Below are 115343 nucleotides of genomic sequence, written 5' to 3'. Positions count from 1 at the left end.
ACGGAACAGTGATTAGTAATAATGATGCTGCTGGAACTGCTGGTTCTGGAGGAGGAATCTTAAATGATATGGGAACACTCTCTGTTATCGATTCTGAATTAAGTAATAATATGTCGGTTAGAGCTGGTGGAGCCATTGAAGAAAATTCGATTTCAGGAAGCATATTAACATTAACCAATACCAATATGTTAAATAATTCTACAGGTGCTGCTCCAGGAAATGGAGGTGGTTTGCATATCACTGGACCTGGAGATTCTAACATTACTGGAGGTATGGTAAATGAAAATACGGCAAGTCGTGAAGGTGGTGGCTTATGGAATGGTTCTGGAGTCATGACTTTAGATGCTGTAACCATCGATTCTAATTTAGCTTTAGGTGATGCCGCAGATGACGGTGGCGCTGGTGTTTTTAATAATGGTGGTACTCTTAATATTACAAATGGAACCGTAATTTCTAATAATACATCAATTGGAGCTTCAGCTTCTGGTGGTGGATTATTAAGTACGGCTGGTGACGTTACTGTTACAGATTCGTCTTTTGAGTCTAATGCAGCTAACAGAGCAGGAGGTGCTATCGAAATTATTGACGGAACATTAACGTTTACAAATTCTGTGATGGTTGGTAATGATGTTAATGGTGGTGCTGGTTCACCTGCGCCTGGAAATGGTGGTGGACTCCATATTACAGGAAATTCAGGTACAGTTACAATTACTACAAGTACAGTTACAGGTAACTCTGCAGCGAATGAAGGTGGTGGTTTATGGAACCAAAATGGAACGACTATGACAGTGTCATCATCTACTGTAGATAACAATACTGCAGGAGAAGGTGGTGGAATCTATAATAATACAGGAGCGATTACGACTGTGATGACCAGTACGATTTCAAGTAATACGGCATCTGTTTCTGGTGGCGGACTTACAAATAATGGTGCTAGTTTAGATTTAAACGCTGTAACTGTTGTGATGAATACTGCGGCAGGAAATGGAGGCGGAATTGAAGCTAATAACGATGTGTCATTAAAGAATACAATTGTAGCATTAAACTCAGCAAGTTCGGGAACAGACGTTTTTGGATCCTTAACTTCTAATGATTACAATCTTATTGGATCTGATGATTTAAATGTATTTACGCCACAAACCAATGACCAAGAAGGAGTTGATCCGCTTATTGGACCATTACAAAATAATGGTGGTTCGACTTTAACTCATCAATTATTAAATAACTCACCTGCCTTTGATGCTGGTGACGCTACAGATACGTTTACAGATCAAATTGGTCAACCTGTGTTTGGTATCGCCAGAGATATTGGTGCCTACGAATCTCAAACAGTATTATCGGTTACCGATTTTAATGAAACAGCTGTATTAAGCGTATATCCTAATCCTACAACAGGAGTGTTTAATATCGAAATTGGAACTTCAGTTTCAAATGATATTGACTTGAAAGTGATTTCAATTACTGGAAAATTAGTAAAGCAAACAACACTTACTACGGGATTGAATACGATTAATATTGATGGAATGGCTTCAGGAATATACCTTTTGAATATCACTTCAGATAACAATTCTGTGACGCATAAATTAATTTTAGATTAGTGATGTAGTCTATCACTAAACTAAATTTGCTTGGAAAGCTGCCTTTTGGCGGCTTTCCTTTTTATAAAACCCTATGTAAGCAAAAACCGTAAGTAGAGTATGATTAGAACTTCCATAATTACATTGCTAATATGCTTTTGTTATCTTAAAGGAACTGCTCAAAAAATTGATCACCTGGTTTCGTTTAGAACTATAGATAGTGACAACTACTTCAGATTTAATTACGATAACGATTATTTTGCTGCTAGTGATGAGAATTATACACAAGGCTATAATTTGGAGTTTGTGTCTCCTTTTTTTAAAGGAAATCCGATAAATTCACTATTGATCAAACCTGAAGATTTTGATTTGAAATATGCTTTAGCAATCGAGCACATTGGATTTACTCCAGATGATTATGAACTTCCAGATATTCAATTTGGCGATCGTCCTTTTGCTGCTGCTATTATGCTCAAAAATTCTGTTGTAGGAAAAAGTACGGTTAAGAAACTTCGATTGCATACTTCATTAAGTTTAGGTTTAATTGGGCCTGGCGCTTTTGGAGAAGAAATGCAGGTTGGTATTCATAAAGCAACTGGTAATAAAACACCACGAGGTTGGCGTCATCAAATAAAAAATGATGTTGTTGTGAATTACAATCTTGGGATCGAAAAACAACTTATAAATTTCAATTCACTTTTATCCATCCAGGTGCAATCTAATGTTAGTATAGGAACTTTATTTACTCATATTTCTGCGGGAACAAATGTTGTCTTCGGAATATTTAATAACCCATTCTCTTCTGAAGAAAAAACAAAAACCTTTCAAATATATACTTATGCGCAACCAGTATTTACGGTTGTGGGTTATGATGCAACACTACAAGGTGGCTTGTTTCATACCGATAGTCCGTATACAATTTCTTCGGAAGCCATTGAACGTTTTACGTTTCAGTTCAATTATGGATTAGTTATACAAACCCGAACGCTTTATTTTGAATATACACGTTCGAGTATCACTAAAGAATTTAATACTGGAGCGACAGCAAAGTGGGGCGGAATTAAATTCGGATTTACATTTTAGACCTTATAATTCGTGTAAATTATTATTGACAAAAAAAATGGAATTGACTAAGAAAAGCTTTCCGTTCTCCCAGAAACTTCTAAACATCACATTGTCTACAAGGTAAACAATACTCCCGCTTCCCATACGTTGTTCGCCAAATATGAGCGAATTATTTAACTTTTTCAAGGCTTCTTTTCCTGCGTAACCAGAGGCGTTTTTTGGGTTCTCTCCAAGATAAGCTATGTTATAGCCACTATCTAATAAGCTGTAAGAAGCACTTCCTAGTTTTAACGTAAAATAACTGTCATCATAACCAAAAGCCATTGGATGTGTATTGTCAACATCACTTTTGAAAATGGCACCTGTAATTAAATTCTTGGTGTAGTCACGTTCGCGATCAGCATATTTGATACGTTTGCTTTTTTCTTTGTCTTCGGAAGGATCCTGAGCTTGATTTCTCTTGAGTCCGAAACCCTCCTTATCAGCAAAACTATGTAATGCGCCTTCAATCGTTATGAGTTTGCCTCCATCGCGAATCCATGATTTTAGCTTGTCCATAAGCGCGTCATTAAGCAAGCCGCCATAATAGCCATTAGGCATAATCAATACATTAAATTTTGAAAGGTTGGTTCTTGATAAATTATCAGTATTTATTGATGTTACAGGATAGTGTAATTGTTGCTCAAAAAAGTGCCAAAGTTCTCCGTAGCTATACGATGAGGTATAGTCACCAGAGAGTAAGCCTATTTTTGGAGGATTAACTAATTTAATATCAGGCGAACCAAAATCTGGTCCTGAGGTTGAAAACCCAGAGGTTAAAGCTGTCAATTGACGCTTGTGTTGGTTTCCTAATTGTATTAGTGTATCGTCAAATTGTTCGATGGTTTTATTATCGCCTCTAACAATAATTAAAGAGCCTCGATCATAAGTTTGACCTTGCGCTGTAAATGGTTTTTCGGTAAAACGTACTTTAATATTGTGTTGTAATACTGCAGCTAAAAACTGAGCATCTTGAAGGCTGTTCCAATCTAAAACATATCCGGTTGCCGACGAGTTTTTAGTGTTTAAAACAGGTGTTTTGCCAATAACTTTAGTTGAAATTAATGACTTACTCGCCACAGCATCCAAACCATAAGCATAAGGTACAGACCAAGCTGTAATATCATAAGTTAAAGAATCGCTTAGTTTGGTTTGTGGTTCAAACAAAACTTTGACCATCTTTCCTTTAGGTTGATTTGTGCTCACCACCAAATCTTTTGAAGAGGTGTTCATCTCACCTTGTTTAGAAGACGCATAAAGATATCCGCTCACTTTTCCGCCTTGAGCGAAACCATAACGAATAGCATGCTTATCGAGAAGCGCTGTTAAACTTTGAATTTTATCTGCATCGCCTTTTAAAACATAACTCTTGTAATTTAAGTTTGTAGTATCAAAATATTTAGCAAATTCTTGGTTGAGTGTTTCGGCATTTTTAGAGGCTATCTCTACCGTAGATAATCCAGTAACTGTATGATGCGTTAAACGATCAACCAAAGTAAGTACATCGCCTTCATCGTTTAATATTCCTAATCCGGCACGTCCATGGCCGCCTTGCTCATAGGTCATTCCAATCGCTCCCATATAAGTTGGATACGTATCGCCATAACTTGGGTACAGTAAATCAAAGCGCTCGCGTGTAAAATACAGCCAACCTTCTGCATCAAAATAGGTCGCATGATTTTTACCAATTTGAGTTTGGAAATCGCGCTGCCAATCACTAATAATTTCATGAAAAGGCTCGGCAGCAGGGGCAAAATAATAAGGTTCGTTAATGCCTTGCTCATGAAAATCGACATGAATATGCGGCATCCATTTATTGTACGCTTTTAATCGGGTAGCAGATTCTACCTGCGTTGCCCAAGCCCAGTCTCGATTTAAATCAAACAAATAATGATTGGCTCTTCCGCCTGGCCATGGCTCGCTGTGTTCACTCGCTTGCTGGTTGATGTCATAAGGTGTACTGGCAGTTTCATTATACCAATTTACGTAGCGATCACGACCATCAGGATTGATACAAGGATCGATAATAACCACTGTATTTTCTAACCAGGCTTGTTTTTCGGTAAGTAATTTATAAATCGTGTTCATAGCGGCTTCTGTACTGGAGGCTTCATTACCGTGAACATTATAACTCAACCAAACAATTGCAATATCAGTTGCAGTTGGTGTTCCCTCTATAATACCTGTGTTTTTAAGATTGTTTTTTCTTATGGTTTCGAGGTTTTTTATGTTGGCTTCGGAAGAAATTATAGCGAGCATTAACGGACGTCTTTCATTTGTTTTTCCGTAGTATTCTAATTGGACCTGTTGTGGTTTTTCGTCTGCAACATGCTTAAAATAATCAACCACTTGGTGGTGTCGTGAAAATTGGGTTCCTATATCATAGCCCAGAAATTCTGAAGGTGACTGTAGTGTTTGTGCGAATGTGGTATATGAAATAATAAAAGCGATTATTAGGCTGAGAGATTTTTTCATAAATAAGAAATCGGAGTTAGTTGAACAGTAAAGATAGCAAGTCAATATCAATTAACTAAAATTTAGGACTTAAAAAAAGCTAAGAGCATTATCTTTACCGTAGAATTGAATTATAACTATGCCAACAGACTGTATTCCGTTTAGAGAAACGACTTATTTTTCTTCCTTGATTTGCGATTATTTAGATGAACATAACGCATTAAAGCCGTTTTATAATCGCTTTCCAAAACTTGAAAATTTTGAAGCACAAATCAGAGAAAAGCAAAATGCGTTTACTTCGGAAACCCGATCTGTTTTAGTTCAATCGCTTAAAAAGCAATATGAGTCGGTGGCTACTTCTGAGGCCACACAAAAGCATATAGACCTCTTAGCTGATACCAATACCTTTACAGTTACTACAGGGCATCAACTTAATCTATTTACAGGTCCACTTTATTTTTTCTATAAAATTATTTCAACGATTAATTTGTGCCAGCAATTAAAAGCCGCATATCCAAAGCAAAATTTTGTACCAGTGTATTGGATGGCTACCGAAGATCATGATTTTGCTGAAATTAATTATTTCAATTTTAGAGGACAAAAAGTACAGTGGGATCGCAATGCTTCCGGAGCTGTTGGAGCCTTGGAGTTGGATGGGCTAGATCATGTTTATGAAGCCTTTGCAAGTCAGTTGAATTCAACAAGCAATGCTGAAACATTAAAATCCTTATTCCGAAGCGCTTATCTGGAGCATCAAAATTTAGCCGATGCCATGCGTTATTTGGTGCATACTTTGTTTAAGGATTATGGCTTAGTAATTGTTGATGGTGATGACAGAGATTTAAAACGTTTATTTATTCCTTATATAGAAGATGAACTGATCAATCAAACCTCTTTTGAAAAGGTCTCACAATCCAACGAACAATTGAATAGCTTAGACAGCAATTATAAAATTCAGGTCAACCCAAGAGCTATCAATTTGTTTTATATCGCTGAAAATATCAGGGAACGAATAGTAGAAGTCGATGGCGTCTACAGTGTTTTAAATACAGAGCTTACATGGTCTAAAGAGGAATTGCTGAAGCATCTCAAAGAAGCACCCGAAAATTTCTCACCAAATGTGATTATGCGACCTTTATTTCAAGAAGTTATTCTGCCCAACCTTTGCTATATTGGAGGTGGTGGAGAACTGGCGTATTGGTTGCAATTGAAATCAAATTTTGAAGCACAAAAGGTCATGTTTCCAATGCTATTGCTTCGTAATTCGGTATTACTGATTACAGAGAAGCAAAGGGAAAAACTTCAAAAATTAGATGTTTCGGTTAACGATTTATTTTTGAATCAGGAAGATTTGAAGACTAAAGTGACACAGCAGATTTCAGACATCCAAATTGATTTTTCAAAGCAGAAAGCACATCTAAAAACGCAATTTGAAGATTTATATCAACTTGCGGCTCAAACCGATAACTCCTTTAAAGGTGCCGTTGCAGCACAAGAACGAAAACAAATTAAAGGTTTAGAACATTTGGAGAAACGTTTGCTAAAAGCACAGAAAAGAAAATTGAGCGATTATTTAGAACGTGTTGTTTTGCTTCAGGATGTATTGTTTCCTGGGCAAAGTTTACAAGAACGCCATATGAATTTTTCAGAGTTTTATTTAGAATATGGAAGCGCTATCATTCCGAAGTTAATAAAAGAACTAGAGCCTTTAAAAGGAGAATTTTCTATTCTTACAGTCCAATAGAAAGCGAATCCTTCCCTTGTTTTTATCAGCATTTGTACTATTTTTTACTTTAGAGGGTACAAAAGGGGTACATCTTATTATTTGCTTTTGATGCTTGAAAAAGCAGCTTAAATTAGCTATTAACAAAATAATAGCTATGTCTCATAATCTTCGTTTTTTAATTGCATGCGTTTTATTTTACAGTGTAGGTTTTGCACAAACTCTTAAAAAAGAAACACTTACCAATCAAGGGAGTTCTCATTTTGTTTATGCTAATAATAAAAGCTACTTCATTCAAGAGAGTATTGGGCAAGCGAGTGTTATTAAAACTTTTGATACTGGAAATTACAGTTTAAGACAAGGGTTTCTTCAGCCTATAAATGCGTCATTACTTAATAGTGATTCTAATACTTTAATAGATGCTATTATTTTTCCAAACCCATTTTCTGAAACCATTACGATAAACTTTAGAGAACCTATTTTTGACGAACTGAATATTTATGTTTCTGATTTGACTGGTCGCATCGTACTATCTGAAACATATAATCCTTCCTCATCTTTATCCATAGAATTAAACGATATAACAAGTGGTGTATATCTTTTAAATGTAGTCATGCGAGAAAAACGATTCGTTGCTAAAATTATCAAAAGGTAAAATGAAATCTACAATACTACTTATGTTATGTTTTGTTGTGACTTTGCAATTGTCTGGTCAACAATTATTTGTGGAAATAGGTAAATCAACATCAGGATTTGACTATAAAAATTCGTCAGGAGAACCATTAGACAATTTACTATCCAAGCCTAATACGTATATGGAAATAGGATACCGAGATGTACTTAATAAAAACAAAACATTGTTCTTGTCTTTAGGTATCATATATAACGGTTATGGTGCGATTGGTAGTGATCGTATTTTGGATAATTACTTTGAATGGGATGTTACTTACCTAGGACTAAATACTGGATTAGATTTTAAGCTTTTCGCTTTACGCGATTTTTCGTTTTATCTCAAAGGAAGAGTCGCTGTTGAATATCTTATTAGAGGTACGCAAACACTAAACAATCAGGTGTTTAATTTGGTTGGTGAAGATGAATTTAATAATTACATTTTTTTTGCCAGAGCCGGACTTGGGATGCAATATCCTATATCGCGAAATACCGCGTTAATCGCCAGTTATACCTACGGAAAAACGGTTCTCATAGATGGGAATAAAACGTTGGATCAAGAATCTTTAAAACTAAATAATCATCAATTTGGTATTGGCTTAATCATAAGTCTGCCAAGTTGTAATTGTACTTTATAATACGACAACTATGAAAAAACATGTATCCTTTATTTTAGTTATGCTCATTGGTATATTGAGCTATGGGCAGACCGATGGTATTAGTTATCAGGCTGTAATTATAGATAATAATCCGCAAGAAATACCAGGCGTTGATGTGCCATCAAATAACTTACCTAATACGGCATTGAAAGTCCGATTTAGCATTATTGATAATACCAATCAAATTGAGTATCAAGAGACGCAAGATACCGAAACTGACGCTTTTGGAATGATCAATTTAATGATCGGTCAAGGTGAATTGACGTCTGAAACATTAACGACGTTCAATCAGGTATATTGGGATAACGAAAAGTTCTTGCGAGTAGAAATAGATCTTTTTGATGGTAACGGTTTTGTAGAATTTAGCTACCAAAAGCTAACGTATATCCCTTACATAAGACATAGAGAAATTATCGCAACGTCAACCTTAGATGTCGATGGCGCTACCAATTTAAATAATAGTTTATCCGTTAATAATGCTAGTCCGACACTATTATCAGGAAGCTTAACCACGGATGGAACTACAGACTTAAATTCTAATTTAACAGTCAATAATCAAAGTCCTACTTACCTAACTGGAGACTTGACTGTGGATGGTTTGGTTAGTTTTGATGGAGAATTAGCTGTAGGAGGCGATACTAATTTGTATTCAGATTTAACGGTTGCTGGTAATTCGCTTTTAGAAGGTGATTTGAATGTTTTAGGAACTTCTAATTTTGCAGATGGTATTTTTGACAATATAACGGTGAATCAAAATTCTTTATTAAATACGTTGACTGCAAGTGGAGCAACAAATCTATCAAATCTTTTAAATGTTAATGGGACTACAACTTTAAATAATACGTTGTTTGTAAATGCTAATAGTTTTCTAAATGGGAGAGTTATTATCGATACTAATGTTGATGATGCAGGTGGTGACTTATTTCCAACAGCATATCCATTATGGGTTAAAGGTAGTAAACAAGGTATTACTATTGAACTTAATGGTAATGCAGCAGGAGGAACACCAAATAATGGAAATAATTTTCTGTCGTTTAAAGGTGCAAATAATATCATATATGGTCGTATAGAAGGTCAAACCAATAACGAATTGACTAGTAGTTTCCCTTTTATTTGGAATCAAACACAAGAAGGTTTAGAAACTGGTTTTCAACTCGCAATGGTAACTGCAGATCTTTTTGGTGTTGATGATTTTGATGCTGCTGCTATTGAAGGTTTTGAAATGGTAGATATGATTGCTAATTGGGTTGTTCTTAGAGTTCATATGCAAAACAATGTAGGAGTTGCTTTTGAATCTGGATTTGGAGATTATGCAGAGTGGTTAGAAAAAAAAGATGTAAATGAAATATTCAGCTATGGAGATATTGTTGGAGTTTCTGGTGGTAAAATAACCAAAAACACTACTACTGCAGATCATTTTATGGTGGTTTCAAAAAACCCAATCGTTTTGGGCAATATGCCAGAAAACAACAGAGAAAAAGATTTTGAGAAAATCGCATTTATGGGACAAATACCTGTAAAGGTTTTAGGAAAAGTATCTATTGGAGATTATATAATTCCATCAGGATTAAATGATGGTATTGGGAGAGCAGTTTCACCTAAAAACATGACTGTAGAACACTATAAAACTATAGTAGGAGTAGCTTGGTCTGAGTCTGATGCTAGAGGCATTTCCTATATTAATTTAGCTGTTGGAATTAATACAAATGATACATTAAAACTTTTAGAACAGCAGCAAGATGAAATCAATATGCTTAAAAGTGAAGTGAGTGCTATTGTTTTATATTTAAAACAAAAAGACCCTAATTTTGATGCAGAATTTTTTAATTTATCAGAATACACAAATAGAGACAATGAAGTTGTCAACAGCGATAATGAGAATCAAACACATATTGCTAATGGCGAGTATACAACGACAAAAAGTAAATTTGAGCTTATTTTGAGCTTTTTGGAGGAAAATCCGGATGTTATTGAAGGTATTTTAGCAGATGCCAGAGCATATCTAGATGCTAAAAAGGTCAATTACAAATTATATGAGCAAACAAATCGAGTGGTTACAGACAAGAATTATTTACTAGATAATTTGAGAGCTATTATTAAAGATATGTAAGTTATATACTTAATATTACAGTTTCTAAAGAATCTTTAGATTCTAATCCCATTTTTCTACGAAGACGTTGTCTGGCTTTTTTAATACCATCACTAGAAATATTTAAAATATTTGCAATTTCCTTTGATGATAGATTCATTTTTAAAAGCGCCATTAAACGTAAATCATTTTTGGTAATATTAGGAAATTGTTCCTGGGCTTTGGCATTGAAGTCTTTATGAACTTGCTCAAAATATCGTGAAAAATTTTCCCAGTTATTATCGTCTTGTAAGTCAAAATTAATAGTTTGTATGAGCATTTGGTAACCAGGGTCGGCATTGGCATCGGCTTTTAAAACTTTAGCTTTTTGTTTTAAATCGTTTAAAACTTCGTTCTTTTTGGCTAAATGCAGTGCATGAGTGGTTAATTCTTTAGTTTTATGTTCTAAATCTTTATCTAAGTTTTCTCTTAAGATTTTATTTTTCTTCATTTTTTGTTTTATCGCATAAAACAATAACCCAAATATGATAAGTAACCCAATTATAATAATAGTTAACGCATTATTTCGAAGTTTACTTGTCGCTTCTTTTTGTTGTAAAATTTCTAAATCTTTTTTCTGTAATAAAATTTCTTTTTCTTTCTTTTCGGTTTCATAAATTATCTTTTGTTCTATAGATAAAGAAGTCCTCATTTGGGAAGTTAAAGTGTCTTTAGCGTCGCTACTTTCTTTATACAATGCTAAGGCCCGCTTATAATCACCTTGCTTTTCTAAAGCCAGCGATTTGAATTTTTTAGAAAAGCTTAAGTTGACTAAAGCTCCTTTTTTTTCTGCTAGTTCAACGCAGTTTTCAAAATGTGTGAGTGCCTTTTGATATTGTTTGTTCCCTAATTCAATTTGACCACGAATTAAATTATAATTATAATCTACATTATAGGCATTTACAGGGTTCATCATAGATTTGGCTAAATTCACATAATGTTCGGCTTTTTCAAGATCATCACGATCAACTTCGAGTAATCCTAATATGATTAAGGTTTGTAATTCACTCGTCTTTAAATTAGTCGTTTTAGAAAGGTCTAAAGCTTCAAGAAGACTTTTTTCTGCATTGTCAAATTGCTTCAGTTTAATTAGAGAAGTTCCTTTGATTCTTAAAAGCTCTGCTTTAATTCTGAAATTATTTGAGGCGTCGGCAATGGCAATACCTTCATCAAAATTTGTAATAGATTCTTTAAAGTCGAATAACTCTTGATAAATTTTGCCAATTTTGAAATACTCCTGTGGAATTCTTAAAGAATCATTTTGAGCTTCTCTAAGGTTAATCGTATTTTTCGTGAGCTCTATTGCGATATTTCTATGGCCTTTATGTAAGGCTATATCAGCTTTGCCAGAGAGAACAATGGCTATTAACGCGGTATCCTTATGTGATAACGCAATTGGTTCAATTTCATCATATATAGATTGTATGCGATCATAATCACTAGTGAGTACTTTAACTAAATTTGCCAAGTTAGATTTTAAGGTTGCTCCTTTTATGCTATCACCGTTCTTTAGGAATTGATTTGCAGACTTTTCAACAAATACCATCGCAGAGTCATATTTGTTTTGCGTAAACATATACTCGGCTTTGACACTATTTAGATTGGCTAATTGTTTTAAATTAGTTGACTTTTTGTAGAGGTGTTCTGCTGCAGAAATATTTGTTTTCGTTTCCTCAGAATCTTTATACATTAAAAGCTGGGCAATCTTTAAATGATTTAACGCTTTAATGCTGTCAGCTGTTGTGGTTTTAATAACCTGAGTAAGGCTATCAATTTTCTGTTGCTCTTGGGCACTTAATAGCATTGATAAAACCAAAGCTAAAATATTGAGTTGTGTTGAAAATTTCATAGGATTGAATTCTAATCACCTAAATATAATATTATTATATGTCAGTTGTGTTTTTAGGGTAAGACAAAAGGGGTACATACTCCACAGTACCTAATTTAATTGATGTTTTGAATTGTTAAAAAAAAACTCAAAAAATCGTAAACTGAAAATCGCCAATCTAAAATCAATTATTACTTTTGCACATGCAACACAACAAAGTCCTAATTTTAGATTTCGGTTCGCAATATACACAGCTTATTGCGCGTCGCGTTAGAGAGTTAAATATCTACTGCGAAATTCATCCTTTTAATAAAATTCCTGCTGATTCTGAAAGCTTCAAAGCCGTGATTTTATCGGGTAGTCCAAACTCGGTTCGAGGCGAAGATGTACTTCATCCAGATTTATCACAAATCCGAGGAAAAAAACCAATGCTGGCCGTCTGTTATGGCGCTCAATATTTGGCGCATTTTTCTGGAGGCGAAGTTGCCGAATCCAATACACGAGAATACGGAAGAGCCAATTTGAGTTTTGTAAAGCAAGATGAAGACTTTTTTACAGGAATCTCTAAAGGAAGTCAGGTTTGGATGAGCCATAGTGATACCATCAAACAATTGCCAACTCATGGTGTTTTATTAGCAAGCACTCATGATGTTGAAAATGCAGCTTTCAGAATTGAAGGCGAAACAACCTATGCAATTCAGTTTCACCCCGAAGTTTATCATTCGACCGATGGAAAACAACTATTAGAAAATTTCTTGGTGCATATCGCTCACGTTGAGCAAGATTGGACGCCAGATTCCTTTGTTGAAGAAACCGTTTCAGACCTTAAAACACAATTAGAAAACGATAAAGTCGTTTTAGGGTTGTCGGGAGGTGTTGATTCTTCCGTAGCTGCGATATTATTACACAAAGCGATTGGTAAAAACTTGTATTGTATTTTTGTAAATAATGGTTTGCTTCGGAAAAACGAATACGAAAGTGTACTCAAGCAATATGAGGGCATGGGACTTAATGTAAAAGGTGTCGATGCTTCGGCACGCTTTTTGGATGCCTTAGAAGGTGTTAGCGATCCTGAAAAGAAACGAAAAGCTATAGGTCGCGTGTTTATTGAAGTTTTTGATGATGAAGCTCATCTTATTGAAGATGTAAAATGGTTGGCTCAAGGGACTATTTATCCTGATGTTATCGAAAGTGTATCGGCTACTGGAGGTCCGAGTGCAACGATTAAAAGTCATCATAATGTTGGCGGTTTGCCTGATTTTATGAAATTGAAAATCGTAGAGCCTTTAAAAGCTTTATTTAAAGATGAGGTTCGTCGTGTAGGCGCTTCCATGGGAATGGATGCATCGATTTTAGGGCGACACCCTTTTCCGGGGCCAGGATTAGCGATTAGAATTTTAGGTGATCTAACTCGGGAAAAAGTACGTATATTACAAGAGGTAGATGCGATCTTTATTAATAACCTGAAATCTTGGAATTTGTACGATAGCGTATGGCAGGCTGGTGCAATTTTACTTCCGGTTAATAGCGTTGGCGTTATGGGTGATGAGCGTACCTATGAAAAATGTGTCGCGTTAAGAGCTGTTGAAAGTACCGATGGGATGACTGCCGATTGGGTGAATCTTCCGTATGAATTTTTACAGAAGACCTCCAACGAGATCATCAATAAAGTAAAAGGTGTAAATCGAGTGGTATATGACATTAGCTCTAAACCACCAGCAACAATTGAATGGGAATAAGCGAGTTGCTTTTAAAAATTCAATTGATAATAGAAATGAAATAAGGTTTCCTAAATAAAGGGAATTCAGAATATAAAATGGTTTAAATGAAAAAACTCATCTTCATACTTCTTGTGGTGTTTTGTAGCTGGTCTACGATTGCTCAAGAGTATAAAACACACAAAGTCAAGCAAGGCGAGACTATAGAAAGTATTGCAAAGCAGTATTTGGTGACGCCTTTTGATATTTACGCATTAAATCCTGATGCTAAGAAATCTATCGATTTAAATACGGTTTTGATTATTCCTGATTCTAAGGTTAAAAATGAACCCATTCCTGAAACCACAAAAGAACTTATTGGTTACAGAAAGCATAAAGTTAAGCGTAAGGAAACCCTCTACAGCATTTCTAAAAAATACAATGTAGAGATTGAAGATATCAAAAAGCATAATACGTCTCTATATGCTGAAAATCTTCGGAAAGGCGATCGCATCCAAATCCCAAAGTTTAAAACGATTGTTAGTAAAGTATCTTTAAATAATACCGTTAAAAAGTATAAAGTCTTACCAAAAGAAGGGAAGTGGCGTGTGGCTTATAAGTTCGGAATTACTGTTCCAGAGCTTGAAGCTTTAAACCCAGATCTCGAAGACGTTTTACAACCTGGCCAAGAAGTAAACGTTCCTAATATTAGTGATAACGAAGAAAAAGCTGTTGAAGAAACATACAATTATTATACAGTTTTAAAGAGTGAAGGTTATATGGCCTTGAATCGAAAGTTAGGTGTCACTCAAGAGCAACTAGAAAAACTGAATCCTGATTTGAAGGATGGCGGACTCAAATTAGGGATGGTTTTGCGTGTGCCAAAAACTGCAAAAACAGAGCTTGTTGTTAAAGATCTTGTGAACACTGATTTGACAAGTACTCTAAAAAACTTTAAGACTAAAAAAATAGCCTTGATGCTACCTTACAGAACACATCGAATTGATGTAGATTCTGTAGCTGAAGCTAAAAAAGCGATTAGGACAGATGGCTTATTATCGGTGTCGTTAGATTTTCACGCTGGTGTATTGATGGCTATCGATTCGGCTAAACGTTTGGGAATTTCAACACATTTAAAAGTATTTGATACCAGAAACCAATCGTCTGAAATTTCTAATATTTTAAACAACACCGATTTTTCAGATTATGACGCTGTTATTGGTCCGTTATTACCCAAAAACTTAGATCGGGTTGCTTCAGAATTAAAAGGCGATCATATTCCGGTATTATCACCATTAACAATGCCTGAAAAGTTATACGATAATGTATTTCAAACGGTACCTTCAAGTGAACTTTTAGAAAAGACAATGATTAATTTCGTTAAAACAGATTCTTTGCCAAAGCATATGGTAATCATTGCAGACTCTAAGCATAAAGCCGTTAGTGACCGATTATTGGCAGAGTTTCCTTCAGCAAAACAAATATTTTCCAGAAAAACAAAAAAAGGAGCAGAGGCTTATTTTGTGTACCAAACCGATTTAGAAACTATTTTTAAAAATGGACGAAATTTTGTCTTTTTAGAAACAGATAACGAGGGTTTTGCATCTAATGTTATTAGTATTATTAATGGTTTAAATATCAAAGGGAAAGAAATTATTTTGATGACCACCGATAAAAACAAAGCGTTTGAAGGTCGCGAAATTTCTAATTATCACCTGTCAAATTTGAAGTTTCATTATCCGTCACCAAACAAAACGACCGATATATTAACAGCCAATAATCCTTTTGTAAGAGCGTACAGACGTGAGTATAATGTGAGTCCGAATAAATATGCCGTTCGTGGTTTTGATTTAACGCTAGACCTCTTATTGCGCTTGGCGAGTGAAGAGGATTTGTATAAAGCTTCCTCCAGCGAAGTGGAAACAGAGTATGTTGAAAATAAATTTCGCTATTCTAAAAAGCTGTTTGGCGGTTATTTTAATGAAGCGGTTTATATCGTGAAATATGACAATTTAACCATCGTAGAAGCAGGAAAATGACCTCAAAAGTAATTTATTTAGGTGATTTAAGAACTCAAAGTACACATCTTAAATCTAACGATTCTTTTATAACAGATGCGCCTTTAGACAATAATGGCAAAGGAGAAGCGTTTTCACCTACAGATACTGTTGCTACAGGATTGGCAAGTTGCATGATGACCGTTATGGGAATTAAGGCCAGAGATATGGGGATTGATATGACAGGAACGTCAGCTCAAGTAACCAAAACCATGGCGAGTAATCCACGACGGATTTCCAAAATAGAAGTGGTTTTAGACTTCCCTTTTGAAGCTGATGATAAAACCCGTAAAATTTTAGAACGAACAGCAAATACATGTCCTGTACATTTCAGTTTACATCCAGATATCGAAAAAGATATCACGTTTAACTGGAACTAATGTAAAGCTATGTTGCTGCGATTTTTAATGATTTTTTTATTTGTTCTGAATGTAAGCTCAAACAATGAGGTTACCATACAATGGAATGAAAACAAAAAATTAACTTGGGCAGATTTTAGAGGTGCTGTTGATACCACTTCAGATGCTGTTGCTGTCACGGCATCGGGAATTACATTTTCGTTTTCTGTACAGCAATCTAATGATCGATTTGTAAGTTTTAATGCTCAGGCTGATGCTCATTTTTACCCTGAAAAATCTTGGTATATCAAAGATAAAGGAGATGATCATATCTTGGCGCATGAGCAACTTCATTTTGATATTACAGAACTTCATGTGAGACGATTACGCTATGGTATTTCTAAGCTAAAAGTGTCACAACGCATACGAGAAGATTTAAGGGCTTTACATGAAGATGCTAATATGGAATTGGCTAAGATGCAAAATGCTTATGACTTACAAAGTCAAAATTCTATTGATAAAGAACAACAAGCCATTTGGGCCGAATTTGTAAAAGAAGAACTTCAAAAGTATAGCGCTTTTAGATCTAAATAAAATGCTTCAGCCTGATAAAAATTTCTTAATCAAATTAGCACATACCAAAATGCCATTTGGCAAATATGAAGGACGTTATCTTATAGATTTACCCGAATATTATATCGTTTGGTACCACAATAAAGGCTTTCCTAAAGGCGCCTTAGGAGCCATGCTTACACAAGTTTACGAGTTGAAGTTAAACGGATTAGAATATTTAATTCGGGATATTCAAAAGCGTTATCCCAAATAAAGAGATACTTCCGTTTTTAAGATGTTATGAAATCAAAAAAGAAAAGCCTTAATCAGATGATTAAGACTTTTTATAATGGATAGCTTTTGGCTTACTTATGCTTTTTTAGCTTTTACAACAATTTGTAATTCCATATCATCTTTGATAAAATTATCACCTAAACTATCAAATACAGATTTAGATTTGAAGTTAATTCCCCAAGTAGTTCTATCAATAGTAAAAGGTTCGCTTTTAATTATCATCATGTCATTTTCATTAGTGATGGTCACAGGAAATGAAATATTATGTTTCTGACCTTTAATCGCTAAGTTTCCAGATAATCTTGTTTTTCCGGCAGCTATAGATTCTGTGCTTGTGATTTCAAATGCCGCATTAGGAAATTTCGTCACATCAAAGAAATCACCTTCCTTACCTTCAACCGTTCCCATTAAATGCGCTTCTAACTTTTCTTTGCCTTTACCAGCTTCTAAGTCGGTTACCACAATAGATTTCATGTCAATTAAAAAAGTTCCGCTATGTAATTTACCATCATCAGTTTTAAAAACACCATTGTCTAAACTAATAGTTCCTGTATGTGTGCCAGTTGGTTTAAATCCTTTCCAATGAATTGTAGATTCAGACGTATTGACAATATATTTTTCAGAAGTACTATCGCTTACAGCGGCCGCTTCCGCATCACTTGTATTTGCCTCATCAGCTTTGTCTTTACAGCTTGTAAATGCAAAGGCAATAGCTAAAATCATTGAAAATTTTAAAAATTTCGTTTTCATAGTCTTTTGTATTATTTAAGGTTGTTTCACACAAAAATACATATTGCTGAAGGATATGTCAATATCCGATAAAATTATTTGGTGACATTTTGACATTTTTAAGATAATGGCAGTACTTTTGCCATCTTAAATCGAAGATTTAGTTATAACAATCAAGAATATGAGTAAGAAAGATAAAAATCAAACTATAGAAGAACCTCAATTACAAGACGATGTTCATGAAAATACGGAAGATACTAATGTAGAAACTATTAGTGTAGAAGAGCAATTGCAAGAAGACTTAGCTAAAGAAAAAGACAAATTCATGCGTTTATTTGCTGAATTTGAAAACTATAAAAAACGAACAGCTAAAGAACGTATTGATCTTTTTAAAACAGCTAGTGAAGATGTAATGTTATCGATGTTACCTGTATTAGATGATTTTGAACGTGCTTTATTGCATATTGAAGACGATAAAGAGGCCGAAGAATTACGAAAAGGTGTGCTGTTAATTTACAACAAACTCTTATCAACTTTAGAAAAGAAAGGCTTAACAAAAATAGAGGTTAGTCAAGGCGATGTATTTAATGCAGATGACCACGAAGCTATAACTCAAATTCCTGCGCCAAGCGACGATTTAAAAGGAAAAATAATTGATGTTATCGAAAAAGGATATAAACTGGGAGATAAAGTAATACGTTTTCCTAAGGTTGTAATCGGACAATAAAAAAAGACATGGCAAAAAGAGATTATTACGAAATATTAGGTGTAGAAAAAAATGCATCTGCAGCCGAAATAAAAAAGGCCTATCGAAAGATGGCAATCAAATATCATCCCGATAAAAACCCAGATGATAGTGAGGCCGAAGCAAAATTTAAAGAAGCTGCCGAAGCTTATGAAGTACTGAGCGATGCCGATAAAAAAGCACGTTACGACCAGTTTGGACATCAAGCTTTTGAAGGCGCTGGTGGTTTTGGCGGTGGCGGTATGAATATGGATGACATATTTAGCCAGTTTGGAGATATTTTTGGAGGCGCTTTTGGAGGCGGAGGAGGTTTCTCTGGCTTTGGAGGTGGTTTTGGAGGTGGCCAACGCCGTGTTAAAGGAAGCAACCTGAGAATTAGAGTGGCGCTTACACTTGAAGAAGTGGCTAAAGGTGTAGAGAAAAAAATTAAAGTTAAACGTAAAGTTCAAGCGCCTGGAACAACTTATAAAACCTGTGCTACTTGTAACGGTCAAGGTCAAGTCACAAGAGTGACTAACACTATTCTCGGACGTATGCAAACGGCTTCAACTTGTCCAACTTGTGGAGGTGCCGGACAAAGTATTGATAAAAAACCGGCAGATGCTGATGCACAAGGCTTAAAAGTTCAGGAAGAAACAGTTTCAGTAAAAATACCTGCAGGTGTTGTCGACTCAATGCAGTTAAAGGTAACTGGAAAAGGTAATGAAGCTCCAGGAAATGGTATTTCGGGAGACTTATTAGTCGTTATTGAAGAGAAAGAACACGAATCTCTTAAACGTGAAGGCGATAATTTACATTATGATTTATACGTGAGTTTGCCTGATGCTGTATTAGGAACGTCTAAAGAAATCGATACAGTTACAGGGAAGGTGAGAATTAAAGTCGAAGCTGGCGTACAATCGGGGAAAATCCTTCGCTTACGCGGAAAAGGCATCCCAAGTATCAATGGTTATGGTAGTGGTGATTTATTAGTTCATGTTAACGTTTGGACACCAAAAACATTGAACAAACAACAGAAGGAATTCTTCGAAAACATGAAGAACGACGAGCACTTCCAGCCTAAGCCAGAAAGCACAGACAAGTCGTTTTTTGAAAAAGTTAAAGATATGTTTTCTTAACAATCCCCTTTTTTAATAAAAAACACTATATTTGAATTATCACTAATTTCTATTAGTGGTAATTTTTCTTTTTCATAGCAATTTTTTCCCATCCTTAATTAGTTTTAAGGGTGGGTTTTGTTTTTTTTATACCCTTTTTAACTTTCATTAAAACAGAGATTTATAGGCTTCTTTGTGAATCTGGCATAAATGTTAAAATTTTACGCATATAAGCTAAATTTCATCACTAACATTTTTATCTTTACCATCATAAAATTCAACCCTACAAAGACAGTTTATGAATCATCTATTAGTTGCAGATTCTGTATCTAAAAGCTTCGGAACGTTTAGAGCATTAAATAATGTTTCTATTTCAGTTCCCAAAGGAAGTATTTTTGGCTTATTAGGTCCTAATGGTGCTGGGAAAACCACACTCATTAGAATCATCAATCAAATCACCATGCCAGATACCGGGAGTGTGTTACTTGACGGAGAAGCATTAAAGCCCGAACATATTCAGAATATTGGTTATTTGCCTGAAGAGCGAGGACTCTATAAATCTATGAAAGTAGGAGAGCAGGCATTGTACCTTGCTCAGTTGAAAGGCTTAACCAAACCTGAAGCTAAAAAACGATTAAAATACTGGTTCGAAAAATTAGAAATAGGCGATTGGTGGAATAAGAAAATTCAAGAACTAAGTAAAGGTCAGGCTCAAAAAATTCAATTTATTGTCACCGTTTTGCACCAACCAAAATTGTTGATTTTTGATGAACCTTTTTCAGGGTTTGATCCTATTAATGCGAATTTAATTAAAGATGAAATCCTTCAGTTAAGAGATGAAGGAGCAACGGTTATTTTTTCAACACACCGCATGGAATCTGTTGAAGAACTTTGCGATCATATCGCATTAATTCATAAATCTAATAAGGTGCTTGACGGCAAATTAATAGATATAAAACGTCAATACAAAACAAATACGTTTGAGGTCGGATTACAAACCGAATCGGTTACAGAAGTAACCAACGCTATCAAAGAAAAATTTGAAGTACTACCAGCAACCTTTAAAAATCTTCATGATGATGTTAAACTCAATATTAAACTGAACACTCAAGACAGTTCTAATGATTTATTATCATTTTTAACGTCCAAAGCCGAAGTTCATCATTTTGTTGAAGTAGTGCCAAGTGCAGACGACATTTTTATTCAAACCGTAAAAAACAACTAAAATGAACCATTTACCACTCATTATAAAACGCGAGTATCTTACAAAGGTTAAGAACAAATCGTTCATTATTATGACTTTTGTGAGTCCTTTAATTATGGTTGCTTTAATTGCAGTAGTAGCCTATTTATCACAGTTAAATAACGATAAAGAGCGCAGTATTTCGGTGCTGGACGAAACAGGTGTTTTAAGTGATGTGTTTGTGAGTACAGAGCATACAACTTACAATATACTTACAGATACAAATCTTGAAACGGCTAAAGAACTGGTGAAGGCTAAAAGTGAGTTTGGACTTCTGTACATCGAGAAGAGCCAGGACACCATGAATGTATTGTCTAGTGTTCGGTTTTATTCTGATGAATCGCCTTCATTGTCTATCATGTCGAGCTTAGAAGAAAAAATTGAAAAGAAATTATCTGAGACTAAACTTCGAAATGATGGTGTTGATATTGCGAAAATTCAAGCATCAAAAACGAATGTGACTATAGCTCAGGAAACCTTTACAGGAGAAAAGACGTCTAAAGTGGATAGTTATTTGAAACTGGCCTTTGGAGGTGCCGCAGGATATTTGCTGTTTATGTTCATTATTATCTACGGAAATATGATCATGAGAAGTGTCATTGAAGAAAAAACCAGCAGAATTATTGAGGTGATAATCTCTTCTGTAAAACCTATACAATTGATGATGGGGAAAATCATTGGAACATCATTAGCAGGAATTACACAGTTTGGTATTTGGGTGATCTTAGGAAGTATTTTAGTGTTTGTATTATCTGCAATCTTCGGTATTAGTATGTCAGAACTGCAAACCCCTTCTCAGGATTTGATGAATCAAGCCATGGAAAATCCAGAAGTTGCCAACGAAGTCCAATTAGCGATGCAATCCTTTTTTAATTTGCCACTGGCAAACCTGGTGATTGCCTTTATGTTCTTCTTTATAGGCGGCTATTTGCTATACAGTTCGCTGTATGCGGCTGTTGGAGCTGCGGTAGATAATGAAACCGATACACAGCAGTTTATGATGCCTATTATTATGCCATTAATTTTAGCAGTTTATGTAGGGATTTTTACAGTTATCGAAGACCCTCACGGCACCGTATCTACTGTATTTTCATTTGTACCGTTTACTTCACCTGTAGTGATGCTTATGCGCATACCGTTTGGAGTGCCAATTTGGCAACAGTTCTTGTCATTTGCAATTTTAGTCGCTACATTTATGTTTACGGTTTGGTTTGCTGCAAAAATCTATAGAGTCGGAATCTTAATGTATGGTAAAAAACCAAGTTATAAAGAACTGTATAAATGGATTAAATATTAATATGATTCAGGATTTATCTAAAATAGAAGAAACAATTACAGAAAGCACAGCCTGGGAAAAAGCTAAAAATTTTCTGGGAATGCACTTAGATATTGGCAAGGATATTAGCATATCAATTTTTGATATTCTTGTGGTGATCACTGTCATTTTTATAACTACCTTAGTTTTGAGGTTGGTTTTAAAAGTCTTAACGAGAAATTTACCTTCAGATGATAAAGGTAAATTTAATGTTGTTTTCGGATATTTTAGATGGCTCATTTACGTCATTATTTTATTAATCACCTTGCATTCAGTTGGTGTTAATGTGACTGCTGTTTTTGCAGCTTCTGCGGCATTAATGATTGGTATTGGTTTGGCTTTACAAACCTTATTTCAGGATATTATTTCTGGAGTGTTTATTTTAATCGATCAATCGGTACATGTTGGTGATATTATAGAAATTGAAGGGAAGGTTGGACGTGTTGAAGAAATCAAATTAAGAACCACAAGAGCCGTAACAATCGATAATAAAGTACTGGTCATTCCGAATCATTTGTATTTAACAAATAGCCTTTATAATTGGACTCAAAACGGAACCTTAACCAGAGAAAGCGTTGAGGTTGGCGTTGCTTACGGAAGCGATGTACAGCTTGTCAAAAAATTATTGTTACAAGCGGCAAGTACGCATCCTGATGTTATTAGTTCTCCCGAACCTTCTGTTGTGTTTACCAATTTTGGTGATAGTTCCTTAAATTTTAAACTCGTATTTACTTTAGCTGATAGTTTTAAAGCACAATTTCCAAAGAGTGATATACGTTTTGAAATTGACAAGTTGTTTAGAGAGCATAATGTTACCATTCCGTTCCCTCAAAGAGACATTCATATTATTCAGAAACCTGAGTAATTCAGTAATTAATTTAATTAAAACCGATTAGCTTTTTATGACTACGAAATCGTGCACTATTTTTATGCTTTTGTTTTTTTGTTTCACGACACATACTGTCCTGGCACAACTAACAGATCTGGCACGATTAGAATATTCATTTATACCTAAAAGCAATTCCGAAGATCAATATACTCGACTTAGAGCTTTAGTTAATTATCCAATTAAAACCAGCGAAGATTGTTATTTGATAGTTGGTGCCGAATACAACCGAATCATACTTAATATTGAAGATAATTACCCTTTTGATACGTCTGCTTTGGAAACCATCAACATTATAGATTTAAATATTGGTTATACGTTTAAAACGAGTGAACATTGGAGAATCGGACTAAAAGCAAACCCCAGAGTTGCCTCAACTTTGATAGACAAAATTACCTTTGAAGATGTGTTTTTAAATGGTGGGATATTTGCAATTCACGATAGAACCGATGATGAATCACTTAAAAGACCTTACCGCTTAATTTTGGGGCTGACTTATAATGCGACTACAGGTGTACCTTTTCCGTTACCTTTTATAAGTTATTACAGACGCGTAAATGATAACTGGTCGTTCTCTGCTGGTGTGCCAAAATCTAATTTGAAATATTTTTTTAATGAAAAAAGTATGATGCAAACTTTTGTGAGTTTAGATGGATATTTTGCTAATTTACAGCGACCGCTGGTAATCAATGATCAAGAAGTTGATCATATTTCTTTATCCGTAGCCGTTGCTGGTATTGGCTATGAATATTGTTTTACTAAAAACTTAGTGGCATATGCGTATACAGGTTATACGTTTAGGTTAAATAATGTATTACGTGATAATAATAGAGATGAAGTTTTTAAATTAGACGATATTAACGCATTTTATTTAAGAACCGGATTAAAATTTAAAATATAAGATGGCAAAAATTTTAGTAATTGAAGATGAAGCAGCAATACGAAGAGTATTGGTAAAAATACTTTCTGAAGAAAGCGATACCTATCAAGTAGATGAAGCCGAAGATGGGCTTGCGGGTATTGAAAAAATTAAGAAAGATGATTTTGACCTCGTTTTATGCGATATTAAAATGCCAAAAATGGATGGTGTTGAAGTCCTTGAAGCTGTAAAAAAAATCAAACCCGAAATCCCAATGGTCATGATTTCTGGTCATGGCGATTTAGATACGGCTGTCAATACGATGCGTCTCGGCGCCTTTGATTATATTTCGAAACCACCAGATTTAAACCGTTTACTCAACACAGTTCGTATTGCGCTAGACCGAAAAGAGCTAGTTGTTGAAAATAAAATTCTCAAGAAAAAAGTCAATAAAAAGTATGAGATGATTGGTGAAAGCGAAGCCATTTCTCATATTAAAGAGATGATAGAAAAGGTGTCGGCTACCGATGCAAGAGTCTTAATTACAGGGCCAAACGGAACTGGTAAAGAGCTCGTAGCGCATTGGTTACATCAAAAAAGTGAACGTTCTAAAGGTCCGTTAATTGAAGTAAACTGCGCTGCGATTCCTTCAGAATTAATAGAAAGCGAATTGTTTGGGCACGTTAAAGGAGCATTTACAAGTGCTGTTAAAGACCGAGCAGGAAAGTTTGAAGCGGCCAATGGCGGAACCATTTTCTTAGATGAAATTGGAGATATGAGTCTTTCTGCTCAGGCAAAAGTACTGCGTGCTTTGCAAGAAAATAAGATTCAACGTGTAGGTAATGATAAAGACATCAAAGTGGATGTTCGTGTGGTTGCTGCAACAAACAAGAATTTAAAGAAAGAAATTGAAGATGGTAAGTTTAGAGAGGATTTATACCACAGACTTGCAGTGATTTTAATTAAAGTTCCGGCACTTAACGACCGACGCGAAGATATCCCGCTTCTAATTAATCATTTTGCGTCTAAAATCGCAGAAGAACAAGGTACCGCTAAAAAAGAATTTTCTGATAAAGCCATCAAACGTTTACAAGAGTATGACTGGACTGGTAATATTAGAGAATTACGTAATGTGGTTGAACGGTTAATCATTCTTGGCGAAAAGGAAGTTAGTGATAATGATGTTAAGCTGTTTGCCTCTAAATAACACCTCATATGAAAGATATCAATAGCAATCAATTTAAGGTTACAAAACCTGTTCAGCTCCATGACATTCCGACAACTTTTGACTTGGATGCAAGTAAAAAAGAGATTGAAAAAGAATTAGAAGACGTTAGAGAAAAACTTGGGGAGTTTCAAAATACCATTTATGCCCACGGAAAATATGCTGTTTTAATCTGTATTCAAGGTATGGATACCGCAGGAAAAGATAGCATGATACGTGAGGTTTTTAAGGATTTTAACACGAGAGGCATCGTGGTTCACAGCTTTAAAGTTCCTACCGAATTAGAACGTAAACACGATTATTTATGGCGCCATTACATCGCACTTCCTGCGCGCGGAAAGTTTGGTGTTTTTAATCGTACGCATTATGAAAATGTATTGGTAACACGTGTGCATCCCGAATATATTCTAGGCGAATTTTTGCCTGATGTGAATTCGGTTGACGATGTTAATGATGCATTTTGGGATAAACGCTTTAATCAAATTAACGACTTTGAAAAGCACATTGCTGAAAATGGTACAATTGTATTTAAATTCTTCTTGCATCTTTCCAAAGAAGAACAAAAAAACAGACTGCTAAGACGCTTGCATAAAAGTGAAAAAAACTGGAAATTCTCTCCTGGAGATCTTAAAGAACGGAAGCTTTGGGATCAATATCAAGCCTGTTATGAAGAGGCTATCAACAGAACTTCAAAAACCCATGCACCTTGGTATACGATTCCTGCCGACGATAAACCAACAGCACGTTATATCGTTGCCAGAATTTTATATGATACGCTTATTCAATACAAGGATATTGTGGAACCAGAATTAGAAGAAGAGGTAAAAGCAAATTTACTGACCTACATTAAAGCCCTAGAAAGCGAATAGTCTATCTGATATTTTTTTCGTCCTAAGTATTTTAAATAGTATCTTTAGACTTCATTGAAAAATACAATTTTATGAGGTTATTGATAACTATTGTTTTCTGTTTTATAATGGGTCAAATTTCAGCACAAACCGATGCTGAAAATCTTAAAAGCATATATTCCAATTCACTAACTAATGGTATGAGTTACCAATGGTTAGACCATTTATCCAACCAAATTGGTGGTCGGCTTTCGGGTTCTTTAAATGCCGAAAAAGCTGTGCAATATACCAAAGAAGAACTTGAAAAACTCGGCTTAGATAAGGTGTGGCTTCAACCTGTGATGGTGCCGCGTTGGGTGAGAGGTGCTCCTGAATTTGCTTACTTCGAAACCTCACCTGGAGTCACCACTAATGTGAATATCTGTGCGCTTGGTGGTTCAGTAGCAACACCGCTTGGAGGTATTAAGGCTAAGGTTATAGAAGTTAAATCCTATAAGGATTTAGAAGCTTTAGGCGAAGCGGAAATTAAAGGTAAAATTGTGTTTATTAATCGTCCGATGCAAGCCGATTTGATTAATACTTTTGAGGCTTATGGTGGTTGTGCTGTAGAACGTTATGCTGGAGCTGCCGAAGCTGCAAAATATGGCGCTGTTGGAACTATAGTGCGCTCGTTAAACTTGAGATTGGATGATTTTCCGCACACAGGAAGTATGAGCTATGGTGATTTACCGGTTAATCAACGCATTCCTTCAGCTGCAATTAGTACAAATGATGCCGAATTATTAAGCGGTATGTTGGCGCTGAATAAAGAGGTTAAGTTCTTTTTTAAGCAAAACTGTCAGCAATTAAAAGATGTACAATCTTATAATGTGATTGGTGAAATAACAGGAAGCGAGTTTCCAAACGAAATTATTATCGTTGGTGGTCATCTGGACTCCTGGGATTTAGGCGATGGTTCTCATGATGATGGCGCAGGTGTGGTTCAATCTATGGATGTATTGCGATTGCTCAAAGAAAGTGGAATAAAACCTAAGCGCACCATTCGAGTCGTCTTATTTATGAATGAAGAGAATGGTTTGCGTGGCGGAAGGAAATATGCCGAAATCGCTCAAGAAAAAAAGGAAAACCATGTGTTTGCATTAGAGAGTGATTCAGGAGGTTTTACGCCTAGAGGATTTAGCTTTGATTGTAGCGATGTAATGTTTGCCAAAATAGAAAGCTGGAAACCACTTTTTAAGCCGTACTTAATTCATTACTTTGAAAAGGGCGGTAGTGGCGCTGATATCGGTCCGTTAAAAAATGACAACATCGTTCTGACTGGTTTGCGTCCCGATTCACAACGCTATTTTGATCACCATCATGCAAGTAATGATACCTTTGAACACGTGAATAAACGAGAACTTGAGTTAGGTGCCGCATCAATGACGGCTTTAATTTATTTGATTGATAAATATGGAACTCAAACCATTTCAAATACTGAAGAATTAAGAGATTAATATTAAAAATTGTTAAGATGAAAATTAAAGGATTTGTGCTGTGTTTAATGTTAAGTGCTGTGTCTTTTGCACAAAACGCTTCCGAAGCGAAACTACCTTATTACGAAGTACCCGAATACGCTGAAAGCTTTACAGCAGGAACCATGGCAGCACGTATGGTAGATGCACTCGGATTCCGTTTTTATTGGGCCAGCGAAGGGCTTACTGAAAAAGATTTGGAATACAAACCAGGTGACGAATCACGAACTACAGCCGAAACGATTACGCATATTTTAGATTTGTCGTATATTATTGTCAACTCTACCTTAAAGCAAGCTAATAAAAAAAATGACAGTTCCAAAATGACTTATGCAGAACAACGGAAGCAAGCCTTGATTAATCTTAAAACAGCAGCCGATATTTTAAGAGCAAGTGACGATATTTCACAATATAAAATTATTTTCGGGACCAATGAAATTCCGTTTTGGAACCAGGTTAATGGTCCTATTGCTGATGCGATTTGGCATTGCGGACAAATAGCAACATTCCGAAGAATTTCAGGAAATCCGATTAATTCAAACGTAAATCACTTTAGAGGTACTGTAAAGCAATAATATGGCTACAGCTATTTTACAACAAATTCATCCGGTACTTCCTGTGCGTAACGTTTCCAGGGCTATTCATTATTATGTTGATAAACTCGGATTTAAATTAAGCTTTAAAGATGCAGGAAATGACCCTAAATATGCTGGAGTTCAAAGAGATGCTGTTGAAATTCATTTGCAATGGCATGACGAAAACGACTGGACCAATGGCATGGACAGTGCTTTATTAAGAATTTATGTCACTGAAGTTGATAGCTTGTTTAACGACTATAAAACCAAAGATGTATTTCACAATAATACCATGCTTCGTGATACCGCTTGGCGCACTCGCGAATTTGGAATTTACGATTGCGACTCAAACGGTTTAATTTTTTATAGAGATTTATAATTTAATGAAAGCTTTTACAGGTAAAATTTTACTCGTATTACTACTGTTTTTTATGGCTAAATCTGCACATTCGCAAGGTAAGTCTGTAGAAGCATTGTTTTGTAAAATTATTGAAACGGGTACCAATTATCCTGTGCCTTATGCAACGATTCAATTTAAACATACTGGAAAAGGTGTTATCGCTAATATTGATGGTGATTTTAGAATTCCGTATCACTACAAAAAGGCAAAAGATAGTTTAATTATTTCCTGCTTGGGCTATGAAACCAAACAGGTAGCTGCTGCTGCATTAGAAGATTATAAAACCAATATCATTACGCTTAAACCCAAAATTGAACTACTCAATCAAGTGCTTATCAAAGGAAAAAAGACGAAGAGCAAAGACTTAGAAGCTTATACACTTGTAAAAAAAGCCATTGCCAGTATTCCGCTCAATTATCCAAAAGAAAATTATTCTTCAATTGGCTATTATAGAGATTATCAGGTTGTGAGAGGTCAGTATTACAATTTAAATGAAGCTATTATAGAATCTTTTGATGCCGGATTTGACACCGATATTATGACCGACAATTACAATGAAAGTGCTATTTTAAGTTATAAAGAAAACGAAGAGTTTCCAAGAGATTCTACATTGTTAATTGCTTACGATGGCGCGTCCAAATACATTAAAAACACAACTTTATCAGGTCAAGGCGGAAACGAATTAGGCATACTCAACATACATAATCCGATTCGAAATTTTGAGCACCTCAGTTTTTCATTTGTATATGTATTCAAACGAAAATTTTTAGAAAATCATGAGTTTGAAACCTTACGTAAGGTATATCTTAATGACGATGTTATTTACGAGATAGGCTTCAAAGCAAAAAAGCGATTGGTAGGGACCAGTCATCGAGCTTTAGGTAAAATTTATATAGCTAAAGACGATTTTGCGATTCATAAATTAGAATATAGTGTTTTCGAAATCAACAATGAGAATCCGCTTTTTGAAGTTGAAATCGAATATAAGCCTAAGGGACGTTTAATGTATTTAAATTATATCACATTTAATAATCGCTTTGTTGTAAGTGACCAATTTGTGTTTAGTGCAAAAAAAGTTGATTTTAATATCTATGAACAGGCATTTTATATCAGTTTTAATAATGCATTAGATACCACAACTGTAGACCGAAAGGATTTTAAACTCAAATATCAAAAGCGAAAACTGATGGTAAAATCGGTTGAGATTGTCGATGAAAGTACTGTGAAATTGCAGATTGCCGAATGGAGTTTCCCTGAAACCATTGATGAGAATACCAATATGAATGAATTTGATGTCAGAATTAAAAACGTATATGATATCACTAACAGAGAAATTTCAAAATCTCCAAAAATTGAAGCCGCTCAGTTTAGAGAATTTTTTGCTCAAGATATTTTTGTCAATAAACAAAAACCCAGTAACTTAGAATTCATTCTTAGATATAAACCCTTGTCTGAAGCTAAAGTCAATAATCTTGAAATAGCGAATTCCTACTGGATGAATACACCATTAAAAAAGTAATAAGATGAAGAATATCATTCTGTTTTTTTCAATACTTGTCTTCGGAAATAGTTTTGCTCAAGACACGAGTGATATAATTGATGCTTATGAAGATTATACCGATTTATCAAGAGAACAAATCTACGTTCATCTCAATAAATCGACTTACATTACTGGAGAAATGCTGGGTTTTAATGCCTATGTATTTCTGAAAGATATTAAAGAACCTTCGACCCGAACCACTAATTTATACTGTCAGATTCTCGACAAAAACGACAAGGTTATCACCGAAAAACTACTCATGATGAATCAAGGGTTTTCACGTGGTGATTTTATGATTGACAGTACATTTGCCAGTGGCGAGTATAAATTTAAAAGCTATACCAACTGGAGTCGAAATTTTCCTAATGAACATAATTATTTTCTGGAAAATTTTAGAGTGATTAATCCGGAAGATAAAGCCGAAGATAAACCAGCAAACATTTCAAAAGCAATAGATATCCAAGTGCTTCCTGAAAGTGGACATCTGCTTTCTGAAACCTTAAATGTAGTTGGTGTTATTGCAAAAGATCAGCTAGGCTTAGGGATTCCTAATTTGGAAATCAATGTGTTAAATGCTGAAGGAGATTTATTAACCACAACGACGCTTAACACCTTTGGAATTGGTAAGTTTTTACTGCACCCTTCGGAAGGTGAGGTCTATCGTTTAGAATATTCTTATGATAACGAAAAAGCAAGTTATACTTTGCCTACAGCAAAACGTATGGGCGTAGTGCTTTCGGTCACCGAAACGTCAACACCCAATAGTATTGCTTTAGCTTTAAAAACTAACGCTAAAAGTTTTGAACTTTTCGGAAACCGCAATTATAAACTGATCATTCACAACGGTTCTAATGCCAGCGAAGCGACTATCAGTTTTAATGGTTCAAAATCGTCAATAACTACAGTAGATTTAAAGTATTTATATCCTGGCGTTAATATTTTTACACTTTTTGATGACGAAGATCGACCTATTGCCGAACGTCTCTATTTTAATTTTAATGGCTTACCATTGCAATCCATTTCTAAGGCAGAACAGCTTCCAATGAGAACCGATAGTTTGGAAATTAAATTAGCAATACCTTCAGTTGATATTCAAAAATTACAAAATTTGAGTATTTCGGTTTTGCCTTCAGAAACGAAAAGCTATGATCATCATCAAAATATTATTTCAGCAACTTACCTTCAACCGTATTTAAAAAGTGCAGTAGAACAGGCTTCTTATTATTTTACGGCCATTGATGATAAGAAAAAATATGAATTAGATAATTTGTTACTCACACAAGGTTGGAGTAGTTATGACTGGACTTCCATATTTAATTCCGCTCCAGAACCCGTTTATAACTTTGAGATTGGTGTCAATTATACCATAAATACAAATAATAGTAAGTCAAAAAATTTACTGATTTACCCTAATATCAACACAAAATCAGAATTATTAACGCTGGACAAAACTCAGCAATCTTTGGAAAAACGCGGTTTTTTTCCGTTGGACGATGAAAAATTACGAATAGGAGAAATCAAATCTAATGGGGAACTAGGACGCTCAAATGTAGTATTGCAATTTACGCCATCATCGATAAAAGGTTTTAACACAAAATATGAACCTAAAAGCATGCTAAGAGCCAATCAATATGCAGCTAAAGATGTTAGTGGTTTTAAGTTTGATGCTATTGAAGAATTAGATGAAGTGCAGTTATTTGCGAAAAAGAAATACACGCGAATCGAAAAACTAAAGAACAGAAGCCTCGGAAGAATTACTGAATTTGGCGAACACGAACGTCAATTTTATAAAACCTTTGCTCAATTTATTAGTGAGCGTGGTTTTATTGTTGAAGAAACGCCACATGAAGACCCTCAAACTGGGGAGTATTCAATTTTTAGAATTAAGACCAGACTCCCTGTGTCAATTAATGCGTCCAGTGTTCCACTCATTTATTTAGATAACGCGATTTTAGTAGATTTAGACATCTTGAATAATTTTAGTATGGCGGTTGTTGATTATGTTGAAGTCAATAAAAGTGGCGTTGGTGAAGGTATTAGAGGAGGTGCAGGAGTGATTAAAATATTCACAGACCCAAATAAACAATTCAAGTTAAAACCCAAAGTGTCTTTTACAGCTTATGATATTCCGTTGACCTATAGTACGCCCAAACGCTTTTATATGCCGAGATATGCTTCCTATACCTCTGTGTTTTTTAAAGAATATGGCGTTGTAGGCTGGATTCCAAGTGCAAAAGTTGATGCCCAAGGGAAGCTAATATTCAAGATACCTAATCATCAAACCGATGTGTCCCTATTTATTGAAGGTGTAGTGAATACAAACCAATTGGTATCAGACCGCATCACAATAAATCAATAGAAATGGCTAATAACTTATCAAATCTGCCATCAATTAAAGATTGATTTCAACTTGATTGTGTAGAATGTCCTCAAAAGTTTCTCGTTTTCTAATCAAATGTGCCTTTTTGTTGTACCACAATACTTCGGCTGGACGATAACGAGAATTGTAATTTGAAGCCATAGAATAACAATAAGCGCCTGCATTTTTAAAAGCTAAAATATCGTCTTCTGTAATTTCATTAATACGCCTGTTATTAGCAAAGGTGTCTGTTTCACAAATATAACCGACTACCGAGTAAAAGCGTTCGCGACCTTTCGGATTAGAAATATTGATAATTTCATGCTGTGCACCATATAGCATTGGTCGTATTAAATGATTAAAACCAGAATCAACTTGTGCAAAAACTGTAGACGTTGTTTGCTTAACCACATTTACTTTTGTTAAAAAATAACCAGCTTCACTTACCAAAAACTTGCCAGGTTCAAAAGCTAAGGTGAGTTGTTTGCCGTAGTTTTTACAAAATTGATTAAAGCGTTTAGAAAGTTTATCGCCTAATTCTTCAATATTGGTTTCTATATCTCCCGTTTTATAAGGGACTTTAAATCCGGAACCAAAATCAATAAAATCTAAATTTTTAAAGTTTCGAGCCGTATCAAATAATATTTCACTGGCATATAAAAACACATCAATATCAAGAATATCACTACCTGTATGCATGTGAATACCATTAATAGTCATCTTTGTGTTTTCTACAATTCGCAATAAATGCGGAATCTGATGAATTGAAATTCCAAATTTGCTATCAATATGACCTACCGAAATATTGGTGTTTCCACCAGCCATAACATGCGGATTAATTCTTATGCAAACAGGTGTTTTAGGGTGTTTGGTTCCAAATTGTTCTAATACGGAAAGATTATCAATATTAATCTGTACACCAAGTTTCGCTGCCTTTTCAATTTCCTCTAAAGACACGCCGTTAGGTGTATAAATAATTTGTTCAGGCTTAAATCCGGCTTTTAATCCTAGTTGAACTTCCTGTATCGAAACGGTATCTAATCCAGAACCCATTTGGTTAAATAGTTTTAAAACCGAAATATTAGATAATGCTTTAACAGCGTAATTTAATCGTAGCTGTTTCACCTTACCAAATGCTGATGTTAGGCGTTTGTACTGAGATTGAATTTTTTCAGCATCATAAACGTAAACCGGACTTCCAAAGTCTTTTGCAATCTGTAATAAGGTATGTTGTTCCATTCGTATAAATCTTAATTAGCTTATAAATTTTGAGCGAAAATAAGTGTAATCCGCAGTTAAAACATGAAAATAAAAAAATATTGTTATTTTTACACAAAATGTTAAATAGTTAACAAATTGAAAACAATTGCTTCCTGTGTTCAAGAGATCATTGCCACGAGTCCGTTTTTGGAAGAAGGCTTATCACGTGAGATTATTAATTTTTCAGCATTAGCTAAAGATTTAAATCGGCCCATTTCAGAAATGTTACGCAAACCTGTAAAAGATGGTGCGATTATGATGGCTCTACGACGTCATCAGCAACCATTACAGGTCGAAAATTCTAAGCGTCTACAATCGGTTTTTAATCAGTTAGGCGATATAACGGTTCGTTCTAATTTAAGTGATTACACCTTTGAAAACTCCAAGACTTTAATTAAGAGTCATTCGCAAATCTTAGAAAAAATAAGTGCCAATCATCAAATTTTTTATGCTTTTACTCGTGGAATGTTTGAGAGTAATATTATCATATCAACCTCAGAAAGTACAAGTGTTTTAAAGGCATTTGAAAGGGAAACGCAAATAGGATTTCAGGATAAATTGTCGGCAATTAGTATTTATCTTCCAAGAGGAAATTCAAAAATTGTGGGTTTATACTATCAGATTTTTAAGCGTTTGGCTTGGGAAAATATTACTCTATATGAAGTTGTGTCTACAACAAATGAATTTACAATCGTGGTAGAAGACGATTTGGTTGATAAGGCATTTTCGGTTATTAAACGTCTAAAAAGCTAGGCTAACGTAACAAATCAAAAAAAAAGAATTAGCTACTGTTTACAGAATTACTCAGCCTTTAAATCTATCTTAAAAACTATTGGTAAAAACTTTTAGTATGTTTATTTTTGTGGCAGAAACAAATACTGATAATGACTTCGGAACAGTAACTGAAGGCTAACCATAAATTTCAAAACCAAATGAATTTACACGAATATCAAGGAAAAGAATTATTAAGCAGTTTTGGCGTACGTATTCAACGTGGTATCGTTGCTCAAAATGCTGATGAAGCCGTAGAAGCAGCTAAAAAATTAACAGAAGATACGGGAACGGGATGGCATGTTATTAAGGCGCAAGTTCACGCAGGTGGTCGTGGAAAAGGTGGTGGCGTAAAATTAGCCAAGAGTCTGGATGATGTTAAAACGATTGCTGGTCAAATCATAGGAATGGATTTGGTAACGCCTCAAACTTCTGCAGAAGGAAAACGTGTTCACCAGGTTTTAGTTGCTGAAGATGTGTATTATCCAGGTGATTCTGAACCAGAAGAATACTACATGTCTGTGCTTTTAAACAGAGCTAACGGACGTAATATGATTATGTATTCTACTGAAGGTGGAATGGATATTGAAACCGTAGCCGAGGAAACACCACATTTAATTTTTACTGAAGAAATAGATCCTGCAACAGGCATCTTGCCGTTTCAAGCACGTAAAGTGGCTTTTAATTTAGGATTGTCTGGAGCTGCATTTAAGGGTATGACAAAATTTGTGACCTCTCTTTATACGGCTTATGTAAAATCGGATTCGTCATTATTTGAAATTAATCCAGTTTTAAAAACAAGTGATGATAAAATCATGGCAGTAGATGCTAAGGTATCGTTAGATGATAATGCCTTATTTAGACATAAAGATTTAGCCGAATTACGCGATTTACGTGAAGAAAATCCTATTGAGGTTGAAGCTGGAGAAATGGGATTAAACTATGTGGATCTTGATGGTAATGTTGGTTGTATGGTAAATGGAGCTGGTTTAGCCATGGCTACTATGGATTTAATCAAGCAAGCAGGCGGAGAGCCAGCTAACTTCTTAGATGTTGGTGGTACTGCCGATGCTGCTCGTGTGGAAGCTGCATTTAAAATCATCTTAAAAGATCCAGCTGTAAAAGCAATCTTAATCAACATTTTTGGAGGTATTGTGCGTTGTGATCGTGTAGCTCAAGGCGTCATTGATGCTTATAAAAATATGGGAACAATTAATGTACCTATTATTGTCCGCTTGCAAGGAACGAACGCAGACATTGCTAAAAAATTAATTGATAATTCTGGTTTGGATGTCTTAAGTGCAACAGAATTCCAAGAAGCTGCAGATAAAGTGCAAGCTGTTCTAAGCTAGAGTAGATAATATTATATAAATAAGGCCTCACAGATACTTAGTATTTGTGAGTTTTTTTTTGCTTATAAGTCTTTTGTATTTAGTATTTTAGAGACGCTTATCTAAGATAATTCTGGAATGGTATTTGTGGCTATTTAGCCATTAACATTTTAAAAACATAACATTATGAAAAATTTAATTCTTATCACATTGAGTTTATTTGTGGGGAACCTAGTCAATTCCCAATCTAGTTCAACTAATTGCACGTTAACCACCAACACAAACCATTGTAATTCGGCCAATAATTTTCCGGCTTTAACACCGAGTTTTCTCGATGTACAATTCTCTGATGTATATTATAAATCTGATGAATTAAAATGGAAAAAAGCGACACTCCTAATTAATAATCAACCCAAAATAGTCTCTGCTCGATATAATGCGTTGTATGATGCCATTGAAGTAAAGAATAATAACAAAATATATAAGTTAAAAGAACGTCCAAACTTAAATATTGCATTCTTAGAATCGAATGAAACCTATCAATACATCTCATATTATGGTGATGATGGCCTTGTGTATTCTAGTTATTTTATTGTAGATCATTTGTCGGATGAATTAGGCGTTTTCAGAAAACAAGCGTTTCAAAAAGCGAGAGACCGTTATTTAGGAACCGATAGTAAAATAGAAATAACTGATGTCTACTACATGTTAGATCAGAATAATAAGTTGGTACATTTGACAACCAGTAAACGAACAATCAAGAAAGCGTTTCCAGATAAGGCTGCTGCGATTATAAAGTTTGTTAAAACCAACAACATAAATAAAAGAAAGCAAGAAGATTTAATAACATTAGCGAGATATATTAAATCTTTGATTCAAGATAAAAACCTTGGCTAATAATTTCACTTTTTTAGTTATGGTGTATAATAGAAAGCTCTCATTAGAGGGCTTTTTCTAGTTAATGATGTTTCTGTTTTATTAAGTCTTCTAAACTTTTTTTAAATAAATAAGCGAGTCGTTTATTTTCTGCTTTTATTAATGGATAGATATTATCGAAGATGTCTTGATTAAATTCATTTTTAGGATGCGAACTATCAAATATAAATCTAAAAACACTTATAATTTCTGTTTCGTTACGTTGTAATAAAACAGCACAAATGGTTTTGGTGTCATTTTCAAGTCTTTCATAAATTTGAAATCCGTTTCTATTATAATCCGCTCCATAAAAACCATCAACACAAATATTAATGTATTTATTATAATATTGATTGGGGTCAATAGATTCTAATTTACTGAAATAAGAAATAAACCGATGTATTAAGCTATTGGTTGCAGGTAATTTACCTGTTTTGTTGCGTTTTTTCCAGTTTTCAACTTCATCAAGATATATAAGATCAAGCATAGAGTCATTAGAATTTGGCATCGCACAAAAAAACTGACGCTCTAATTCAATTTTTTCTTTCCTTTTTGCTTGTTGAGCTTTTGCTATGAGATTATCTAGTAACTCAATATGTTTTATGTCTAAAGTGATAAGAGATGAATCGCAATCAATTGGATGAATTGTTGTATTTGTTTTTGATTGAGCGTAATGACACAAAGGAAAGAGAAGAAATAATATGTAAATTTTTATCAGACTCATTTTAATGTCATCTACAATATATTTAGTAGCAGTAAATTATTGTTTCTTTTTTTCTCCCTTTTTAGGCATTGGCCCACGTAAATGAATGATTAACCCGTTGAGAAAGTTCCTTAAAATCTGGTCACCACATTCCATATAATTGGGATGATCTTCTCTTCGGAATAAGGCATTTAGTTCACTTTTAGACACTCTAAAATCAACAAGCTCTAGAATTTTAATAATATCGTTATCGCGTAATTTGTGAGCGACTCTTAATTTTTTTAATATGTCGTTATTGGTCATGGTATTGTTTTTAATCTTGATCTTTTGAGGTCATAAGCCATTGAAAAGCAGTAGGGAAATTAGAACCCCATAGCGCTTCATTATGTTCGCCACCTTCAATTACTTTTTGTTGAATCTGCGAAGGCTTCACACCTTTACTTATTAATAAAGCCACCATTTTTTCCAGGTCAGGAACCATAGATTCCCCTTCTTTAGTTCCGGCTAAAAAGTAAAATTTAGAGCTACTGGGAATTTCAACAGTTGTTGCTAAATCAAATATTTTTGAACTTACCCAAAATGAAGGTGAAAACACACCTGCTTTACTAAAGGTCTCAGGGTAGCTCACGGTTGCATAAAACGCCATAAGTCCGCCAAGTGAAGAACCAAAAATTGTGGTATGCTCCGCTTCTGGTTTGGTGCGATAGACGACATCAATATGAGGTTTTACGGTGTTTATTATAAATTGTATAAAAGTATCACCTTTTCCACCACCATATGTTTCATGCGGATAGGGAGTGAGCTCTTCCAATCGTTTTTCGTTGCCATGTTCAATACCAACAATAATAACGTCTTGATTTTTTAATGTGTCTAAGTATTCATCTACTTTCCATTCTCCAACATAAGATGTCTTAGCATCAAAAAGATTTTGAGCATCAAACATATAAATAACGGGATATGTTTTTGTAGAATCTGAATAGGTTTTAGGAGTATAAACCCAAATGGTTTTATGTGTTTTTAACTGCGGAGCTTCAATTTTAAATGTAGCCACTTGTTTAGAGGCCGTACTTTGAGCATCTACTTGCGTGGTTAGGAATACTAAAAAAAGGATTAAAAGGAAACGTCTTTTCATGTAAAAATCGATTGAAACGAAAGTACACAAAATTTGAGAAATAGACGACATGCCGTTTATCGATAATAATTTTTAGAAGGTAAAAAATCGATGAACTGCACGTTGTTTTTAAATACTTGATAATCAGTTATTTAATTTTTTATTTCTTATGAAAGTAGGAAAAGAACGACGAATTGCACTTTATTTTTCGATGACTTACAAAATATCAAGGATTATAACCTAAACAAAGTATTTAAATTTATAAAACTAAAAATCATGAATCCCTCTCGTATGATAAATCGTGTTGAAAAGCTAAGTCTATTATCAGAAATGATTGCCTTTGCACAGACTGACGACAATATAAAATCCATTGAATATAAATTTTTAGCGAGCATTGCTAAGCAATTAGAAATTTCAAAAGAAGATTTCAATTATTTATTTGAACACCCTGTGACCTATGTACATTTAAAATCACATAGCGAGCGTATTGTTCAATTTCACAGATTGGTTTTATTAATGAATTTAGATCATCATATTTCTAATAAGGAATTAGTGAAGCTGCATAATTTTGGATTACGTATGGGCTTAAGCCACGAATCTATTAATCGTGTTTTGGATTTAATGGAAAGTTTTCCAAACAAGGTGGTGCCTCCAGATTTTTTAATAGATATCTTTAAAGTGCAGTATAATTAAGTATGTAAATAACTTTTTAAACGGTCTTTAATAAAATAGTTCCAGCCTGCAACACAGCTTTCTCTTTTAAACTCAGGAATATCATCAGGAAAATCTTCCGTCACTGTTGTCGTTAAGGTTAATTGGGTTTGTTTGTCAACGCTTACCTGCGAATCACCTTTATAACCTTCATAGCTCCAGTTGTAGACAATTTTTTGATACGGAATAACGTCAATAATTTCCCATATATGCGGAAACGCTCGGTCTTCGGATGTCACAGTGAATTGGGTTTTAAAACCTTCAACAGCTTTAAATTCAGGAATATTGTCAAAAGACCATTGGGTCATTTCATCTAATTTTGTTAGGGCATTCCAAACCCGCTCTTTGGGATGGTTGAAGACTTCTCTGACAATTATAACAGGCTCACTGACTTTCATATTAAGACACTTTTAATTTCTCTAATTTAGATTGATAGCCTTTAATTTCATCTCGTAATTGCGCTGCAATGATAAAGTCTAAAGCTTTAGCAGCTTGCTCCATGAGTTTGCGCTTTTCTTTTATTTTTTTCTCTAATTGTGCTTTGGTCAGGTATTCGCTTTCAGGTTCTGCAGCTTTGGCAGCTTCTAATTCATAACTATAGGTGCTCACTGAATTTTTTGAAAGCGCATTATCTAAACTCTTGTTTAAGGCTTTCGGAGTGATGTTATGCTTCGTATTATAAGCAATTTGCTTTTCGCGTCTGTATTCCGTTTCATCTATAGTTTTTTGCATGCTTTTTGTAATCTTATCAGCATACATAATGGCTTTCCCGTTAAGATGTCGAGCAGCTCTTCCTACTGTTTGAGTGAGTGAACGTGTGGAACGCAAAAAGCCTTCTTTATCTGCATCTAAAATAGCAACCAAAGACACTTCAGGTAAGTCTAAACCTTCCCTAAGTAAATTAACACCTACCAATACATCAAAGAGTCCTTTTCTTAAATCTTGCATGATTTCAACTCGCTCTAAGGTATCTACATCACTATGAATATAACGACATCTAATTTGAATGCGATCCAGGTATTTGGTTAACTCTTCCGCCATTCGTTTGGTAAGCGTCGTAACTAAGGTCCGCTCATCCTTTTCAATACGTTGCTGCATTTCTTCAATTAAATCATCAATCTGATTCAAACTCGGACGCACTTCAATAACCGGATCTAAGAGTCCGGTTGGTCTAATCACCTGTTCGACGTAAACACCATCGGTTTTTTGAAGCTCGTAATCTGCAGGTGTTGCACTTACATAAATAACTTGATTTTGTAGCGCTTCAAACTCTTCAAATTTTAAAGGTCGGTTATCCATAGCGGCCGGTAAACGAAATCCGTATTCAACCAAATTTTCTTTCCGACTTCGGTCACCGCCATACATGGCATGGACTTGTGAAATGGTCACGTGACTTTCGTCAACAACCATTAAAAAATCATCAGGGAAATAATCTAAGAGACAAAACGGTCGTGTTCCAGGTTGTCTTCCGTCGAGATATCTTGAATAATTTTCAATACCAGAGCAATAGCCTAATTCCCGTATCATTTCTAAATCAAATTCGGTGCGCTCTTTTAAACGCTTGGCCTCTAAATGCTTTCCTATCTCTTTAAAATAATCATACTGTTTAACCAGATCATCCTGAATTTCCCTAATGGCACCTTGTAAAACATCTGGGGAAGTAACAAACATGTTTGCCGGATAAATATTGAGTCTGTCATAATGTTCAATGACTTCATTCGTCTGAATATTAAACTGCTCAATATCTTCAATTTCATCGCCAAAAAAGTGAATACGAAAGGCATCATCAGCATAGCTTGGAAACACATCAACGGTATCGCCTTTAATTCTGAAATTTCCATGATTAAAATCAGCTTCGGTTCTAGAATACAAGCTTTGTACGAGCTGATGTAGTAGATCGGTTCTAGAAATCTCTTGATTTATTTCCAGATTAATGACATTTTTCTGAAACTCAACCGGATTTCCAATACCATACAAACAAGACACAGAAGCGACTACAATCACATCACGTCGACCAGAAAGTAGGGAAGAGGTTGTACTCAATCGCATCTTCTCAATCTCTTCGTTGATGGATAAGTCCTTTTCTATATATACACCCGAAACAGGAATATAAGCTTCAGGTTGATAATAATCATAATAGGAGACGAAGTACTCTACTGCATTATCAGGGAAAAACTGTTTAAACTCTGAGTATAATTGAGCCGCAAGAGTTTTGTTGTGTGCTAAAACCAAGGTTGGCCGTTGCACTTCCTGAATCACATTGGCAACAGTAAAAGTTTTTCCAGAGCCCGTTACACCAAGTAGGGTTTGGTATTTTTCATTAGAATCAATGCCATCCACTAATTGTTTAATGGCTTGAGGTTGATCTCCAGTAGGTTTGAATTCGGATTGTACTTTAAAACGCATCTAACAAAGTTACGCAAAACTTATGTGTTTTTCTATGTGAAAGTAGTTACAGTAAGTTGATCTAAGAATTTTGAAAGTAAGATTTGATTGCTGAATATTAGCTTAGCTAAAAAGTAAAAAATGCTGTTGATGATTTGTATTATAACGGAAAACTATAATTTCGAAAAACCTAATTATTAACGCCTCAACGCAAAGTGTCCTGTGAAAGTTCTACCATCTAAAAGCTGCACTGTAAACCAGTAATCGTCACTCGGTAAGGGTTGACCGTTAAATGTACCATCCCATCCAACACTTGTATTGTTTAATTGTGTGAGCAATTTTCCGTAGCGGTTAAAAATTTTAATATCTATCCCTTGATTAAATTGAGTGTTCACACCATACACGTGCCAGTATTCGTGGAAAGGATCGCCATTTGGTGTGAAAAATTTAGGAAATCCTAATACAGAAATGACTTGTTCTGTGATTCCGCAGCCATTAATATCGCGAACAAAAACCGTATGAAATCCAGGTGGAACATTAGCAAACGTATTTTCAGTTTGATACTCTCCTTCAGCTTCATCGAGTGCATATTCATAATCGCCTTCTCCCGAAACTTCAATAGTTACGGTATTATTTGAAGTACCTTCAGTTATAATGATATCTTCAATAGTGGCATTATTAGAAGCTAAAACAGTTATGGTTCGGCTCGAATCACAACCATTGGGATCGGTCACAATTACCGTATAAGTTCCTGCTTCATTAATTTCATTAAATGTAGTGTTTACAGATGTCGAGTTGCCATTAAATAGCCATTCGTAATAGTAATTATTAGGAGCATCATTCAAAACGCCTCCAACTAAAGTAATGGTTTCTGGAAAGGTATTTAAACAATACATTACCGTTTCATCATTTAATAAGACAGGTGTATAAAGCACTACTAATTCTGCCGTTGAAATAGCAAAACATTGGTTGTTGCTTTTAATTTTGACAAAAATAGTTTGGGTATTTGGAGTTGTATTTTGAAAGGTATTAGGTAAGGCATTGGTCTCTAAAAAGGCATCGGCTTCGGTTTCGTAAAAGCTAACATTGGCGTCCATCGGAATTTGATTCTCAATAGATGTCGTTATATCTCCTAAATTAAAATCTGCAATACCATCAATAGTATCGCCATCACAGGCTTCAAGTGGCGCAATAGAAATAGTGTTATTTGAAATTTGCAATTCTAATTCGGCAATACTAAAACAATTGGCTTGATTTATAACACGTGCGTAAACGGTTTGAAACGGATTCGTATTTTGGAAATTATTAGGCTCAGAAATGGCATTATCGTTAACAATAGCATCAGCTTCAGTAAGAAAAAAGTTAACTATAGAAAGTGCACTATCGTTGTTTGTAATAAGACTTTCAGCATCATACAGGTTGTAAAAAGTAAGTCCATCTTGATTTTGATCACATTCTACAAGAACCGCGTCAACAACTGCAGGGTTAGGGGCATATTCAATAATAACTTCACCAAATAAAACACAAGTATTTTTTGTGATTTCAACATTGTAAACACCAGACTCAGAAATGTCTAAAGTTGTACCTGTTTCACCTAAAAGTTCAACCCCATCTTTAAACCATTTATAAATATTTGTGTTCCCAGGTTCGCTGGTTTGTATTTGAAAAGTGTCATCACCGCAAATCGGATTTCCATTGGCGATTAAGCGATCCGGACCTAAATCTGTAGACAGCCTAAAACTTCCAGCTTCTAAAAACACTGCAGAATCAAATCTAAAATTTTGCTCGTCAGCAATTACTAGTTTGACATGATAGGTTTCGTTAGGGATGACCTGAGCTGTGGCCGTTAATATTTTTGTTTGTCCGGCAAAATTAGTCGGCGAATTAACAGGGTTAAACCCTTCAAAGTAAGCTTCGTTTTCGGCACTACAACCAGGAAGGTCAGGGTGAACAGTGGTCACTTTAACAGGCGTATTAGTGCCAGGAACTAATGCAATATTGGTATACTGCGGACCATCGACAGGGCGGATTAAAAACCCAAATAAATCAGAAAACTGGCAAGTGTTTGGGTTGCCTTCTTGATATTCTTCGGAAGCAAAAATATAGCGAAAACTTATTTCAGTAGCTACCGAAGTAAATTCGAATTCTAAAATAGTAGCGTTCGTTGTATTCGTTTCATTAAGAATGGTTTCCAAATCATTGTCGCCTAGCCAATTGGGAGCATTATCATCACTTAAATTATCATTAGGACCAGGCACATTGGCTAATCGGCCAGTACTTAAAACAATACCAGTTTCAAACGGAAAAGTAGTTCCAGTAGCATCAAAAAATCCGAAGCTTTGATCGGTGTTATCAAAATTGCCTCCTACAACATTAGTAACCACAACATTGTTTATACATTCACTATCAATTAAAATATCTTCAACAAGTTGTTGAGGCGTAAATGTTTGACTATCTACAGTAATGTTTTGACCATAGGTCATTACCGTTATAAACAGACATAGGATTTTAAATAAGGATTTCATTTGCAATTTTACCGATTGCAAAGATACGTATAGATTGATTTACTACGCCTTAAAAAATGTTAAGATTATGGATTACAAACGCAGTGAAAAGTGGCCTTTAACTTGAAATTCTATAGCTCCTTTTTTTACATCAGCAACAAACCAGTAATCGGTTGCGGGCATCAAATTTCCATTATAAATACCATCCCAACCTTTGTCATCAGAGTCTAATGTGGTTAGCAGTTTTCCGTAGCGGTCATAAATATAAACCATCGTACCCGTTAATGTTTCAACACCAGTAATATGCCATGTGTCAAAATAAGAATCATTATTTGGCGTAAAGAATTTTGGTGCATCAATCACGACGATTTCTTTAGAAACTTCAGAACAACCATTTAAATCGATAATCGTAATAGTGTGATATCCTAAACTTACATTTTCAAAAAAGCCAGAATCTTGAGGTTCTTCATCATCTAATTGGTAGAGATAGTTTCCAATGCCGCTAATAGTAACAGTAATATTATTAGGGTCAGAGAAATCTACGGTTTCAGTAATTTCGATGGTCGCAGCTTCCGATTCAGAAACTGAAAACACACGTGTTTCCTGACAGCCATTTGGAGTGGTAACCGTTACCCAATAATCACCTATTTGCGTGATTTCGATTTCGGGAGCGGTTTCATTAGTAGACCAGAAATAGGTATCTCCAGCATTATTAGTGTTAGCACTAACAATTAGTGGCAAGTTATCTAAGCAGATGACTTGATCATCAATCGCAACAATAGGTTTCTCAAAGATAATGGTCATAAAGGATGTTGTACTAAAACAGCCTGTAGTATTATTTTCTACTCTCACATAAATAACATCATTGGTAAGTGCATCATAAGTTGGTTCTAGAGGATTAGTGCCTTCTTGGGCTAACACCATATCTAAATAATAGCTTACCGTAAAATTATTAGGGTTTTGTCCGCCTAAGATTTGTGCATTTTGCTGTGTTAAATCAAACGCGTAGAAGCCATCGTAATCATCATCACAAGCTTCTAAATTGTCAGGCTGATGGGCAACAGGTAAAGGGTTAACTTGTAAGTTAAACTCATAAATATAGTAACACAATGTGGTTGCAAATTCAACTCTTGCAAACAGCGTGTCGTTTGTCGTTACATAGTTATAGTTGTTGTCTAAGACATTCGCTTGATTTTGAGCATCTGCTTGGGATGCGTAATAGTTAACGATGACATTTTCGGTGTTGACAAGTAATACTGAATTGATATCATTTAAGTTCACCAAATCATTTTCATTATCACAAACTTCGTATACTCCAAAATCATTAATAGCAGGAGGAAGGTTGACATTGAGTTCTAAAGGAATAGCTACAAAACAATCTGAAATAGTATTCGTCACGCGTATAAAAACGGTTTGCGGATTGGTAAGATTGGTGTAGCTTTCCGGGTTTTGAATCGCGTTCGTATTGGCTTCCAAATCGCTCATCGTTTCAAAATAAGTCACCGTAATATCATCATGTCTTACATCAAGAATATCGAATTCGGCTTGTGTTAAGTCAAATTCAGTGATCCCGTCATAGTCATCATCACATTCAGAAATAGGTAAAGCTAGATTCACCTCAGGCACCTGAATGATGTTTAATTCAAAACTAGTTATCGAGTTACATATGGTTCCGTTATCAATCACAACAAAAATCTGCTGTGGGTTTACCGTATTGGCAAATTCTAACGGAATCGCATTAGTTTGATTTTCGGCATTCGCCAAAGAGGTGTAAAAGCTAATATCTAAGGTGTCGTTTATACCTTCTGAAATTTCAGAAACCTTAGAGTTTAAGTCAAAAGTTTCGCTTCCATCGTTAGAAATATCATCACAAACAAACCAATCTGTGGGCGTGTTAAATAATGGATTGGTTCCAACTTCGATGGTAAATGAGGCTGTTCCGTAGCAATCTACATCGGTAATATTTTGAACTCTTACAACAATCGTTTGTGGATTAGAAATATTTTGATAGGCGACTGTTTTGTCAATAGCATTGGTATTATTATCGGCATCGTTTTGGTTTAAAAAGTATAATACTTCTTTTCCGGTTTGACCATTTAATATTTCGGCATCTTTAGTTTCAAAAATAAAATCACCAATATCATCACTGGCATCTTCACAAATTTTATAATTTGAAATTGCTATAAAATCTGGAAGTGTATTTACAATGACTTCAAAATTTTCTGTTGAATAACAGCCAGTTGCAGTGTTTTCAATACGTATAAAAATCGTTTCGGTAGTTGCAGGATATGATGTCGTTGCAGCGATTGCATTTGTATCCGATTCCGCAGCATTTAAACTATTATGAAACGTAATGGTTCTATTGTTTGTATCAGAAACCACTTCTGAAATCTTAGCATCTAAGTCTATAATATACACACCATCTAAATCGTCATCGCAAATCACAATATCTGTAGGCTCGTTTGAAAGTGGCGCAGGTAATACTTCAATTTCGAAAGCATTTGTGTCTGCACAAGAGGTATCATTTGATGTTATTCTTGTGTAGAATGTTTGTGGATTACTGGTGTTGGTATAAATTGTAGGTAAAGGGTTTGTATTAGCATCGGCATCTGCTTCTGAAGCAAAATAGGTGACAGTAAAATCAGCTTGGCCATTGGTAACTAGACCATCATAAGCGCTTAAATCAATTGCGGTAAACCCATCTTGATCTGTATCACAAACCGTTTGATGATTAATAGGAGCAAACTCTGTAATTGGGTTGATAATAAGTTCAATGGCTTCAACTTCTTGACATTCCGGACTTGTTAGAGTTATGTATAAGGTTTGCGGGTTACTAGATGGAACAAAAGGCACCGCTGTATCTATAGGATTAACCTGATTATCTCTTTCGTCTTCAGTAAGATAAAAATCGATATCGATAGTATAATCCATGACCTCTTCAACATCATTAATAATAACATCTGTAATATAGGTTAAACTAAATTCTTCGACGCCATCATTGTCTTCATCACAAATCGTATATTCTCTAATGTCTGTTGCAGTCAATAAGAGGTTGGAGTGAATTTCAATGGGAGTTGTAGTCGCACAGCCAGTATTAGCATCTTCCACTCTTATAAAAACAGTTTGTTCGTCGATGTTTATATTGGCATAATTGGTTTCATCAGTAATGGGATTCACCCCTAAATCGGCATCTTCCTGTGTTTCATGAAAGGTCACATTTACACCAGTTAAGCCTTCTAAAACATCATCAGTAATCGATGTTAAATCAAACATGGCAAAACCATCATGATCAAGGTCGCAAGCTTCTATATAATGATTGTCGGTATTTATAACCGGATTACCAAGTACTTCAAGGTCTAAGGTCGTTGTGATAGAACAGCCAGTACTGCTATTCGTCACGTTAACAAAAAGTGTTTCTGTAGGGTTGGTGTTAACATAAGGCAACGGAATGGCATTCATACCATTATCTGCGTCATTTTGAGTGTAATGGTAGCTGACTACTAAATCAAAGTTGCCATTGGTGATTTCGTCATCTTTTTGCGATAAATCTATAGTTGTAAATCCGTCAGCATCAGTATCATCACAAGCCAATAAAACGGAAGGAGGCGTGATATTTGGTAAAGGATTTACAATCAAATTAAAGTTTTGAAAAGCCAGACAACCATTTGTGGTATCTACAATTCTAATGAATATGGTTTGTGGGTTTGAAGTATTTTGAATAGTTCCAAAAATTGGATTGTTTCCGTTTTGGGCATCAGTTGCTGTTAAGTGATATGTAATTGTATAGTTTGATGAAGGTACAGCCGCTAAGACTTCGCTGTCTTTTGATGATAAATTAAACGTTTCAATCTCGTCACCACTTGAGTCATCGCACAATTCATAATCTGAAATAGGTTCAGCAGACTGCGTGGAGCTTAAGATTACATTTACACTGTCTTCAATAAGACAGGTAGAACCAGCAAGAGGTATTTGAATTTCTACACGATACTCACCTGATTGGTCTGCACTATAAGTGGGAAGAATTTCACCTGCGATGGCGCTGTCATTTAAAAACCATTGGTAAGTTGCCTGTGGGTTTTCTATGTTTCCATCTAAAGTAACAGCATCTGCACAGGTTTGAATATCTGGACCTAAGTCGACCGTCGAATTAAAACTATTACCTTCTATAAAAACTGCGGAATCATAATTTTTATCTGTTTGATCTGCAATGACTAATTTGATATGATACTGCACATTAGGTTGAATGCTAGCTGTAGCAGTCATGACTGTGGTTCTTCCGTTATAATTGGTGTCTCCAAGATTGTAACCTTCAAAGAATTGACCGTTTGAGGCTTCACAAAACCCGACGATTTCATCATGTATGGTGTTGGTATTTACAGGTGTTGAGGTACCAGGAATGACAGCAATATTAACATATGGATCGTTGGTTCCTGCTTCTTTAATGAGAAAGGCAAAGCCATCAGAGTACTGACAAGGGAAATTTCCAAAGTATTCTTCGGAAGCCAGGATGTAATTAAATTGAATTTGATTAGCCACCGAAACGAAATCAAACTCAATAGATGTAGCGTTTAAAGTGCCTGTGATACCTAATGCTGTTTCAAGATCAGAATCTGTAGTCCAATTTGATTCCCCTTCATTTAAAACTGCTGTGTTTTCGGTATTACCTCCAGAAGCAGCATTTCCAGTGGAGAGCATGATTCCATTTTCGAAAGGAAAATTGGATCCAGCACGTTCAAAATATGCAAAACTATTAAATCCGTTAACTTGACCGTTTACTACCGATTGGATATTTGAGGTTTCTACACACCCTTGAATGAGGTTGTTTTCTATGAGTTGTTGTTCTGAAAAAGAATTATCTATACTGATTTGCTGAGCACTAACTGTGCAGCATAAAATGCATACGAATATGTTGAGGGATTTTTGTAGTAGTGTCATTTGTAAGCGGTTAAGTTACGAAATCAATAGCGTTTAATTTGGGACTATTTTTAATATTGATTTTCTGTTGGCTCGAAAAGTAAATGTAATTAAGACGAAATACAAAAAAACACGATGAAATACATTAAATTTTAACATTTAAAGCATTTTTAGGAAAATTTCACTTTGGAAAAGCTTTTAATAATTGACATAAACCCAGCCAATTAAGTTTTCAAAATTTGGGTCATTGAGGTTAAGCACGTAAAAATAGGTGCCAACAGGAACTAATTTACCATGATTATTTAAACCACGATTTATAAATCCGTTCCATTTTTTATCATTGTTGCCTTCAAAAACTAAAGTGCCATAACGATTAAAAATTTTGAGTTCATGAGCTTCAAAAATATCATATAAATCCTGTATGTTAAACCAGTCATTAATACCATCATTATTAGGTGAAAAGCCTTGAGGAACATATGGTGGGCAATTTTCTACAGACAATTCAAAAGTATAAACATCGTAGCAAGGCGGATTATCAATTTTGGCGTATAGGGTTTGAGGGTTTCCAATCGAAGCATAAGTTTCAGGATTTAGAATGTCATTGGTATCAGACTCTAAATCGGCTAAGGTTTCATAAAAAACAGGCTCGTTATCAGAATTTATAGTGTTTTGAAGAATAGCAATCAAATTAAAAGTAGCGCTGCTGAAACCTTCATTACAAGCTAGTTCTCCAGGTATCGATTGAGCTGGAGGCACAACAAGTAGTTCGATGATAGCATCATCAATATTATTAATTTCTATGATTTCCAGAATAGTTCCGTTGCCAGTTCCATCGTCATCAACTGCTAGGGTAAGAAGAAAGACATCAGAAATATTTTCAGAAAGCATTAAAGTAATCGTACCGCTTTCTGAAGCATTTATGGCAATCTCATTTTGCGTTTGTGATTGTCCGATAAGCTGGCCTTCCGCATAAAAAGCAATAGGGGTTTGGGCAGGTAATGGATCGGTACTATTGGTATTGAATACAGTATAATCTAAGGCTAGCGTTCTGTCGCCACAGTTAATCATATAACTATCTAGTGCAATAGTGGCATCGGGTAGCTGACTGTTTAATACAGTGACAATATTATTAATGATAATTAAATCGGCTCTAAAAATTCCAAATTGATCAAAAGCGCCTGTAGTCATTTTGATGGTTGCGCTTGTATCTCCAATACTGATATTATCCTGAATATTATAAACGTCTAAATCGGCATTGTAAAATGTGCTCGAATTGGTAAAGCTATTGGTGCCGTTAAATGCATTATCGCTTAAATTCAATGGCGGATTGGATAACACATTGTCATTTATAGATAAACGTTCTCCAAAATTTAGTGCATTATCACCTTCCCAGGCTAGAAATCCAATTTTTGCACCTTCATTATCAATAACGTTGAGGTTGTCGATAACAATGGTTTTTTCCTGATTATTTCTATTAATAATTTCGAGACCCTGATAAAGGTTGAGTTGATTTAAAGGTAAACTATCATCTTCAAAAATCACATAAATACTCCAGCCGGCAAAGTTGGTTCTATTGTCACAGTATCCAGTAGTATTGGTCAGCACATCAGTAATATCTAAATCAGATAGCTCATAAGTTGTATTGCCTTGCGCTATTATAAAATCGGTGATATTGGCATAACTAGAAAAATAGGTGAGTGTTTCTGAAAACGGTTCCGTATAATCAACAGTATACGTGGCTTCGGCATCAATAGACATTCCATTTAATGTCACATTCGTATCTCCTGTGCCAGAACCAGCCCAATAAAGATAGGCAGCAATGACTGTTGCTGAAGGTGCTATATTTAAGGTTGCACTAGACGATTCTAAAGGAAAGCAAAAACTTTGATCCAGATTATTTTCAAAAGGATTGAGTGTATTTCCTATTGCTGTATAGTCATAGCGACCATTAAATTGTTGAAATAATTCAATATCTTGAGCATACGAAGTTAAAGTAGTGAGAGAAACGATACTAATAACTAAGTATTTAAAGATGCTCATTTTATGATTTTAGATTGACAATTTACAGCTTTTTCCGCTATCGTTTTAAAGTGAAATGTCCTTTAAGAGTTCTGCCATCTTCAAGGTTCACAACATACCAATAATCATTTGTAGGCATGTCTACACCATTGAAAATGCCATCCCATCCAGCGCTTAATGGATCGAGTTCTTTGAGAAGTTTTCCGTAGCGATCAAAAATTAGAATTTGCGTGTTTGGTTGAAAATCGGCCGAAATACCTTTTACTTGCCAGTAAGGATGATGAATATCACCATTAGGGGTAAAAAACTTTGGAAACCCAATAACTGAAACCACATCTTCTACGACGCCACAATCATTTTCAACATCCCGAACAAATATGGTATGAAATCCAAAGCTCACAGTTTCAAATACATTACTTTCTTGATACGGACCATTAGGATTATCCAAGGCATATTCATAAACACCTTCACCCGATACAAAGACAGAAATGGTATTATTCGTTGTCGCATCTGTTACTTGAATGTCTACAAACGTCGCAATATCAGAAGGCAAAACTGTAATGGTTCGATCTCTGTAACAATTATTAGTATTAGTGACTCTAACGGTGTAAGTGCCAGGTTCATTAATGTTAATTTCGGAAGTTGTGGCTCCTGTAGACCAATCGTAATAATAATTATTAGGGATATCATTTATAACACCACCTGTTAGTGTTATCGTATTTGGCGCTGAGTTGAGACAATAGTAAATTGTTTCTTCGGTTTCTAGTTCTGGTAATTCAAAAACGTTGAGTTGTATTTCACTAATTCCGTAGCATTCATTGGCGTTTTCTACGCGAGCAAAAACCGTTTGAGAATACGGCACAGTATTAGAAAAAGTCGTAGCAATAGGATTAATCTCTAACAACGCGTCTTGAAGTGACATATAATAACTAATCGTTAGACCATCAGGTAGCCCTTCGGTAATCGCTTCATTTGCTTCGGAAAGTTCAAAAGTGGTTAAACCATCATTTTCACCACTATCACAAGCGTCAAGAATGACATCATTAGAATTGGTGTTACTAATTTCAAGAGTAATTTCAGAAATATTAGAACAACCATTATCAATATTTCTAACTGTAGCATATACCGTTTGCGGATTAGAAAGATTAGTGTAATTAAGAGGAAGGGGATTGACTTGATTTTGAGCATCGGCATACGTTTCATAGTAAGTAATGTCAACACCAGTCTCATTATTGGTTACTTCTGCACTGATTTCGTCAAGGTTAAAACTTGAAATTCCATCAGCTATCTCATCATCACACTGAAGTATTGAAGCATTATTAGCTGTTGGAATATCGTTCGATAATAGCACTGTTGCAAAACCAACAACGGGACAATTACCATTATTAGGTTCTACAAAGACTTCATAAAATCCTGGTGCATCAACCTCTAATGTAAATGCTGTTTCGTTAGGGATAACGACGTTGTCTTTCATCCATGTATAAGTTGCGCCACTAATATTATCTGCTTTTAAGGTTTCAGTTTGATTACCACACAGATAAAGTTCACAACGACTAAGCCCATTTTTAACAATATCAATACGTTTATTAAACCATTGCTTGTTGATGTTTGGTAGCTGTCCGTTTACAAGATTTTGGTTGGATTCATTAATATCGATAAGAACAGAGAAGGGTTCGTAATTTATACTCGACAAACTAAAAGCATCGGGATTGTTTACGGTAGCCAAATAGCGTCTGTAATCTAAATTGCTAGTACTAAAAATAGCTTGGGTTCTATATATTTTGTTGTCTATCCCTAATTGTAAATCATCTGCAATGTTTTCGCTAAGTTCTTCTATAAGTTCCTTAGAACTTGGAATGTTTGTAGTGTTTAAATTAAATCTTAGAAATCGTTGTGGCACAAAATTTTCGGCAACACCACCATCGCCAACTATCGCATAAAGCCAGTTGCTTTGAGGGGAAAATTCAACGACATATGGAAATTCATAAGCGCTTTCTCCATTGAACACATTACGCTTATTGGATATGACTCCAGTCGCATTGTCAAAATCATACAAAAGAATAATCCCAGGAATATGATACGGTCCGTCATCAGACGGAAAAGAATTAAAAGCAGCAGCTAATAAACTGCCATCTGGAGATGCTTTTAAATCTGAATAAGAATAAAAATAGGAGCTGCCATCTCCGGCAGGAATAAGCTCTATTACTGGCGGAATTGTTGAAATGACTGGATTTGGATTCACGCCATTTTCATCGAGCTTAAAGGCGTAAAAATTAGATTGCAAATGTGTTATAATCCAATAGGAATTACAGTCGGCACCTCTAACTGCCGTTAATGCATTTCCAGCTTTTGCGATAGCATCATCGGCATCTGCTGGGTTGTAGGCTACTAGTTCTATATCACGTTGTGTTGATACCACATCACCTAAACCACCATCTAGTGACATATCAATTTCAGAATAATTTAAGCCGCTGTTATAGCCGTCATCGTCATTATTGTTAGGGCCAATTCGGTCAATTACAAAGATGTAAAAATGACCAGGATTATTAGGTTTTGGAAGGATTAATGAGTTTTTGAAACCCTTCAACGCATTCCCGTTAGCAACATTAGCGTTGGGGAAGGGTTGGTGATTTCGATTCCAAATAGAGCGGCTATCAGAATAGAATAACAAGTTTCCATAATGATCTGAAATGACGGATGATGGTCGAGCAGGACCAATAGGGTCTGTGGTTAATACACCATCGGTGAGACCTACCACAGTATTATCACAATAATTAAAATTAGCACCACCTCTGGTATTAAAATACCAATTTGAGGCTTCACTTTGAGAGAAGCTAAAGCCACCAATAAAAAGAAAAGCGATCGTAAATAATGTTCTCATACTAATTCTATAATGGTTAACTGTAGTATAAAAAATTAACGTTTTAATGCAAAATGCCCTTTAAATGTACGTCCATCTTCTAAGGTTACCACAAACCAATAATCACTGGCAGGCATATTGTAACCGTTAAATGTGCCATCCCAACCTGGACCTAGCGGATCTAGTTCTTTTAATAACTTTCCAAAGCGGTCAAAAATTAAGATAAGTGAGTTCGGTTGAAAATTGGCCGAAATCCCTTTAACTTGCCAATACGGATTATAAGTATCGCCATTAGGTGTGAAAAATTTGGGGAACCCAATAACAGAAACTATCTCATCAACAATTCCGCAATCGTTCTCTATGTCGCGAACATATACCGTATGAAAGCCAAAACTTACATGTTCAAATATATTACTTTCTTGATAAGGTCCATTGGGATCATCTAAAGCAAATTCATAAACGCCTTCGCCTGATACAAAAACCGTAATACTATTATTTGAGGTCGCATCGGTTACTTGAATGTCTGTAAATGTTGCAATATCTGAAGGTAATACGGTTATCGTTCGGTCTTTAAAACATCCATCGGTATTGGTGACACGAACTGTATAAGTTCCGGGCTCATTAACTTGAATTTCAAATTCATCATCTCCGGTAGACCAGTCGTAATAATAGTTGTTTGGAATATCGTCAATAAGACCACCAGTTAATGTGATGGTCTGCGGAAATGTATTCAGGCAGTAATAAACCTCTTCTTGCGTTATAATATTTGGTAATTCAAAAACAGTGAGCTGAATTTCGCTAATACCGAAACAAGCATTCATAGTTTCAACACGTGCATATATGGTTTGAGTATACGGATGCGTATTAGTGTAATTTGTACTCAACGGATTGTCTTCAATAAGAGCTTCTTCGTATGTTTCATAAAAGGTCACGTCTAAATCTGAAGGTAATCCGAAAAGAATAGCATCTAAAGCATCATTTAAATTGAAATTAGACAAGCCATCTTCAGTGCCGTCATCATCACAAACTTCCAGCGTTGTATTGTTTGAAGCGGTTGAACTGGCTTCCAGAATAAGCTGGGTTGTATTTGTACATCCCGTTTGTGTGTCTGTCACTAAAACGTGAAGCGTTTGCGGATTAAAATAATTTTCAAAAGCATCCGGATTGAGCTCATCTTCATCATTTTCTAAATCAGACAATGACACATAAAACTGAACACTTCTATTAGCCGAACCTCCTGTAATAGCATCAAAAGCTTGATTGAGATCAAAAGTGGTAAAGCCTTCAGGAATACCATCTTCATCACATTGAATAAGCGTTGTCGTATGCGCTTCGGGCGAATTATTAACGGTTAGAGTGAAGGCATCTGTGGTATAACAATCGGTATTGTCATTATTTTCCATACGAACAAAAATAACTTCATTTGTTGCAGTGGTGTTGGTGTACACACTTGGGTGCGCATTGGTATTATCATCGGCGTCCTGTTGTGTTGGATGGTATGAAATGGTGTACTGTGTGTCATCTTGAGTCCCTAAAATTCCAGCATTAAAATCATCTAAGTTTGTGGTCGTGAAGCCATCCATGCTATTGCCTCCTATACCATCATCGCAAACGGTAAGGTCATTAAGTAGAGCTATGTTAGGTGTTACAAAAACCTCTAACATAAACGAAGTCGTAGCATAACAGTTGGGGTTGTCAATATTGTGGACTCTGGCGTAAATGGTTTGCGGATTTTCGGTACTACCAAATTCACCTAAAATTTCGTTCGTATTAGCATCGGCATCGTCTTCAGTTGTAAAATAATGAACAGAATACAAGCTAGGATCTTGGCCATCCAGAATAGCTGTGTCTTGAGTGCTCAAATCAAAATTGGCTAGATTTACAGTATTACAAGCCACTAAATCTTGAGGTTGTGTGGCCGTTGGAATATCAAAAACGCCCACTACAGCTTCCCCTTCAATTGGACATTCTCCATTATTAGGTTCGATATAAACTTCATAAAAACCTGGCGTGTCTACAAATAATTCAAATGTCGTTTCAGAAAGTACAACCCCGTCTTTAGTCCAAACATAAGTACCACCAGGCACGTCTTCAGCAATTAAAGTGTAACTATCACCAGTACATAATTTGAGTTCTGTTGTGCTTATTCCGTTTTGAATAATATCAATTTGTGAGTTGAATAAAGACTGTATAAATGGCGGTAAACCAATGCGGCTTAAATTTTGAAATCCACCATTGACATCGAGTAAAATTCCGGTTTCGTCATAATTGGTAGCGCTACCCGTCGCTTCAGGATTATTAATAATACCGATATAATCTCCGGTAGTTGTAAAATTAGCAAAGCTAACCTGAGCTCTGTAAATACGCTTGTCTAATCCTAATTGTAAAGCGCCTGCACTTAAGGAACTTGATTGATGTATCAGTTGAATTGAAGCCGGAATATTAGTGCTTTCCAAATCCCACTGAAAAATACTACTCGCACCATTACCTTGAATCCCTTGACCAACCGTAGCATAAATTTTTCTGTTTTCAGCTGAAAATTCGACACCATACGGACTGTCGCCATTTTGCGGACCGTAAAGTTCTAACGAATTAGAGACCACGCCTGTATCGTTATCAAAATCAAATAAATATACACCGCCAGGAGCATCTCCAGCTGTTGTTGTTGCAAATCCGAAATGTGCTACAGCCAATTTTGTGCCATCAGGTGACGCTTTGATGTAACCTAGCGAATTCCGGCGGTATCCCGAAACGGGAACTTCTGGGCCTACTGTAGAAATAACCGGAGTTGTATTCACGCCGTTAATGTCAACTTTAAAGGCATAAAACGCATCAATAAAATGTGTGATTACCCAAAATGAAGAACAATCATCAGCTTTTACAGCAGTGATTTTTTCAGAACATTTATAATCTACTTCATTAGGATTTGTAATGTCATAGGTAACTAAAGGGACGTTTTTTTCAGTATCAACAACATCACCTAAACCACCATCAAGCGTGATGTCTACTAAAGAATATTGCAAACCATCGTTAATCCCATCGCCATCGGTTTCCGTTGGAAAACCTGCCGAATTAAAATGATGTGGTTCATCAACAGTAAAAATATAGTATAAGTTTGGGTCTTGTGGTTTCGGAACAATTAAACCCGATGAGGTACTCGAGTCGTCGCCTTTTAAACCAGTACCAAGTGCTTCGCTGGCATTAGCCATAGCAATGTGATTGGCATTCCAGATGGTACGTCCATCAGAATAAAATAGTAAGTTTCCACTGGTGTCTGAAATAGAGGTACAACCTTCGAGTGTGTTTAACTGGCCATTGGTTATTGCTGAAACAGTTCCAGAACCAGCGTCAAATTGTAGTCCTGCGTTTTGACCAAAATACCAGAAAGAGGCTTCTTGTTGTGCAAAAGTGAGGGCAACAGAAAATAGCGTTATAAAAATTAAAACGGATTTCTTTTTCATGTAATATTTGCAATTAGCTGAGTCGCTTTATCAATAGAACAACATTAAAACTAAATCTCCTACTTTTTTCTTTTCAGAAATTAATCATTAAAAGTGTTATACGATTTAGCGACTAAGCCAATAAAGATATTACAAATCTCGCTTTTTTAATAATCTATACGATAAAAAGATAAATACCGCTGTCCAAGCTAAAACGATAACGATTTCATACCAATGCACTGCAAAATCGTATAAAAAGTTTTGTCCGTTAGGTGCTTTCGAAATGGCAATCCTTTGGAAAGGTTGATCGATAAGATTCCACATCGACTGTAAGGGCATAAAATTATGAATGCTCCATGCCACGTCGCTATTGACTTGCCAGTTTATAATTCCGAAGATAATCCATTCTAAAATGAAAAGTACAAATAGAAATGCCAAGGCAAAAGCAGAACGTTTAACAAGCATCCCTAAAAATAAGCACAGACTAAAGAATCCAACAAGTTTAATGAAATAGGCAAGTAAGAATTCAATATCTCTAAAAATCAAGCTCACTTCACTAATACTAGAATAATACAAACCTATACATAGTGTAATGATAAATATTAAAAGAGTTGCAATAGCTGAGAAAAAGATAATGGTATAGAATTTAGATAAAATAAATTCCTTTTTACTCAAGCCATCAATAAGGTTTTGTTTAATGGTTTTGTTGCTGTATTCGTTACCAATCATACTCACTACGACGATGGCAAAAAAGAATTTAAACTGTGCGGCAAAAAAGGTTACAATATGCCAAACTACAGGAAAATTAAATAAACCATAATGTCCTAGTTCTAAGGTAAACCAATTGAAAAAATTGATTCTTAACGACGATAGAATAAGTACGAAAAACGGTAAAATAAAGGATATGAAAATAAGAACCTTACTCGACTTATTTAGGAGTAATTTTTGAAGTTCTAGTTGTAATAATCTTAACATGGTGGTTGATTTTTTTGATGACCTAAAGCCCAAAGCTTTAGTTGTTTTTTGACCCTTTGATTTGCTTCAGGGTAAATTGATGATTTTAAGCCTCTTTATTATCGGTTAATTGTAAGAATTGTTCTTCTAAACTTTCCTTACGTTTCACCAGATGTGATAAAATAATACCTTTTTCAAACATTAGTTTATTAAAGGTTTTAGCATCCATGGGTTCATTTAAAAACGCAGTGATTAAGGCGCCTTCAACTTTAATGCTTCCAAATGAGGTATCGTTTTCCAGTATAGAAATGAGTGCTTCCTGGTTATCCGATTTTAATTCGAAAAAGCCATGACTAGAAATCATCTCATCAACACGACCAGAATACAGTTTTTCACCTTTTCTTAAAACGACCACATGAGTACATACTTTTTCAACTTCATCGAGTAGGTGAGACGCTAAAAGAATCGTAGTTCCAGTATTAGCAATGTCTTTTATGATTTGCCTAATTTGATGAATACCTTGAGGATCTAAGCCATTAGTAGGTTCGTCTAAAATGAGTATTTCAGGATCATTTAGTAGTGCCGACGCAATGGCCAGACGTTGCTTCATCCCTAAAGAATAGGTGCGGAATTTATGATCTTTTCGGTCTAAGAGTCCAACAACTTCCAGTTTTTCTAAGATTTTACTTTCATCGACACCTTTAATTCTGCATACAAGTTTTAAGTTTTGCTGAGCAGTCATGTAAGGGTAAAAGTTTGGGCGTTCAATGATAGCGCCAACTTTTTTGAGAGCATCATGTGTTGAAGTGTGACCGTCAAACCAATGGAAGTTACCTTCGGTTTTATTGACCACATTTAAAACAATACCAAGCGTTGTCGATTTTCCGCTTCCGTTTGGTCCTAAAATACCGTAAACATTGCCTTTATTTATCGTAAAGGATAAATCTTTGACAGCAGTGAGGTACCCAAATTTTTTGGTGAGATTGTTAATGGTTAAAATTGATTCCAAAATTTGATTGATTTTTTCCACGGAAAGCTTTCCGCAGTGGTTGATTACAAATACGACGAAAGAAATGATTTATTGTTACAAAGTAAATTGGAAAATGGTAAATTAGAGCTTATTTTAACCGTATGGATGATTTAAAAATTTCGAAGAAGAAACCTTCTTTTCCTGTTTCTGAAAAACTCAACAACTATTTACAGGAGTATAATAGAACTATTAGGCTGCCCATATTTTATGATGATTTATTGCGATTTCAAGGAGCTGTTGTAGTTTATGATAAGAATGATGAAGATACGCTTTGGGTACGTGTGTATTACAATGAATTTGAACGGGAAGAAATCGATTTAAGCCTGAAACGCGTGTATTCAAATTTGATTTCTGATGGGAATGAAACTATTTTTAAATACTTAAATATTGATGCGATTGACTTCTGTACGTTTGGAAACTCTAAACCTTTTCGGGTTAAAGTTCGAAATATACTCAACGACAACTATACGTATTTCTATGTTAAAAAAGCAGATGCGTCACGTATTTACGGCTTAGAACTGGAGCATATGTTATCACCTTATAACCTTAATTTTTTAGTCTATAAGGATACCATAATCGAAGAACATATTGCAGGTATTCCAGGTGATGAATTTATTAAAAATATGCTTCCTGAGTGCAATGCCATGGAAAAAGCTCAAATTGCTAAAGAGTTTATTAAGTTTAATGAGCGCTGTATGATTCGGCTCTTAGGCGATATGCGTTCTTATAACTATGTTATCGTACCAACGCATGATTTTGATCATGTGGTATTTAAGATTAGAGCCATTGATTTTGATCAGCAATGCTACGAAGGAAAATTAAATATTTACAGGCCTCAGTTTTTTAAAGAAAATTTTAAAATGGTCGAATTGGTTAGAGATAAAATTCAGAAAGAATCCGTAGATCAATATAAAATTGAAGAACGCTCTATCATTGTACGTCGAATGATAAGTTACCAAGACCGAATAGGTGAACTATTAGATTGCATGCAGAATGACACCATTTCTATTGAAAAATATATAGCGATATTAAAAGAAGATATTTATCAATATACTTTAGATATGGAATTTAGAAAAAGTACATCTATGGGAGAAATTCTTAAAAACGCTTTAGAATTTGTCAAACGAAATTACCAAGGCATTAATATGAATAATTTTACTTAAAACAGACGTTGGTTTATGCCAACATCATTTTTAAGACCAATACTGTAATAATAGTATTCACGATTAGTCGTAAGGTTTTTGTTTTGGTATTTACGACTGTTATATAGAGCAATACAAGACTTAAAAAACCAGCAACGATGAGCAGTTGTGCCAGTTCAATACCAACATTAAAGCCTAATAACGGAATCACAATAGACTCGTCATCAAATAGCATTCTTTTGATATAGTTTGAAAACCCAAGTCCGTGAATTAAGCCAAAAGCCAATAAAATAATATAGGTGGTGGTGAGTTGTACTTTTGATGTTTTATCACTAATGAGCACCCAGAAATTACTAGCACAACTCAATAAAATGGTAATAGGGATTAAGAGTTCGACAAAATCAGAATTAATCTCAACGAGGTCTAAACCAGATAAAAACAAAGTGAGACAGTGGCCTAAGGTGAACGCTGTAACTAGTCCGAGAATTTTTTTCCAGTCTTTAAAAGCATACAGTAAACAAAAGGAGATGATAAAGTAGAAGTGATCCAGACCTTCGGGATCTAAAATGTGATTGACCCCTTCTTCTAAATAAAACCAAAAGTCTGTCATTGAACGTCTCTATTAATTCCAGTTTTCGTCAAAATCAAGATTATCGTAATCATCGATATCTAAATCATCATCAAACTCATTAAAATTGTCATCAAAACTTTCCGATTCAAAGGCTTTTTCTGGAGCTTTATCAGGAATTTGACCATGAACAAACATAAGGTTTGGGTAATCTGTACCTTCAGCTTCATCGACAATCTCAGCAAGTTCCACAAAAAACGTCCACATACTCAAAAAGTCATAGACATAAATTAACTTGGTTTGCGCTTCATGTACAACATCGTTAAGCACAGTTTCATTCATGGTTCTCACCTTATCAGGACCTTCACTAACGTCAAACATAGAAATTTCTTCGCCTTGTTCCCAAGTATCATTACTTATGTAGAACGACGCCATCTCTAGTCCGTCAAATCCAAAAGATTGTGTAATGCTATTGTGCAAATCTTCGAGAGAATCGGTTTCACGAATTTCAATATCTCTAAATATATCGTCTTCAGTATCGTTATCGAGTATGACTCTAAATCTGTAAATCATTGTAATTATTTAAGCTGCAAAGATACGACTAATGTACAAATAAACTTTTAAGTTAGAACTGCTTTTTTATGCCGACTTTCGAGATAAATGTAAAACTGTATTCCAAACATTATCAGCGCGATAACCAAATGTATTGGTTGCGATAAGAACGGGAAATCAAAGTAATACATGGCTATTCCTGAGATGATTTCAGCAAAAATACAAAGCATTAAAAGGTTGATTTTATGATAACCTAATCCCAGTTTTCTAGTTCTAAAAAACAGCCATCCGTTGATGAAAACAACTAAGACCGAAAAACTTCGATGAATGTAAAACTTAAGTGTTGGATCTGCCATCCATTGGGATTTTATATACCCAATATCTTTGATGCGTTCATCAATATGCTGTCGAATTTGGGTGCCGAGAATAATTTGAGCCAGTGAGAGTAAAAGCGCTACTATTATTACATTTCTAAATGCAGGATCAAAAATTTGCTTACTAAACTTTAGTTTGGATGCGTAGATAAGGTATAAAATCATGGCTACAATCACCATAGCCATTACCATATGAATGGTAATTTTATAAGGCGCCAGATTAGAATCAACAACCGTTTTTCCTAACCATGCCTGAAACCCCATACCAATCACTGTGGCGATTGATAATAGCGTTAACCATTTGTTTTTTTGCCAAAGCCAAAAGGATATAATTGTAAAAATAAGTATTGGGATACCTGATAAAGCACCAGTTAGCCTGTTAATGTATTCTACCCAAGTATGCGTTGGGTTAAAGGTGGCATAATCATGTTTTGTATAAGTTTCCCAGTTGTTGAGATTGATGTTTTCTGCGGATTTAAAATCTTTTGTAGCAACCAATAAGGCTTCGTCTTTGATGATTACAATCCCTTTTTTATAAGCATGGTTGGGTTTAAATTCTAGCTGAGAGCTTTCGGTTGGCGGAATGTAATATCCGAAGCATTTAGGCCAGTCGGGACAGCCCATACCAGAACCTGTCATACGCACTACAGCTCCAGCAATGATAACCAGATAGACCAGAACTAATGCTGTTTTTGCAAATTTTCTGAATGTTTTTTGCATCGTTATATCAGTTTTTCAAAACACAAACTATTAGCCATATGTTTGTACTGACCATAATTTGGAATGATTGAATAGTTATTTTTTTTATAAAATTGAACAGCCTCTATTTGTCGTTTTCCAGTTTCTAAAATACAAGTTGAATAGTTCAATTCTGAAGCCCAGGATTCTAATGCGTTTAAAATGGTTGTCGCAATTCCCAAACCACGTGTTTCAGGTTTTGTATACATCCGTTTAATTTCTACACTTGATTTGTCAAAGGTTTTAAAGGCACCACAACCTACAGCGATTCCGTTTTGGTACGCGACAATAACATGATCAAGGACGTCTATGTTGTTATACTGATTGTAAAACTCATGTTCATCACCATCGGTCGTTTTTAAATAGGCATCGAGCGCTTCGACCAAATCTATAAAGTCTGTATTTTTAGAATCTGTTCTTAGCGTTGTAATCATAATTAATGACTTACTTTTAGTCCTAACCGTTTACCTTCTTTAAGCATTAATTGGTACGCAGCATCGTATTCATTTGGAATATCTCCTTCCAGTATGGCTTCTTTTATAGATTCTTTAATCTGTCCGATTTCACGTGAAGGTTTTAGTCCGAAGGTTTTCATAATTTCTTCACCAGAAATTGGCGGCTGAAAGTTGCGTACGTGATCACGAGCTTCAACTTCTTCAATTTTTTTACGTACAATTTTAAAATTGTTGTGGTATTTGTTGAATTTCTTCGGATTTTTAGTTGTGATATCAGCCTCACATAAGGTCATTAAATCGTCAACATAATCGCCAGCATCAAATACCAGGCGTCTCACTGCAGAATCGGTTACAATATCCTGAGCCAAAACGATTGGTCGCGAGCTCATAAAAACCATTTTTTGAACAAACTTCATCTTGTCATTTAAGGGCATTTTGAGACGTTTGAATAAATGGTACACCATTTTAGCACCTTCAAACTCATGCGCATGAAATGTCCAGCCTACTTTTTTACTGAATTTTTTAGTAGGTGCTTTTCCAATATCGTGTAACAAAGCCGCCCAGCGTAGCCAAAGGTTATCTGTGTGCTTCGCAATATTATCAACCACTTCTAAGGTGTGGTAAAAATTATCTTTATGGGTTTGTCCTTCAACTTCATCAATGCCTTTTAAAGCTGTTAACTCAGGAAGAATGTGTTTTAGGAGTCCAGTGTTTTCTAAATGTAAAAATCCGATAGATGGTTTGTCGCTTTCAAGAATTTTATTCAATTCGACTACAATACGTTCGTTGGTTATAATTTTTAGGCGCTCGTTGTTTTTAGAAATAGCATTTAAAGATGACGCTTCAATGGTAAAGTTAAGCTGAGTCGCAAAACGAATAGCACGCATCATTCGCAGAGGGTCATCACTGTAAGTAATCTCTGGATCTAATGGCGTACGAATCACTTTAGCTTCTAAATCACGAATCCCATTAAATGGATCTAGTAAATTTCCGAAGTGAGCTTCAGATAAGTTGAGAGCCATAGCGTTAATGGTAAAATCGCGTCGATTTTGATCGTCTTGAAGTGTCCCATTTTCAACAACCGGATTTCGGCTGTCTTCAGAATAAGATTCTTTACGCGCTCCAACAAATTCGATATCCATATCATCATAGCGAAGCATGGCTGTTCCGTAGGTTTTAAACACCTGAACTTTAGGTTGGTCAGGTAAATTTTTAGAAACCTGTTTGGCTAATGCAATGCCGCTTCCAATAGCGACAATATCAATGTCTTTATGCTCGCCACGATCTAAAATATAATCACGAACAAAACCACCAATCACATAACTATCGATACCTAATTGTTTGGCAGATTGCGATACAATTTCAAAAATTGGATGTGTGAGTGCTTGTTTGTAATTCATTTTTTACGAGACAAAACGAGCTTTTATGCTCTAATAATTTTGACGATTCCATCATTTCCTAATTTAATAATCGATGACGGTTTTGTGTCTTTTTTTTGGTCTTGCAAATTTACGACATAGTCTACACCTTTTAAAATATCATCACTTATTTCTTCAAAGGATTTTGGTGTTGGTTGTCCGCTAATATTTGCCGAAGTAGAAACCAATGGTTTTCGTAAGAGTCTGATAAGTTGTTCACAAAACGAATGTTTCACAATTCTGATAGCTAAGGTGTTGTCATTAGCGATTAAGTTTTCGGCTACACCTGCAGGATTATCGTAAATAATGGTTGTAGGTTGTATGGCAACATCCAGAATATCGTAAGCGATAGGCGGTACAGTATCGACATGCTTTTCCAGCATGCTATAATTGTTCACAAGGCAAATAAGAGCTTTAGAATCATCGCGCTGTTTAAGCTTATAAATCTTCTTTACGGCTTCATAATTGCTCGCATCACAGCCAATACCCCAGACTGTATCTGTAGGGTAGAGAATGAGACCACCTTTTTTAAGCGTTTTATACGCATGTTCCACTTCGAGATGTAAATCTTCGTTACGCATTATGTGTTTAATATGTTTTGGTAATAAGCGATTGATTTTTGAATCATGATATCTTTAGTAAATGAATCTAGGACTTGTTCTCTGGCATTTTTTGAAATGCGTTTTTTTTCTTCGGAATCGGTAAACATACGACTAATATATTTGATGTAATCCTCTTGAGACTCTGCGATAAAGCCATTTTCATTTGTGGTGATAATTTCTTTGAATGCCGGAATGTTAGATGCAATAACTGGTTTTCCAAGCGCCATAGATTCGGTTACAATTAATCCAAAAGTTTCATTACGAGACGGAAATACCAAAACACTCGCTTGGTTTAAAAGATCTGGAAGTTCTTCAAGCTGCTTCGGTCCATGATAGCTCATATTTTGCAGTGCTTTTTTTGATAAGACATGCTGTTTTAAATGGTCTAAAAATTCCGAACCTCTTCCAATTAAGTGTAAAGTCGCTTTTGGGAATGCTTCGATAAGAGTATTAAATACCTGACATAGCGTATCTACACCTTTTGCTTCGGAAAGCGTTCCGAAGTAGAACACCGATTGTTCCATTTCACTAAGGTTCAAATTTGGAGAAAATAGTTTGGCGTCAATTCCGTTCGGAATAATTTTATCAATTTTGATATTATAGATGTCTTTGACAGCCTGAGCCGAAAAGGCTGAAACAGCAACAGTATAGGGCGTATTTTCGAGTGCTAATTGCTCCATGAAAATTTTATGTACTTCTTTCTTGGCACCTAAATAGTGATGCCAGAAACCACGAGACCCATGAAACCGTATCACAAGCGGAGTAGAGTTGTCCCAAAACGCAGTAAAACCATTAAAGACAAACGATTCTATGATGTCAATATCGTTTTTAACGCAATAGGTTTTGAGTTGTTTGGCTAGGTATTGTCGTTCTTTTTTTAAGAAATAACGCTCCGCATTTTTGATATTTAGTGTTCCGCTGAGCGATCTCAAAAATTCGGAAAGTGGAAATTGCTTGGAGTATTTTTTTAAGAATTTGAAAGTAATACCTTCATCATTAAAATTCACAGGACGTTTTGAAAATCCAAAAACATGAACCTCATGACCAAGTTTTGTCATGCCTTCAGCCATTGTTTTTAAAAATGACCCAACACCACCACTTGCAGGAAGTTGGGAATGTGAATACTCATTGGTAAAGAATACTATTTTCATAAACGCTATCGCTTATAATTTTGTGCCACCTCTTTTAAGGCTTCATAGAATTTTTGAGAAATTACAGCTTTTGTAAAGTTATCTTTTAAATGCTGATAGCCATTATTAACAAGTTCTTTTTGAAGATTCTCATTATTAATTAATAGCTCGACTTTATCAGCAAAATCAACAGGATTGCCAACTTCGGCTAGAAGTCCTGTTTTATTATCGACAATCACTTCAGGAATACCGCCAGCGTTAGCCGCAACAATAGGAACTTTACAAGCGTAAGATTCTAGTAAAACACCTCCTGTAGGTTCGTTGTTTGACGTAAACATAAAAAGGTCAAATTCTGGGAGTAAGTCCGGAATGTCTTTTCTAAAACCTGCAAAAATAATATGGTCATTTAAATGTTTATCTGCGACATACTTTTTGATATCCTCTTCTAATTCGCCAATACCAACCAAAATATATTTGGCTTTAACAGCTTGACGTTTAACTAATAGTTCAACTGCATCAACCCAAGTGTAATGGTCTTTAAAACCTGTAAAAGCTGCTATATTTCCTATGATTTTATAATCTTTAGGAATATTAAATTGCTCGTGAAGCATGCCGTTTGGGGCTTGCTTTTTAAATTTTTCTAGATCGGTAACGCTTCCAATAATACTTAATTTATGATGATCTTTTACCGCAAATTTTAAGACATCAACAACCGCTTGTGATACACACAGAATTTTTTTAATGCCTTTATAATTGTATTTCCATTTACGAAGCGCATTAGTGTCAACACGTCTTATTAATGTTCTACACAAGACTAATGGTGCTGGCATCTTATAAAACTTATGCGATAAAACCGCTAAAGTATGAGCTGTGCTATTGTGCATCAACACCACATCAATGTCTTTTTCTTTTACAATTTTTGAAAGTTGTTTTGCGAATTTAAAGTCGTATTCCGATTTAAAATCAAAGCCGATAACCTGCATGCCTTTTTCCTTGGCAACCTCATAGATAGGTGTATTGTTTGCACAAACAATATACTGATCTTCAAAGGTGTTGTTATCTCTGTAGGCTTCATAGAGATAAATAATTTTTTGTTCATGACCTCGCCAAACAGGTGAAGCAGTGATTTGCAATAATTTCATGAATTGTGTTGATAGAACTATTATATGTACAAAGTAACCAAAAAAAGAATTAACAAGTCTAGTCCGTTTGAGTTCAATTTATAAATGTTGTAGTTTTGCGCTAATGAAATCAAAAACACATATGACCACCTCATTAATCATTTCAACCTATAATTGGAAAGAAGCTTTGGAGTTGGTACTTAAAAGTGTGTTGCGACAAACGATAATGCCTTTAGAAATTGTTATCGCAGATGATGGTTCTAAAGCAGATACCAAAGCGCTTATTGATGATTTTAAAACCAGATTTGACATTCCTTTACACCATGTTTGGCAAGAAGATCAGGGCTTTAGAAAATCGATGATTATTAATAAGGCCGTGGCTAAGGCAGCAGGTGATTATATCATTCAGGTAGATGGCGATTGCATCATGCATCCAGCGTTTATTAAAGATCATTTGCGTTATGCTAAGCCTGGCGTTTATTTGTCGGGAAGCCGCGTTTCGATTAAAGAGTCCTACTTAAAATCGGTATTTGAGAAGCAAAAAATCAGGTATCATTTCTTTTCAAAAGGACTAAAAAAAAGAGGACGTGCATTACATTTACCTTGGCTAAGTAGGTTTTATAAGGAAAGTGATGGATTCAACTTAAAAAACAGAGGCTGTAATATGTCTTTTACCAAAGCAGATTTTATTGCAGTTAATGGTTATAATGAAGATTTTGAAGGTTGGGGAAGGGAAGATTCTGAATTAGGAAGACGTTTTCATAACTATGGATTATTAAATCGCAGACTGAAAAATATTGCGATAATTTACCATATTTATCATTATGAAAAACCTAAAGATAAATTAGAAGAAAACCATCAAATGGAAGTTAATGCAGTTACAAATAAAACCGTTTGGTGCGAACACGGTATTGATAAATACTTAAGTGATAAGAACTAAAAACATACCCGATAATTATAAGCAACATGAAGCTTTTCTAGATGATATCATTCATAATTATGATACCAAAGGAGAAGACTTTGGGAATCAGGATCGCAATGCTCTCAAGTTATTTCAACTGGAAGCAACGACACTTAATGTGAAGTCGTTTAGAATTCCGAATCTAGTGAATCAAATTGCCTATAAATTTTTCAGAAAAAGTAAAGCACAGCGTTCTTTTGAGTATGCTAATAAATTAACACAGCTAGGAATTGGCACACCGCAACCTGTAGCGTTCTACGAATTTAAAACCTGGTTTTTATTTAAGAAAAGTTATTACATCAGTGAGCAATTAGACTGTGATTTGACCTATCGGGAACTTACAACAGATTTTAACTATCCAGAGCACGAGCATATCCTGAGGTCATTTACAAGGTTTACCTATCAACTCCATGAGCAAAATGTTCATTTTCTCGATCATTCGCCAGGAAATACCTTGATTAAGAAAAATAGCGAAGGTATTTATGATTTTTATTTAGTGGATTTAAACCGAATGGTATTCAAGCCCTTAGATTTTGAAACCCGAATTAAAAATTTCGCAAAGTTAACCACACACAAATGGATGGTTGAGATTATGAGTGACGAATACTCCAAATGCTTGGGTGATGCAAGTTCTGATAAAATCTTTAAAATGATGTGGGCTTATACTGAAGAGTTTCAAAACCGTTACCATCGGAAAAAGCGTCTTAAAAATAAAATTTTATTTTGGCGTCGACGCCAGTAATTGTTCCAGTGCTTTGTATCTGTAAAATACGCCATAAGCATTAAGCGTGCAAAGAGTATAACCTTCTTTACCATCTAAAAATCCTAATCTAAAAACGTAGTTCGTTAAGAATTTATAGGCTGGTTTGATATAAAAATGGAACCCATTGGGACGTTTGCCTTTTTTTAATAATTCGTGAGCTTTTAATAATCCGTAATGTTCCGTTTTTTTCTTGTAGCTTTCATAATCGCTGAACGAATAATGTAACATATCATGCTTTAACACCTTAAATGTTCCTTTAAAATCTAGAAGCTCATGCACCAATTTGTCTTCGCGATACTTGGTCACTCCTTTTTTGAATAAACGAAAAACGCGATCGGTTTGCAAACCGCTAAATCGCATGGTTTTGCCATTAAATATAAAGCGCCTCGGAATTTTAAAAGCTTCTATGCCAGAGTTATGTTTCACAGTGTCAATAATTTCGTTTTGAGATTCTGGGGTGAGGCGTTCATCGGCATCGATAAAGAAAATCCATTCAGAATTAGCTTGACTTATCGCATAGTTACGTTGATCGGCAAAGTTTTTAAATTCACGCAAAATAACTTTAACATTGGGCATTTCAGATAATTTTTCAAACGTACCATCGGTACTATGAGAATCTACTACAATAATTTCATCAGCAAAAGCAACAGAAGCAATCGCCTCTTCAATGTGATTTATTTCATTGTAGGTAATCATCAATGCCGATATGTGAGTCTTCGTTGTATTCAAATTGAAATTAAGAAAGCGTTTAATGCGTAAAAATAACTATTTTTGAACCAATGAAACCCATAGATACTTCAGTAATTATTAGCACATATAATAGCCCATTATGGTTAGAAAAAGTGTTGTGGAGCTTTGAGCAGCAAACCTTCAGAGATTTTGAAATTGTTATTGCAGATGATGGTTCAGGAAATGCCACCAAAACCTTGATTGAACGTATGCAAAGAGAGGTGAGTTATCCTATTCAGCATATTTGGCATGAGGATAATGGCTTCCAAAAAACCATTATTTTGAATAAGGCAACTGTAGCTTCCAAAGGCCATTATCTTGTCTATACCGATGGTGATTGTATGGCTAGAGCCGATTTTTTACAAGTACATATCGATAGAAGGGAAGTGGGTTACTTTTTATCTGGAGGCTATTTTAAATTACCAATGGCCATTAGTGAGCGCATTACAAAAGACGATATAAAAACACAACGTTGTTTTGATATTAAATGGTTGAAAGCTCACGGACTTCAAGCGTCGTTCAAAAACAATAAAATTACAGCCAAGGGTTTGAAGCAAAAGCTCTTAAATGCACTCACGCCAACAACAGCAACCTGGAATGGACATAATGCTTCCGGCTATAAAAAAGACATTATTGCAGCCAATGGTTATGATGAACGTATGCAGTATGGCGGTGAAGATCGCGAGTTAGGAGAGCGTTTATTTAATGCAGGAATCAAAGCCAAGCAAATACGTTATAGTGCTATCTGTTTGCATTTAGATCATGAACGTGGTTATGTAAAGCCTGAAATGATTGAAAAAAATCTAAAAATTAGAGCGACGACCAAAACAGATAAAGTGATACGAACTCCTTTTGGTATTGAAAAACTTTAAAACTGTTGTAAGTAGGTTTTTAACTTCGGAATAATTAATTCTGGTGGAAAAGATTGATAGAGTGAAAATACATCACCCTTCATTTGTTTCAACGATTTTCCTTCGTATAATTCGGGTTTTACATCAATTAAATGAATCGAAACATTGGTGGTATCATTGTCAAACATATTCCAGGCTTCTTTCAGGATCCAAGGAGAAAAAATTGTAAACGTCGGAATATTCAATGCTTTTGCCATATTTACTGCGCCTCCTTCGTTACCAATTAGAGCTGTACAATGGTGTGTGATACTGAGAAATTCACGCAGACTTTTTCCGAAGACATCAAAAAAGATATGAGGCTTTGTTTCTGCTTTTGTAAAGTTGTAAACAGTTTGTGCCTCATGTATTTGGTTTGGAATGTAATTGAATAAAATTTGCCCTTCGGTCTGTCCAACAATTACATCAATCAAATCGGCCATGTGAGGCAACGGATAGGTTTTGTTTTCGCCACTTCCCAATACGCTAATCATAAATAAGGGTTTAGATAAATCAATCTTGGAGTCGATTAACACCTGTTTTGAAGTCTTGATTTCTGCTTCAGTAAGATATACTTTAGGCTGCAGTTTTATAGGAATGTTTTCACATAAAGGCTGTAATAACTGTAATCTGTTTTCTACGGCTAAGCCAGCATTTGTATTAGGGATTTTAGCGTCTTTAAATGTATGGGTGTAGTAGTGAGATGTGTACCATTTTTTCTTGGAAATTTTTATTTTAGCTCCTGAAAATTTGGTCATGAGGTTACTCGAAAATTTGGAGTAAACATCTATAACGGCATCGTATTTTTCTTTTTTGATTTGGTTTAAAAAAGTTAAAAATTTAGCCTTATTGGATTCAATTTCGGGCGTAACAAATAAGAATTTATCAATAAACGGATTATTTTCAACCACAGGATAGGTGTGCGAATTAATCACATAATGCAATTTAGCCTCTGGATGTTCGGCTTTTAGCGCTTGAAACAAGATGCTTGTGGTGAGCACATCACCAATCATTTTTTGTTGGATGATTAAAATTTTCAAACGCTAGATTGTTGTTTTATTAATAGGTAGCAGATGCTAAATGCTTCATTACACTGCTACATCATATTCTCGTAACGCATCGTTAAGCGATGTTTTTTTATTGGTACTTTCTTTACGTTTTCCAATGATTAAAGCACAAGGAACATTGAACTCTCCTGCAGGAAATTTTTTCTTATAACTTCCAGGAATCACTACCGAACGTTCAGGAACTCTTCCTTTCATTTCAACGGGTTCATCACCAGTAACGTCAATAATTTTTGTACTCATGGTAAGTACAACATTAGCGCCTAAAACAGCTTCTTTTTCTACACGAACACCTTCCACAACAATACATCTGGAACCAATAAAAGCGCCATCTTCAATAATCACAGGAGCCGCTTGTAAAGGTTCTAAAACACCGCCAATGCCTACACCTCCAGAAAGATGAACATCTTTACCAATTTGAGCGCAACTACCAACAGTGGCCCAGGTATCTACCATGGTGCCTTCGTCTACATAAGCACCAATATTAACATAGCTTGGCATTAAAATAGTTCCGGGAGAAATATAAGCGCCATGTCGTGCCACCGCATTTGGTACAACACGAATGCCTTTCTTTTGGTAATCTCGCTTAAGCGGAATTTTATCATGATATTCAAAAATACCCGCTTCAAGAGTTTCCATTTTTTGAATCGGGAAATAGAGTACAACGGCTTTTTTTACCCATTCATTGACTTGCCATCCATCAGCTGTTGGTTCGGCAACTCTCAAGGTGCCTTCATCTAATAAATCGATGACACTTCTTATACTGTCTATTGTCACTTGGTTTGTGAGTAATGAACGATCATTCCAAGCGTTTTCTATATTTTGTTGTAGTTGTTTCATGTTGATTTTTACTTGCTATTGGTACAAAGATAAGCCTATAATTTGTTTGAGTAAATTCAGAATTAAGAAAAAATAAAAAAAAGATGTGACCTATAAAAAAAAGACGTGTCTTAATTAATGTGAATTATTATTATTCAAGCATGTTCCCTAAAATTTTGCTTGAACCTTTAATAATTAATAGCTAATTTTTGTGAAAACCCTCCTTCTCCCTTAGGAGGGTTTTCTATTTTAAAATTGATGTGACTTAACACAAATTGTTGTGTCTAACTATTTGGTTTTAAATCAATAATAACGATAGCCCTATATACCCTTTTTAATATAATAGCAAGATTAAACCTTTCCGCGTCCCAGGAAAGGTTTTTTTATTTTTTAAAATTTTATGTGACTTTTAAAAAAATGTGGTGTCTTAATAATATAACATGACCTGTTTAAGGTAGAGGGTGAACAGTTTCATGATTTAATTAATAGTTGATTATTTTAAGACTCTTCTTTAACCTAACAAAGAAGAGTTTTTTTATGGTCTTAGGTTAGCTAAACAAGATTATAAGATTAACTTTGCAGCATGGCGCGAATTTTAGCTTTAGACTACGGAACAAAACGAACAGGTATTGCTGTTACAGACGAATTGCAAATTATTGCATCCGGATTAACAACTGTACCTACAAAAGAATTGTTGTCATTTTTAGAGCAGTATACTTCTGAAGAGCAGGTCGAATTATTTGTAGTTGGAGAGCCTAAACAAATGAATTATGAAGCTTCTGAAAGTGAGCTGTCTATAACTAAGTTTTTAGCGCAATTAGCAAAGCGTATTCCTCATATTCCTATTAAACGAGTAGATGAACGCTTTACTTCAAAAATGGCGTTTCAAACCATGATTGATAGCGGTCTCAAAAAAAAGCAACGTCAAGATAAGGCTTTGGTTGATGAGATTAGTGCCACAATTATATTGCAAAGTTATTTATATAATCGCTCTTAATTCCATCTTAAAACTTCTCAAATAATAATAAGAATCGTATTTTTGCATCCGAAAATTACAAAAGCATGATATTACCAATTGTTGCCTATGGCGACCCCGTTTTAAGAAAAAAAGCAGAACCTATTACTAAAGATTATCCTAATCTTGATACGCTTATTGAGAATATGAAGGAGACCATGTATGGTGCTTATGGTGTTGGTTTGGCGGCACCTCAAATTGGTTTGCCTATACGCTTGTTTTTAGTGGATACAGAACCGTTTTCTGAAGACGAAGTGTATACTGAAGAAGAACAAGATGCGTTGAAAAATTTTAACCGCGTCTTTATTAATGCTGAAATTTTAGAGGAAGAAGGTGATGAATGGGCTTTCAATGAAGGTTGTTTGAGTATTCCAGATGTGAGAGAAGATGTGTTTAGACAACCCAAAGTGACTATTAAATATCAAGATGAAAACTTTAAAACCCATACCGAAGTTTTTGAAGGATTAATCGCCAGAGTGGTTCAGCATGAATACGATCATATTGAAGGTATTCTATTTACTGATAAACTATCATCATTAAAAAAGCGTTTAATTAAAGGGAAATTGGCTAATATTTCCAAAGGAAAAATAACAGCAGATTACAGAATGCGTTTTCCATTACAAAAAAAGAAACGTTAATACTGAAAAAATAATACTATGAGCTTAGATAAAATACTTTCCATTTCAGGAAAACCTGGATTATATAAAATTGTAGCACAAACACGTAATGGTTTTGTTGCCGAATCTTTAATCGACCAAAAAAAGATGGCTGTCAATATTCACAATAACATAAGTGTTTTGAGTGAAATAGCGGTGTACACTTTAACCGAAGAATTGCCTTTAAGAGAGGTGTTTAAAAAGATTAAAGCTAAAGAAAATGCCCAACAAACTGCGATAAGTCATAAAGATTCTAAAGATACGCTTGAAGAATATTTCTTTGAAGTATTACCAGATTATGATGAAGATCGTGTGTATGCTAGTGATATCAAAAAGATTGTACAATGGTACAATTTACTACAAAAACATGATATGCTAGATGCTTTAGATGAAGGGGAACCTGTTACTGCCGACGAGGAAGAATAAACCACGTTGATAGATTGTTCATATTAATTTACGTTCAGAACTTCGCTCTGAGCCTTAGAATTGTATTTTTGAGTTTTAAATACAAAATGGAATTACAATATGTCCGATAAAACGCAACAACTCCAAGCTTTTGAACGCCTGCTTATCATAATGGATGAATTGCGAGAGCAATGTCCTTGGGATAAAAAGCAAACCCTACAATCACTACGTCACCTTACCATTGAAGAAGTTTATGAGCTTGGTGATGCCATATTAGATAATGATTTAGATGAGGTAAAAAAGGAACTGGGCGATGTATTACTCCATATTGTGTTTTATTCAAAAATAGGAAGCGAAACTAAGGCTTTTGATATCGCAGATGTTTGCCATAGTATTTGTGATAAACTCATAGACCGTCATCCGCATATTTACGGAGATGTTACAGTAAATAATGAAGACGACGTTAAGCGCAACTGGGAACAACTAAAACTTAAAGAAGGTAAAAAAAGCGTGCTTGAAGGCGTTCCTAAAAGTTTACCTGCAATGGTGAAAGCTAACCGAATTCAAGATAAAGTGGCTGGCGTAGGTTTTGATTGGGAAGAGCCACATCAGGTATTTGAAAAAGTGAAAGAAGAATTAGGAGAATTACAGGAAGAAGTAAACCTAGGTGAGCAGGACCGAATCGAAAGTGAGTTTGGTGATGTCTTGTTTTCTATGATTAATTATGCACGATTTTTAAAGATTGATCCTGAGAGTGCTCTCGAACGTACCAATAAAAAATTCATTAAAAGGTTTCAGTATTTAGAACAAAAATCTAAAGATTTAGAAAAACCTCTATCTGAGATGACGCTAGAGCAGATGGACGTTTTCTGGGAAGAAGCCAAAAAAATATAATTTTTTTTAGCGCTTTGTAATCCAAACAGAGCAAATCACTCGTATATAAATCAACATAGAAACTAACACAGTTTCTAAATCATAAGTAGGTAATCTTAATGTAGTAGTTAAGCGGACGCATTAAGGTTTAAAATTTAGTTTAGTTAGGGGTAAAATCCTGTTTGTTTATTCAGACAGGATTTTATTATTTCTGAAAGTCTGACAAACATCTTGTTTCCATTTTAATATTTATTTATAACACAAAAATGATATTGAAATTTGTATAATTCTAAAATGTAAAGTATATTTGTCATATAGTAAAAATAATTTTACTTAATATAAAATATATTTGTCAGTTATGGGAAAGCAGAATTATATAGAATGCGAAAGAAAAGGCTTAGAACGGTTGATTAATTTCAGATTGCCGCAATACTTTTATACGGTAGGAATGGTAATCACGGGATTGTCAATAGTAATGATGTTTGTCCGTGCTTTTGCCATCCAAGGTGATACCGACTGGTTAAAACTTCTCTTACAGAAGACGCTTTTGATTGGCATGTTACTTATGTCGGTCGCCAGAGATAAAAATGAAGATGAGATGATTGTGAAATTAAGAATGCAATCTTACACCTATGCATTTGTGGTTGGTGTAATTTACGCTTTGGTGATGCCTTATGTCAACTATGGTGTTTCAAATGTACTAAAACCAGAAGGCGAAGCATTTCATGATATAGGCGATTTTCAATTATTATTGTTTATCCTCATGATCCAACTGTTATGTTTCCATACTTTAAAACGTATGAGATAATGGAAAATACAATAAAAGTAGAGCGCGCCATTTTGAATTTAACTCAGGATGATCTGGCAAAAAAAATTGGGGTTTCTCGTCAAACCATAAATTCAATCGAAGCCAACAGATACGTGCCCTCTACCGTTTTGGCACTAAAACTTTCTGAAGTATTTGGAAAACCAGTAAATACCTTTTTTAAATTGTCAGACGATGATTAAACTCACATTCTTTTTTATAATCGTAATCCTCTTTATTCTAATATATCTTATTGAACTGTAACAATTTATACCAAACATGGTCTATATTGTATAAATAAGCTGTAATAATGAAGATATTGTCCAAAGGTGAGTATTATGGTAGTATGAAATCTGAACAGAAATGCCATGATGTCATCCTTTCAGAATACAACTATTTGATTCCTAAAACAGATTGGCACTATCATGAAAATCCTTATTTGATGTACGTTTTGCAAGGTGATTTGTATGACGTCAACAAAAAAGCGACAACCACTTGTGGTTCTGGAAGTTTGTTTTTTTACAATTGGGATGAACCTCATTTTAACGCCATGCATTCAACTTCAGCTAAGGGCTTTCATATTGAGTTTGATAGGCAATGGTTTAAAAACAAACAGCTGGATGCCAACTTATGGGAAGGAAGTCGGTTAATTCAGCACCCTGACCTTCATCATATTATGGCTAAGTTGTATTTTGAATTTAAATGTCGTGATATTTATTCAGATGTTTCTATTGAATTACTGCTCTTACAGCTCTGTGAAGGAATTGATGCCATTCATATTATAAAGACTATAGATGAGCCTCTGTGGATTTCAAAACTCAAGGAAATACTCCATCAAAATAGTCATGATTTAAACTTAAAATCACTCTCAGAAGCACTAGATGTACATCCTGCTCACATTTCTAGAGCGGTACCTCAATATTTAAAAACAACCTTAGGCGATTATATAAGAAGGCATAAAGTTAAGCAGGCTATAGGCTATTTGATGAATTCAAATTTGTCTTTAACAGACATCACCTATCGATGTGGGTTTTCAGATCAAAGCCATTTCACTCGCTTGTTTAAACTATATATAGGCATGACGCCCAAGCAGTATAAAAATAAAATGGGATGATGTTAATATCATTCTATTTTTTAAAAATGAAGCCCCATATATTTGAATTGATAATTTAAAACTAAAGATATGAAACTTAAATACTCACTTTTTCTTTGCTTATGTATGGCTTTTCAGCTTAATGCACAACTTGATTTTTCAAAAGCCAACACGCAACACATGCCATTATTAAAGCAAATGGATAGTATTGTTGCTTCAGGAAAATACGAACAAATCACCAGTGTTTTGGTTGCTAGAAACGGACAAGTATTATTTGAAAAATATTACAATGAACGGACTGTCGATTCAAAGCATAATACACGTTCTGCTACAAAGACTATGGCTACCTTCCTTACAGGAATTGCTATAGATCAAGGATTTATAAATTCAGAAAAAGACAAAATTTTTACATATCTGCAACATACATTACCTGTTAAAAATCCAGATAAACGAAAAGATGATATTACGATTGAAGACCTATTAACTATGACTTCCGTTTTAGAATGTGATGATAGTAACTGGCATTCACGAGGGCATGAAGAACGGATGTATGTGATTGAAGATTGGACACAGTTTTTAGTCGATTTACCTGTGCGTTCCTACCCATTCGGACCCAAACCTGAAGAAGCGCCTTATGGTAGAGTCTTTGCTTACGCATCGGCAAAAGCAGCTGCAGTTTCTGAAATAGTTCAAAATGCTATTAAGGGTGATTTAGTTGCATTTACCAAAAAGAACCTCTTTGAACCTTTAGGGATCACAGATTACACTTTACATTATACACCAAAAGGGATTTTAAATACAGCTGGAGGAAGCGAATACAGAAGTCGGGATTTTTTAAAGCTTATTCAACTGTGTATCAACGATGGTAAATGGAATGGCGAGCAAATTATTTCTTCTGACTGGATCAAAAAAGCGAGTACTCCAAAAGTGAATGTTTATGACAACGTTAATTATGGCTATTTTTTATGGCTGAAGAGCTTCGGAACGGATAATAAGTACAAATCATATTATATGTCTGGAAATGGTGGAAACAAAGTCTTGGCTTGCCCAGAACTTAATTTGACCGTTGTCATTACCGCAACCAATTATAACAATCGTAATTCACATAACTATACTGATGAGCTCATGGATGTTTATATAGTGCCATCCATTGTAGCGCTTAAAAATTAGTGAGTTTTAAGTAAGTCGATAAATTTTTTCATACCATTTGTAGCGGTATCAGCAAAAACAGTAAGGTTGCTTTTACTTGCTACGGAAGGCTTCGGGTCTATAAAGTATATAGGTGTTTGTGCTGATACAAAATTCATTAAGCCTGCTGCAGGATAGACCTGCATAGACGTTCCGATGATTAATAAAAGATCGGCTTGCTCACAAATTTCTATGGCTTTCTCTATCATAGGAACATCTTCACCAAACCAAACTATATGGGGTCTTAACTGATGACCTTGATCACATACATCTCCTAAAACTAAATCACTGGTCCAGGGTTTAATGTCGTTTTGGTGTTTTGTGCTTCTTACTTTTAATAATTCACCATGCAAGTGAATCACATGAGAACTACCAGCACGTTCGTGAAGATCATCAACATTTTGGGTGATTATCGTAACGTGATAGTCGCGTTCTAATGCTGCCAAATCTAAATGCGCACTATTGGGTTGAACCTCATGAAGTTGCTTGCGTCTTTGGTTGTAAAAATCTAAAACTAACTCCGGATTGTTTGCAAAGCCTTGAGGTGTCGCTACTTCCATAACATCATGACCTTCCCATAAACCATCAGCATCTCTAAAGGTTTTGATACCGCTTTCGGCACTTATTCCTGCGCCAGTAAGTACAACAAGGTGTTTCATATTAGTCTTTTTTGCGTTTCCAATTTTTGTATACTTTAGACTTTACTAAAGGTTCTAAAATGTTGTTTCCAAACTCATCGACTTCTTCAACATATTCAATCATAGATAGCTTGTCATAGATTTCGGAGGTTAATTCTTCTAAGTAATCTACAGCTTCAGGATATTTTTTCATCATCACTAAAGTATTGAGGTAACCAGCTTGACCTTCAAAAAAATCCGTATAATTTTCAATGGTATACGTGTAATAATTTAAGGCAAGATCATAGTTTTCATCTTGAAAGGCAATGTTGGCTTTCATAAAATTTAAGAAGTCATCTTCGGTTTCATTTTGTAACTGATTAAGAACCTGAATGGCTTCAAAATATTCACCTTTATATAACAAATAATCCACTTTGTTGAGTGCAATAGTTGGATCGTTTTCAAAAGTGGTTAGTAAATCTTCTAAGGACGCCAAGTATTTATCATCGTCTATATTACTCGCGATTAAGGATTTGAAAATCAGGAAAAATTTTTCCTTTGAAAGTTCAGAAGTAATGCCATCTAAAATTTGATAAGATTTTTCAAAATGTCCCATTTTATTATAACTCATCGCTTGAATAAGTGCTTTTGTGTCTTCCTTAACAGGTGTTTTTATGAGACCGAATACCTTTTTCTCGGGAATCGTATACATCATAATTCTGGCAAAAGTATCACTGAGATTTTCACCAGAAATGTATAAGTACATATCTGAAAATTGCAATTCGCCATCAGTTTTATGAATTCTGAAATCATGGTAATTCATACCAGTTTCTGCAGAATATAACCGGAATAAAGCAAAATAGGTTTGTAAGGTTTCGTCATAACGATAGCTAATAAAATCATAGTAAGAGCCGTTTTCTACATCAGCAATAATTTCATTAGGAAACTTATCGATGCCTTTTCTCATGCCGATGAGATAACCTTTAACGTAGCTGTCTTCAGTATCTATTGACGGATTTAAATCCATAATACGCTTAAAAAATACATCTTTGTTTAGCTTAGACATAAAAGCTTCCGAATCACCATTAAGAATGGCGTCATCTATAAAACTACCAAACTCCAAAACTTTCTTGGTGTTTTCGTCACTATAACTAATCGTATCAGAAGAGATGCCTTTTGTTGCTTCCTGCGCAAGGCTGTAAAGCTGAAGAAAGACTAATACTGAAAAAAAGACCAATCGTTTTTTTAATCCCATAGAGTTTTATATTTTCAATAAATATAAATCTTTTTAATGATAGACCTTAAACTTTTAGAACATCTTGAAAGCTATTTAACCGAAGCGCGTAAAGAAAAATTTGAATGGGTGTTGTCACAACGGACCAAACACTTTACGGTAGCCACCGAAGATGTTTACCAATTGCACAATACAAGTGCTGTGATGCGGAGTTGTGATGTGTTTGGGATTCAAGAATTAAATATCATAGAAGAGCAAAACAGTAAAAATATCGATAGGGAAATTGCAATGGGATCTCAAAAATGGGTGGACTTAAATCGGTATCATTCAGTAAAAGAAGCGATAAAAGATTTAAAGCATAAGGGCTATCAAATTGTAGCGACAACACCTCATGAAGACGATAGTTTACTGGACGATTTTGATGTCACAAAACAGTCATGTTTTTTCTTCGGAAGAGAAATAAGCGGTTTATCTCAGGACGTGATTGATGAAGCCGACTGCTTTTTAAAAATACCGATGGTTGGTTTTACTGAAAGTTTAAATATTTCGGTATCTGCAGCTATTATTTTACAACACGTAACTACAAAACTTAGACAGACTAGAGTCAATTGGCAACTTACCGAAGAAGAACAACTCGCCAAGCGCTTAGATTGGTGTAAGAAAACAATTAAAAGTCATAAAGCAATTATTGAACGTTTTTATGAAACCTAGCGTTTAGTTTTAAAAAAAATATGACTACTTTTAAGAGGACTAAAATTAAATAAATAGAATCATATGAAGCATAATATGGTAGGTTGGTTTGAAATTCCGGTTCATGATATGGATCGTGCTAAAGCTTTTTACGAAACTGTTTTTAAAGTGGATATTGCCATTCATAATTTTGGCGGAATTTTAATGGGATGGTTTCCTTTTGACGAAAAAAAGCCAGGCGCCACAGGTACATTAATAAAGCAAGAATCTTATATTCCGAGTCAGGAAGGTACCTTAGTCTACTTTGTATGCGATGATGTTGCTAATGAAATAGGTAGAGTGGAAGCTGCTGGCGGAACGATTTATCAGTCTAAAACTGAAATCTCACCAGAGCATGGTCATATGGCTGTATTTATAGATACCGAAGGAAATAGAGTAGCACTACATTCTAATGCTTAGTCTAGAAACGACCAGATTTATTTCGGTTTAATATTTTGTACTCTTCGTAGCACTCGCTAATAGCGTCAAGTATTTGAAGGTCGTTGGCAGAATCAATAAAACTTTTAGAATAGTTACACTGATTGACAATTTCGTCTAAATCAAAACGATCCACCTGAAGTAAAACCATAAGCATTTCTCTATCAAAACGAGACGCTAATAAGTTTCTGATTTCATCATCTTTTTTCATCTTCTTAAGCTTACGAAGTTCGTTTGGCTTTTTTCCGAAGATATTATGCAGAAAATCGGCAGGGTTAAAAATGGCACCTAAGACCTTGCTTACAGCGTTTGGTCTTCTGTTACCAGCTTCATAAGCATTGTTGAGCCCAGAAATACTATATCTGTAATTAGATTGAATTGGCACTTGTTTTACGTCAATTTCTAAGTAACCCGTTAATTTTAATTGATTTACAACGACTTCTTCAAGAGCCAGAGCGGCTTCTACCATACCAATTTTTGTCTCTCCAAATTTAAGCCAGTCATTCGTTACTCTTACTTTGATTGATTTATAACCTAAATACGATAAATGCAAGGTGTCGTTAACGTTGGCTTTGATTTCAAAGTTACCATCATCATCGGTAGCAGTTCCAATAACTTGATTAAGATTGACAATGTTAACACGATCAATAGGTTTGTCTGTAGTCAAATCTATCACTGTACCTTTAACACTTGTGTTGGATTTTACAACTGTTGAATCCTGAGATTTTTTGTCAGATGTCTCTGCTTCTTGAGCAAAACCTACTACAGATACAGTTAATAATAGTATGGTAAAAAGGTACTTCATGTATTGATTTAAGTGTTAAAAATACTAAACAAATTGTAGACCACTCTAAAGTAGACGTAAATTTGACTAAATATTAACAAGAAAGTTTAAAAAAACCTCGCAACAATGTTACGAGGTTTTTAATATTAATCTTTACGTCTGGAGCGTCTAGGACGATCAAAACCAGAAGCTGTTTCGGTACGTCTTGGTGATTTTGAATCATTTCCAGAGCGTCGTCTTTCACTTCTGTTTCCAGATGTTTCGCTTGAACGTCTACCAGGTCTTTCAGATGAACGTCGGTCGCTTCTGTTTCCAGATCCAGAATCACTACGTCTTGAACGTCTTTCACCTCTTGGTTTGTCGTCACGTCGGCGTTTTCCACCACCATCACGTCGTCTTCCACCGCGATTTCGGCCACCTTTATCTTCACTAACTTCTACATTAACAAAACGTCCATCATGTTTGAAATCGGTAAAAAAGGTTAGAACTTTTTCCTGATTTTCTTTTTCAGTATTAAAGAAAGAGAAACTGTCTTTAACATCTACTTTAAAAACGTCATCGCGACCTAGCTCTAAAACTTCTTTTAAGAAATCTTTCAACTTCATCCAGTCGTAGCCATCTTTTCGGCCTACATTGATAAAGTAACGGGTTTCGTTCCCGCTTCCACCATAACCGCGTCCGCTTTCACCTTCAGAATCTCTGGAAGAACTTGCGACATTTAGGTTTTTCGATTTTTGATAGTAATTAAAGAAACGTGAGAATTCAACAGAAAAGAATTTCTTTATCAATTCGTCTTTATCGGTATCTTTAAACAATTCATTAATACTGGCTAAATACTTATCAATTTCGTGATTAACTTCAGTATTATGAACTTTATTAGCGAGTGACATTAATTGTACTTCGCAGATTTCCATTCCATCAGGAATTTCTTTTTTCTCAAATTCTTTCTTGATGATACGTTCGATGCTTTTTATCTTACGCACTTCACTTTTAGAGACAATCACCATCGAAACACCGGTTTTTCCGGCACGACCTGTACGACCAGAACGGTGTGTATAGGTTTCAATTTCGTCAGGTAATTGGTAATTGATTACGTGAGTAATATCATCAACATCAATACCACGAGCTGCAACATCTGTAGCAACCAGCATTTGAATTTGTTTATTTCTAAACGATTTCATTACTAAATCACGTTGATTCTGACTTAAATCACCATGTAGTGCGCCAGCGCTGTAGCCATCTTCTATTAAGTTTTCGGCTACTTTTTGCGTATCGCGTTTGGTACGACAAAAAATCACAGAAAAGATATCCGGATTAGCATCGGCTAAACGCTTTAGAGCCTGATAACGGTCTCTGGCATTAACCAAATAGTATTCGTGCGACACTTGGCTGGTACTTTCATTTTTGTTTCCTACGGTTATTTCAATAGGATTATGCATGAATTTTTTTGCAATATTCGATACTTCTTTAGGCATCGTTGCAGAAAATAACCAAGTGCTTTTATCTTCGGGTGTATGGGATAATATATCAGTGATATCTTCATAAAATCCCATGTTTAGCATTTCGTCGGCTTCATCTAAAACGGAATATTCAATTTTAGAGATATCAACCATATTACGGCTAATCATATCTTTCATACGACCAGGAGTGGCTACAATAATTTGTGCACCACGCTTTACAGATCTTGCCTGATCGGTGATACTTGCACCACCATAAATAGCAGTCACATTTAAGCCTTTACAATACTTTCCGTAGAGTTTAAGCTCGTTAGTAATTTGCAAACACAGTTCACGAGTAGGGGATAAAATTAACCCTTGAGTCGTACGACTGTTAACATCAATTTTTTGAAGCATTGGAAATCCAAATGCTGCTGTTTTACCCGTTCCTGTTTGCGCTAAGGCAACCAGATCTGAGTCTTTTTCTAATAAAATTGGAATTGCTTTTGCTTGTACATCACTAGGGGTTTCAAATCCTAAATCGGTAATAGCATGTAATAGGTCTTCATTAAGACCGAGTTCTTGGAATGTGCTCATTCGTTTGTTTTGTATTCGATTATGTCCTTTGGTGTTACAAAAGAAGCGAATCGACATACTAAACACTTAAACTTCTAGGTAACACATCCTCACTCTGAGGAATTTAGTGAAACTCAATCTTTAAAAGCTAATTAGCGACCTAAAAATTGTTTGTTGAACGAACCTCCTTTTTAAAAAGGAGGTCTCACTTTATTTTTCAAGGTGCAAAGATACGCTTTTATTTGGATATTCAATATTATGGAAACTAGCCGTCTGTTTTACTCATTTTTGATGGTGTAGAATTGATGGTTTTTGAATTAAATTTTAAAATAATAGATGAATTGGGGTACATCTCTAATGTATTTCTTACATTTAGTTATTAAACCTTAATTATTATGATGAAAAAAACACTTACAGCACTGGCTATCTTTATGATGATTTTTAATGTGCAAGCACAAGACACAGAGGAAAAAGATGCTGGTAAAGACAAAATGGCCAGAATGATGGAACTTATGGCTAAGGAAATAGCAATTGAAGTCGACACGACGCTTTATAAATCTGCAGGAGCCAATACTTTTGTTTCAGAAGACCCTAAATCTGTAATTATGGCTATGATGATACCAGATTCTTATGAAAATTCTAAAAAGAAAATGACTGATAATGCCGATGTGCGATTTCAAATTACCGATAAAGGCGAAACAGAGCTAAACGGAGTCAAAGTTTTATATATGAAAGGGATCAGCGAAGCTGAAGGTTCTACGCTTGATAATGAGATTTATTGTATGGCTGTTGATGATGATACCTGTTTGATGTTTATAGGAATGGTCGATCAAAATGCCGATAAGAAATATGCTGAGGCGATTGAGAAAGCCAAAAACTCGGTCATAAAAGCCAAGTAAATTTTAGTATAGTAAATGCAAATCCAGTGAAAGCTGGATTTTTTTATGGAATTAAATTGCATTAAGAAAATCGACAAGTAGTCTTGTAGCCTTTCCGCGGTGTCCAATTTTATTCTTTTGCTCTAAAGACATTTCTGCGAAGGTTTTATCGTAGCCTAGAGCTTTAAAAATGGGATCGTATCCAAAGCCTTGTGTGCCTTGTTTGCTGTTGGTGATTTCGCCTTTACAAATACCATCGAAAGTTTTTAAACGTCCATTAAGATGTAAGGCTATTACGGTTTTAAATTGTGCGTCTCTATTTGGTTGGCCTTCAAGGTTTTTAAGCAATAGATTCATATTGTCATGAGCGTCTCGCTGAGCACCAGCATATCGCGCACTGTAAACGCCAGGGTCGCCGTTTAATGATTCAACCTCTAAACCTGTATCATCAGCAAAACAATCATAGCCATAGTGTGTTTTTATATAGTCAGCTTTTTGAATGGCATTACCTTCAATAGTGGCTTGTGTTTCTGGAACCTCTTCAAAACAGCCAATGTCCTTTAAACTTAAGAGTTTGATGTGTTGAGGAATTAAAGATTGGACTTCCTGGAGTTTATTATCGTTGTTGGTTGCGAAAACGAGTTGCATGGTATTTAATTTGTGTTCAGAATTTACTAAACTATTTTAATAGATGAGGCTGTAAAATTATAATAAAAGAGTTAAATTTGGATACTAACCAAATTAAATCGTTGCAATCACATGGTAAAGCTGCAAGCTACCAGTAGTAAGAATTTAGATAATCTTGAAGCTATTTCTGGTGTGATAGGTGATAAATTCACCAAGGGAAAAGCTTTTGGATATACCCAATTGCGGGACGAATTCGGAAAAGGCAATATTTCTATGACCTTAGTATCTAATGATATTTCAGTTATAGTTTTTGATGTGGTTTTTTATAATGAGACATATTTGTATCTACAAGGAGATTCAGCTAAGGTTGTAGATTTTATATTTTGTCTTGAAGGTTGTATAGACCATAAATTTGGTAACCAATCTAATTTCAATTCAATAAGTTTTAGGCAAAATACGATTATTAATAGAAGTCAAACAACAACGAGTATTATTAAGTTTCCTGTTGATATTCCCTTAAAAATTAGTTTGATATCTTATAATCCTAACTTAAATAAAATAGATCATGACGATTTAAATGAATTGCGTAAAAATGCATTTAACTGTTTATCAGATTTTTATAATAACGAAAATCAACTGTATTCGGGGAGAGTTTGTTTTAGAACTTCAAGTTACGTAAATGATATGATGAGGTACAGTTTTCAGAGTCCTTCAGAAATATTATTTAAGGAAGCCGCTATATTAAATACAATAGCCTCACAGGTAGATAGATATGTAAAAGATATATCTAACAATTATGATAAAACTCCATTACGATTGTATGAAATAGACAAATTACTTGCCTTAGAAACATTCATTGACAATAACTTATCAGAGAACTTGTCAATTCGTAGATTAGAATCAATATCGGGACTCAATGCTTCGAAACTTCAAGTTGGATTCAAATATCTTTATGATAAAACGGTGTCTAATTTTGTTACCGAAAAGCGTTTAGAGAAGGCGGCTAAGTTAATTTATGAATCAGATTTAAATGTATCTGAATTGGTTTATAGTGTTGGTTTTTCTAGCCGAAGTTATTTTTCTAAAATTTTTAAGAATCACTTTGGTGTCCTGCCTTCAAAATGTATATCTAATCCTGACCTGTTGGTTGTTAATTCCTAATTTTTAGTTACACTATGTTTTATTCTATTATCTATCAATCAAAAGCTAAAGCAGAATTTACTATTGCTCAAATTGATATGATGTTGCTCAAAGCAAAACAGTTTAATAAAACGCATAACATATCTGGCTGTATTATTTATAATGGCCATAAATTCTTACAAATAATTGAGGGTCAAAAAGCCGATATTATAAAACTGTATGCCAAGATTAAAGCAGATCAAAGACATGAAAATGTGATCACTTTAATTGAAACCTCGACTCATGACACTTTGTGGGATGACTGGTCGATGGCATTTTATAAATTTACGGGTGACGCTACAAAGGATCAGCATAATCATATGTTGTTAGACCTCTATTTTAATGCAGTGAGTGATCATCAAAAATCATCAGAAGTTTATAACATTCTTAGAGAGAATGTATCTCAATTGCTAACCTCAAACAAGCAAAGAATTTACTAAATTGATTCACTAAGTTATGATAAATTGGGTATGCTGTGTTTTCTTTTGAAATCTAGTCTTTTATTCTTTGTATTCACTTTAAACAAGATAAGATTTTATTTAGTTGATAATCAGAAATAAAGTATCTCATTATTAATAATTTTGAATTGTATTTATTGGGATGAATACATAATAAACTAAAAAAAACACTATGAAAAAACTAATCATCATTTTATCTGTTTTATTAATGGTCTCTTGTAGCGATTCAAAATATGCCGAAGCTATTGTGGGCGAATGGGAATGTGCGAGTTGGATTGATGTCACTACGTCTCAAGATAAATGTAATGACAATGCTCATTTCAGTTTCAAAAATGACAAAACCTATACATCTCAAGTGGGTGCTCAAGAAACAGTAGGCACATATAAAATTGCCGATGGGATTTTATATTCTAAACCAGATGGAAAGTTAGAAATTGCTGTCGAAATCAACACACTCAATGCTGATACATTGTCTTTTACAATGAGTCGTTCAGGGAATGAAGAGGTTTTAACCTTGGTTAAAAAGAAATAAAGATTTTTTGGTTTTTTTATGATTATTAGCTATTGAAATAGCGACAAAAAATCGTATCTTTAAGTATCAAAATTAACCTAAAAATGAGAATGATTATGAATGTAAACTTTCAGTATGTAGATGTCGACGTAAGCGATACCCTAAGCGCTTTTACCGAAGAAAAATTAAGTAAATTGTTTAATAGATATGAGTTTGTGGTTGGTGCAGACGTATTTTTTAAGAAGGATCCTAACGAGCCAGAAAATAATGCTATTTGTAGTATTAGATTGAGTTTGCCTGGTCCGAGACTTTTCGCTACATCTAATGAGAAAAAGTATGAAGTAGCTGTGCGTCAAACGATAAGCGATTTAGAACGCCAATTAAAAAAACGTAAAGCTGTAGTTTTTAAGAAAGTCAGCTAAATTTAGCGATGGTGGTAAGGCTCATTCTTTAAAATGGTGAAGCCACGATACAATTGCTCAATTATAAATAAGCGAATCATCTGATGGGAAAAGGTCATTTTAGACAATGACAGTTTCCCATTTGCTTTTTGGTAGACCTCTGGTGAAAATCCGTAAGGACCACCAATCACAAATACCAGTTGTTTAATGCCCGAATTCATATGCTTTTGTAAATACTGAGAAAAACCTACCGAATCCAATTGCTTTCCATTTTCATCAAGCAAAATCATCACATCCGTAGTATTGAGTTTGCTTAAAATGAGATCACCTTCTTTCTGCTTTTGCTGATCTTCACTTAGATGCTTCGTTTTTTTAAGATCGGGTATAATCTCAAATTCAAATTTCACATAAAATCCCAGTCGTTTTTGATAATCGTCAATGAGCGACTGTAAATTAGAATGATCTGTTTTGCCTATGGCGAGAAGTTTAATAGTCATAGTTTAAATTTAGCATTCAAAAATAATAGAAATGAGACGCTTTGGCTTATTATATTATAAAATAATGCATCCATGTAACTAATAACATTATCCTTGTTTCAGTATGGGAATGTTTTTATCTTAAAAAAAGGTGTCAACTTAAATAGAATCTTAAACAGTTCTGTTTAAATATTCAAAAATCAATTGCTATTTTTACCTTAAATATTTTAAACATGATTTCACAAGAACAATTTGATAAAGAAATAGATGGTATTATCGCTAATGCTATTCGTGAAGATGTTGGTGATGGCGACCATAGCTCACTGGCTTGTATTCCTGCTTCTGCTCAGGGGAAAGCTAAACTACTCGTTAAAGATGAAGGTGTTATTGCTGGTGTAGAATTTGCTAAAAAAGTCTTTGCTTATGTGGATAAAGATATGAAAGTTGACACACGCATTAAAGATGGGAGTCCTGTTAAATATGGCGACATTGTGTTTTATGTTGAAGGGGCTTCGCAGTCTATCTTAAAAGCGGAGCGTTTAGTACTTAACGCCATGCAGCGTATGAGTGCAATTGCGACCAAAACCAAACAGTTTGTTGATTTGTTAGAAGGCACAGGGACGAAGATTCTTGATACCCGAAAAACAACTCCTGGTATTAGAGCTTTAGAAAAGTGGGCCGTAAAGATTGGAGGCGGAGAGAACCATAGATTTGCACTTTATGATATGATTATGCTCAAAGACAATCATATTGATTTTGCTGGAGGCATTACCAAAGCGATTCATAAAACCAAGCAGTATTTAAAAGAAACTAATCGCGATTTAAAGATTATTGTCGAAGCGAGAAATCTTGATGAGATTAAAGAAATTCTTGAAACTGAAGGTGTGTACCGTATCCTAATCGATAATTTTAATTATAAAGATACACGAACTGCAGTTGCATTAATTGGCGATAAATGTTTAACAGAATCTTCTGGAGGTATTAATGAAAAAACAGTAAGAACCTATGCAGAATGTGGTGTAGATTTTATTTCGTCTGGAGCGTTAACACATTCAGTATATAACATGGATTTAAGCTTAAAGGCTGTTTAATGGCAAAATCCTTAAAAGAGATATTAAGTAAAATACCGATCGTAAATCGCCTCGTTGATTTACTTCGGAAACTAAAACTTCCCGGACTTGAAGGCTTGTCGTTCTACGATTTGTTAGAACTGTATGCGATAGGGATTTTTGAAGGCGCACTAACAGCACGCGCAAGTGCCATAGCATTTAGTTTTTTTACAGCAATATTTCCTTTTTTGTTATTCGTGTTGATATTGATTCCCTATATTCCCATTGATGGGTTTCAAACAGAATTTCAACAATTTTTGACATCCTTTTTACCGCCTCAAACGTCTGAGTTTTTCTTTTCTAATATCTTTGAAAATATCGAAAACACCGAACGTGGAGGTTTATTGTCATCGGTATTTGTGATTTCTATTTTACTAATGGCTAATGGTGTCAACGCGGTGTTTTCAGGTTTTGAAAATTCCTACCATCGCGAACTTACAAGAAATATTTTTAAACAGTATTTATATGCGCTTGGTGTGGCCTTGATTTTGGCCATACTAGTTATTTTAACTGTTGCCTTTTTTGGGTATTTTCAAATATATATCATTCAGCCTTTGTACGAACAATTTGAAAATCTCGATTACGCCAAACAAGGCAGTAACTTATTTTGGGTTGTCTTTGCTAAGTACTTATTCTTTGTGTTTATGGTGTATATCGCAACAGCCACTTTATATTACTACGGAACCAAATCGGGTAAAACCTCAAAATTCTTTTCTGTTGGCGCGCTGTTTACAACCTTACTGATCATATTAACCTCTTATTTATTTGGTATCTACATTGAAAACTTTTCACAGTACAATAAACTTTATGGTTCTATTGGTGCTTTGCTGATTTTGTTACTGTATTTATGGCTCAATGCCAATATTTTGTTGTTGGGTTATGAACTAAATGCAACAATTAGACGTTTAAAAAGAAAGAATGATCACGATGACTAGATATTTTATAATTGTAGCGCTTTTCATTTTTCAATATAGTACCTCTCAAACCATTTTAGGAAAGTGGAAAACTGTCGACGATGCTACAGGAGAGGAAAAGTCTATTGTTGAAATCTATAAGAAAGACGGAAAGGTCTTCGGAAAAATTATCGAAATATTTGATGCGTCAAAGCGCGATTTGCCTTGTAATTTTTGCAAAGGTGATGACTATAATCAACCTGTTTTAGGATTGGAAATCATCAAAAATATGGAGAAAGTTGGTGATGCCTACAAAAAAGGCTCCATTACGAATCCTGAAGATGGAAAGGTATACGATTGCCGGTTAAAACTAGACGAAAGCAACTCCAATAAACTCCAGGTTAGAGGTTATGTTGCTTTTTTTTATCGAACGCAGTACTGGATTCGGGCAAACTAATCAAATAATCTTAAAAAATCATCTTTTTTTCTCACCGAAATCGGAACCTGATTGTCATTAGACATCACGACATAGCTTTGTTTTCCTCTATAATATTTTTTAACCTGATTGATATTGATTAAATGGGATTTATGGGTTTTAAAGAAGGAATAACCATCGAGTAATTCTTCATAAAACTTTATAGGTTTTGAAGCCGTAAATTTGCTGTTTTTTGTAAAAATATGACAGTAACTCGTATCGGCTTCCAAATGAATAATCTCTTCAACTTTTAAAGTTTCAAAGCCAGTTAACGACGGAATAGTTATTATTTTATTAGGCTCAGGTTTCAGGTTATTAAACAGATTTTGAATTTGATTTTCAATAGTTTGATGACTCAGGTCATTTTTTAGTCGTTTGATAGAATCGTTAAAATCATCACTGTCTATGGGTTTTAATAAATAATCAAAAGCACTAAACTTAAAAGCTTTAATAGCATAATTATCAAAGGCTGTAGTAAAGATGATTTTGAAGTTAACGGTTGGTAATTCCTGTAGAAAATCAAACCCTGTTTTTGCGTGTATTTTTATATCTAAAAATACGAGATCAGGCTGTAGCTTTGGAACTTGTTCTAATGCTTGTTCCACCGAATTACAAGTGGCTAAAACATTAAACGTATTAGGATGTCGCTTTATTAAATCTAATAACCGATCAATACAATGCTGTTCATCATCAATAATTATAGTTGTTATCATGCTAATAGGCTATTTGTAAAGGAAGTGTCACTTCAATACGTGTACCATCGGTTTTATCAATAATTTTAACGTCTCCTTTGGTGTTTTTTACTTTGTTAATGATATCAATTCTACTTTTGGTGATAGCCATTCCCATAGATTTTTTTTCTGAGGAATTGGTAAGCGCTTGAGTGTTTTTTCTGCCAACACCATTATCGTCAACACTACAAATAATCATTTGGTCGGCATCTTTAAAAGCTATTGAAATAGTGCCTTTTTTATCAGAAGTCGCTAATCCGTGAATGATACTATTTTCAATAAAAGGCTGAAGGATCATAGGAGGAATCAATATGTTTTCGGGATCTAAGGCATCATCGATGTCAATAGTATAATCAAATTTATGTCCAAAACGTTTGCGTTCAATATCTAAATAGGTTTTTAAAAGCGATATGTCTTCAGAAAGTAATATGTCTTTTTTTTCTGAATTTTCTAAAGTCAAACGCATCAGTTTGGCAAATTTCCCTAAATAGTCACTTGCAGATTGAGTATCATTTTTTAAAATATAATCTCCTATTGAATTTAAAGAATTAAATATAAAATGCGGATTCATTTGAGAGCGTAACGCTTTAAGTTCAGTATCAGAAACTTTAGCATTAAACTCTGCTTCTTTAGATTTTGCTACGGCGTCTTGCTTTCTTCGGTATAATAAAAACCCGATTAAAGAAGCAATTAGGAGTCCGCAACCACCAATAATAAAAGCATTTCTTATCGATTTTTGACGTTCAATTTCTACTTGCGCAATAGCACGATCTTTATCAGCTTCATACTGAATTTCTTTTCGGGATATCTCCAGTTTTCGATCGGCATTAATCAGGCTATCTCGCAAAATCACATGTTCTTTAAATGTGCTTAACGCATTTTTATAATCTCCTTTTCTATCATAAACATTAGCTAAAGTTGCAAGCGCACTATTTTTTGTAGCTAAATTATTGAGAGCTTCGTTAAGTTTCAGACTGTTGGTGGCGTAATATTCGGCTTTTTCAATTGAATCGTTTTTAAGATAAACTTCAGCAGCATTCACATAAGCCGATACTTTCATAATCTCAAGGTTATGGGTTTCAACCAGATCTAAACTTTCTTTGGTATTGGTTAGCCCTTCAGTGAGATAACCTGCATTGGTTTGTACAAGACCTAAGTTGCTTTTAACGTTAGCAATATGCATGATATTATTACTTTTTTCGGCTTCAACAATGGCTTTTTTATAATAATAAATAGACGAATCAGGTAGTTTTTGATGACCGTAAATATTACCAATATTAAAGAACGTATTGGTGTGGTACTGCGGAAATTCTAACAAGGCTTTAAAGGTTTTTAAGGCCTTGTCATATTCTTGTTGCTCGTAATTTATGAGTCCGATATTTGTCAGCACACCAACAGTATAAGGTTTAAGCTTAGGTTCTTTTTCTATAATAGCATAGCTTTTTTGGTAATAGTCAAGCGCTTGTAAAGGATCCGATAAAAAATAATGCTGAATAATTCCTAGGTTGTTATTTGTAAGTGCTATGCCTTTAGTGTAATTAAGGCGTTCAGCAACATCTAAAGTTTTAAGATTATAAGCCATCCAGGAAGAATCTGATGGCGTTATAAACATTTTTTTTGCCACTAGCGACATACGTAAGTTCACATAGGTGGTGTCTTCAGTTTTATAATTTTTGATAACGTTTTCAAGTGAATCGATAACCGAGTTTTGAGCATAACACAATAACGATACTGTTAAAAAGAAGCTTAGTGTAAATCTTTTCATAAAAACGTGAATAAATAATAGCTGGTTAAAAGTAGCAATTATTTGTCAAAAACGGACTACACGTCTTACGTTAATATATTCAAAATCAACGTTAATAAATTAGTGGTGGTGTTGTGTTGAGATAATCTATTCCTTTAGGTTATCAACCTGAAGTAGCTTTTATCCAATGGAACTTTAAATAACATAGCGATTATCTAAAAAGGCATTCAGTAAAACAAAATTTAAAATAATTCATATCACTAATACAAAAAAACATGAAAACACAACTCAATACTTTGGCGCTTATTTTATTTAGCTTATTTGTTATCAGTTGCTCTGGCGACGATGATTCTGGTTCTGGTAACAATGATGCTTTTGGTACAATTCAATTGTCTGGAGCAGATACCGCTTCCGTAGGAAATAGCTTAACTGTTGGTAATATTGATTCAGACGGACTCGCTTCTACAGGGACTTCAAGTGCTGTGGTTTTATTGGATGAAGATACGACCATCGAAAATGGAGAACTAATACCTACCAACTTTGTAAATGCTTTCGTGATTGTCGCTTCTCAATTTGATGCAGATGACAATGCAGATGTCGATAAGGCGATTTCTATGACGATTCTAAAAAACGGAGAAGAATTTCGCTATGTCTGTTCGACGCCTCCAACGAGTGCAGCAAATGACACCGACTGTGGTACTGGTTTTAGTGTTGACAAAATTGCAAAAGAAGTTGTGTTTGACAATACAACAGTTATTAATGTAGAATCAGGAACCATCTTAACAATGAATGGTACCATTAATTACTAAGGCTTATGAGCATAATTAATTCATTAGCACAGCAAATATCTATGGGTTTATTGGTTCTGTTTTTAATGCCTAATTTCGGAATAGCACAACCAAAGCGAATTAAACCGCCTAAACGGACTTCCAAAATTAAGAGTGTCGACCAGTTTGTCGCGAATACATTTGAACTTTATCACAAGGTTTTTGTATACGACAGTTTAACACAGGTTGGCGTCGAAGTGCCTTCTGAAATAGAAGATGCTTTAGTTGAAAGTGCTGAACGAGATGTGGATAGCTTATGGCAGGTTTTACCTACAGTTTTAGATGATATGACTAGCGGAAGCGCAAGTATTATAAAAAAAGGGAAGGCAACAATTAATTTAAATAGGTCTAAGAAAGCCCTGAAATACTGTATGATAACAGTGAAGGCCTATTTTGTAGGAAACGAAGAAGATGAAGACTAAAATTACAGGTTTTAAACCATTGAGACAAAGGCTTTTTACAGGGATAATATTTACATTGATAAGTGTGTATGGTGTGAATGCTCAGACTTATAAAACGGCGTTTAGAACAGATATGTGTGCATGTTTGGAAGAAGAAAGTTTAAAACGAAAGCTCACCGAAAACGCTTTTAAAATGTGTTTTAATCAAGTTTTACCAACTTATGCAACGCTTATAGATGCCGAAATAATTGAAGCCGATCCTAATAAAAAGTTTTATCTCGGACAGTTAGCAAGAAAAAATTTGATTTTGTCTTTACAATATGAGTTAGTGTACACTTGTGAGGTATATTACGAAAACCTAGATCGTGATCGTACAAGTGGTAAACTTATTGCTCGTGAACAAGTTAGAGAAAGTGATTTGGAAGTCCGAAATCAATATGTTGCAATGTCTCCTAATGCATTGGCTTATTTTATGCGAGCGCAATTGCATTTTAATCTTGGAAATTTAAAAGAAGCTGAAGCCGATATTCATAAAAGCTTGGAACTTAATCCTAATCGTGATAATGCAAAGACAACGCGACATGAGTTGTTGTTACTCGCGTGGATTTATGAAGAGTATGAGCGCTATTCTGAAGCTGTTGCTATTTATGATAAAATCACATTAGGGGAGTTTGATACCAAAGTTGGGATTTTACGAGCACTAGCCGATAAAAAAGCGGGAGGAACCTTTGATAATATTCCAGATTACAGTCAGTTAAACTCGTCTCAAACCGACTTAAAAACGAAAACGCGCCGAACAACTACAAGTAGAAATACAACTAAAAAAGCACAGCAAAAAGCCAGTAATAAGTCTGAAAAAAGACAAACGAAGTCAAACACCGATACAACATCACTCAAAAAGTTATTCAAAATAGATAATTAATTTTACGAGCAGTCTCTTAAAAACCATCGCTAACTACGATGGTTTTTTTGTGCAAACCTATTACCTTTGAGGCATGGGTCATTTTATCAATGTCATTCTTCCAATTCCTTTAGAAAAGAGCTTTACTTATGCCATTACCAAGGCTGAAGCTGATTTTCTAAAACCAGGGATTCGTGTGTCTGTTCCCTTCGGAAAAACAAAGATTTACACAGCATTAGTCCTTGATATTCATGATAAAGCACCTTCTGCTTATGAAGCGAAGGAGATTCATCAAATACTTGATGAAACGCCTTTAGTTACTACAGAACAGTTGAAGCACTGGCAATGGATCTCCAAGTATTATATGTGTACGCTTGGCGATGTGATGCGTGCTGCTTTACCTAGTGCTTTTATACTCGAAAGTGAGACTGTAATTAGTAAAAATGAAGATATCGTCATCAATGATGAAGACCTGAAAGATGATGAGTTTGTGATTTATGAAGCATTGCACCATCAGTCTTCATTAAAAATACAGGATTTAATGTCTATTCTGGACAAGAAAAACGTGTTGCCGGTTATTAAACGTTTGCTGGAAAAAAATGCGATTTCAGTTCAGGAAGAAATCTATGAGAAATACAAACCAAAATTAGTTCGGTATGTAAAGTTGAGTTCTAAGTTTTCTTCAGAAAAAGCACTTCAGAATTTAATGGAAGAATTAAGTCGGGCACCAAAACAACGTGATGTGGTGATGACCTTGTTCTCGGTTTCGGCACAAACTAAAAAACCTGTAAAAGTAACTGATTTGTCTTCGGAAAGTGGAGCGTCTTCAAGCATCATAAAAGCGCTTATTGATAAAGGAATTCTAGAAGAGTATCACATACAAATAGATCGTGTGCAATATGATGGCGATGATAATGAAGACTCCAAACAGCTCAATGATTATCAGGAAATTGCTTTAAATGAAGTGTTAGAATCTTTTGAAAATCAAAACATTACATTGCTTCATGGTGTTACATCTTCAGGTAAAACTGAGATTTATGTCAAACTCATTGAAGCGCAAATCAATGCTAATAAGCAGGTATTGTATTTGCTCCCTGAAATTGCATTGACCACACAATTAGTAGAACGTCTTCAGAATTATTTCGGAGAGAAAGTAGCAGTATTCCACAGTAAATATTCATCCCACGAACGTGTTGAGGTTTGGAACAATGTCTTGCAAAACGCACCAACAGCACAGGTGATTTTAGGAGCGCGTTCTTCGGTACTTTTGCCTTTTCAGAATTTAGGATTAATCATCGTTGATGAAGAACATGAGTCGTCGTACAAACAGTTTGATCCTGCACCACGATATCACGCCCGTGATACAGCCATTGTATTGGCAAGTATATTCAAAAGTAAAACGCTTTTAGGCTCAGCGACGCCAAGCTTAGAAAGTTATTACAATGCCAAACAGGGTAAATATGGTTTGGTGGAATTGCAGCATCGTTATAATAATGTGATGATGCCAGATGTTGAATTGGTTGATATTAAAGACAAACATAAGCGAAAACGCATGCAAGGTCATTTTAGTGATCGGCTCATTGAAGAAATGACCGAAACTTTGAAGACCAATCATCAAATTATCTTATTTCAAAACCGACGTGGATTCTCGCCTATTGTAGAATGTCAAACTTGCGGACATTCACCACAATGTCCTAATTGTGATGTGAGTTTAACCTTTCATCAATATAAAAATCAGTTGCGTTGTCACTATTGCGGTTATCATACAGTGATGCCTAAAACCTGTGACGCTTGTGGTAGTGTTGAACTCGATTCTAAAGGGTTTGGTACCGAACAGGTAGAGCAGGAGGTCAAGGCCTTATTTCCCGATTATAATGTGGCGCGTATGGATTTAGACACAACTCGAGGTAAGTATGGTTATGAAAAAATTATAACCGCTTTGGAGCAAGGCGAAATCGATATTTTAGTCGGAACGCAAATGCTGACTAAAGGTTTGGATTTTAGAAATGTGAAACTGGTTGGAATTATGAATGCAGATAATATGCTGAATTTTCCAGATTTTAGAGCTCATGAGCGCAGCTATCAGTTAATGGCTCAAGTGTCAGGTAGAGCAGGACGAACAAAGGAACGTGGTAAAGTATTGATTCAAACATACAATCCGTATCACAATATACTGCAGCAAGTCTCTACGAATGCTTATGTTGAGATGTTTGAAGAGCAATTAAATGAACGGCATATTTATAAGTATCCGCCAATTTTCAGAATGATTAAAATTACGTTGAAACATAAAGATTATAATCGTGTGAATGTTGGAGCCGATTGGTATGCGCGATCGTTACGAACGGTTTTCGATGCTAATGTATTGGGACCAGAGTTTCCGCCTGTGGCAAGAATCAGGAATCAGTATCTTAAGCATATTCTGGTTAAAATTCCGCAGAAACAATCCTTAGCAAAAACAAAAGAAGCTATTATTAAAATTAATAACAGCTTCTCGAGTGTAAAAGATTTTAGGGCAATAAGAGTAATTTTAAATGTCGATAATTATTAAGTTAATTAGTTGTTTTCTAACGTTATATCTTCAAACTTAAAAAGTCTTAAGGCCTTTAAATATTGTTCAAAGCATCTACAAGTTGGGTTTTCTTGTTTCTACTTAGTGGAATCTCATAAGCGCCAACTTCTACGTTTTTGCTGTTAAATCTATCGACCTTATCAAGGTTGACGATATAGGATTTATGGATTCTTAAAAATTTACCTTCTGGTAATTCTTGTTCGAAAGCTTTCATTGTAGATAAAACGACTAAGCTGTTTTCTTCAGTAACTAATTTTACATAATCACCAAGTGCTTCAATCCATTTAATATCTTTGATGTAAACTTTTCGTTTTTTCAAATTACTTTTGACGAAAATATGTTCGCCATCCGTTTCATTGAAATCCAGCTTAAGTTTATGCTGCTCTAGTGCTTTTTCTACAGACGTATTAAAACGTTCCCTAGTGATAGGCTTTTGTAGGTAGTCGGTTGCATCATAATTAAAAGCTTTAAACGCGTATTCAGTTTTACCTGTAACGAAAATAATTTGGGGTTTGTTGTTGAGTACGTCGAGCAGTTCGAAACCGTTAAGTACAGGCATCTCAATATCTAAGAAGATTAAATCTACTTTATGAGTATTGAGCCCGTTCTTGGTCTCTAATGCGCTACTGTATTCTGCAATAAGGTTAAGAGAGGAATGATTCTCAATTAACTTTACAATCGATAATCGTTGAATCGCAGAATCATCAACTACTACACAGTTTAAAGTCATAACATTATTATATTTTAGGTTAAGATATCGACAATAGTACAAAAAATTCGGTTAAAAACCAAAAAACATCGGTAAAGTGTTAATTTTAACAAAATTTTAAGAAAATTAAAGTATTCAAATTTTTATAGACAAAAACGTTGCCAGAAATAGAAATAATAGTTATTTTTGCACTCATTTTTAACACAATAAATATAGATTTTTATGAATCATTATGAAACTGTTTTCATCTTAAATCCCGTTTTATCTGATGACCAGATAAAGGAAACAGTAAAGAAATATGAAGATTTTCTTGTTTCTAGAGGAGCGAAGATGGTAGCCAAAGAAGATTGGGGCTTAAAAAAATTAGCCTATCCAATCCAAAACAAAAAAAGTGGTTTTTATCACTTATTTGAGTACACTGTAGATGGAGAAGTAGTAAATCCATTAGAAGTAGAGTTTAGACGTGATGAGCGTTTTATGCGTTACTTAACAGTAAAATTAGACAAGCATGCGATTGCTTGGGCAGAAAAGAGAAGAAACAGAGATAAACAAAAAGCGTAATTATGTCTTCAATTGAACAACAAGCAAAAGGAAAAAAAGATGGTGAGATTAGATATCTTACACCATTAAATATTGATACTAGCAAAACGAAGAAATATTGTCGTTTTAAAAAATCTGGAATCAAGTATGTTGATTACAAAGATCCAGATTGGTTACTTGGTTTTGTAAACGAACAAGGTAAAATTTTACCAAGACGTTTAACAGGAACATCATTAAAATACCAAAGAAAAGTATCTGTAGCTGTAAAGCGTGCACGTCACTTAGCGTTAATGCCTTACGTAGCAGATTTATTAAAATAAAATACCAATAACTATGGAACTTATATTAAAACAAGACGTTGAGAACTTAGGATTTAAAGACGATATTGTAACAGTAAAGAACGGTTATGGTAGAAACTTTTTAATTCCTCAAGGACAAGCTATTATGGCGACGTCATCTGCTAAAAAAGTTTTAGAAGAAACTTTAAAGCAAAGAGCTTATAAAGAGAAAACAATCATTGCTGAAGCCGAAAAAACAGCCGAAGCGATCAAATCTCTGGATATTAAATTAACATCAAAAGCAGGTACAGGCGCTACTGCAGGTGATAAATTATTTGGTTCTATTACCAATATGGATTTAGCTAATGCACTTAAAAATGAAGGTCACGATGTCGATAAGAAATTTATCTCTATCACTGGTGGTAACATTAAACGTTTAGGTCAGTACGAAGCTGTTATTAGATTACACAGAGCTGTAACAGTTGATTTAACTTTTGAAGTTATTGCAGAAGCATAATTTCAAAGTACATGATATCTTAAAGCCTCAGCATTTTGCTGAGGCTTTTTCAATACTAAATTTTGGTTACACGATTTTAAGTTATTATACTACATAATTATTAAAGGCATTACATTTTAAATGAAATACTCAAGACTCACCAAAGAACAATTTGAAGAATTACATCAAGAATTTATCAATTTCTTAGCAACACAATCTATTACTGCAGATGAATGGGCCGATTTAAAAGCTAATAAACCCGAAGTTGCAGAGCAAGAACTGGATGTGTTTAGTGATCTCATTTGGGAAGGCGTGCTTTCTAAAGTTGTTTATTTAGAGCATATTTCGCCACAACAATTGCACCTCTTTCATTGCACTAAAACACATATGCGATTAATAGCCTTAAAGATTAAAAATCCTACTATAGATGTTACGACAAAAGAAGGCTACGACTGGTTTAGAGCTAATTTAATGTCGGATGATATCGAATTCTACACAGCTAAAAAAGACTATTCTGAAGATAAAGGTTCAGATAAGTTCAAGCTAATTCAAGAAGGTGCCGTTATTACTAAAGGCGAATTATATCAGTATTTTGAAAACCTGGTAAGCAAGTAAGTGATTGTCTTATTTTACCGGAATGTATAAATCAACAAGGCATTTTTTTTCTGGATGCGTGTTGAAATCGTTATGATAAATTTCAAAAGGTGGTTCGTCACGTTTTTGATAGCCATTCGCATTCATCCATTTGAATAAATTTGTCCAGACCATAGGAAACTCATGAGGCTCAATCTCAAAATGACCTTTAATAGACGATCCTGAACTTAGTGTTATAGAAGTTACTTCGCCATCAGTAGTTGTTGGTTGGTTCACCACTAAACAGGCACTCATGCGTACTTTGTCTGGCGCAGTAATTTTAAAACTGTCATAAAAAACAGTCGCTATTTTAAATTTTGAATCTCTTAGTAAGCCTTGAGATCCAGCCCATTCTATTAAACGGTGAATTGTAGGCGATAAGTGTTGTTTTCCTATACATGTGATACCAACAGTATGAATGGTGTCTATGTGTTTTACTTCAATTTGTGAACTCATTAGGGTTGTAGTGTTTTGATTTGAAGTCCAAACATAAGGCTCAAAATCTGTGATGGTTTGTCCGTTCTTGCTTTTCGTTTGACGAATCTTGCTGTATTTTCCTTTGCTTTGTCTTCGGAATTCACTCGGACTCATGCCATAAAATTTTCTGAAGGCTCTTGTAAATGACGAATGACTTGTAAAACCAAATTGCGTGGAGAGCTCTGAGATGCTCACATTCTTTTGGCGCAATAAGATTGCCGAAGCTTTTTCGACCCGCTTTCTAGCAACATAATTATTTAAAGTTTCCTTTGTGAATTGCTTAAATACGCGATGAAAATGATAAGGAGAATAATGAGCAATGCTCGAAATATGCGCTAAGGATAAGTCGCTCTCCAAATGTGATTCAATATAATGAAGTGCCTTATTAATACGTTTGATATGGTCTTCAGAAAGGGTCATTACGCAATTTTATTCATAACGTAATGATTCAACAGGATCCAGTTTTGCAGCTTTATTTGCAGGATAAGACCCAGAAATCACCGCAACAATAAAGGTAATCACAGAGGCCCAAATCATCGCACTCCACGGAATTACAAAATTAAAACCAACAGCTGCTGCGAAAATATAACCAATAAGAATACCGAGGATAATTCCTAGTAATCCGCCCAATTGTCCAATAATAATCGTTTCAATAAAAAACTGAAATGCTATTGTACTCCGTTTTGCTCCTAAGGCTTTTCTAACACCTATTTCACGTGTGCGCTCGGTCACCGAAACCAGCATCATATTAAGCAATGCAATGGTCGATCCAAAAATTGTAATGATACTAATCACCCAAGCTACAGAAGACAATACACCTGTAATTGAGCCAATTCTATTAATTAAATCATCACTGCGTTCGATACCAAAATCATTGTCTTCAACAGGATTAAGACCTCTAATATTTCTGAATAATAAAATGGCTTCATCTTGAGCGCCTTCGAGCATGTCTTTTTTATCCGTTTTAACACTCAAACTATAATTAATGTTGGGATTGGTAAAAATGGTTCTCGCTTTTTGAAGTGGCATTAAAACTCTTAAATCTTGATTGTTTCCAAAAGTGGAGCCTTTTTCTTTGAGCACACCAATCACTTTAAACTTAGCGCCTCTAATGCTTATGGTTTGATTTATCGGGTTCACATCGCTCAACAAAGCCTTACGAAGGTCACTACCAATCACACAAACACTATTACTATTTTCAACATCAAAATAATTTAAACCGCGACCTAGTTCGACTTCCAATCCGGAATTAGAAATGAAGTTTTCGTTAATTCCGTAGACTTGGACTTCAGGATCGGTTTTTTCATTTTCGTATTTAACCTCTGCACTTCGGGTGCCTAAGAAGGATACCGACGTATTTGTAAACGGAAAATCGTATTCTTCTTCAAAGGTTTTAACTTGTCTGTAATTGATAACCGGATTTATTTTTTGCTCATTATCAGAGCGACGTTGCGACGTAAAATCATAACGTTGAATATTAAAAGTATTGGCTCCCATGGACGAAAAGTCACTGGAAATGGTGTTTTCTAAAGCAGAAACGGCACTTAAAATTCCCACTAAGGCAGTAATACCAATAGCTATTATTAAAACGGTAAGTATGGTTCGTAGTAATTGACTCTTAATAGAATCAAAGGCAATACGAATATTTTCTTTAACTAATGAAAACATATAGAATTTCTAAAGTGGGTTGCGTTTTATAATAAGACTACAAAACACCTATAAAGTTACTATAAAATTAAAATAAGTTCTGTTTCCCCATAAAAAATATAATATTTTTGTGGTTGATTAAATGAATTCAGCGCATTTTGTTTCCGACGGAAACATTAAATGCACAAAAAAATGAGATTCCTGCTTTCACAGGAAATTTACTATGGCACAAAAACCAAGCATCCCAAAAGGCACCAGAGATTTTAATCCGCAAGAGGTGGCAAAACGCAACTATATATTTAACACCATTCGTCGCGAGTTTGAAGTTTTCGGATTTCAGCCCATTGAAACGCCAAGTTTTGAAAACTCAGAGACTTTGATGGGGAAATATGGTGACGAAGGCGATCGCTTGATTTTTAAGATATTGAATTCTGGAGATTATTTTGACAAGTTTAAAAATGTGGTTAAAGAATTGTCTGATGAAACATTTTCAGGTGATTTAAATCCTTTTTATGCTATTGAAACTAATTTTGTTACTAAGCATATTTCAGAAAAAGCACTCCGTTACGATCTTACTGTTCCGTTTGCACGCTATGTTGTACAACACCAAAACGAGATTGATTTTCCGTTTAAGCGCTATCAAATTCAGCCTGTTTGGAGAGCTGATCGTCCGCAAAAAGGACGTTTCAGAGAATTCTACCAATGTGATGCCGATGTTGTTGGTTCTGATTCATTGTGGCAGGAAGTAGAATTTGTTCAGCTATATGATTCGGTATTTACAGCCTTAGGTTTAAACGGTGTTACGATAAAAATTAACAACCGTAAAATACTATCAGGCATTGCTGAAGTGATTGGCGCTCATGATAAACTTATCGATTTTACGGTGGCTTTGGATAAGCTGGATAAAATAGGAGAGGAGAAGGTAAAAGACGAAATGCGAAGTAAGGGGATTTCTGAAGAAGGTATTTCAAAGCTTCAGCCCTTGTTTACTTTAAAAGGTGATTTTGGTGCTCAGATAAATGAATTAAAAGCCATACTAAGTACTTCCGAAGAAGGAAAAAAAGGAATTGAAGAATTAGAATTTATCAATCAAGGCATTCAAACATTAGGTTTAAAAACCGCAAAACTGCAATTGGATGTGACCTTGGCGCGAGGCTTAAATTATTACACAGGCGCCATTTTTGAAGTGGCAGCTCCCGAAGGTGTAAAAATGGGATCCATAGGTGGAGGTGGTCGTTATGATGATTTGACAGGAATCTTCGGATTAAAAAATGTAAGTGGCGTTGGTATTAGTTTTGGATTAGACCGGATCGCTTTGGTCTTGGAAGATTTGGGATTATTTCCAGAAACAATTACAAATACGGTTAAAGTTTTATTCATCAATTTTGGACAAGCTGAAGCTATGGCGAGTATGAAAGCGATAAAGGTGCTTCGTGAGCAAGGGATTAGTGCGGAGTTGTTTCCAGATCAGAAAAATACAAAGAAGCAATTTAATTATGCTAACAAACGTCAGATTCCGTATTTGGTATTGCTGGGAGACTCTGAACTCCAATCCAATACTTACACGCTTAAAAATATGGCTTCTGGAGAACAGCAAGAACTATCATTAGAACAGCTTATTGTAGCATTACAATAAAATTTCGGGATAAAAAAAAGCCTCAATCCAAAAAGGAAAGAGGCTATCTTTAAGTTAAGATCACGGTAGATTTGGGTCTATTTTATTTCACCAAAACTTTCTTAGATAACAAACCGCTTAAAGTATTTATCTTAATGATGTAAGTTCCAGTGCTTAGGTTCTTAACTTGATATTCAGAATAGTCCAGTTCTGAAATATTTTCAATAGTTGTAATATTTTGTCCGATGATATTGAATAATTCAATTGACTTCACATCAGCAAAATTAGGGTTCAGTAAAACGATACTTTCCGATTCGTTATCATAGAAAACATCTAAGGTTTTTAATTCGGTATCCTCAACACTTAATGAAGCATTACTATCGCTAAATGTCAATTCAAATCGATTTAAGTATTGACCTGCAGAAAGGTAGAATTGGAAATCTCCTTCTCTGAGGTTATGGTAGGTGTCATTCTCTAAATCATGGATAAAAATATCAATAGTATCAGGCACGTTTTCTAAAGCATCAATAGTTATGGTGTTTAAACCACTGTCTTGAACTTTAATACCTAGCGGATACACACTTTCAGGTTCTGCTTCATTAGTTCCTTGAATGGTATATTTCTCATCATTAATCATCCAGAATAAATCATCCATTTGATCGTCATAAGTCTTGGCATCATAAGCCCAATCGTAACCGGTTGTTGTATTCTCATCGATGGTTAATAATAACTGTCGGTGAATGGTATTAATTGAGTTGAAACCGATTCTAAATTTCATTCGTCCATCACCAACTTCCGTATTGGTATCAGCGCTGGAAGTGTTTTGTGCTTGTCTAACAAATACTGAAGCATCAGCACCTGTAGCTTTCTCTTTTTGGTAAGCACGTTGTCCGTTATTGAAATTAATCGTTCCTGTAGTTTCTCCCACAACAAAGAATCCTTGACTAACCGGAATAAAGCGTCCAGGTATTTTTGTAGGTGTTCCTCCAGTTCCAACATCAGGATCGTTGGTTCCTAGCGAAGGTGCAGCAACTCCTCCAGAGAAGTTATAAGTTGCGTAACCACCTTGGTAATCTGATAAGTTATGAGATCCTCCGCCCCAATGCTCCCAGAAGTACAGCGTACCACTAATTAAAGGGTTGGCTCCAGCACCATCAATCGTTGGGCCGTTATCTGTGATGAATATATTGGCATCGATTGCAGAAGGGTATGGGTTTCCAACTAAATAATCGTTTCCAGCATTTAAGGTGAGGTTAATATCTCCATTACTAGGTTTTCCTAAGAATACATAATTTTGAAGATCTACAATTGCACCAGAACCAGGACCTTTCATCGTGAAACCTTCACCAGGTAAAATGGTTCCGTTTTGTCTCACATGTTGCCATGCAGAATAGTCGTCATCAGGTTGATTAGCGAATTTCCAAATCCAGTAATCGGCAATACTAATAATGGCACCATCAGATCCATTATAACCAGATGTTAACCAGTTAATAGGATTGACACCGTCAAACATAATATCTGAAACGGTATAAGAATTGTTATTTGTTGTTGAATTCATGATTCCAACAGGTGAAGACCAGTAGTTATATGTATAAAGATCTGCAGTACCTTGCTGGTCTTTTTCAAGAGAACCTGAAGATGTTGGATCTAAATCACTGCCTGTGTTTTGTACTAACTGTGATTGGCCTTCAAGGTCGATTTTACCATCAAGTTTTAAGTAATGCGATACGGTTAAACCGTTTCCAGCTGCAGCATCGGCATTATCTCCATCTATGGTTAATTCTGCGCCACTTCCTAAGTATAAGCCTAAAACTTGTCGGTCTCTACCTAAAACGACTTCAGTATCGATAGTGACATCGTGGTCAATTCTAACAATATTCCAGTCGATAGGTGTCGTGCCATCTACAATAGATAATGCATTTGGTAAGGTTTGCACTGTATAGTTTTCCCATGTAGCATCAGTTGTCCAATCGCCATTTGCTCGTGACTCATACGGTAAAGGTGCTGTTTGTCGGTCGACAGTATCTAAGTTTCTCAATGCACCTTGATTGTTGTTGCCCGAAGCATCTTCGGTATTGGTATACGTATAAGTTGTCATTGGATAGTAACCAGCTAATTGATTCCAAGGAATGGCACCAACATCATTTTTAGTAATGGTTGTTGGTAATTCTTTACCAGCAACAAAGGTTGCATTTTCTTCTATTTCCTGATTCATTACAAATCTCAATTGCTCAGGAGTAAGCTCTACATCCCAAACACGTACTTCATCAATATTCCCTCTAAAGTGTTGTGTTGGAGTGTTTTTACCTGCAGCAGCGATGTAAAAAGATTCATCAGTGTCAATAGGAGCTGATCTATTAATAGCATTGTCAAGAACACCATCAATGTAAATAAAAACTCTTGAACCGTTATAAATTACAGCCACGTGATGCCATTCATTATCTGGAATAGCAGTCGAAGAAGCTAAACTCCTATCGGCTGGATTTTTCCAGTAAATTTGTATTCTATTATCATTTAAAATTCTTAAATCATAACCCGTTGTAAAAGCAGCGTCTCTTTTTGAAACAATTGATTTTGTACCAGTATCAGCAGCATCTCTTTTAATCCATGCAGAAATAGTAAATCCAGCAGGATTTAAGTCTAAAGCATCTTCCATATCTACATAATCAACAACACCATCAAAATACACAGAACGTTCTACAACAACTTGAGGCGCATAACCAAAAGTGATATATTTAGTACCATCAAAGTCGTAATCTGTTTCTAAGTTACCATTACCATCAGATCTCATTACTCTATAATCTGCTGTAGGATCAAATACACCAGTACTAGAAATAAACATATAGTAATTTCCTGGAGGCGATATATTTCTAATAGCATTTTGAGGTAATCTTACTTTTACTGAAGGAATATCACCTCCAGTTTCTACGACTTTCCATACTCGTTGCATGGCTGTAAAAGATACATCTGTTGTAAGCGCAGGAGAGATGCCAGCACTCATATTTACGGTAATCGTTGAAGATGCTAAGTTTAAATCGGCACCATTATTACCCCAAACTAAGAACTCTCTATCATTAAAGTTAGTTGCATTATTAGATTGGTTTAATTTGTTTGTATCATAGATATCGGTTAACCCTAAAGTTAAGAAACCACTAGTTGGGCCTATACCATCAGATATAAGGTTCTGACTTTTAGATTGTTTTTGATTAAGTATTGAAGCATCATCCCTTCCAATACCAGCGATATCATAATTGTATGAAGCATTTGCACTTGTATCCCAAATCACTGCGCCTTGAGAATCAATATAATCAACGTCATTTTGTCTAAAGTTACTATGTGCATATCCCGTTGAAGAACTTTGTAAGGTCACACCATACTTTAATGCCAAATAACTTTGTATTTTTTGTTGGTTTAACGCAGAATTTGGAGACGTATATGAAATGACTTCAGCAATCATTCCATTCATTTGAGATGTTGTTCTACCTGCAATTCCACTTCGACCTGTTCCAACAAGGAACGATAAGTTGTTAAATTCGGTAAAATTAAGAGTACCTCCATCACCAGAAACACCTGTTGTATTATCAACGCGTTTTCCATTTTTATAGATTTCTGACAAAGTACCAGCTGTATTAGTTTTGACATTTACAATAGTAGGATGGTTTTGATAACTATCAGAAGTCGTTGTAAACGCTCTACCGTAAGAATCGTCATCAGGAGGACCTGATAAAGGGTAAGAATCTACTGTATGCGATAAGATTTCATCGTCGTACCTAGCAGAAACACTACCTATTCCTAATCCAGTAGGATCCTCGTGGAAGCTAATCGCAGAGAAACGTCCCCCTATGGCAAATTGTCTTCCAGGAGAAAAAGCTCCTGCGTTTGTGTCTACTTCATCATCACTAAAGAATACGACATAGTAATCTTGAGAATAGAATCCTCCTTTACCATTCATGTACTCTATATTATTGTTATCAAAATCTGCGACAGGATTATAGTTAATATTTCTTGTAGCATTGTCTCTATAAGTTGGAGCCAATGAAGAATCAGCATTAGCATCTTCTTTGTCTAAAGTAGTGGCATAAGCCTGATCTTCCCAAGCCGTTAACGGGTCTCCATCTGAAGCAACCACACCTTCATTCATTTTTAGCCATAATCTTAAATTGCTTGTTATATCGGCAGGAGCTACAGAAGCATCAGCTAGAGGCGTCGTAGGATCGGCTTCGACTCTAAAATTGTCGAATGCCACACCGTCGTCTGTACCACTTCCGTCTGTTCTAAATTGTATTCTAAAACGAACATCACTTTGGTTTGCAAAAGTAGCATCATCCAAGTCAATTCTTACATTGTTAAATTGATTATGCGGATTAAAACTAGGGGTGGCAGTATGTGTGTTTCCATTCCAAGCATCACCACTTAATGCAGAGGTATAGCCTTCATACCAATTGGTACCGTCACCAGTTGAACCTATTCTGGTCCATAGTCCGCCAGATATTGAATACTGAATGATCATTCCGTCTGCTCCACTCTCCGTTTTACATTTTACATCCAGATTTAAATTTAGATTATACAATCCGCTAAAATCCATAGTCGGACTAATAATCACACAATTGGTATTGTTATTATAATTATCAAAATTTGAATTTCTCCAGAAGCCACCTTCAGCTAATTCATTGGTAGGAAAACTATTGGTCCATATCCATGAATCATTCGTGCTTGTACCTAAAGTCCAACCACCTCCAGAAGAGTCAAAGTCTTCATAATAGGCTGTATAAGATGGTGGTCCAGGATCACCAAAGCCTTGAATGTTAAAGTTATAAGGGTTTTCATCACTGTCACCATTTACAATGCTTACAGCAGCAGTTCTTAAGCCAGGAGCACTAGGGTCGAATGAAATATCAAACGTTGAACTCCCTGACGCAGGAATAGTACCTGCAGGTGTTGAGGTTACTGTAAAATCTGCAGCGTTCGCTCCTGAAATTGTAATACTACCAACTGTTAATGTAGCACCACCAGAATTTTGAATGGTAAATGTATTTACATTAGTTCCACTAACTAGGATAACACTCCCGAAATCGGTGTCATCAGATGGGTCAGGTGTTGTATCACCATCTAATATTGTGGTGAAATTACCTTGAATATTAATTTCTGGAAAGGCCGTAAATCCATTTCCTTGTATGTTAAAATTATAGGGGTTTTCGTCTGAATCATCATTAGCGATTGTTACCGTGGCGGTTCTTAATCCAACTGCACTCGGATCAAATGTTATGTTAAATGTTGTACTTGAACCTCCAGCAATTGTACTTGAAGGGGTAGAAGTAACGGTAAAATCTGAAGCATGTAATCCAGAAATCGATACATAAGGAGAGGGTCCTGTAAGGTTAATAGCACCTGTTCCCACATTTTGTATGGTAAATGTATGTGTTTGTGTAGAAAGTAATGTTGCTACAGTACCAAAATCGGTGTCATCTGCTACATCAGGAGTGACGTCTCCATCGGCTATCGTAATTCCATTACCGCGAACATTAATTTCAGGACCAGTAATTACAGGTGTTAAGCTTATGTCATCAATAGCCATATCACTTCTATAATCGGAGCCTGTAGTTCCATTAAAGCGTATTTTTATAGTTTGACCTATATAACTTGCTAAATCAATATTTACAGGTTCCCAAGCCTGACCACCAGATGTTTGAACTTCTCCAGATTGACTCCATAAAGGAGCAGAATATGTAATACCATTGTCGGTACTCACTTCTACATCTAAAGTCCCCATATCGCCACCACGCATGTGATAATAAAATGAGAACGTTGCTCCAGTCTCAGCTGTTAAATCAAAGCATGGGCTTACTAAATTAAAAACATCATTAAAGTTTGGATTACTTCCTTCAGTAAACATATACCAAGAACCTTCATGAGCTGCATTAGGACCAGTACTACCTGAAGGTGTTCCACCAGTTTCTCTTGTCCAGTCATTATCATCAGTAGCATCTTGAGTCCAGTCACCTAAACCAGATTCAAATCCTTCATTATAGGGAAAAGAGCTAATTGCAGTAGTACAAGTTGAACTTATATTACCTTCAATATGAATATCATCATAAACACTCCATTCATTGGTGCTACTAGACTGACCAATAAATCTAAATCTTGAATTTGCTGAAAAGGTATACGTACCACTTGTGAGAGTGTTACTATAGTTATCACTATTTGATGGACCTCCGAACGTATAATCTGTCCCACGTCTTACTTGTCTGATTGTTATCCAGCTGCTTCCGTCATAATATTGTAAATCAAACCCATCTCCATTTTCATGGTTAGTCGCATTGACATTACAAAATGATATGGTTACATCTGTATATGCTGTTAAATTAATAGTAGGTGAAGTTACAACAGCACCAGTACTAAAGTCATAATCATAATAGGTATACAATGCACCATAATTGGCACAGCTATTGGCATTATAATTTCTACCAGAGTAAGAGCTAGTAGTCCAGCCTTCGAATCCAGAGTCAAAATTGTAATCTGCGATGGTAACTTGAGAAAATGATAAATACGATGTAAAAAGTAGGCAACATATAGTGACATACTTTCTAAGTGAAAGTGTAGTAGTTTTCATAAGCGGTTAAATTTTAATTTGGGACTAATAAAATTATGATACAAATATAGGTGTAGACTCTGTGAAATGCAAATAAATTCGATGAAATGCAATGTTAAATTTTAATTACTTGTTTTTCAGGTGTTTACAGATAGTTGTTTTTAAAGGGGTCACGAGGAATGTCTTAGGTGTTGATTTTGAATGTTTTAAATATAAAAAAGGCTGAACTTTTAAGTTCAGCCTTGATAATTAATAAAATAATTTATTTTTCTAGAATTTGATCAATTTCTTGGTCACTACTATTCCGTTTTCATTATTTGAGATTTTGATAAAGTATGGAGCCTCTTCTAATCTGTCTAAATCATTTAAAATAATATGACCATCAATACTTGATTTTAGTTTCTTATATACAACTCGACCATTTAGGTCATAGATGTTTATATTAAAGTCTGTACCATTAAAACTAATTGGTAAGTTAATATCAATTGTTGTGTTAAACGGGTTTGGTTTAATGGTAACATCACTACTATTAAATTCATTAGTATCTAAAGTCGTTTCATCCATACCATCACAGTTTTCATCAATTCCATTGTCTGGAATGTCTGTCGCTGCAGAATTAATTTGGTCATTTGTATCATCACAATCAGTATTATCAGTGACATAACCAGTAGGAAGCGAACAATCAATTATAGAAACATCAGGATCCCCATAGCCATCATTATCAGTATCTGCATAATATATAATACCTGAACCGTTATCAGTTACATCCCAAACACATGTTGTCGTATTAAATGTAGCTGTTTCATAACATTCTGTAGTTGGTTCCGTAGGTTGTGATCCTAGATTTTCCCATTCACAGCTTGTCGTGTTGAACTGGTAATCATCCCAACAGTTTGTAGCCGTTGGTTCCGTAGGTTGTGACCCTTGGTTTTCCCATTCACAGTTTGTCGTGTTGAACTGGTAATCATCCCAACAGTTTGTTGCCGTCGGTTCCGTAGGTTGTGATCCTTGGTTTTCCCATTCGCAGCTTGTCGTGTTGAATTGGTAATCATCCCAACAGTTTGTAGCCGTTGGCTCCGTAGGTTGTGATCCTAGATTTTCCCATTCACAGCTTGTGGTATTGAACTGGTAATCATCCCAACAGTTTGTAGCCGTTGGCTCCGTAGGTTGAGATCCTTGGTTCTCCCATTCACAGCTTGTCGTGTTGAACTGGTAATCATCCCAACAGTTTGTAGCCGTTGGCTCCGTAGGTTGTGATCCTAGGTTTTCCCATTCACAGCTTGTCGTGTTGAATTGGTAATCATCCCAACAGTTTGTAGCCGTTGGTTCCGTAGGTTGAGATCCTAGATTTTCCCATTCACAGCTTGTCGTGTTGAACTGGTAATCATCCCAACAGTTTGTAGCCGTTGGCTCCGTAGGTTGAGATCCTTGGTTCTCCCATTCACAGCTTGTGGTATTGAATTGGTAATCATCCCAACAGTTTGTTGCGGTTGGTTCCGTAGGTTGTGATCCTAGATTTTCCCATTCGCAGCTTGTCGTGTTGAACTGGTAATCATCCCAACAGTTTGTAGCCGTTGGCTCCGTAGGTTGAGATCCTAGATTCTCCCATTCACAATTTGTCGTGTTGAACTGGTAATCATCCCAACAGTTTGTAGCCGTTGGTTCCGTAGGTTGAGATCCTTGGTTCTCCCATTCACAGTTTGTCGTGTTGAACTGGTAATCATCCCAACAGTTTGTTGCGGTTGGTTCTGTAGGTTGTGATCCTTGGTTTTCCCATTCACAGCTAGTCGTGTTGAACTGGTAATCATCCCAACAGTTTGTTGCGGTTGGTTCTGTAGGTTGTGATCCTTGGTTCTCCCATTCGCAGCTTGTGGTGTTGAATTGGTAATCATCCCAACAGTTTGTTGCGGTTGGTTCCGTAGGTTGTGATCCTAGATTTTCCCATTCGCAGCTTGTCGTGTTGAATCGGTAATCATCCCAACAGTTCGTTGCGATTGGTTCTGGGTCTTGTGTTCCGTTAATTTCCCACTGGCATGTACTGTAGTTGTAATTAGTCGTTTCCCAACAGTTTGATGTTGTTGGCTCGTCTTGTAATGTTACTGTAACTACAGCAATACATGTGTCGGTATTTCCGCTAGTGTCAGTCACCGTTAATGTGACATTGTTAGCACCTTCATCTGCACATGTAAAAGTTGTTTGTGAGGCAGCAATAGAAGCAATTCCGCAGTTATCAGAAGAGCCATTATTTATTTGCGAAGCAGTTATGGAAGCATTTCCGCTGGCATCCAATTGAATTGATAGATTTTGACAAACCGCAACAGGATCTTCAGTATCCACGACCACATTTACATTAAATGATGCTGTATTTGTATTTCCATTACCATCATTAACTGTATAGCTTATCGTTGTAATTCCGTTAGGGAAAACATCGCCGCTATTAAGGCCGGTTCCATCAGTTCTCGTAGGAGATAATCCAGTTCCGCAATTATCGGTAACAGTTGGATCTGTCCATGTTGGTTGATTATTTCCGCAGGTTAAAGTTATATTATTAGGTACGTTTGCGAATTCAGGATCTATTTGATCTACGACTGTAACTGTAGCTGTACAGGTATCCGTTTGGCTATCTTCATCGGTTACTGTAAGTTCGACATTAACCGGAGTACCGACATTAGTACAATCAAAAGTATCGATATCAATACTATAATTTGTAATAGCAACATCATCTGTAGAACCACCATCAACATCAGTAGCTACTATTGTTGCATTTCCTGAGCTATCAAGTTGAACCGTGATGTTTTGACAAACGGCTACAGGCGGATTAGAACCCGTAGCAGGATCGGCCTCAATATTAATATTATCAAGTGCCATGTCACTGCTCCAAGACGATCCGGTAACACCTCTAAATCTGATGAGTATGATTTTTCCATCATAGGCTGATAAATCGATATCTGTTGCCGATTTCCATGCGTCCTCACTATCATCGTTTATAATGGTTTCGACATTAAAAGTTAAACCATCATCATCACTAACTTCCAGTGCGATATAGCCTGTTTCAATTGGGTTTTCGGTAGCACTTCCTAAATTGGTTCCGAACATATGATAATCAAAGCTGATTTTTGCATTTTCCCAGTTTGTAAAATCTATACAATCACTCGTTATGACGGCAGATTTTTGTGGGCTACCCGCTGGAGCTGAATTAGTAGATGCTTCAGTATATATATACCAAGTAGAACCTGACCCTGTTGATGGACCTGTTCCTGAAGATACCGTGCCTCCACTATCTCTTGTCCAGTCAATATCATCATCGGTGTTATTAACACCTTGTTTCCATTCGTCTGTAAAGGATGTGTTATTTTCAAAACCTTGTGTATAAGGAAATGTTGATATAGTACCATCTAAACATGAATCCAGTGTTGTAAATACTTCCGAAGCGGAATAAGCTGACGTAGTAACCGAACATTTGCTTCTGACTTGAACTTCGTATTCTGTAAGATTATCTAATCCACTAATTGTATAAGTATTCATGGTAAGGTCTAAAACTTCAGTCCATGGTGTTATTCCTGTTTCTCTATATCTTAAATCATAGGTTGCTGAAGGCACAGCATCCCAAGCGACATCGGCCGTTGATGGCGTAATTGCGCTTGCTGCTACATTCGTAGGTACACTTGTTACACATGGAATTTT

100 protein-coding genes (1 of these 100 running past the window's edge) are annotated in these 115343 nt (G+C 35.2%); 60 read left to right on the top strand and 40 right to left on the bottom strand.

Annotated features, from left to right (window positions below):
• Both N4270_RS12735 and N4270_RS12730 read left to right on the top strand, forming a co-directional pair.
• Positions 1–1598 carry the end of a choice-of-anchor Q domain-containing protein gene (locus N4270_RS12735; protein WP_260097652.1) on the top strand. Its footprint begins 4396 nt before the window's first position, so the window shows 1598 of its 5994 coding nt (coding positions 4397–5994); the start codon falls outside the window, past its left edge; the stop codon is at positions 1596–1598.
• 99 nt (positions 1599–1697) lie between these two features.
• Positions 1698–2660, top strand: coding sequence for a lipid A deacylase LpxR family protein (locus N4270_RS12730; protein ID WP_260097651.1), 963 nt, complete (start codon positions 1698–1700; stop codon positions 2658–2660).
• A gap of 3 nt (positions 2661–2663) precedes the next feature.
• Here N4270_RS12730 and N4270_RS12725 read toward each other — a convergent pair whose 3' ends face one another.
• Positions 2664–5156, bottom strand: coding sequence for a M14 metallopeptidase family protein (locus tag N4270_RS12725; RefSeq protein ID WP_260097650.1), 2493 nt, complete (start codon positions 5154–5156; stop codon positions 2664–2666).
• Between the two features lie 118 nt (positions 5157–5274).
• On the opposite strand from N4270_RS12725, the gene bshC reads away from it, so the two are divergent.
• The 4 genes from bshC to N4270_RS12705 all read left to right on the top strand — a co-directional run bounded on the left by bshC (position 5275) and on the right by N4270_RS12705 (position 10296).
• Entirely contained in the window at positions 5275–6879 is a 1605-nt protein-coding gene (bshC, locus tag N4270_RS12720) for a bacillithiol biosynthesis cysteine-adding enzyme BshC (RefSeq protein ID WP_260097649.1), read from the top strand.
• Positions 6880–7015: 136 nt separating this feature from the next.
• Positions 7016–7513: a T9SS type A sorting domain-containing protein gene (locus tag N4270_RS12715; RefSeq protein WP_260097648.1), complete on the top strand. Its 498-nt coding sequence runs from the start codon at positions 7016–7018 to the stop codon at positions 7511–7513.
• A 1-nt stretch (position 7514) separates the two neighbouring features.
• Complete coding sequence (locus tag N4270_RS12710) at positions 7515–8165, top strand: outer membrane beta-barrel protein (RefSeq protein ID WP_260097647.1); 651 nt, start codon at positions 7515–7517, stop codon at positions 8163–8165.
• A gap of 10 nt (positions 8166–8175) precedes the next feature.
• Complete coding sequence (locus tag N4270_RS12705; RefSeq protein WP_260097646.1) at positions 8176–10296, top strand: peptidase G2 autoproteolytic cleavage domain-containing protein; 2121 nt, start codon at positions 8176–8178, stop codon at positions 10294–10296.
• A 1-nt stretch (position 10297) separates the two neighbouring features.
• On the opposite strand, the gene N4270_RS12700 is transcribed toward N4270_RS12705, so the two are convergent.
• Positions 10298–12163 (bottom strand): hypothetical protein, encoded by a 1866-nt coding sequence (locus tag N4270_RS12700; protein ID WP_260097645.1) that lies wholly within the window; start codon positions 12161–12163, stop codon positions 10298–10300.
• A 182-nt stretch (positions 12164–12345) separates the two neighbouring features.
• Between N4270_RS12700 and guaA the strand changes: the two genes are divergently transcribed.
• The 5 genes from guaA (at position 12346) to N4270_RS12675 (ending at position 17060) form a co-directional block, all read left to right on the top strand.
• Positions 12346–13881: a glutamine-hydrolyzing GMP synthase gene (gene guaA / locus N4270_RS12695; RefSeq protein WP_260097644.1), complete on the top strand. Its 1536-nt coding sequence runs from the start codon at positions 12346–12348 to the stop codon at positions 13879–13881.
• A gap of 86 nt (positions 13882–13967) precedes the next feature.
• Complete coding sequence (locus N4270_RS12690; protein WP_260097643.1) at positions 13968–15878, top strand: LysM peptidoglycan-binding domain-containing protein; 1911 nt, start codon at positions 13968–13970, stop codon at positions 15876–15878.
• The gene (locus N4270_RS12685; protein WP_260097642.1) at positions 15875–16276 is read left to right on the top strand and encodes an OsmC family protein; all 402 of its coding nucleotides are present in this window, start codon (positions 15875–15877) and stop codon (positions 16274–16276) included. Before N4270_RS12690 ends, N4270_RS12685 begins: the two co-directional genes overlap by 4 nt.
• 27 nt (positions 16277–16303) lie before the next feature.
• Positions 16304–16828, top strand: a complete 525-nt coding sequence (locus tag N4270_RS12680; RefSeq protein ID WP_260097641.1) for a hypothetical protein — start codon at positions 16304–16306, stop codon at positions 16826–16828.
• Between the two features lies 1 nt (position 16829).
• Positions 16830–17060: a DUF3820 family protein gene (locus N4270_RS12675; protein WP_260097640.1), complete on the top strand. Its 231-nt coding sequence runs from the start codon at positions 16830–16832 to the stop codon at positions 17058–17060.
• A gap of 95 nt (positions 17061–17155) precedes the next feature.
• Here N4270_RS12675 and N4270_RS12670 read toward each other — a convergent pair whose 3' ends face one another.
• Positions 17156–17830, bottom strand: a complete 675-nt coding sequence (locus N4270_RS12670) for a YceI family protein (RefSeq protein ID WP_260097639.1) — start codon at positions 17828–17830, stop codon at positions 17156–17158.
• Positions 17831–17990: 160 nt separating this feature from the next.
• Between N4270_RS12670 and N4270_RS12665 the strand changes: the two genes are divergently transcribed.
• The 13 genes from N4270_RS12665 (at position 17991) to N4270_RS12605 (ending at position 32415) form a co-directional block, all read left to right on the top strand.
• Positions 17991–18536 carry a nucleotide exchange factor GrpE gene (locus tag N4270_RS12665; RefSeq protein ID WP_260097638.1) on the top strand — a complete coding sequence of 182 codons (546 nt, stop codon included), beginning with the start codon at positions 17991–17993 and terminating at the stop codon, positions 18534–18536.
• Positions 18537–18544: 8 nt separating this feature from the next.
• Positions 18545–19672: a molecular chaperone DnaJ gene (gene dnaJ, locus N4270_RS12660; RefSeq protein WP_260097637.1), complete on the top strand. Its 1128-nt coding sequence runs from the start codon at positions 18545–18547 to the stop codon at positions 19670–19672.
• Positions 19673–19949: 277 nt separating this feature from the next.
• Entirely contained in the window at positions 19950–20876 is a 927-nt protein-coding gene (locus tag N4270_RS12655) for an ABC transporter ATP-binding protein (RefSeq protein WP_260097636.1), read from the top strand.
• Between the two features lies 1 nt (position 20877).
• Positions 20878–22191 (top strand): ABC transporter permease, encoded by a 1314-nt coding sequence (locus N4270_RS12650; RefSeq protein ID WP_260097635.1) that lies wholly within the window; start codon positions 20878–20880, stop codon positions 22189–22191.
• A gap of 1 nt (position 22192) precedes the next feature.
• Positions 22193–23074: a mechanosensitive ion channel family protein gene (locus N4270_RS12645; protein WP_260097634.1), complete on the top strand. Its 882-nt coding sequence runs from the start codon at positions 22193–22195 to the stop codon at positions 23072–23074.
• Positions 23075–23111: 37 nt separating this feature from the next.
• Positions 23112–23996 (top strand): DUF6268 family outer membrane beta-barrel protein, encoded by an 885-nt coding sequence (locus N4270_RS12640; RefSeq protein WP_260097633.1) that lies wholly within the window; start codon positions 23112–23114, stop codon positions 23994–23996.
• A gap of 1 nt (position 23997) precedes the next feature.
• Positions 23998–25161, top strand: coding sequence for a sigma-54 dependent transcriptional regulator (locus N4270_RS12635; protein ID WP_260097632.1), 1164 nt, complete (start codon positions 23998–24000; stop codon positions 25159–25161).
• Positions 25162–25169: 8 nt separating this feature from the next.
• Positions 25170–26048, top strand: a complete 879-nt coding sequence (locus N4270_RS12630) for a PPK2 family polyphosphate kinase (RefSeq protein WP_260097631.1) — start codon at positions 25170–25172, stop codon at positions 26046–26048.
• A 71-nt stretch (positions 26049–26119) separates the two neighbouring features.
• Positions 26120–27523 carry a M20/M25/M40 family metallo-hydrolase gene (locus N4270_RS12625; RefSeq protein ID WP_260097630.1) on the top strand — a complete coding sequence of 468 codons (1404 nt, stop codon included), beginning with the start codon at positions 26120–26122 and terminating at the stop codon, positions 27521–27523.
• Between the two features lie 17 nt (positions 27524–27540).
• Positions 27541–28116 carry a hypothetical protein gene (locus N4270_RS12620; protein WP_260097629.1) on the top strand — a complete coding sequence of 192 codons (576 nt, stop codon included), beginning with the start codon at positions 27541–27543 and terminating at the stop codon, positions 28114–28116.
• A 1-nt stretch (position 28117) separates the two neighbouring features.
• Positions 28118–28495, top strand: a complete 378-nt coding sequence (locus N4270_RS12615; protein WP_260097628.1) for a glyoxalase superfamily protein — start codon at positions 28118–28120, stop codon at positions 28493–28495.
• A 4-nt stretch (positions 28496–28499) separates the two neighbouring features.
• On the top strand, positions 28500–30035 hold the full coding sequence (locus N4270_RS12610; RefSeq protein ID WP_260097627.1) for a carboxypeptidase-like regulatory domain-containing protein: 1536 nt from the start codon (positions 28500–28502) through the stop codon (positions 30033–30035).
• Positions 30036–30039: 4 nt separating this feature from the next.
• Entirely contained in the window at positions 30040–32415 is a 2376-nt protein-coding gene (locus N4270_RS12605; protein WP_260097626.1) for a hypothetical protein, read from the top strand.
• A gap of 33 nt (positions 32416–32448) precedes the next feature.
• Here the strand turns inward: N4270_RS12605 and lysA are convergent, their stop codons facing one another.
• Positions 32449–33654, bottom strand: coding sequence for a diaminopimelate decarboxylase (lysA, locus tag N4270_RS12600; RefSeq protein ID WP_260097625.1), 1206 nt, complete (start codon positions 33652–33654; stop codon positions 32449–32451).
• A gap of 117 nt (positions 33655–33771) precedes the next feature.
• On the opposite strand from lysA, the gene N4270_RS12595 reads away from it, so the two are divergent.
• From N4270_RS12595 to N4270_RS12585, 3 genes are all read left to right on the top strand, one after another.
• Positions 33772–34428, top strand: a complete 657-nt coding sequence (locus N4270_RS12595; protein WP_260097622.1) for a hypothetical protein — start codon at positions 33772–33774, stop codon at positions 34426–34428.
• Positions 34429–34607: 179 nt separating this feature from the next.
• Complete coding sequence (sucC, locus tag N4270_RS12590) at positions 34608–35798, top strand: ADP-forming succinate--CoA ligase subunit beta (RefSeq protein WP_260097613.1); 1191 nt, start codon at positions 34608–34610, stop codon at positions 35796–35798.
• 165 nt (positions 35799–35963) lie between these two features.
• On the top strand, positions 35964–36674 hold the full coding sequence (locus N4270_RS12585; RefSeq protein WP_260097612.1) for a hypothetical protein: 711 nt from the start codon (positions 35964–35966) through the stop codon (positions 36672–36674).
• Positions 36675–36735: 61 nt separating this feature from the next.
• Here the strand turns inward: N4270_RS12585 and N4270_RS12580 are convergent, their stop codons facing one another.
• From N4270_RS12580 to N4270_RS12570, 3 genes are read right to left on the bottom strand one after another with little or no spacing between them, the layout of a single operon-like run.
• A complete protein-coding gene (locus N4270_RS12580; RefSeq protein WP_260097610.1) occupies positions 36736–37416 on the bottom strand; it encodes a hypothetical protein in 681 nt (226 codons plus the stop codon).
• 36 nt (positions 37417–37452) lie between these two features.
• Entirely contained in the window at positions 37453–37698 is a 246-nt protein-coding gene (locus N4270_RS12575; RefSeq protein WP_260097608.1) for a DUF1456 family protein, read from the bottom strand.
• 10 nt (positions 37699–37708) lie between these two features.
• The gene (locus N4270_RS12570; protein WP_260097606.1) at positions 37709–38527 is read right to left on the bottom strand and encodes an alpha/beta hydrolase; all 819 of its coding nucleotides are present in this window, start codon (positions 38525–38527) and stop codon (positions 37709–37711) included.
• A 270-nt stretch (positions 38528–38797) separates the two neighbouring features.
• Here N4270_RS12570 and N4270_RS12565 point away from each other — a divergent pair, with 270 nt between their 5' ends.
• Positions 38798–39199, top strand: coding sequence for a TerB family tellurite resistance protein (locus N4270_RS12565; RefSeq protein WP_260097913.1), 402 nt, complete (start codon positions 38798–38800; stop codon positions 39197–39199).
• Here N4270_RS12565 and N4270_RS12560 read toward each other — a convergent pair.
• The 9 genes from N4270_RS12560 to N4270_RS12520 form a co-directional block, all read right to left on the bottom strand.
• Positions 39196–39615 (bottom strand): SRPBCC domain-containing protein, encoded by a 420-nt coding sequence (locus N4270_RS12560; protein ID WP_260097600.1) that lies wholly within the window; start codon positions 39613–39615, stop codon positions 39196–39198. The two genes, N4270_RS12565 and N4270_RS12560, sit on opposite strands and share 4 nt — an antisense overlap.
• Before the next feature lies 1 nt (position 39616).
• Positions 39617–41623, bottom strand: coding sequence for an excinuclease ABC subunit UvrB (uvrB, locus tag N4270_RS12555; RefSeq protein WP_260097597.1), 2007 nt, complete (start codon positions 41621–41623; stop codon positions 39617–39619).
• A 176-nt stretch (positions 41624–41799) separates the two neighbouring features.
• Positions 41800–44127 (bottom strand): choice-of-anchor L domain-containing protein, encoded by a 2328-nt coding sequence (locus tag N4270_RS12550; protein ID WP_260097596.1) that lies wholly within the window; start codon positions 44125–44127, stop codon positions 41800–41802.
• A gap of 72 nt (positions 44128–44199) precedes the next feature.
• Positions 44200–49041, bottom strand: a complete 4842-nt coding sequence (locus N4270_RS12545; protein ID WP_260097594.1) for a T9SS type B sorting domain-containing protein — start codon at positions 49039–49041, stop codon at positions 44200–44202.
• A 177-nt stretch (positions 49042–49218) separates the two neighbouring features.
• Complete coding sequence (locus N4270_RS12540; protein ID WP_260097593.1) at positions 49219–51060, bottom strand: gliding motility-associated C-terminal domain-containing protein; 1842 nt, start codon at positions 51058–51060, stop codon at positions 49219–49221.
• Positions 51061–51097: 37 nt separating this feature from the next.
• Positions 51098–53920, bottom strand: a complete 2823-nt coding sequence (locus tag N4270_RS12535; protein ID WP_260097592.1) for a T9SS type B sorting domain-containing protein — start codon at positions 53918–53920, stop codon at positions 51098–51100.
• A 35-nt stretch (positions 53921–53955) separates the two neighbouring features.
• Positions 53956–57360, bottom strand: a complete 3405-nt coding sequence (locus N4270_RS12530) for a T9SS type B sorting domain-containing protein (protein WP_260097591.1) — start codon at positions 57358–57360, stop codon at positions 53956–53958.
• Between the two features lie 129 nt (positions 57361–57489).
• On the bottom strand, positions 57490–58314 hold the full coding sequence (locus tag N4270_RS12525) for an ABC transporter permease (RefSeq protein ID WP_260097588.1): 825 nt from the start codon (positions 58312–58314) through the stop codon (positions 57490–57492).
• Positions 58315–58399: 85 nt separating this feature from the next.
• Entirely contained in the window at positions 58400–59302 is a 903-nt protein-coding gene (locus N4270_RS12520) for an ABC transporter ATP-binding protein (protein WP_260097587.1), read from the bottom strand.
• 3 nt (positions 59303–59305) lie between these two features.
• On the opposite strand from N4270_RS12520, the gene N4270_RS12515 reads away from it, so the two are divergent.
• Both N4270_RS12515 and N4270_RS12510 read left to right on the top strand, forming a co-directional pair.
• Positions 59306–59437 (top strand): hypothetical protein, encoded by a 132-nt coding sequence (locus tag N4270_RS12515; RefSeq protein ID WP_260097584.1) that lies wholly within the window; start codon positions 59306–59308, stop codon positions 59435–59437.
• Entirely contained in the window at positions 59425–60486 is a 1062-nt protein-coding gene (locus N4270_RS12510; RefSeq protein WP_260097583.1) for a hypothetical protein, read from the top strand. The genes N4270_RS12515 and N4270_RS12510 overlap by 13 nt, the downstream gene beginning before the upstream one ends.
• A 13-nt stretch (positions 60487–60499) precedes the next feature.
• Here the strand turns inward: N4270_RS12510 and N4270_RS12505 are convergent, their stop codons facing one another.
• Genes N4270_RS12505 through N4270_RS12470 form a run of 8 tightly spaced genes read right to left on the bottom strand, consistent with a single transcriptional unit; the run spans position 60500 to position 67444 of the window.
• On the bottom strand, positions 60500–61075 hold the full coding sequence (locus tag N4270_RS12505) for a HupE/UreJ family protein (protein ID WP_260097582.1): 576 nt from the start codon (positions 61073–61075) through the stop codon (positions 60500–60502).
• 12 nt (positions 61076–61087) lie between these two features.
• Positions 61088–61606 carry a plasmid pRiA4b ORF-3 family protein gene (locus tag N4270_RS12500; protein WP_260097581.1) on the bottom strand — a complete coding sequence of 173 codons (519 nt, stop codon included), beginning with the start codon at positions 61604–61606 and terminating at the stop codon, positions 61088–61090.
• 47 nt (positions 61607–61653) lie between these two features.
• On the bottom strand, positions 61654–62679 hold the full coding sequence (locus tag N4270_RS12495) for a heme A synthase (protein WP_260097580.1): 1026 nt from the start codon (positions 62677–62679) through the stop codon (positions 61654–61656).
• 2 nt (positions 62680–62681) lie between these two features.
• The gene (locus N4270_RS12490; protein ID WP_260097579.1) at positions 62682–63131 is read right to left on the bottom strand and encodes a GNAT family N-acetyltransferase; all 450 of its coding nucleotides are present in this window, start codon (positions 63129–63131) and stop codon (positions 62682–62684) included.
• Between the two features lie 2 nt (positions 63132–63133).
• Positions 63134–64552, bottom strand: a complete 1419-nt coding sequence (locus tag N4270_RS12485) for a CCA tRNA nucleotidyltransferase (protein ID WP_260097578.1) — start codon at positions 64550–64552, stop codon at positions 63134–63136.
• A 23-nt stretch (positions 64553–64575) separates the two neighbouring features.
• The gene (locus N4270_RS12480; protein WP_260097577.1) at positions 64576–65151 is read right to left on the bottom strand and encodes an L-threonylcarbamoyladenylate synthase; all 576 of its coding nucleotides are present in this window, start codon (positions 65149–65151) and stop codon (positions 64576–64578) included.
• Entirely contained in the window at positions 65151–66323 is a 1173-nt protein-coding gene (locus N4270_RS12475) for a glycosyltransferase family 4 protein (protein WP_260097576.1), read from the bottom strand. Before N4270_RS12475 ends, N4270_RS12480 begins: the two co-directional genes overlap by 1 nt.
• A 5-nt stretch (positions 66324–66328) precedes the next feature.
• Positions 66329–67444: a glycosyltransferase family 4 protein gene (locus N4270_RS12470; protein ID WP_260097574.1), complete on the bottom strand. Its 1116-nt coding sequence runs from the start codon at positions 67442–67444 to the stop codon at positions 66329–66331.
• Between the two features lie 103 nt (positions 67445–67547).
• Between N4270_RS12470 and N4270_RS12465 the strand changes: the two genes are divergently transcribed.
• Together N4270_RS12465 and N4270_RS12460 are read left to right on the top strand one after the other, a co-directional pair.
• Positions 67548–68363, top strand: coding sequence for a glycosyltransferase family 2 protein (locus N4270_RS12465; RefSeq protein ID WP_260097572.1), 816 nt, complete (start codon positions 67548–67550; stop codon positions 68361–68363).
• Positions 68350–69126, top strand: a complete 777-nt coding sequence (locus tag N4270_RS12460; RefSeq protein WP_367399961.1) for a lipopolysaccharide kinase InaA family protein — start codon at positions 68350–68352, stop codon at positions 69124–69126. Before N4270_RS12465 ends, N4270_RS12460 begins: the two co-directional genes overlap by 14 nt.
• On the opposite strand, the gene N4270_RS12455 is transcribed toward N4270_RS12460, so the two are convergent.
• Positions 69103–69843, bottom strand: a complete 741-nt coding sequence (locus N4270_RS12455) for a glycosyltransferase family 2 protein (protein WP_260097571.1) — start codon at positions 69841–69843, stop codon at positions 69103–69105. The genes N4270_RS12460 and N4270_RS12455 overlap by 24 nt on opposite strands.
• Positions 69844–69926: 83 nt before the next feature.
• On the opposite strand from N4270_RS12455, the gene N4270_RS12450 reads away from it, so the two are divergent.
• Positions 69927–70748 carry a glycosyltransferase family 2 protein gene (locus N4270_RS12450; protein WP_260097569.1) on the top strand — a complete coding sequence of 274 codons (822 nt, stop codon included), beginning with the start codon at positions 69927–69929 and terminating at the stop codon, positions 70746–70748.
• Here the strand turns inward: N4270_RS12450 and N4270_RS12445 are convergent.
• Positions 70745–71803: a glycosyltransferase family 9 protein gene (locus N4270_RS12445; protein WP_260097567.1), complete on the bottom strand. Its 1059-nt coding sequence runs from the start codon at positions 71801–71803 to the stop codon at positions 70745–70747. The genes N4270_RS12450 and N4270_RS12445 overlap by 4 nt on opposite strands.
• Positions 71804–71851: 48 nt before the next feature.
• Positions 71852–72667 carry a 2,3,4,5-tetrahydropyridine-2,6-dicarboxylate N-succinyltransferase gene (locus N4270_RS12440; RefSeq protein WP_260097565.1) on the bottom strand — a complete coding sequence of 272 codons (816 nt, stop codon included), beginning with the start codon at positions 72665–72667 and terminating at the stop codon, positions 71852–71854.
• Between the two features lie 562 nt (positions 72668–73229).
• On the opposite strand from N4270_RS12440, the gene ruvX reads away from it, so the two are divergent.
• The 8 genes from ruvX (at position 73230) to N4270_RS12400 (ending at position 78663) form a co-directional block, all read left to right on the top strand.
• Positions 73230–73643 (top strand): Holliday junction resolvase RuvX, encoded by a 414-nt coding sequence (ruvX, locus tag N4270_RS12435; RefSeq protein ID WP_260097564.1) that lies wholly within the window; start codon positions 73230–73232, stop codon positions 73641–73643.
• A gap of 65 nt (positions 73644–73708) precedes the next feature.
• Positions 73709–74299 carry a peptide deformylase gene (def, locus tag N4270_RS12430; protein WP_260097563.1) on the top strand — a complete coding sequence of 197 codons (591 nt, stop codon included), beginning with the start codon at positions 73709–73711 and terminating at the stop codon, positions 74297–74299.
• A gap of 18 nt (positions 74300–74317) precedes the next feature.
• Positions 74318–74743: a DUF5606 domain-containing protein gene (locus N4270_RS12425; RefSeq protein ID WP_260097562.1), complete on the top strand. Its 426-nt coding sequence runs from the start codon at positions 74318–74320 to the stop codon at positions 74741–74743.
• Between the two features lie 99 nt (positions 74744–74842).
• A complete protein-coding gene (gene mazG / locus N4270_RS12420; RefSeq protein ID WP_260097560.1) occupies positions 74843–75616 on the top strand; it encodes a nucleoside triphosphate pyrophosphohydrolase in 774 nt (257 codons plus the stop codon).
• A 454-nt stretch (positions 75617–76070) separates the two neighbouring features.
• A complete protein-coding gene (locus N4270_RS12415; RefSeq protein WP_260097558.1) occupies positions 76071–76403 on the top strand; it encodes a hypothetical protein in 333 nt (110 codons plus the stop codon).
• The gene (locus N4270_RS12410) at positions 76403–76603 is read left to right on the top strand and encodes a helix-turn-helix transcriptional regulator (protein ID WP_260097556.1); all 201 of its coding nucleotides are present in this window, start codon (positions 76403–76405) and stop codon (positions 76601–76603) included. The genes N4270_RS12415 and N4270_RS12410 overlap by 1 nt, the downstream gene beginning before the upstream one ends.
• Positions 76604–76710: 107 nt before the next feature.
• On the top strand, positions 76711–77514 hold the full coding sequence (locus N4270_RS12405; protein WP_260097555.1) for a helix-turn-helix transcriptional regulator: 804 nt from the start codon (positions 76711–76713) through the stop codon (positions 77512–77514).
• 69 nt (positions 77515–77583) lie between these two features.
• Positions 77584–78663 (top strand): serine hydrolase, encoded by a 1080-nt coding sequence (locus N4270_RS12400; protein WP_260097553.1) that lies wholly within the window; start codon positions 77584–77586, stop codon positions 78661–78663.
• Here N4270_RS12400 and N4270_RS12395 read toward each other — a convergent pair.
• Positions 78660–79340 carry an NAD-dependent deacylase gene (locus tag N4270_RS12395; protein ID WP_260097551.1) on the bottom strand — a complete coding sequence of 227 codons (681 nt, stop codon included), beginning with the start codon at positions 79338–79340 and terminating at the stop codon, positions 78660–78662. The two genes, N4270_RS12400 and N4270_RS12395, sit on opposite strands and share 4 nt — an antisense overlap.
• A gap of 1 nt (position 79341) precedes the next feature.
• Positions 79342–80553, bottom strand: coding sequence for a lipopolysaccharide assembly protein LapB (locus N4270_RS12390; RefSeq protein WP_260097549.1), 1212 nt, complete (start codon positions 80551–80553; stop codon positions 79342–79344).
• Positions 80554–80589: 36 nt separating this feature from the next.
• Between N4270_RS12390 and N4270_RS12385 the strand changes: the two genes are divergently transcribed.
• Together N4270_RS12385 and N4270_RS12380 are read left to right on the top strand one after the other, a co-directional pair.
• On the top strand, positions 80590–81243 hold the full coding sequence (locus N4270_RS12385; protein WP_260097541.1) for an RNA methyltransferase: 654 nt from the start codon (positions 80590–80592) through the stop codon (positions 81241–81243).
• Between the two features lie 63 nt (positions 81244–81306).
• Entirely contained in the window at positions 81307–81681 is a 375-nt protein-coding gene (locus N4270_RS12380) for a VOC family protein (protein ID WP_260097539.1), read from the top strand.
• Between the two features lies 1 nt (position 81682).
• On the opposite strand, the gene N4270_RS12375 is transcribed toward N4270_RS12380, so the two are convergent.
• The gene (locus N4270_RS12375; protein WP_260097538.1) at positions 81683–82504 is read right to left on the bottom strand and encodes a carboxypeptidase-like regulatory domain-containing protein; all 822 of its coding nucleotides are present in this window, start codon (positions 82502–82504) and stop codon (positions 81683–81685) included.
• 125 nt (positions 82505–82629) lie between these two features.
• On the bottom strand, positions 82630–84516 hold the full coding sequence (locus N4270_RS12370) for a DEAD/DEAH box helicase (protein ID WP_260097536.1): 1887 nt from the start codon (positions 84514–84516) through the stop codon (positions 82630–82632).
• A gap of 374 nt (positions 84517–84890) precedes the next feature.
• Between N4270_RS12370 and N4270_RS12365 the strand changes: the two genes are divergently transcribed.
• Positions 84891–85394: a hypothetical protein gene (locus N4270_RS12365; RefSeq protein ID WP_260097534.1), complete on the top strand. Its 504-nt coding sequence runs from the start codon at positions 84891–84893 to the stop codon at positions 85392–85394.
• Between the two features lie 51 nt (positions 85395–85445).
• Here N4270_RS12365 and N4270_RS12360 read toward each other — a convergent pair whose 3' ends face one another.
• Complete coding sequence (locus tag N4270_RS12360) at positions 85446–86021, bottom strand: non-canonical purine NTP diphosphatase (RefSeq protein ID WP_260097533.1); 576 nt, start codon at positions 86019–86021, stop codon at positions 85446–85448.
• Positions 86022–86132: 111 nt separating this feature from the next.
• Here N4270_RS12360 and N4270_RS12355 point away from each other — a divergent pair, with 111 nt between their 5' ends.
• From N4270_RS12355 to N4270_RS12340, 4 genes are all read left to right on the top strand, one after another.
• Complete coding sequence (locus tag N4270_RS12355) at positions 86133–87161, top strand: AraC family transcriptional regulator (RefSeq protein WP_260097532.1); 1029 nt, start codon at positions 86133–86135, stop codon at positions 87159–87161.
• A gap of 14 nt (positions 87162–87175) precedes the next feature.
• On the top strand, positions 87176–87619 hold the full coding sequence (locus N4270_RS12350) for a BLUF domain-containing protein (RefSeq protein ID WP_260097531.1): 444 nt from the start codon (positions 87176–87178) through the stop codon (positions 87617–87619).
• 190 nt (positions 87620–87809) lie between these two features.
• A complete protein-coding gene (locus N4270_RS12345) occupies positions 87810–88169 on the top strand; it encodes a lipocalin family protein (RefSeq protein ID WP_260097530.1) in 360 nt (119 codons plus the stop codon).
• A 95-nt stretch (positions 88170–88264) separates the two neighbouring features.
• Positions 88265–88570, top strand: a complete 306-nt coding sequence (locus N4270_RS12340) for an HPF/RaiA family ribosome-associated protein (protein ID WP_260097529.1) — start codon at positions 88265–88267, stop codon at positions 88568–88570.
• A gap of 2 nt (positions 88571–88572) precedes the next feature.
• Here the strand turns inward: N4270_RS12340 and rlmH are convergent, their stop codons facing one another.
• Complete coding sequence (gene rlmH, locus N4270_RS12335) at positions 88573–89046, bottom strand: 23S rRNA (pseudouridine(1915)-N(3))-methyltransferase RlmH (RefSeq protein ID WP_260097528.1); 474 nt, start codon at positions 89044–89046, stop codon at positions 88573–88575.
• 212 nt (positions 89047–89258) lie between these two features.
• On the opposite strand from rlmH, the gene nadC reads away from it, so the two are divergent.
• Genes nadC through N4270_RS12320 form a run of 3 tightly spaced genes read left to right on the top strand, consistent with a single transcriptional unit; the run spans position 89259 to position 91484 of the window.
• Positions 89259–90116 carry a carboxylating nicotinate-nucleotide diphosphorylase gene (gene nadC, locus N4270_RS12330; RefSeq protein ID WP_260097527.1) on the top strand — a complete coding sequence of 286 codons (858 nt, stop codon included), beginning with the start codon at positions 89259–89261 and terminating at the stop codon, positions 90114–90116.
• Positions 90116–91069 (top strand): YihY/virulence factor BrkB family protein, encoded by a 954-nt coding sequence (locus tag N4270_RS12325; protein WP_260097526.1) that lies wholly within the window; start codon positions 90116–90118, stop codon positions 91067–91069. Before nadC ends, N4270_RS12325 begins: the two co-directional genes overlap by 1 nt.
• Positions 91062–91484, top strand: a complete 423-nt coding sequence (locus N4270_RS12320) for a DUF2147 domain-containing protein (RefSeq protein WP_260097524.1) — start codon at positions 91062–91064, stop codon at positions 91482–91484. The genes N4270_RS12325 and N4270_RS12320 overlap by 8 nt, the downstream gene beginning before the upstream one ends.
• Here N4270_RS12320 and N4270_RS12315 read toward each other — a convergent pair.
• On the bottom strand, positions 91481–92215 hold the full coding sequence (locus tag N4270_RS12315; protein WP_260097523.1) for a LytTR family DNA-binding domain-containing protein: 735 nt from the start codon (positions 92213–92215) through the stop codon (positions 91481–91483). The genes N4270_RS12320 and N4270_RS12315 overlap by 4 nt on opposite strands.
• A 1-nt stretch (position 92216) precedes the next feature.
• A complete protein-coding gene (locus N4270_RS12310; protein WP_260097522.1) occupies positions 92217–93998 on the bottom strand; it encodes a histidine kinase in 1782 nt (593 codons plus the stop codon).
• A gap of 254 nt (positions 93999–94252) precedes the next feature.
• On the opposite strand from N4270_RS12310, the gene N4270_RS12305 reads away from it, so the two are divergent.
• The 4 genes from N4270_RS12305 (at position 94253) to priA (ending at position 98654) form a co-directional block, all read left to right on the top strand.
• Positions 94253–94786: a hypothetical protein gene (locus N4270_RS12305; protein WP_260097521.1), complete on the top strand. Its 534-nt coding sequence runs from the start codon at positions 94253–94255 to the stop codon at positions 94784–94786.
• Between the two features lie 5 nt (positions 94787–94791).
• Complete coding sequence (locus N4270_RS12300) at positions 94792–95226, top strand: hypothetical protein (RefSeq protein WP_260097520.1); 435 nt, start codon at positions 94792–94794, stop codon at positions 95224–95226.
• Positions 95216–96127, top strand: coding sequence for a tetratricopeptide repeat protein (locus tag N4270_RS12295; RefSeq protein WP_260097519.1), 912 nt, complete (start codon positions 95216–95218; stop codon positions 96125–96127). Before N4270_RS12300 ends, N4270_RS12295 begins: the two co-directional genes overlap by 11 nt.
• 73 nt (positions 96128–96200) lie before the next feature.
• Entirely contained in the window at positions 96201–98654 is a 2454-nt protein-coding gene (gene priA / locus N4270_RS12290; RefSeq protein WP_260097518.1) for a primosomal protein N', read from the top strand.
• Positions 98655–98709: 55 nt separating this feature from the next.
• On the opposite strand, the gene N4270_RS12285 is transcribed toward priA, so the two are convergent.
• Positions 98710–99405 carry a LytTR family DNA-binding domain-containing protein gene (locus tag N4270_RS12285; protein ID WP_260097516.1) on the bottom strand — a complete coding sequence of 232 codons (696 nt, stop codon included), beginning with the start codon at positions 99403–99405 and terminating at the stop codon, positions 98710–98712.
• 201 nt (positions 99406–99606) lie between these two features.
• Here N4270_RS12285 and rpsF point away from each other — a divergent pair, with 201 nt between their 5' ends.
• The 4 genes from rpsF to N4270_RS12265 all read left to right on the top strand — a co-directional run bounded on the left by rpsF (position 99607) and on the right by N4270_RS12265 (position 101313).
• On the top strand, positions 99607–99945 hold the full coding sequence (gene rpsF / locus N4270_RS12280) for a 30S ribosomal protein S6 (RefSeq protein WP_260097515.1): 339 nt from the start codon (positions 99607–99609) through the stop codon (positions 99943–99945).
• A complete protein-coding gene (rpsR, locus tag N4270_RS12275) occupies positions 99945–100244 on the top strand; it encodes a 30S ribosomal protein S18 (RefSeq protein WP_260097911.1) in 300 nt (99 codons plus the stop codon). Before rpsF ends, rpsR begins: the two co-directional genes overlap by 1 nt.
• Before the next feature lie 13 nt (positions 100245–100257).
• On the top strand, positions 100258–100719 hold the full coding sequence (rplI, locus tag N4270_RS12270) for a 50S ribosomal protein L9 (RefSeq protein ID WP_260097514.1): 462 nt from the start codon (positions 100258–100260) through the stop codon (positions 100717–100719).
• 120 nt (positions 100720–100839) lie between these two features.
• The gene (locus tag N4270_RS12265) at positions 100840–101313 is read left to right on the top strand and encodes a DUF6495 family protein (RefSeq protein ID WP_260097513.1); all 474 of its coding nucleotides are present in this window, start codon (positions 100840–100842) and stop codon (positions 101311–101313) included.
• 9 nt (positions 101314–101322) lie between these two features.
• Here the strand turns inward: N4270_RS12265 and N4270_RS12260 are convergent, their stop codons facing one another.
• Complete coding sequence (locus N4270_RS12260; RefSeq protein ID WP_260097512.1) at positions 101323–102228, bottom strand: GyrI-like domain-containing protein; 906 nt, start codon at positions 102226–102228, stop codon at positions 101323–101325.
• Positions 102229–102237: 9 nt separating this feature from the next.
• A complete protein-coding gene (locus tag N4270_RS12255; protein ID WP_260097511.1) occupies positions 102238–103476 on the bottom strand; it encodes an ABC transporter permease in 1239 nt (412 codons plus the stop codon).
• Positions 103477–103678: 202 nt separating this feature from the next.
• Here N4270_RS12255 and hisS point away from each other — a divergent pair, with 202 nt between their 5' ends.
• Positions 103679–105091: a histidine--tRNA ligase gene (gene hisS / locus N4270_RS12250; RefSeq protein WP_260097510.1), complete on the top strand. Its 1413-nt coding sequence runs from the start codon at positions 103679–103681 to the stop codon at positions 105089–105091.
• Between the two features lie 82 nt (positions 105092–105173).
• Here the strand turns inward: hisS and N4270_RS12245 are convergent, their stop codons facing one another.
• Both N4270_RS12245 and N4270_RS12240 read right to left on the bottom strand, forming a co-directional pair.
• Positions 105174–111680, bottom strand: a complete 6507-nt coding sequence (locus N4270_RS12245) for a choice-of-anchor D domain-containing protein (protein ID WP_260097509.1) — start codon at positions 111678–111680, stop codon at positions 105174–105176.
• Positions 111681–111929: 249 nt separating this feature from the next.
• Positions 111930–115343, bottom strand: a 3414-nt coding sequence (locus N4270_RS12240) for an HYR domain-containing protein (protein WP_260097508.1), incomplete at its 5' end; no start/stop codon positions are given.

Origin of the sequence: Psychroserpens sp. SPM9 (assembly GCF_025153525.1) — a bacterium.
In the GTDB taxonomy this organism is placed as follows: Bacteria; Bacteroidota; Bacteroidia; order Flavobacteriales; family Flavobacteriaceae; genus Psychroserpens.
Note: the sequence above shows the minus strand (reverse complement) of the source record. Positions and strands in the feature narration are given on the sequence as shown.

Bases quoted from the DNA above. Each gene is read 5' to 3' on its own strand.
- N4270_RS12730 (WP_260097651.1), top strand. From the start codon at position 1,698: ATGATTAGAACTTCCATAATTACATTGCTAATATGCTTTTGTTATCTT.
- N4270_RS12725 (WP_260097650.1), bottom strand. From the start codon at position 5,156: ATGAAAAAATCTCTCAGCCTAATAATCGCTTTTATTATTTCATATACC.
- bshC (WP_260097649.1), top strand. From the start codon at position 5,275: ATGCCAACAGACTGTATTCCGTTTAGAGAAACGACTTATTTTTCTTCC.
- N4270_RS12715 (WP_260097648.1), top strand. From the start codon at position 7,016: ATGTCTCATAATCTTCGTTTTTTAATTGCATGCGTTTTATTTTACAGT.
- N4270_RS12710 (WP_260097647.1), top strand. From the start codon at position 7,515: ATGAAATCTACAATACTACTTATGTTATGTTTTGTTGTGACTTTGCAA.
- N4270_RS12705 (WP_260097646.1), top strand. From the start codon at position 8,176: ATGAAAAAACATGTATCCTTTATTTTAGTTATGCTCATTGGTATATTG.
- N4270_RS12700 (WP_260097645.1), bottom strand. From the start codon at position 12,163: ATGAAATTTTCAACACAACTCAATATTTTAGCTTTGGTTTTATCAATG.
- guaA (WP_260097644.1), top strand. From the start codon at position 12,346: ATGCAACACAACAAAGTCCTAATTTTAGATTTCGGTTCGCAATATACA.
- N4270_RS12690 (WP_260097643.1), top strand. From the start codon at position 13,968: ATGAAAAAACTCATCTTCATACTTCTTGTGGTGTTTTGTAGCTGGTCT.
- N4270_RS12685 (WP_260097642.1), top strand. From the start codon at position 15,875: ATGACCTCAAAAGTAATTTATTTAGGTGATTTAAGAACTCAAAGTACA.
- N4270_RS12680 (WP_260097641.1), top strand. From the start codon at position 16,304: ATGATTTTTTTATTTGTTCTGAATGTAAGCTCAAACAATGAGGTTACC.
- N4270_RS12675 (WP_260097640.1), top strand. From the start codon at position 16,830: ATGCTTCAGCCTGATAAAAATTTCTTAATCAAATTAGCACATACCAAA.
- N4270_RS12670 (WP_260097639.1), bottom strand. From the start codon at position 17,830: ATGAAAACGAAATTTTTAAAATTTTCAATGATTTTAGCTATTGCCTTT.
- N4270_RS12665 (WP_260097638.1), top strand. From the start codon at position 17,991: ATGAGTAAGAAAGATAAAAATCAAACTATAGAAGAACCTCAATTACAA.
- dnaJ (WP_260097637.1), top strand. From the start codon at position 18,545: ATGGCAAAAAGAGATTATTACGAAATATTAGGTGTAGAAAAAAATGCA.
- N4270_RS12655 (WP_260097636.1), top strand. From the start codon at position 19,950: ATGAATCATCTATTAGTTGCAGATTCTGTATCTAAAAGCTTCGGAACG.
- N4270_RS12650 (WP_260097635.1), top strand. From the start codon at position 20,878: ATGAACCATTTACCACTCATTATAAAACGCGAGTATCTTACAAAGGTT.
- N4270_RS12645 (WP_260097634.1), top strand. From the start codon at position 22,193: ATGATTCAGGATTTATCTAAAATAGAAGAAACAATTACAGAAAGCACA.
- N4270_RS12640 (WP_260097633.1), top strand. From the start codon at position 23,112: ATGACTACGAAATCGTGCACTATTTTTATGCTTTTGTTTTTTTGTTTC.
- N4270_RS12635 (WP_260097632.1), top strand. From the start codon at position 23,998: ATGGCAAAAATTTTAGTAATTGAAGATGAAGCAGCAATACGAAGAGTA.
- N4270_RS12630 (WP_260097631.1), top strand. From the start codon at position 25,170: ATGAAAGATATCAATAGCAATCAATTTAAGGTTACAAAACCTGTTCAG.
- N4270_RS12625 (WP_260097630.1), top strand. From the start codon at position 26,120: ATGAGGTTATTGATAACTATTGTTTTCTGTTTTATAATGGGTCAAATT.
- N4270_RS12620 (WP_260097629.1), top strand. From the start codon at position 27,541: ATGAAAATTAAAGGATTTGTGCTGTGTTTAATGTTAAGTGCTGTGTCT.
- N4270_RS12615 (WP_260097628.1), top strand. From the start codon at position 28,118: ATGGCTACAGCTATTTTACAACAAATTCATCCGGTACTTCCTGTGCGT.
- N4270_RS12610 (WP_260097627.1), top strand. From the start codon at position 28,500: ATGAAAGCTTTTACAGGTAAAATTTTACTCGTATTACTACTGTTTTTT.
- N4270_RS12605 (WP_260097626.1), top strand. From the start codon at position 30,040: ATGAAGAATATCATTCTGTTTTTTTCAATACTTGTCTTCGGAAATAGT.
- lysA (WP_260097625.1), bottom strand. From the start codon at position 33,654: ATGGAACAACATACCTTATTACAGATTGCAAAAGACTTTGGAAGTCCG.
- sucC (WP_260097613.1), top strand. From the start codon at position 34,608: ATGAATTTACACGAATATCAAGGAAAAGAATTATTAAGCAGTTTTGGC.
- N4270_RS12585 (WP_260097612.1), top strand. From the start codon at position 35,964: ATGAAAAATTTAATTCTTATCACATTGAGTTTATTTGTGGGGAACCTA.
- N4270_RS12580 (WP_260097610.1), bottom strand. From the start codon at position 37,416: ATGAGTCTGATAAAAATTTACATATTATTTCTTCTCTTTCCTTTGTGT.
- N4270_RS12575 (WP_260097608.1), bottom strand. From the start codon at position 37,698: ATGACCAATAACGACATATTAAAAAAATTAAGAGTCGCTCACAAATTA.
- N4270_RS12570 (WP_260097606.1), bottom strand. From the start codon at position 38,527: ATGAAAAGACGTTTCCTTTTAATCCTTTTTTTAGTATTCCTAACCACG.
- N4270_RS12565 (WP_260097913.1), top strand. From the start codon at position 38,798: ATGATAAATCGTGTTGAAAAGCTAAGTCTATTATCAGAAATGATTGCC.
- N4270_RS12560 (WP_260097600.1), bottom strand. From the start codon at position 39,615: ATGAAAGTCAGTGAGCCTGTTATAATTGTCAGAGAAGTCTTCAACCAT.
- uvrB (WP_260097597.1), bottom strand. From the start codon at position 41,623: ATGCGTTTTAAAGTACAATCCGAATTCAAACCTACTGGAGATCAACCT.
- N4270_RS12550 (WP_260097596.1), bottom strand. From the start codon at position 44,127: ATGAAATCCTTATTTAAAATCCTATGTCTGTTTATAACGGTAATGACC.
- N4270_RS12545 (WP_260097594.1), bottom strand. From the start codon at position 49,041: ATGACACTACTACAAAAATCCCTCAACATATTCGTATGCATTTTATGC.
- N4270_RS12540 (WP_260097593.1), bottom strand. From the start codon at position 51,060: ATGAGCATCTTTAAATACTTAGTTATTAGTATCGTTTCTCTCACTACT.
- N4270_RS12535 (WP_260097592.1), bottom strand. From the start codon at position 53,920: ATGAGAACATTATTTACGATCGCTTTTCTTTTTATTGGTGGCTTTAGC.
- N4270_RS12530 (WP_260097591.1), bottom strand. From the start codon at position 57,360: ATGAAAAAGAAATCCGTTTTAATTTTTATAACGCTATTTTCTGTTGCC.
- N4270_RS12525 (WP_260097588.1), bottom strand. From the start codon at position 58,314: ATGTTAAGATTATTACAACTAGAACTTCAAAAATTACTCCTAAATAAG.
- N4270_RS12510 (WP_260097583.1), top strand. From the start codon at position 59,425: ATGGATGATTTAAAAATTTCGAAGAAGAAACCTTCTTTTCCTGTTTCT.
- N4270_RS12505 (WP_260097582.1), bottom strand. From the start codon at position 61,075: ATGACAGACTTTTGGTTTTATTTAGAAGAAGGGGTCAATCACATTTTA.
- N4270_RS12500 (WP_260097581.1), bottom strand. From the start codon at position 61,606: ATGATTTACAGATTTAGAGTCATACTCGATAACGATACTGAAGACGAT.
- N4270_RS12495 (WP_260097580.1), bottom strand. From the start codon at position 62,679: ATGCAAAAAACATTCAGAAAATTTGCAAAAACAGCATTAGTTCTGGTC.
- N4270_RS12490 (WP_260097579.1), bottom strand. From the start codon at position 63,131: ATGATTACAACGCTAAGAACAGATTCTAAAAATACAGACTTTATAGAT.
- N4270_RS12485 (WP_260097578.1), bottom strand. From the start codon at position 64,552: ATGAATTACAAACAAGCACTCACACATCCAATTTTTGAAATTGTATCG.
- N4270_RS12480 (WP_260097577.1), bottom strand. From the start codon at position 65,151: ATGCGTAACGAAGATTTACATCTCGAAGTGGAACATGCGTATAAAACG.
- N4270_RS12475 (WP_260097576.1), bottom strand. From the start codon at position 66,323: ATGAAAATAGTATTCTTTACCAATGAGTATTCACATTCCCAACTTCCT.
- N4270_RS12470 (WP_260097574.1), bottom strand. From the start codon at position 67,444: ATGAAATTATTGCAAATCACTGCTTCACCTGTTTGGCGAGGTCATGAA.
- N4270_RS12465 (WP_260097572.1), top strand. From the start codon at position 67,548: ATGAAATCAAAAACACATATGACCACCTCATTAATCATTTCAACCTAT.
- N4270_RS12455 (WP_260097571.1), bottom strand. From the start codon at position 69,843: ATGATTACCTACAATGAAATAAATCACATTGAAGAGGCGATTGCTTCT.
- N4270_RS12450 (WP_260097569.1), top strand. From the start codon at position 69,927: ATGAAACCCATAGATACTTCAGTAATTATTAGCACATATAATAGCCCA.
- N4270_RS12440 (WP_260097565.1), bottom strand. From the start codon at position 72,667: ATGAAACAACTACAACAAAATATAGAAAACGCTTGGAATGATCGTTCA.
- ruvX (WP_260097564.1), top strand. From the start codon at position 73,230: ATGGCGCGAATTTTAGCTTTAGACTACGGAACAAAACGAACAGGTATT.
- def (WP_260097563.1), top strand. From the start codon at position 73,709: ATGATATTACCAATTGTTGCCTATGGCGACCCCGTTTTAAGAAAAAAA.
- N4270_RS12425 (WP_260097562.1), top strand. From the start codon at position 74,318: ATGAGCTTAGATAAAATACTTTCCATTTCAGGAAAACCTGGATTATAT.
- mazG (WP_260097560.1), top strand. From the start codon at position 74,843: ATGTCCGATAAAACGCAACAACTCCAAGCTTTTGAACGCCTGCTTATC.
- N4270_RS12415 (WP_260097558.1), top strand. From the start codon at position 76,071: ATGATGTTTGTCCGTGCTTTTGCCATCCAAGGTGATACCGACTGGTTA.
- N4270_RS12410 (WP_260097556.1), top strand. From the start codon at position 76,403: ATGGAAAATACAATAAAAGTAGAGCGCGCCATTTTGAATTTAACTCAG.
- N4270_RS12405 (WP_260097555.1), top strand. From the start codon at position 76,711: ATGAAGATATTGTCCAAAGGTGAGTATTATGGTAGTATGAAATCTGAA.
- N4270_RS12400 (WP_260097553.1), top strand. From the start codon at position 77,584: ATGAAACTTAAATACTCACTTTTTCTTTGCTTATGTATGGCTTTTCAG.
- N4270_RS12395 (WP_260097551.1), bottom strand. From the start codon at position 79,340: ATGAAACACCTTGTTGTACTTACTGGCGCAGGAATAAGTGCCGAAAGC.
- N4270_RS12390 (WP_260097549.1), bottom strand. From the start codon at position 80,553: ATGGGATTAAAAAAACGATTGGTCTTTTTTTCAGTATTAGTCTTTCTT.
- N4270_RS12385 (WP_260097541.1), top strand. From the start codon at position 80,590: ATGATAGACCTTAAACTTTTAGAACATCTTGAAAGCTATTTAACCGAA.
- N4270_RS12380 (WP_260097539.1), top strand. From the start codon at position 81,307: ATGAAGCATAATATGGTAGGTTGGTTTGAAATTCCGGTTCATGATATG.
- N4270_RS12375 (WP_260097538.1), bottom strand. From the start codon at position 82,504: ATGAAGTACCTTTTTACCATACTATTATTAACTGTATCTGTAGTAGGT.
- N4270_RS12370 (WP_260097536.1), bottom strand. From the start codon at position 84,516: ATGAGCACATTCCAAGAACTCGGTCTTAATGAAGACCTATTACATGCT.
- N4270_RS12365 (WP_260097534.1), top strand. From the start codon at position 84,891: ATGATGAAAAAAACACTTACAGCACTGGCTATCTTTATGATGATTTTT.
- N4270_RS12360 (WP_260097533.1), bottom strand. From the start codon at position 86,021: ATGCAACTCGTTTTCGCAACCAACAACGATAATAAACTCCAGGAAGTC.
- N4270_RS12355 (WP_260097532.1), top strand. From the start codon at position 86,133: ATGGTAAAGCTGCAAGCTACCAGTAGTAAGAATTTAGATAATCTTGAA.
- N4270_RS12350 (WP_260097531.1), top strand. From the start codon at position 87,176: ATGTTTTATTCTATTATCTATCAATCAAAAGCTAAAGCAGAATTTACT.
- N4270_RS12345 (WP_260097530.1), top strand. From the start codon at position 87,810: ATGAAAAAACTAATCATCATTTTATCTGTTTTATTAATGGTCTCTTGT.
- N4270_RS12340 (WP_260097529.1), top strand. From the start codon at position 88,265: ATGAATGTAAACTTTCAGTATGTAGATGTCGACGTAAGCGATACCCTA.
- rlmH (WP_260097528.1), bottom strand. From the start codon at position 89,046: ATGACTATTAAACTTCTCGCCATAGGCAAAACAGATCATTCTAATTTA.
- nadC (WP_260097527.1), top strand. From the start codon at position 89,259: ATGATTTCACAAGAACAATTTGATAAAGAAATAGATGGTATTATCGCT.
- N4270_RS12325 (WP_260097526.1), top strand. From the start codon at position 90,116: ATGGCAAAATCCTTAAAAGAGATATTAAGTAAAATACCGATCGTAAAT.
- N4270_RS12320 (WP_260097524.1), top strand. From the start codon at position 91,062: ATGACTAGATATTTTATAATTGTAGCGCTTTTCATTTTTCAATATAGT.
- N4270_RS12315 (WP_260097523.1), bottom strand. From the start codon at position 92,215: ATGATAACAACTATAATTATTGATGATGAACAGCATTGTATTGATCGG.
- N4270_RS12310 (WP_260097522.1), bottom strand. From the start codon at position 93,998: ATGAAAAGATTTACACTAAGCTTCTTTTTAACAGTATCGTTATTGTGT.
- N4270_RS12305 (WP_260097521.1), top strand. From the start codon at position 94,253: ATGAAAACACAACTCAATACTTTGGCGCTTATTTTATTTAGCTTATTT.
- N4270_RS12300 (WP_260097520.1), top strand. From the start codon at position 94,792: ATGAGCATAATTAATTCATTAGCACAGCAAATATCTATGGGTTTATTG.
- N4270_RS12295 (WP_260097519.1), top strand. From the start codon at position 95,216: ATGAAGACTAAAATTACAGGTTTTAAACCATTGAGACAAAGGCTTTTT.
- priA (WP_260097518.1), top strand. From the start codon at position 96,201: ATGGGTCATTTTATCAATGTCATTCTTCCAATTCCTTTAGAAAAGAGC.
- N4270_RS12285 (WP_260097516.1), bottom strand. From the start codon at position 99,405: ATGACTTTAAACTGTGTAGTAGTTGATGATTCTGCGATTCAACGATTA.
- rpsF (WP_260097515.1), top strand. From the start codon at position 99,607: ATGAATCATTATGAAACTGTTTTCATCTTAAATCCCGTTTTATCTGAT.
- rplI (WP_260097514.1), top strand. From the start codon at position 100,258: ATGGAACTTATATTAAAACAAGACGTTGAGAACTTAGGATTTAAAGAC.
- N4270_RS12265 (WP_260097513.1), top strand. From the start codon at position 100,840: ATGAAATACTCAAGACTCACCAAAGAACAATTTGAAGAATTACATCAA.
- N4270_RS12260 (WP_260097512.1), bottom strand. From the start codon at position 102,228: ATGACCCTTTCTGAAGACCATATCAAACGTATTAATAAGGCACTTCAT.
- N4270_RS12255 (WP_260097511.1), bottom strand. From the start codon at position 103,476: ATGTTTTCATTAGTTAAAGAAAATATTCGTATTGCCTTTGATTCTATT.
- hisS (WP_260097510.1), top strand. From the start codon at position 103,679: ATGGCACAAAAACCAAGCATCCCAAAAGGCACCAGAGATTTTAATCCG.
- N4270_RS12245 (WP_260097509.1), bottom strand. From the start codon at position 111,680: ATGAAAACTACTACACTTTCACTTAGAAAGTATGTCACTATATGTTGC.